84 protein-coding genes and 1 pseudogene are annotated in these 91,615 nt (G+C 70.1%); 36 read left to right on the plus strand and 49 right to left on the minus strand.

Annotated features, from left to right (window positions below):
- Positions 1-141 precede the first annotated feature (141 nt).
- The 3 genes from AC3A57_RS11760 to AC3A57_RS11770 form a co-directional block, all read right to left on the minus strand.
- Positions 142-501 (minus strand): TfoX/Sxy family protein, encoded by a 360-nt coding sequence (locus AC3A57_RS11760; protein WP_487579090.1) that lies wholly within the window; start codon positions 499-501, stop codon positions 142-144.
- A 152-nt stretch (positions 502-653) separates the two neighbouring features.
- A complete protein-coding gene (locus AC3A57_RS11765; protein WP_487579091.1) occupies positions 654-3,083 on the minus strand; it encodes a TonB-dependent receptor plug domain-containing protein in 2,430 nt (809 codons plus the stop codon).
- A gap of 175 nt (positions 3,084-3,258) precedes the next feature.
- The gene (locus AC3A57_RS11770; RefSeq protein WP_487579092.1) at positions 3,259-4,674 is read right to left on the minus strand and encodes a M1 family metallopeptidase; all 1,416 of its coding nucleotides are present in this window, start codon (positions 4,672-4,674) and stop codon (positions 3,259-3,261) included.
- A gap of 503 nt (positions 4,675-5,177) precedes the next feature.
- On the opposite strand from AC3A57_RS11770, the gene AC3A57_RS11775 reads away from it, so the two are divergent.
- A complete protein-coding gene (locus AC3A57_RS11775) occupies positions 5,178-5,573 on the plus strand; it encodes a DoxX family protein (RefSeq protein WP_487579093.1) in 396 nt (131 codons plus the stop codon).
- A 60-nt stretch (positions 5,574-5,633) separates the two neighbouring features.
- Here the strand turns inward: AC3A57_RS11775 and dbpA are convergent, their stop codons facing one another.
- On the minus strand, positions 5,634-7,055 hold the full coding sequence (dbpA, locus tag AC3A57_RS11780) for an ATP-dependent RNA helicase DbpA (RefSeq protein ID WP_487579094.1): 1,422 nt from the start codon (positions 7,053-7,055) through the stop codon (positions 5,634-5,636).
- 474 nt (positions 7,056-7,529) lie between these two features.
- On the opposite strand from dbpA, the gene AC3A57_RS11785 reads away from it, so the two are divergent.
- Together AC3A57_RS11785 and AC3A57_RS11790 are read left to right on the plus strand one after the other, a co-directional pair.
- Complete coding sequence (locus AC3A57_RS11785; protein ID WP_487579095.1) at positions 7,530-7,703, plus strand: hypothetical protein; 174 nt, start codon at positions 7,530-7,532, stop codon at positions 7,701-7,703.
- A gap of 506 nt (positions 7,704-8,209) precedes the next feature.
- Positions 8,210-8,704, plus strand: a complete 495-nt coding sequence (locus AC3A57_RS11790) for a GreA/GreB family elongation factor (protein ID WP_487579096.1) — start codon at positions 8,210-8,212, stop codon at positions 8,702-8,704.
- Positions 8,705-8,714: 10 nt separating this feature from the next.
- Here the strand turns inward: AC3A57_RS11790 and AC3A57_RS11795 are convergent, their stop codons facing one another.
- On the minus strand, positions 8,715-9,773 hold the full coding sequence (locus AC3A57_RS11795) for a serine hydrolase domain-containing protein (RefSeq protein ID WP_487579097.1): 1,059 nt from the start codon (positions 9,771-9,773) through the stop codon (positions 8,715-8,717).
- A 31-nt stretch (positions 9,774-9,804) separates the two neighbouring features.
- A complete protein-coding gene (locus AC3A57_RS11800; RefSeq protein ID WP_487579098.1) occupies positions 9,805-10,680 on the minus strand; it encodes a helix-turn-helix domain-containing protein in 876 nt (291 codons plus the stop codon).
- A 146-nt stretch (positions 10,681-10,826) separates the two neighbouring features.
- Here AC3A57_RS11800 and AC3A57_RS11805 point away from each other — a divergent pair, with 146 nt between their 5' ends.
- Together AC3A57_RS11805 and AC3A57_RS11810 are read left to right on the plus strand one after the other, a co-directional pair.
- Positions 10,827-11,855, plus strand: a complete 1,029-nt coding sequence (locus AC3A57_RS11805; RefSeq protein WP_487579099.1) for an acyl-CoA desaturase — start codon at positions 10,827-10,829, stop codon at positions 11,853-11,855.
- On the plus strand, positions 11,852-12,895 hold the full coding sequence (locus AC3A57_RS11810) for a hypothetical protein (protein ID WP_487579100.1): 1,044 nt from the start codon (positions 11,852-11,854) through the stop codon (positions 12,893-12,895). Before AC3A57_RS11805 ends, AC3A57_RS11810 begins: the two co-directional genes overlap by 4 nt.
- A 417-nt stretch (positions 12,896-13,312) precedes the next feature.
- Here AC3A57_RS11810 and AC3A57_RS11815 read toward each other — a convergent pair whose 3' ends face one another.
- Together AC3A57_RS11815 and AC3A57_RS11820 are read right to left on the minus strand one after the other, a co-directional pair.
- Positions 13,313-13,627, minus strand: a complete 315-nt coding sequence (locus AC3A57_RS11815; RefSeq protein WP_487579101.1) for a metalloregulator ArsR/SmtB family transcription factor — start codon at positions 13,625-13,627, stop codon at positions 13,313-13,315.
- A gap of 140 nt (positions 13,628-13,767) precedes the next feature.
- On the minus strand, positions 13,768-14,787 hold the full coding sequence (locus AC3A57_RS11820) for a fatty acid desaturase (protein WP_487579102.1): 1,020 nt from the start codon (positions 14,785-14,787) through the stop codon (positions 13,768-13,770).
- Positions 14,788-15,008: 221 nt separating this feature from the next.
- On the opposite strand from AC3A57_RS11820, the gene AC3A57_RS11825 reads away from it, so the two are divergent.
- Positions 15,009-15,266: a GIY-YIG nuclease family protein gene (locus tag AC3A57_RS11825; protein ID WP_221671706.1), complete on the plus strand. Its 258-nt coding sequence runs from the start codon at positions 15,009-15,011 to the stop codon at positions 15,264-15,266.
- Positions 15,267-15,270: 4 nt separating this feature from the next.
- Here the strand turns inward: AC3A57_RS11825 and AC3A57_RS11830 are convergent, their stop codons facing one another.
- Positions 15,271-15,660 (minus strand): MAPEG family protein, encoded by a 390-nt coding sequence (locus tag AC3A57_RS11830; protein WP_487579103.1) that lies wholly within the window; start codon positions 15,658-15,660, stop codon positions 15,271-15,273.
- A 36-nt stretch (positions 15,661-15,696) separates the two neighbouring features.
- On the minus strand, positions 15,697-16,689 hold the full coding sequence (locus tag AC3A57_RS11835; protein ID WP_487579104.1) for a zinc-dependent alcohol dehydrogenase family protein: 993 nt from the start codon (positions 16,687-16,689) through the stop codon (positions 15,697-15,699).
- A 186-nt stretch (positions 16,690-16,875) separates the two neighbouring features.
- Here AC3A57_RS11835 and AC3A57_RS11840 point away from each other — a divergent pair, with 186 nt between their 5' ends.
- Positions 16,876-17,103 (plus strand): RNA-binding S4 domain-containing protein, encoded by a 228-nt coding sequence (locus AC3A57_RS11840; protein WP_487579105.1) that lies wholly within the window; start codon positions 16,876-16,878, stop codon positions 17,101-17,103.
- A gap of 23 nt (positions 17,104-17,126) precedes the next feature.
- Here the strand turns inward: AC3A57_RS11840 and AC3A57_RS11845 are convergent, their stop codons facing one another.
- Positions 17,127-18,113, minus strand: a complete 987-nt coding sequence (locus tag AC3A57_RS11845; RefSeq protein ID WP_487579106.1) for a hypothetical protein — start codon at positions 18,111-18,113, stop codon at positions 17,127-17,129.
- 38 nt (positions 18,114-18,151) lie between these two features.
- Positions 18,152-19,147, minus strand: coding sequence for a hypothetical protein (locus tag AC3A57_RS11850; RefSeq protein ID WP_487579107.1), 996 nt, complete (start codon positions 19,145-19,147; stop codon positions 18,152-18,154).
- Between the two features lie 134 nt (positions 19,148-19,281).
- Between AC3A57_RS11850 and AC3A57_RS11855 the strand changes: the two genes are divergently transcribed.
- The 4 genes from AC3A57_RS11855 to AC3A57_RS11870 all read left to right on the plus strand — a co-directional run bounded on the left by AC3A57_RS11855 (position 19,282) and on the right by AC3A57_RS11870 (position 24,226).
- A complete protein-coding gene (locus AC3A57_RS11855; protein WP_487579108.1) occupies positions 19,282-20,337 on the plus strand; it encodes a bifunctional nicotinamide-nucleotide adenylyltransferase/Nudix hydroxylase in 1,056 nt (351 codons plus the stop codon).
- A 72-nt stretch (positions 20,338-20,409) separates the two neighbouring features.
- Complete coding sequence (locus AC3A57_RS11860; protein WP_487579109.1) at positions 20,410-21,834, plus strand: nicotinate phosphoribosyltransferase; 1,425 nt, start codon at positions 20,410-20,412, stop codon at positions 21,832-21,834.
- Positions 21,835-22,017: 183 nt separating this feature from the next.
- The gene (locus AC3A57_RS11865; protein WP_487579110.1) at positions 22,018-23,154 is read left to right on the plus strand and encodes a hypothetical protein; all 1,137 of its coding nucleotides are present in this window, start codon (positions 22,018-22,020) and stop codon (positions 23,152-23,154) included.
- Positions 23,141-24,226 carry a DNA methyltransferase gene (locus AC3A57_RS11870; RefSeq protein ID WP_487579111.1) on the plus strand — a complete coding sequence of 362 codons (1,086 nt, stop codon included), beginning with the start codon at positions 23,141-23,143 and terminating at the stop codon, positions 24,224-24,226. Before AC3A57_RS11865 ends, AC3A57_RS11870 begins: the two co-directional genes overlap by 14 nt.
- Positions 24,227-24,237: 11 nt before the next feature.
- Here the strand turns inward: AC3A57_RS11870 and AC3A57_RS11875 are convergent, their stop codons facing one another.
- The 3 genes from AC3A57_RS11875 to AC3A57_RS11885 form a co-directional block, all read right to left on the minus strand.
- Positions 24,238-24,804: a GNAT family N-acetyltransferase gene (locus AC3A57_RS11875; protein ID WP_487579112.1), complete on the minus strand. Its 567-nt coding sequence runs from the start codon at positions 24,802-24,804 to the stop codon at positions 24,238-24,240.
- Entirely contained in the window at positions 24,801-25,352 is a 552-nt protein-coding gene (locus AC3A57_RS11880; RefSeq protein WP_487579113.1) for a GNAT family N-acetyltransferase, read from the minus strand. Before AC3A57_RS11880 ends, AC3A57_RS11875 begins: the two co-directional genes overlap by 4 nt.
- Before the next feature lie 198 nt (positions 25,353-25,550).
- Positions 25,551-26,561: a zinc-dependent alcohol dehydrogenase family protein gene (locus AC3A57_RS11885; RefSeq protein WP_487579114.1), complete on the minus strand. Its 1,011-nt coding sequence runs from the start codon at positions 26,559-26,561 to the stop codon at positions 25,551-25,553.
- Between the two features lie 141 nt (positions 26,562-26,702).
- Between AC3A57_RS11885 and AC3A57_RS11890 the strand changes: the two genes are divergently transcribed.
- On the plus strand, positions 26,703-27,659 hold the full coding sequence (locus AC3A57_RS11890; RefSeq protein ID WP_487579115.1) for a LysR family transcriptional regulator: 957 nt from the start codon (positions 26,703-26,705) through the stop codon (positions 27,657-27,659).
- 220 nt (positions 27,660-27,879) lie between these two features.
- Here the strand turns inward: AC3A57_RS11890 and AC3A57_RS11895 are convergent, their stop codons facing one another.
- The gene (locus AC3A57_RS11895) at positions 27,880-29,040 is read right to left on the minus strand and encodes an AAA family ATPase (RefSeq protein ID WP_487579116.1); all 1,161 of its coding nucleotides are present in this window, start codon (positions 29,038-29,040) and stop codon (positions 27,880-27,882) included.
- 467 nt (positions 29,041-29,507) lie between these two features.
- Here AC3A57_RS11895 and AC3A57_RS11900 point away from each other — a divergent pair, with 467 nt between their 5' ends.
- The 4 genes from AC3A57_RS11900 to AC3A57_RS11915 all read left to right on the plus strand — a co-directional run bounded on the left by AC3A57_RS11900 (position 29,508) and on the right by AC3A57_RS11915 (position 32,212).
- Positions 29,508-30,473 carry a CsgG/HfaB family protein gene (locus AC3A57_RS11900; protein WP_487579117.1) on the plus strand — a complete coding sequence of 322 codons (966 nt, stop codon included), beginning with the start codon at positions 29,508-29,510 and terminating at the stop codon, positions 30,471-30,473.
- Between the two features lie 188 nt (positions 30,474-30,661).
- Entirely contained in the window at positions 30,662-31,537 is an 876-nt protein-coding gene (locus AC3A57_RS11905) for an alpha/beta hydrolase (RefSeq protein ID WP_487579118.1), read from the plus strand.
- Positions 31,538-31,561: 24 nt separating this feature from the next.
- A complete protein-coding gene (locus AC3A57_RS11910) occupies positions 31,562-31,912 on the plus strand; it encodes a VOC family protein (RefSeq protein WP_487579119.1) in 351 nt (116 codons plus the stop codon).
- Positions 31,913-31,975: 63 nt separating this feature from the next.
- Positions 31,976-32,212, plus strand: coding sequence for a hypothetical protein (locus AC3A57_RS11915; protein ID WP_487579120.1), 237 nt, complete (start codon positions 31,976-31,978; stop codon positions 32,210-32,212).
- Positions 32,213-32,250: 38 nt separating this feature from the next.
- On the opposite strand, the gene AC3A57_RS11920 is transcribed toward AC3A57_RS11915, so the two are convergent.
- Positions 32,251-33,675: an MATE family efflux transporter gene (locus tag AC3A57_RS11920; RefSeq protein ID WP_487579121.1), complete on the minus strand. Its 1,425-nt coding sequence runs from the start codon at positions 33,673-33,675 to the stop codon at positions 32,251-32,253.
- Positions 33,676-33,937: 262 nt separating this feature from the next.
- Here AC3A57_RS11920 and AC3A57_RS11925 point away from each other — a divergent pair, with 262 nt between their 5' ends.
- Positions 33,938-34,381 (plus strand): SRPBCC family protein, encoded by a 444-nt coding sequence (locus tag AC3A57_RS11925; protein WP_487579122.1) that lies wholly within the window; start codon positions 33,938-33,940, stop codon positions 34,379-34,381.
- Between the two features lie 234 nt (positions 34,382-34,615).
- On the opposite strand, the gene hutU is transcribed toward AC3A57_RS11925, so the two are convergent.
- Positions 34,616-36,286 (minus strand): urocanate hydratase, encoded by a 1,671-nt coding sequence (gene hutU, locus AC3A57_RS11930; protein ID WP_487579123.1) that lies wholly within the window; start codon positions 36,284-36,286, stop codon positions 34,616-34,618.
- 145 nt (positions 36,287-36,431) lie between these two features.
- Here hutU and AC3A57_RS11935 point away from each other — a divergent pair, with 145 nt between their 5' ends.
- The 3 genes from AC3A57_RS11935 (at position 36,432) to AC3A57_RS11945 (ending at position 39,142) form a co-directional block, all read left to right on the plus strand.
- Entirely contained in the window at positions 36,432-37,016 is a 585-nt protein-coding gene (locus AC3A57_RS11935) for a TetR/AcrR family transcriptional regulator (RefSeq protein ID WP_487579124.1), read from the plus strand.
- A 161-nt stretch (positions 37,017-37,177) separates the two neighbouring features.
- Positions 37,178-38,035, plus strand: coding sequence for an N-acyl homoserine lactonase family protein (locus AC3A57_RS11940; protein ID WP_487579125.1), 858 nt, complete (start codon positions 37,178-37,180; stop codon positions 38,033-38,035).
- Positions 38,036-38,143: 108 nt separating this feature from the next.
- Entirely contained in the window at positions 38,144-39,142 is a 999-nt protein-coding gene (locus AC3A57_RS11945) for a hypothetical protein (RefSeq protein WP_487579126.1), read from the plus strand.
- 118 nt (positions 39,143-39,260) lie between these two features.
- Here AC3A57_RS11945 and AC3A57_RS11950 read toward each other — a convergent pair whose 3' ends face one another.
- Positions 39,261-39,593: a hypothetical protein gene (locus AC3A57_RS11950; RefSeq protein WP_487579127.1), complete on the minus strand. Its 333-nt coding sequence runs from the start codon at positions 39,591-39,593 to the stop codon at positions 39,261-39,263.
- Between the two features lie 100 nt (positions 39,594-39,693).
- Positions 39,694-40,266: a YybH family protein gene (locus tag AC3A57_RS11955; RefSeq protein ID WP_487579128.1), complete on the minus strand. Its 573-nt coding sequence runs from the start codon at positions 40,264-40,266 to the stop codon at positions 39,694-39,696.
- 143 nt (positions 40,267-40,409) lie between these two features.
- On the opposite strand from AC3A57_RS11955, the gene AC3A57_RS11960 reads away from it, so the two are divergent.
- The 3 genes from AC3A57_RS11960 to AC3A57_RS11970 all read left to right on the plus strand — a co-directional run bounded on the left by AC3A57_RS11960 (position 40,410) and on the right by AC3A57_RS11970 (position 44,153).
- Complete coding sequence (locus tag AC3A57_RS11960; protein WP_487579129.1) at positions 40,410-41,651, plus strand: alkaline phosphatase family protein; 1,242 nt, start codon at positions 40,410-40,412, stop codon at positions 41,649-41,651.
- Between the two features lie 370 nt (positions 41,652-42,021).
- The gene (locus AC3A57_RS11965; protein ID WP_487579130.1) at positions 42,022-43,635 is read left to right on the plus strand and encodes a DNA-3-methyladenine glycosylase 2 family protein; all 1,614 of its coding nucleotides are present in this window, start codon (positions 42,022-42,024) and stop codon (positions 43,633-43,635) included.
- Positions 43,632-44,153, plus strand: a complete 522-nt coding sequence (locus AC3A57_RS11970; RefSeq protein WP_487579131.1) for a methylated-DNA--[protein]-cysteine S-methyltransferase — start codon at positions 43,632-43,634, stop codon at positions 44,151-44,153. The genes AC3A57_RS11965 and AC3A57_RS11970 overlap by 4 nt, the downstream gene beginning before the upstream one ends.
- A 256-nt stretch (positions 44,154-44,409) precedes the next feature.
- On the opposite strand, the gene AC3A57_RS11975 is transcribed toward AC3A57_RS11970, so the two are convergent.
- Complete coding sequence (locus AC3A57_RS11975) at positions 44,410-45,720, minus strand: formimidoylglutamate deiminase (protein WP_487579132.1); 1,311 nt, start codon at positions 45,718-45,720, stop codon at positions 44,410-44,412.
- A gap of 79 nt (positions 45,721-45,799) precedes the next feature.
- Between AC3A57_RS11975 and hutI the strand changes: the two genes are divergently transcribed.
- From hutI to AC3A57_RS11990, 3 genes are all read left to right on the plus strand, one after another.
- On the plus strand, positions 45,800-47,050 hold the full coding sequence (gene hutI / locus AC3A57_RS11980; protein WP_487579133.1) for an imidazolonepropionase: 1,251 nt from the start codon (positions 45,800-45,802) through the stop codon (positions 47,048-47,050).
- A gap of 174 nt (positions 47,051-47,224) precedes the next feature.
- Complete coding sequence (locus tag AC3A57_RS11985; protein WP_487579134.1) at positions 47,225-48,430, plus strand: dipeptidase; 1,206 nt, start codon at positions 47,225-47,227, stop codon at positions 48,428-48,430.
- Positions 48,427-49,281 (plus strand): DUF6348 family protein, encoded by an 855-nt coding sequence (locus tag AC3A57_RS11990; RefSeq protein WP_487579135.1) that lies wholly within the window; start codon positions 48,427-48,429, stop codon positions 49,279-49,281. Before AC3A57_RS11985 ends, AC3A57_RS11990 begins: the two co-directional genes overlap by 4 nt.
- A 105-nt stretch (positions 49,282-49,386) precedes the next feature.
- Here AC3A57_RS11990 and AC3A57_RS11995 read toward each other — a convergent pair whose 3' ends face one another.
- The 3 genes from AC3A57_RS11995 to AC3A57_RS12005 form a co-directional block, all read right to left on the minus strand.
- A complete protein-coding gene (locus AC3A57_RS11995; RefSeq protein WP_221671674.1) occupies positions 49,387-50,025 on the minus strand; it encodes a hypothetical protein in 639 nt (212 codons plus the stop codon).
- Positions 50,026-50,215: 190 nt separating this feature from the next.
- A complete protein-coding gene (locus AC3A57_RS12000; protein WP_487579136.1) occupies positions 50,216-50,398 on the minus strand; it encodes a 30S ribosomal protein THX in 183 nt (60 codons plus the stop codon).
- Between the two features lie 162 nt (positions 50,399-50,560).
- Positions 50,561-50,971, minus strand: a complete 411-nt coding sequence (locus AC3A57_RS12005) for a MerC domain-containing protein (RefSeq protein WP_221671672.1) — start codon at positions 50,969-50,971, stop codon at positions 50,561-50,563.
- A 100-nt stretch (positions 50,972-51,071) separates the two neighbouring features.
- On the opposite strand from AC3A57_RS12005, the gene AC3A57_RS12010 reads away from it, so the two are divergent.
- The 3 genes from AC3A57_RS12010 to AC3A57_RS12020 all read left to right on the plus strand — a co-directional run bounded on the left by AC3A57_RS12010 (position 51,072) and on the right by AC3A57_RS12020 (position 55,453).
- Entirely contained in the window at positions 51,072-53,243 is a 2,172-nt protein-coding gene (locus tag AC3A57_RS12010) for a TonB-dependent receptor (protein ID WP_487579137.1), read from the plus strand.
- Between the two features lie 235 nt (positions 53,244-53,478).
- Positions 53,479-53,874, plus strand: a complete 396-nt coding sequence (locus AC3A57_RS12015) for a MarR family winged helix-turn-helix transcriptional regulator (RefSeq protein ID WP_487579138.1) — start codon at positions 53,479-53,481, stop codon at positions 53,872-53,874.
- Between the two features lie 340 nt (positions 53,875-54,214).
- On the plus strand, positions 54,215-55,453 hold the full coding sequence (locus AC3A57_RS12020) for an MFS transporter (protein WP_487579139.1): 1,239 nt from the start codon (positions 54,215-54,217) through the stop codon (positions 55,451-55,453).
- A gap of 330 nt (positions 55,454-55,783) precedes the next feature.
- On the opposite strand, the gene AC3A57_RS12025 is transcribed toward AC3A57_RS12020, so the two are convergent.
- Together AC3A57_RS12025 and gltX are read right to left on the minus strand one after the other, a co-directional pair.
- Positions 55,784-56,281 carry a transcriptional repressor gene (locus AC3A57_RS12025; RefSeq protein WP_221671668.1) on the minus strand — a complete coding sequence of 166 codons (498 nt, stop codon included), beginning with the start codon at positions 56,279-56,281 and terminating at the stop codon, positions 55,784-55,786.
- 40 nt (positions 56,282-56,321) lie between these two features.
- On the minus strand, positions 56,322-57,719 hold the full coding sequence (gene gltX / locus AC3A57_RS12030; RefSeq protein ID WP_487579140.1) for a glutamate--tRNA ligase: 1,398 nt from the start codon (positions 57,717-57,719) through the stop codon (positions 56,322-56,324).
- A gap of 138 nt (positions 57,720-57,857) precedes the next feature.
- On the opposite strand from gltX, the gene lpxH reads away from it, so the two are divergent.
- Positions 57,858-58,592 (plus strand): UDP-2,3-diacylglucosamine diphosphatase, encoded by a 735-nt coding sequence (gene lpxH, locus AC3A57_RS12035; RefSeq protein WP_487579141.1) that lies wholly within the window; start codon positions 57,858-57,860, stop codon positions 58,590-58,592.
- Positions 58,593-58,612: 20 nt separating this feature from the next.
- The gene (locus AC3A57_RS12040) at positions 58,613-59,770 is read left to right on the plus strand and encodes a lysozyme inhibitor LprI family protein (RefSeq protein ID WP_487579142.1); all 1,158 of its coding nucleotides are present in this window, start codon (positions 58,613-58,615) and stop codon (positions 59,768-59,770) included.
- A gap of 129 nt (positions 59,771-59,899) precedes the next feature.
- On the opposite strand, the gene AC3A57_RS12045 is transcribed toward AC3A57_RS12040, so the two are convergent.
- The 17 genes and pseudogenes from AC3A57_RS12045 to serA all read right to left on the minus strand — a co-directional run bounded on the left by AC3A57_RS12045 (position 59,900) and on the right by serA (position 77,295).
- Entirely contained in the window at positions 59,900-62,167 is a 2,268-nt protein-coding gene (locus AC3A57_RS12045) for a TonB-dependent receptor (RefSeq protein ID WP_487579143.1), read from the minus strand.
- A 212-nt stretch (positions 62,168-62,379) separates the two neighbouring features.
- Positions 62,380-62,610, minus strand: a complete 231-nt coding sequence (locus AC3A57_RS12050; RefSeq protein WP_487579144.1) for a hypothetical protein — start codon at positions 62,608-62,610, stop codon at positions 62,380-62,382.
- Positions 62,611-62,889: 279 nt separating this feature from the next.
- Entirely contained in the window at positions 62,890-63,126 is a 237-nt protein-coding gene (locus AC3A57_RS12055) for a hypothetical protein (RefSeq protein ID WP_487579145.1), read from the minus strand.
- 1 nt (position 63,127) lies between these two features.
- Positions 63,128-63,502, minus strand: coding sequence for a hypothetical protein (locus AC3A57_RS12060; RefSeq protein WP_487579146.1), 375 nt, complete (start codon positions 63,500-63,502; stop codon positions 63,128-63,130).
- Positions 63,503-63,563: 61 nt separating this feature from the next.
- A complete protein-coding gene (locus AC3A57_RS12065) occupies positions 63,564-63,914 on the minus strand; it encodes a hypothetical protein (RefSeq protein WP_487579147.1) in 351 nt (116 codons plus the stop codon).
- Positions 63,915-63,927: 13 nt separating this feature from the next.
- The gene (locus AC3A57_RS12070; protein ID WP_487579148.1) at positions 63,928-64,470 is read right to left on the minus strand and encodes an Imm52 family immunity protein; all 543 of its coding nucleotides are present in this window, start codon (positions 64,468-64,470) and stop codon (positions 63,928-63,930) included.
- Positions 64,471-64,666: 196 nt separating this feature from the next.
- Positions 64,667-65,154 (minus strand): annotated as a pseudogene (locus tag AC3A57_RS12075) (DUF7919 family protein).
- A 98-nt stretch (positions 65,155-65,252) separates the two neighbouring features.
- On the minus strand, positions 65,253-65,522 hold the full coding sequence (locus AC3A57_RS12080; RefSeq protein WP_487579149.1) for a hypothetical protein: 270 nt from the start codon (positions 65,520-65,522) through the stop codon (positions 65,253-65,255).
- Positions 65,523-65,745: 223 nt separating this feature from the next.
- The gene (locus tag AC3A57_RS12085; protein WP_487579150.1) at positions 65,746-68,190 is read right to left on the minus strand and encodes a S9 family peptidase; all 2,445 of its coding nucleotides are present in this window, start codon (positions 68,188-68,190) and stop codon (positions 65,746-65,748) included.
- Positions 68,191-68,286: 96 nt separating this feature from the next.
- Positions 68,287-69,090 (minus strand): ferritin-like domain-containing protein, encoded by an 804-nt coding sequence (locus AC3A57_RS12090; RefSeq protein WP_487579151.1) that lies wholly within the window; start codon positions 69,088-69,090, stop codon positions 68,287-68,289.
- A 22-nt stretch (positions 69,091-69,112) separates the two neighbouring features.
- A complete protein-coding gene (gene purF, locus AC3A57_RS12095) occupies positions 69,113-70,582 on the minus strand; it encodes an amidophosphoribosyltransferase (protein ID WP_221671661.1) in 1,470 nt (489 codons plus the stop codon).
- A gap of 232 nt (positions 70,583-70,814) precedes the next feature.
- The gene (locus AC3A57_RS12100) at positions 70,815-71,612 is read right to left on the minus strand and encodes a CvpA family protein (RefSeq protein ID WP_487579152.1); all 798 of its coding nucleotides are present in this window, start codon (positions 71,610-71,612) and stop codon (positions 70,815-70,817) included.
- Positions 71,613-71,738: 126 nt separating this feature from the next.
- Positions 71,739-72,827 carry an SPOR domain-containing protein gene (locus tag AC3A57_RS12105; RefSeq protein WP_487579153.1) on the minus strand — a complete coding sequence of 363 codons (1,089 nt, stop codon included), beginning with the start codon at positions 72,825-72,827 and terminating at the stop codon, positions 71,739-71,741.
- Between the two features lie 147 nt (positions 72,828-72,974).
- Positions 72,975-74,255 carry a bifunctional tetrahydrofolate synthase/dihydrofolate synthase gene (gene folC / locus AC3A57_RS12110; RefSeq protein ID WP_487579154.1) on the minus strand — a complete coding sequence of 427 codons (1,281 nt, stop codon included), beginning with the start codon at positions 74,253-74,255 and terminating at the stop codon, positions 72,975-72,977.
- Positions 74,256-74,388: 133 nt separating this feature from the next.
- A complete protein-coding gene (locus tag AC3A57_RS12115) occupies positions 74,389-74,994 on the minus strand; it encodes a hypothetical protein (RefSeq protein WP_487579155.1) in 606 nt (201 codons plus the stop codon).
- Between the two features lie 91 nt (positions 74,995-75,085).
- The gene (locus tag AC3A57_RS12120) at positions 75,086-75,730 is read right to left on the minus strand and encodes a histidine phosphatase family protein (protein ID WP_487579156.1); all 645 of its coding nucleotides are present in this window, start codon (positions 75,728-75,730) and stop codon (positions 75,086-75,088) included.
- Positions 75,731-75,732: 2 nt separating this feature from the next.
- Positions 75,733-77,295, minus strand: a complete 1,563-nt coding sequence (serA, locus tag AC3A57_RS12125) for a phosphoglycerate dehydrogenase (protein WP_221671656.1) — start codon at positions 77,293-77,295, stop codon at positions 75,733-75,735.
- Positions 77,296-77,695: 400 nt separating this feature from the next.
- On the opposite strand from serA, the gene AC3A57_RS12130 reads away from it, so the two are divergent.
- Together AC3A57_RS12130 and AC3A57_RS12135 are read left to right on the plus strand one after the other, a co-directional pair.
- Entirely contained in the window at positions 77,696-77,926 is a 231-nt protein-coding gene (locus AC3A57_RS12130; protein ID WP_221671655.1) for a DUF6289 family protein, read from the plus strand.
- Between the two features lie 263 nt (positions 77,927-78,189).
- Complete coding sequence (locus AC3A57_RS12135) at positions 78,190-78,417, plus strand: DUF6289 family protein (protein WP_221671654.1); 228 nt, start codon at positions 78,190-78,192, stop codon at positions 78,415-78,417.
- A gap of 467 nt (positions 78,418-78,884) precedes the next feature.
- Here AC3A57_RS12135 and AC3A57_RS12140 read toward each other — a convergent pair whose 3' ends face one another.
- From AC3A57_RS12140 to AC3A57_RS12150, 3 genes are all read right to left on the minus strand, one after another.
- The gene (locus AC3A57_RS12140) at positions 78,885-80,987 is read right to left on the minus strand and encodes a S46 family peptidase (RefSeq protein WP_487579240.1); all 2,103 of its coding nucleotides are present in this window, start codon (positions 80,985-80,987) and stop codon (positions 78,885-78,887) included.
- A gap of 549 nt (positions 80,988-81,536) precedes the next feature.
- Positions 81,537-83,636 carry a S46 family peptidase gene (locus tag AC3A57_RS12145; RefSeq protein ID WP_487579241.1) on the minus strand — a complete coding sequence of 700 codons (2,100 nt, stop codon included), beginning with the start codon at positions 83,634-83,636 and terminating at the stop codon, positions 81,537-81,539.
- Positions 83,637-83,903: 267 nt separating this feature from the next.
- Entirely contained in the window at positions 83,904-86,057 is a 2,154-nt protein-coding gene (locus AC3A57_RS12150) for a S46 family peptidase (protein WP_487579157.1), read from the minus strand.
- Positions 86,058-86,204: 147 nt separating this feature from the next.
- Here AC3A57_RS12150 and tdh point away from each other — a divergent pair, with 147 nt between their 5' ends.
- The 3 genes from tdh to AC3A57_RS12165 all read left to right on the plus strand — a co-directional run bounded on the left by tdh (position 86,205) and on the right by AC3A57_RS12165 (position 89,051).
- Complete coding sequence (gene tdh, locus AC3A57_RS12155) at positions 86,205-87,239, plus strand: L-threonine 3-dehydrogenase (RefSeq protein ID WP_221671651.1); 1,035 nt, start codon at positions 86,205-86,207, stop codon at positions 87,237-87,239.
- A gap of 142 nt (positions 87,240-87,381) precedes the next feature.
- Positions 87,382-88,575 (plus strand): glycine C-acetyltransferase, encoded by a 1,194-nt coding sequence (gene kbl / locus AC3A57_RS12160; RefSeq protein ID WP_487579158.1) that lies wholly within the window; start codon positions 87,382-87,384, stop codon positions 88,573-88,575.
- 77 nt (positions 88,576-88,652) lie between these two features.
- The gene (locus AC3A57_RS12165; RefSeq protein WP_487579159.1) at positions 88,653-89,051 is read left to right on the plus strand and encodes an HNH endonuclease; all 399 of its coding nucleotides are present in this window, start codon (positions 88,653-88,655) and stop codon (positions 89,049-89,051) included.
- 143 nt (positions 89,052-89,194) lie between these two features.
- Here AC3A57_RS12165 and AC3A57_RS12170 read toward each other — a convergent pair whose 3' ends face one another.
- From AC3A57_RS12170 to AC3A57_RS12180, 3 genes are all read right to left on the minus strand, one after another.
- Positions 89,195-89,716, minus strand: coding sequence for a hypothetical protein (locus tag AC3A57_RS12170; RefSeq protein ID WP_487579160.1), 522 nt, complete (start codon positions 89,714-89,716; stop codon positions 89,195-89,197).
- A 262-nt stretch (positions 89,717-89,978) separates the two neighbouring features.
- Entirely contained in the window at positions 89,979-90,782 is an 804-nt protein-coding gene (locus tag AC3A57_RS12175) for a pseudouridine synthase (protein WP_487579161.1), read from the minus strand.
- Between the two features lie 64 nt (positions 90,783-90,846).
- Entirely contained in the window at positions 90,847-91,365 is a 519-nt protein-coding gene (locus AC3A57_RS12180) for a hypothetical protein (RefSeq protein WP_487579162.1), read from the minus strand.
- Between the last annotated feature and the right edge of the window lie 250 nt (positions 91,366-91,615).

Consider the following 91,615-nt stretch of genomic DNA (forward strand, 5'->3'; position numbering starts at 1 on the left):
CGATGGGTTCGGGCTTCGATCGTCGGCTTGGGCCTTAAGGCTCTGCGCGTCCCTTGGCGATGGGTTCGGGCTTCGATCGTTGGCCTGGGCCCGGGGACTTCTGCGCGTCCCTTGGTCGCGGCTTACGCCGCTCCTACACGGTCAGCGGCGCCGCGCGGGTTTCTTCTTCGCCGGCGCATTGGCCTTGCGCAACGCCGCCTCGAAGGCCAGGCGCAGCCACGGCCGCATGTCCTGCGGCGAGTCCATCGCCGACTCGGGCACGGTCCAGTAGCTCATCTCGATCGGCTTGCGCTGGCGGTCGTAGACGAAGGGTTCGCAGCCGGCGGCGAGGAAGCGCGGGCGGCTGGTCTCGTCGGTCTTCAGATACAGCGTCTCGTCGGCGACCAGGCCGATCATCAGGCCGTCGTGGTACAGACCGTAGCCGCCGAACATGCGGCGCGCGCTCAGCGCGCCGAAGTCGGCGGCCAGATCGCGCAGGTGGGCGATGAAGTCGTCGCTCATGCGGCGCATCGTAGCGCCGCGCAGGCGCGCCGTCAGCGTCCAGGACGGCGCAGCACGCGGCGGGGCATGCGGACGGCGCCAACAAACAGCCCGGCTCGCGCCGGGCTGTTTCTAGGACGGTCCTCCGCCGACCGGGCTTTATCCGGCAGGACTCAGAACCTGTGCCACAGGCGGACGAAGTACGAGGCGCCGTTGAGGCCGAACTGGACGCTGTCGAACACGTGGCCGTTGTCGGTCTCGTCCGGGTTCTGCCGGGTCGGCTTGACCCCGAAGAGGTTGGCGCCGCCGACGGTCAGCTTGGTGTTCTCGCTGAAGGCGTAGGTCACGCTGAGGTCGGCCGAGGTCTTGGCCTTGTAGTGCGCGTTCGGCACCCCGGCGGCGGTGCCGGAGAACGTGCCCAGGGTCTGCGGACCGAAGTGGATGATCTTCAGATTGCCTTCCCACGGGCCGCGCGACAGGTCGAAGCCCAGCACCGCCTTGGACTTGGGCGCGCCCTGCTCGATGAACAAACGCTCGCGCTCGGACAGCAGCACGTCCTCGCGTCCGATCAGCGCCGGCGGCGCGTGGATCGCCTTGACCTCGGTGCGGTTGAGGTTGAGGGCGAAGAAGGTGCCGAGCTTGAAGTCGTTGCCGAGTTCGCGCTCGTGGTTGAAGGTCAGGTCGATGCCGTCGGTGCGGGTGTCGACCGAGTTGACGAAGAACTGCGCCTGGCCGACGCCGAGCGACTGCAGGATGCCGCCGATGGTCGGGTCGGTGGTGTCGAAGCGGCCGCTCAGCACGATCCGGTCGTCGATGTCGATCCGGTACGCGTCCAGGGTCAGCGAGGTGTCGGCGGTCGGCGACCAGGTCAGGCCGACGGTGTAGTTGCGCGACTTCTCCTTGGTCAGCAGCGGCAGGCCGGCGGCGTTGGCGATGGTGCCGCCGTTGGGCGCGATCACCACATCGACCGGTTCGCCGTTGACGAAGTCGGTGATGGTCGAGGAGAAGTACTTCTGCTGCAGCGAGGGCGCGCGGAAGCCGGTGCTGGCCGAGGCGCGCAGCATCAGCGTGTCGGTGGCGCGGAAGCCGGCGGCGAGCTTGCCGGTGGTGGTGTTGCCGAAGTCGCTGTAGTCCTCGTAGCGCACCGCCACCCCGGCGGTGAAGCGGTCGGTGAAGTCGGCCTCGACGTCGGCGTAGGCCGCCCAGCTGTCGCGGCTGTGGCCGCCGGCGTCGGCCGGCTGGAAGCCCGGGAAGCCCTGGCTGCCGGCGTTGCCGCCGACGCCGACGCCGTCGGCGTCGATGTAGGAGCCCGGCTCGCCGGCGAAAATCTTGTAGCGCTCGTCGCGGCGCTCCAGGCCGAAGGCCAGGTTGAGGCCGTTGAAGACCTGGTCGTAGAACCGGCTAACGTCGAAGTTCACCGTCTTCTGCTCGAACGAGAAGCCGCCGGCGTCGAAGCTGTCGGCGCTGACGCCCTTGCCGCCGTTGAGCAGGTCGAGGTTGGCGATCGACGCGTTGAGGGTGTTGTTGATCCGATAGCGCAGCTTGTTGTAGCCGTAGGTGTAGGACAGGTCGGCGTTCCACTCGCCCATCGCCCAGCGCAGGCCGAGGATGCCGAAGCGGTCGTCGAGTTCGCCGTCGATGAAGGGCACGAAGCCGTCGGGGTACATCGCCGCCGAGTTGCGCGAGGGGATGTCTTCCGAACCCAAGCCGTCGCGCGCGAAGGCCGCCGAGGAGGCGTCGCGCTTCTGCACGCCGAGGGTGAAGTACAGGTCCAGGTTCTCGCCCAACGGCTTGTCGCCGTTGAGGAACAAGGTGCGGTTCTCGACCTTGGAGTCGCCGATGATGCGCGGGCTGCCGGCCGGCTCGGAGCGGTCGGAGCGGCCGCGGTCCTGCCATTCGCCGGTGATGCCGAGGCTGCCGTCCTGGCCCAGGGCGAAGCCGCAATAGGCGCTGGCCAGCCAGTTCTCGCCGTCGCCCTTGGAGTACTGGCCGTAGCCGGCGACCGCTTCGCAGCCCTTGCGCTTCTTCAGCGAGATGTTCATGACCCCGGCGATGGCGTCGGAGCCGTACTGCGCGGCGGCGCCGTCGCGCAGGATCTCGACGCTGTCGATCGCCATCAGCGGAATGGTGTTGAGGTCGGTGCCGGTGTTGCCGCGGTTGCGCGCGCCGAACAGGTTGAGCAGCGCGGTGGTGTGGTGGCGCTTGCCGTTGACCAGGACCAGGGTCTGGTCCGAGCCCAGGCCGCGCAGCGCAGCCGAGTCGACCAGGTCGGCGCCGTCGGCGCCGCTCTGGCGGGTCGAGTTGAACGAGGGCGCGGCGTACTGCAGCGACTGGGCGAGGTCGAACTGGGCGCCCTCTTCGGCGTTCTTGGCCATCGGCAACACGTCGACCGGCGAGATCGAGGTGGTGTCCGAGGACCGCTGGCTGCGGCGCGAGCCCAGCACCGAGACCGTTTCCAGGGTGCGCGCTTCGCCTTCCGGCGCCGGCGCGGGCGCGGCGTCCTGGGCGGCGGCGGTACCGGCGAACAGGCCGCCGGCCAGCAGCGCGCCTTGGATGGCACAGAACAGGCGGGCGCGACCGGGGCGGAAACGGGAAGACGTCATAGCGGGATCCTTGGCTGGGGCGGGCGGGGCATCCGCCTAGCCTATCGCCAAGACGACAGTTCGTGCACAGTCCGGCGACCGGGTTCGCAAAAAATTCCCGGCCGCCGCGGTCCGCCGGGCGGAACCTGCGGGTCGCACGGCACACTGTCCGCACGACCTTCGGTTCCGGCGACGGTCAGCGGCCGGGCGCGCCCGCCGGCCGCGCCGGCGCCGGTTCGGCCGCTTCGACCCAGCGCGCGAAGAAGCCGCCGAGGTCGCGGCCGCTGGCGCGCTCCATCGCGCGGCGCAGATCGGCGCTGGTCGCCGAGTGGCCGTAATGGGCCCGGGTGTAGGCGCGCACGCCGCGCCAGAACGCGCGCTCGCCGAGTTCCTCGCGCAACAGGTGCAGGACGTAGGCGCCCTTCTGGTAGACCACCGCGCGGTCGTCGGCGCTGGGCTTGAGCCAACGCTCGTAGATCAGCGCGTGGTCCTTGCCGGTTTCGCGCAGCTTGTCCAGGCGCCGCTTCCAGCCTTCGACCTGCTCGCGGTACGCGGCCTCGCCGTAGCGGTGCTGCAGGTAGGCGGCGGCCATGAAATTGGCGAAGCCTTCGTTGAGCCAGAACTCGTTCCAGTCGCGGCAGGTGACCGCATTGCCCCACCACTGGTGCGCGGCCTCGTGCGCGATCAGCGCCTGCGCCTGCGGTTTTTCCAGCACTTCGCGGCCATAGGCCTCCGACATCAGGGCGAAGCCGGCGTGCTCCTGGCCGATGGTCTTGGCGACCAGGGCCTGGCTGTAGCTGCCGGTGTAGCGGATGCCGGCGCGGCGGCCGAAGAAGCGCAGCATGTCGGCGGTGTCGGCGAACACCCGGCGCAACTGCGGCGGCGACAATTCCGCCGACAGATAGCGCAGCTCGACCCGGTCGCCGCTGCCGCCGGCCTCCTGGTAGCGGCCGGCGGCGAAGCCGTAGACATAGCTCGGCATCGCCAGGTCCTGGCGCCAGCGCCAGGTCTGGCGGTGGCCGCCCAAGGCGGTGCGCGCCAGCAGGCGGCCGTTGCCGACCGCCTTGAGCCCGCTGGGCACGGTCAGGCTGAGGTCGAGGGTGGCGCGTTCGCGCGGCGCGTCGACGCAGACCAGCCACTGGCTGGTCGAGAACACGGTATAGACCTCGCTGCGCTCGGGGTGGAACTCCAGGCCGAACCTGGGCGCGCCGCGGTAGACGATCTGGATCTCGCGCCGTTGCCCGGCCGCGGCCGGCGCCGGCAGCTTCACCCGCAGGCGCTGGTCGAGCTTCTCGAAGGCCAACGCCTGACCGTTTTCGCGCACCGATTCGACCTGCAGTTCGCCGGCGTCGAAGTCGATCTGCTGCTGCCCCGCGACCAGGGCCTGGAAGCGGATCGCGACCTGCCCGCGCAGACTGCGCTGGGCCAGGTCGGGTTCGATCTGCGCGGTGTAATGCAGCACGTCGATGCCGCTGCCCGCACGCGGCGATTCGCCCTGCGCCAACGCCGCACCGCTGGCCAACGCCAATGCTCCGGCCGCACCCCAGCGCCAACGGCGCGAATCCTGCGCGCGAGGCGATGCCGGAGTCGTGTGCGGGGTGAGCGGGTGCATGAGGCGCGTCCTGTCCCTGCCGGAATGCCGGCGATCCGTGATGATCCAAGTCGGCGCCGATGATCGCCGATGCGCAACCGCGACTGAACCCATCGTGCGCCTGCGGTTCGACTGCCGTTCGGGAAACTTCGGCGCGCAAAGAGCGTGCAAGGGACGGAGGAGTTAAGCGCGCTTAACACCCTGCGCCCCCGGCTTTCGCACCGCGCACCCCGCAACCGTCATGCCCCGCGCAGACGGGCATCCATGGACTTCAGTCCGCGTCGCGATGACGCCCTGGGTTCCCGCCTTCGCGGGAACGACGATAGACGGGTCGCGGCGCTCGGTGCGCCCGCCGACCTTTGCGCTGGGCGGCGACGCGTTCCTGCGCAGCATCAAGCCGTCATGCCCGCGAAGGCGGGCATCCACTGGCTTCGGCTCCCTGTCGCGGCTCCCCCGCCGTTTCGCATCGTGCCCACGCCTCAGGCGTAAGCTGCAGGCGCCCTCCCCGTGCGCCCGGAGCCGCCATGAACGCCGAGAAGTCGCGCGATCTCGCCCTGTTGCTGCTGCGCCTGAGCCTGGGCGCGCTGATCCTGTTGCACGGCATCGCCAAGCTGCGCGGCGGCCTCGACGGCATCGTCGGCATGCTGCAGGCGCGCGGCTTGCCGGGTTTTTTCGGCTACGGCGTGCTGGTCGGCGAAGTGCTGGCGCCGCTGCTGCTGATCCTGGGCTGGCATGCGCGCCTCGGCGCGGCGCTGGTCGCCGCCAACATGCTGGTGGCGATCGGCCTGGTCCATCTGGGCCAACTCGCCCAGCTCAACGAACAAGGCGGCTGGGCGATCGAACTGCAGGCGATGTTCCTCGCCGCCGCCGTGGCGATCGCCCTGGCCGGGCCGGGGCGCTACAGCCTCAACGGCAAGTAGGTCCGGCCGCGCGGACGCCGCGACGCGGCGCCCGCCATCGGGACACCGGACGCATCGCGCTCAGATCCGCGCGACGCGGAACTTGCGGCCCTTGATCTTGCCTTCGCGCAGGCGCGCCAGCGCCGCCGCGGCCTGGCCGCGCGCGACCGCGACGTAGGACCGGGTCGGGTAGACGTTGATCTTGCCGATCGCTTCGGCCTTGAGCCCGGCCTCGCCGGTCAGCGCGCCGAGGATGTCGCCGGGGCGCAGCTTGTCGGTCTTGCCGGCGTCGATGCGCAGGGTCGCCATCGGCGCCGCCGGCGCGTTGTGCGCCTTGCCGCCCAGCGGCTGGGCGCGGCGCCAGGCCGGCGGCTGCCCCTGACGCTGGCCGATCTGCTCGGCGCGGGCGACTTCGCGCGGCGCGCACAGGCTCAGCGCGACCCCGCCGCGGCCGGCGCGGCCGGTGCGGCCGATCCGGTGCACGTACACGTCCGGGTCGGTCGGCAGTTCGTAATTGATCACCGCGCCGACGTCCTCGACGTCGAGCCCGCGCGCGGCGACGTCGCTGGCGACCAGCACGTTGCAGCTGCGGTTGGCGAAGCGCACCAGCACCTCGTCGCGATCGCGCTGCTCCATGTCGCCATGCAGGGCCAGGGCGGTGAAGCCGTAGTGGCTCAGCGAACCGACCACCTCCTCGGTGTCGCGGCGCATGTTGCAGAACACCACGCAGGACTCGGGCCGGTACTCCAGCAGCAGCGCGCCGAGCAAAGGGGTCTTCTTGGCCGGTTCGATTTCGTAGAAGTACTGCTCGATCGCCGGCGCCGCGCTGGCGCCTTCGACCGTGACCTCGACCGGATCGCGCAGGGCGGCGCGGGCCAGTTCGCGGATCGCTTCGGGGAAGGTCGCCGAGAACAGCAGGCTCTGGCGCGACTTCGGGGTCTTGGCGACGATCGCCCGGATCGGCTCTTCGAAGCCCATGTCGAGCATCCGGTCGGCCTCGTCGAACACCAGGGTACGCAGGCCGTCGAGCTGCAGCGCGCGCTTGCTCAGCAGTTCCTGCAGACGGCCCGGGGTGCCGACCACGACGTGCGGGGCGTGCTCCAGCGAGGCCAGTTGCGGGCCCAGCGGCATGCCGCCGCACAGCACCGAGATTTTCAGATTGGGAATGGCGAAGGCGAGCTTGCGCAGCTGCTGGCCGACCTGGTCGGCCAGTTCGCGGGTCGGGCACAGCACCAGGGCTTGGGTGCGGATCGCCGCCGGGTCCAGGCGCTGCAGCAGGCCCAGGCCGAACGCGGCGGTCTTGCCGCTGCCGGTCGGGGCCTGGGCGATCAGGTCGCGGCCGTCGAGCACGGCCGGCAGGGCGCGGGCCTGGATCGGGGTCATCGCCGCATAGCCGGCCGCGGCTACGCCCTGCAGCAGGGCCGGGGTCAGCGGGAGGGCGTCGAAAGCCGCCGGAGCGGCGCCGGTCGCGTCGGCGCCGGCGGTCGGGGAAAGATCGGTCATGCGCCATGATCGCAGCTTCGCGCCGAGCTTGCGCCCGGGGCGCCGGTTGGGCGCCCCGTTCGACGCGCCTGCGCCGGGTCGCCTCCCGGCCTCTGTCGCCCCTTGCCGTTGCTGTCCCTCCCTTTGGAAGGGGCATGGGGGATTGGCTTTGCTTTTGCCCGAAGGCAAAGGCAAATCCCCCGCGCCGCCGCACACGTCGGGCTTCGTACTCGCGACGGGCGCCAGCCCCCTTTTTCAAAGGGGGCCAGTTTCAAAGGGGCCAAGGATCGCGCGCGCCCTGCGCCGCCGCTCCCGACCGCCCTGATCGAATCGCACCGCAGGACCGTAACCGCTGCCGAATCTCTCCGCCCCAGCCTTCGCCGTTCCCCCCTTTGAAAAAGGGGGGCCAGGGGGGATTTGCTCTCGCTCTCGCTCTTGCTTTTTGCCCCACGCCGCAAAGCCTATCCCGATCCAGCCCCCGCCCCGGAGACCGCCATGGAGCAGTTCCTGCACATCCGCGTCCCGCCCGGCATCGTCCTCGGCCTGGCCATCGCCACTTTGCTCAAGGGCCTGGCGCGGTTCGTCCAGCGCCCCAGGCGCGAGCGCGTCTACGGCGTGCACATCGCCTGGGCGCTGTCGATGTTCACCCTGCTGGCGCATTTGTGGTGATGGGAGTTCCGCCTGGTCCATGTCGGCCAGTGGAGCTTCGTATCGTTCGCCTTCCCGTTCCTGTACGTCGTAGTGCTGTTCCTGCTATGCGCCCTGCTGTTTCCCGACCACATCGGCGACTACGAAGGCTGGCGCGACTAGGTCCTGTCGCGGCGGCGATGGTTCTTCGGAATCATGGCCGCCTCCTACGTGATCGACTACGGCGACACCCCGATCAAGGGCCGGGGCTCTCGAAGCCTTCGGCCTGGACTACCCGCTGCGCAACCTGGCTTACGTGGTCCTGTGCCTGGTCGCGATGCGCACCCGCTCGGAGGGCCTGCCAGCGCGCCTTCGTCGCCGCCAGCCTGGTCTACCAGCTGTCGTGGATTGGATCTACCGCCTGTACGACTTCGTCAGCTGAGCGCAGGAGCGGATAGACACTGCATCACACTGAGAGTAAAACTGCTCACTCGGTCACAACATCGATGTCCCTATCGTCGGCGCATGTTCGATACGACTCTCCCCGCATGAGCCGAGCCTTCGTCAAGGAGGGCGACGGCGAGCCGTCGTCCCTCGACCTGCCCGAGCTGCCGATCAGCGAGCACCCGAACTACGTCACCCCGCGCGGCATGAGCCTGTTGCGCGCGCGCCTGGACGAGGTCAGCCGCCGGCTCGGCGCGATCGACGCCGACGCGGCCGGCGCCGCGCTCGAGCGCGCCCACCTCGAGCGCGAGCTGCGCTGGCTGCAGGCGCGCGTGCTCAGCGCGATCACCATCGCCCCGGAACGCCAGCCGGCGGACCGGGTCGCGTTCGGCGCCCGGATCGAGCTGATCGACGGCGCCGGCGAAGAGCACGTCTACCGCATCGTCGGCGAAGACGAGGCCGATCCCGAGCGCGGCCTGATCAGCTGGGTCTCGCCGCTGGCGCGCGCGTTGCACGGCGCGCGGGTCGGCGACAGCGCGCTGTGGAAACGTCCGGCCGGCGACCTGGCGGTGGAAGTGCTGGCGATCGACTACGGCTGAGCCGCGGCGCTCATTTCAACCGCGGCAGCACCTGTTCCGAGAGCAGCCGCTGGGTCAGTTTCGGCGCCTTCGGCACTTGGTAGTTGGTGGTGGTGATCACCACCACCGCGCGTTGCTCGGGCAGCACCTGCACGCTGTTGCCGCCGGTGCCGTTCATCGCATACGAGCGCATCGTGCCGCCGGCGTAGGCCAGACGGTGCAACCACCACAGATAGCCGTATTCGGTGTCCTCGTCGATGCGCGCGTGCGGCGCGATCGAAGCGCGCACCCATTCGGCCGGGACCAAGGCGCGGCCCTGGTGGCGGCCGCCGTCGAGGTAGAGCTGGGCCAGGGCGAGCAGGTCGCGGCTGCGCAGGCCCAGGCCGCCGCCGCCCTGGGCCAGGCCCAGCGGCGAGAACTGCCATTGCGGCGCCTCGATGCCCAGCGGCGCGAACAAGCGCTCGCGCGCGTAGTCCTGCAGCGGCCGGCCGACCGCGGCCTGGACCGCCGCGCCGAGCGCGGTGACGCCGGCGGTGCAGTAACGAAAGCTGCGCCCGTGCGGCGAATCGGCCGGCTTCGGCATCCAGGCCGGATAGCCCTGGATCGGCAGGTCGAGGTAGAAGCCGACCCAATCCTCGATCAGGTACATGCGCTCTTCGTTGCCGCGCGACCAGGTATTCCAGTCGTCGCACTCCAGCGCCGAACTCATGGTCAGCAGGTCCTCGACGCTGATCGCCTGCTTGCGCGGATCCGGGTTCTGGATCGTCCGTCCGGCGCCGAGCCAGGGCAGCACCGGCGCCTGCACCGAGGCGATGCGGCCGTCGGCGATCGCCAGGCCGGCCAGCATGCCGGTCACGGTCTTGGTCGCCGAGCGGGTGTTGTGCCGGGTCTGCGCGTCGCTGCCGTGGAAATAGCCTTCGTAGACCAGGCGCCCGTCGCGGGCGATCAGCACGCTGGTGATCTGCTGGTAGTCGCCGCGCTGCAGCGCCGCATCCAACTCGCGCCACTCCGGCGCGACCGTTGCGGCCTGCCCTGTCGCCGCCCACGCCAGCCCGACCGCCAGCATCCATCCACGCACCCTCGCGACCATCGATTCCGCTCCCTGTTGTCCGGCCGGCAGACTAACCCGTCGCGGCGGCGCGCGATTGTCTGCGCGCAACCTGCGCACGCGGCAGCAAGGCCGCGCGCAGGCGCCGGTAGTCGCCGGGGGTGAGGCCGTAACCGCGGCGGAAGGCATGGCCCAGGTGCGCGGCATCCGCGTAACCGGCCTGCGCGGCGACCTCGGCCAGCGGCAGGCGCGGGTCGGCCAGCGCGGCCAACGCGCGCTCCAGACGCAGCCGGCGCAGGTAGTCGCCGGGCGCGCAGCGGTAGTGGCGGCGGAATTCGCGCGCCAGGTGCACCGGATGCACGCCGGCGGTGCGAGCCAGGTCGGCGATGCGCAGCGGCCGCGCGCACTCGTCGCGCAGTTGTTCGCGCACCCGCCGCAGCCAGCCCGGCGGGCGCAGGCTGCGCTCCAGCGCCAGTCGCCCGGTGTGGGCCAGCAGTTCCCAGCTCAGCGCCTCGCCGCTCAAGCCCGCGGTTTCGTCCCAGGCGCGGCAGGCGGCGAGCAGACGCAGCGCCGGCAACAGCGCGGCCGCGTCGTCCTGCCACAGCGCCTGCGCCGGCAGGTTCAGCGCCGTGCCGAGTTCGCGCTCGCGTTGCGCCGATACGGTCAGGGTGAAAAAGCGTCCGTGCTCGCTGCGGAAACAATCGCGATGGGTGGTGCCGGGCGGGTTGTAGATCAGTGCCGGACCGCGGCACAGCGCCGGTGCGCCGTCCGCGCTGCTGAGGTAGATGCCGTCGAGCAACAGCACGTAATGCGCGTCGTCGTGGAGATGGGTCTGGACCTGCGCCTCGGGCACGGTCGGCGACAGCTCGGCGAAGCTGAAACCTTCGGCCTCGCGCCGCAGGTCGCAGCGGCCCAGGAACACGCCATGGGCGAAACGGGTAGCGGACATCGATCGAGCTTAGCCGCCGCGACCGTTCGTCGGCACGTGCTTGACGGCAGGGTCCGCTGGCGTCGAAATATTTAGCAAATTAGTTAATTGCTGATCCATTGATCGCCGGGCGCCGCCCGCGCCGCCGTCCAGGACAGGGAGAGGTCATGCACGCATTGCCGGTCAGTCTGCACGCGCACCGGGTCCGCCCGCAGGCCGATGCCCGCGCCAGCATCGCCAGCGTCAGCCAAGGCCGCGTGGTCTGGGAGCCGATCCGCTCGCTGTGGTTCTCGCTCATGGCGCTGGGCGCGACGCTCGGCGGCGCGCTGACCTTCAGCTGGGGCGCGTTCGCCCTGTTCGTCCTCGCCACCGCGACGGTGCTGCTGCTCGGCCATTCGCTGGGCATGCACCGCAAGCTGATCCACGACAGCTTCGCCTGCCCGAAGTGGTTCGAATACCTGCTGGTGTACTGCGGCGTGCAGGTCGGCCTGGCCGGGCCGATCGGCCTGGTCCGCACCCACGACCTGCGCGACTACGCCCAGCGCCTGCCCGACTGCCACGACTACCTGGCCCATCGCCGCGCGCCGCTGCAGGACGCTTGGTGGCAGTTGCACTGCGAACTGCGCCTGGACCGCCCGCCGCGGATCGAACTGGAGCCGCGCATCGCCGGCGACCGTTTCTATCGGTTCCTGCAGCGCACCTGGATGCTGCAGCACCTGCCCTGGGCGCTGGCCTTCCTCGCGGTCGGCGGTTGGGGCTGGGTGTTCTGGGGCGTGTGCGCGCGCGTGGTCGCCGGGGTGTTCGGCCATTGGCTGATCGGCTACTTCGCCCACAACCACGGTGGCATGCGCCACGAAGTGCGCGGCGCCGCGGTGCAGGGCCGCAACGTGCGCTTCGTGTCGCTGCTGACCATGGGCGAGTGCTGGCACAACAACCATCACGCCTTCCCCGGCTCAGCGCGGCTGGGGCTGTATCCGGGCGAATGGGACCCGGGCTGGTGGCTGCTGCGCGGTTGCGAACGCATCGGCCTGGTGCACGGCCTGCGCCTGCCGGCCGATCTGCCGCCGCGGCCGGAACTGCGGCGCCTCGACGATCCGCCTTCGCCGCCTGCGCTGACCGACCTCCCTCCCCTGCCGCCGCGCGCCGCCGCGACGCGCTCCTGCCGCTGCCCGCTGTCCCCGGCCTTGCCCCGATGACCGACTTCCCGCCCCTGCCGCCGCCGCCCGCCCCGGCCCCGCCGGTCGCGCCGCCGCCCTCGCTGCTCGCCGAAACCGTGCCGGTGCTGATCGGCGCCGCCGTCGGCCTGGCCCTGCGCTGGATCTTCGACGGCGAGCCCGGCGAACGCTTCGCGCCGATGCTGCCGATCTTCTTCCTGCTCGCGCCGGCGGCGGTCGGCGCGGTGACCGTGTTCGTCGCCGAGCGGTTGCGCGCGCGCAGCGTCCGCTATCACGTGCTGGCGCCGATGGCGACGGTGCTGCTGGTGCTGATCGGCAGCATGGCCGCGCTATGGGAAGGCATCATCTGCGTGCTGCTGGCCTTGCCGATCTTCCTGCTGCTGGGCTCGCTCGGCGGCGTGGTGATGGGCCTGATCTGCCGCCGCGCCGGCTGGTCGAAGACCCCGACCGTGTACGGCATCGCCGTGTTGCCGCTGCTGCTCGGCCTGGCCGGCGTCGGCCAGGACGCGCCGGTGCGCTACCGCGCGGTCGAACGCACGGTACTGGTGCAGGCCGCGCCGGCCGAGGTCTGGACCCACCTGCTCGACGCCGACCGGATCCGCGCCGGCGAAGTCGACCGCGCCTGGATGTACCGCATCGGCGTGCCGGTGCCGCTGTTCGGCCTGACCCACCAAACCCCGACCGGGCTGGTGCGCGAGGTGCGCATGGGTCGCGGCATCGCCTTCCGGCAGATGTCGTCCGACTGGCAACCGCAGCGGCGGGTGCGCTGGCAGTACCTGTTCGACGCCGATTCGGTCCCGCCGCGCGCGCTCGACGACCACGTCCGCATCGGCGGCCACTACTTCGACCTGGGCGACACCACCTACACCCTGACCCCGCGCGGGCCGGCGACCGAACTGGCGATCCGGATGGAGTACCGGGTCAGCACCGGCTTCAACTGGTATGCGGTCCCGGTCGCCGACTGGCTGATCGGCGATTTCAGCGAGGTGATCCTCGATTTCTACCGCCATCGCGCCGAAGCCGCCGCTGCAGCGCCGACGGGGCTTGCAGCGCGGGAGTAAGCGATCGCGCGCTTCCTGTTTCAAAGGGGGCCTGGGTTCGTACGATCCGTCCCCTCGACCAACATCACAGCGTCCCCTTTTGAAACCGCGGTTCCCCCCCTTTGAAAAAGGGGGGCCAGGGGGATTTGCTGTTGCTGTTGCTCATACCCAAAAGCCAGAGCAAATCCCCCGCGCTGCGAACGTCGCCGGGCAATCGAGTCGCGCTGGGCGCTCGCCCCCTTTTTCAAAGGGGGCCGGGGTTCGCACGGCCGATCTCTCACACGGCGCCGCGGTTGCCTCTCTAATGCCGCGGTTCCCCCCTTTGAAAAAGGGGGGCCAGGGGGGATTTGCTGTTGCTGTCGCTCATGCCCCAAAAAGCCAGAGCACCAGCACTACGCAAGTCGCCGCGCGATCTGGGTTGCGTCGGGCGTCCGCGCCCTAGCCGGCCGCCTTCTTCGCCCGCCGGCTCTCGCGCTTGAGCGGTCCGCCGATCGGGCAGATTTCGAACGCGAACTGGGTCAGGGTGTTGACCAGGTTGTCCGGCACCAGCCGGTAGACCACGAACTGGCCGCGGCGTTCGCTGTCGATCAGGCCGGCGTTGACCAGCACCGACAGATGGCGCGAGACCGCCGGGGCGCTCATCTCGAAGCGCGCGGCGATGTCGCCGGCGGTCAGTTCGCGCTCGGACAGGAAGGCCAGGATCTGCCGGCGCGGCGACGAGGCCAGGGCTTCGAAGATCTTGTCCTGCGTCATGGGGCACCGCCGTCGCCGGTCGCACGCCGTTCGCGTACCGGCCGATTATAGCGGTGCTTAATTAGCGAATGAGTTAATTGCTTCGGCGTTTCGCCGGCCGCGGCGGCCCGCTGGGCCGGCCGGGGCGCGGGGCGCGCGGCTCAGGCGCGCACGCGCTTGGGGTAGCCGACCATGCGCTGCAGCTCTTCGTCCCACAGCTTCAGCCGCGCGCATTTCAGGCTCGACCACAGGGTCAGGCGCGGCGCCGCCTGCAGCAGCGGACTGGACTCGAAGGCCTCGCGCAGGCGGTAGTTGGGGATGCGGCTGGCCAGGTGATGGATGTGGTGGTAGCCGATGTTGCCGGTGAACCAGTGCACGATCCGCGGCAGGTCGTAGTAGGAGCTGCCTGCGATCGCCGCGGCGTGCGAGTTCCACTCGTCCTTGCGGGTCCAGTAGGCGTCCTCGAAGGTGTGCTGGACGTAGAACAGCCACACCCCGGCCGCGCCGGCGATCAGCACGATCGGCAGGTGGGTCAGCAACACCGTCTTCCAGCCCAGCGCGTAGCCGAACCCGACCAGGGCCACGGCCAGGGCGAGGTTGTTGAACAGCACGCTGGCCCACTCGCGCTTCCAGGTGAACGGCAGGTCGAACGGGAAACGGTGCTTGATCACGAACTGGTAGACCGGGCCGACGCCGAGCAGCACCGGGGTGCTGCGGTACAGGCGGTAGCGCAGGCGGCCGAACCAGGACAGGGCGCGGTACTCGGAGACGGTCAGGGTGACGATGTCGCCCATCTCGCGCCGGTCCAGATTGCCCGAGGTGCCGTGATGGATCGCGTGGGTCTTCTTCCAGTAGCCGTAGGGGAACAGAGTCACCACGCCGAGGCAGCGGCCGACCAGGTCGTTGGCGCGGCTGCTGGCGAAGAACGAGCCGTGGCCGCAGTCGTGCTGGATGATGAAGGTGCGCACGTACAGGCCGGCGGCCGGTACCGCCATCAGCAGGGTCCAGCCGTAACCCCAGTCGCCGATCAGGCTCCAGGCCATCAGCGCCCACAGGACGGCGAACGGGACCAGGGTGTTGATCAACTGCCAAACGGCCCGGCCGAGGTGGGGCTGGGCGAAGTGCGCGCAGAGCTGACGCAGGTTGCGGGCGGTTACAGGCGATTCGGCGTCGGCGTTCAAGCGGCGGCTCTTCGAAGAGGACGCCGCATTGTGGTGAGCCCATTGCGACCTGGCAATGACGTGCGGTCGCGTATGTTTGTGATCGCGCGCCATGTTTCGCAATACGACGCGCGACAAGCCGCGCGGCGCAAGCGTCGCGGCGCCCGGCCCGGCCAAGCCGCCCCTGCCGGCCGGATCGCCTCCGGCTTGCCGGCCGGCCGGCAGCGGCTAGGCTATGGCGCATGTCCGCCTGGTACGTCTACGTCATCGAATGCCGCGACGGCAGCCTCTACACCGGCATTGCGGTCGACGTGGAACGGCGCTACGCCGAACACGCCGCCGGCAAGGGCGCGCGCTACACCCGCTCGCACCCGCCGGCGCGGCTGCTGGCGCGCTTCCCGCACCCCGACCGCTCGGCGGCGCTGCGCGCCGAGTACGCGATCAAGCAGCTGAGCGCGCCGGCCAAGCGCGCCCTGTGCGCCGCCGCGGCGACCGCCTGAGCGCTCAGAACAGCGCCCACAGCAGTTTCAACAGGCCCCATAGGGCCACCGCCCATACCGCCGAACGCAGGTAGGGAATGCCGGCCGCGTACACCGGCACGTAGACCAGCCGGGCCCAGAAATACAACTGCGCGCCGAGCGCGGTCTCGTCGCTGCCGCGGCCGGCGGCCTGCACCGCCAGCACCGCCGCGGCGAACAGGGCGAAGGTCTCGAGGAAGTTGCGCCAGGCCCGCTCCATCCGCGCGGCCACCCCGGTCAGCGGCTCGGGCGTGCCGTCGCGCGCGCTGGCGTTCCAGCGCATGCCGCGCTGCGCGGTCATGAAGCCCGCGTTGACCAGCAGGTGGACGATGCCCAGAGCGATCGACCAGGCCAGCATCTGCAGTTCCACGCTCATGCCTCGGTTCTCCCATGGCGCCGGTCGGCCGGCCGCTCAGACCGGCCCGTTCGGCAACAGCAGGATCTTGCCGTCGCGCTCGCCGGCCGCGGCCGCGGCCACCGCGTCCTTGATCCGGTCCAGGCCGAACGTAGCCTGGATCCGCGCGCTGAGGGTGCCGGCGGCGACCGCGTGGGCGATTTCGCCGAACACCTGCGCGCGCCGCTGCGCGCTGGCATGCTGGAACCAGCGCGACAGCCAGAAGCCGCGCAGGCTGACGTCGCGGAATACGAACGCCGCCGGCGAGATCTGGCAGGGTTCGCGGCTCATCGCGCCGTAGTTCACCACCACCCCGCCCTCGCCCAGGGCCTCGGCGAGGCGCTGGGTGGCGACGCCGCCGACCGCGTCGATGCCGAGCCGGATCGGCGCATCCTGCGCGGCCTCGCGCGCGCGCCGGGCCAGATCGTCGCCGTCGACCAGCACCACGTCGGCGCCCAGCGCGCGCACCGCCGCGACCGCCGACTCGCGCCGGACCACGTTGATCGTGCGCAGGCCGCGCTGGCGCGCGATCTGGATCAGATAGCCGCCGACCGCCGAATTGGCCGCGTTCTGGATCACCCAGTCGCCCGGGTGCAGCGCGACGAACTCGCTCAGCAGCAGCGAGGCGGTCGGCGGATTGATGGTAATCATCGCCAGTTGCTTGGGGTCGCCCTCGCCGGGCAGCACGACCAGCCCCTGCGCCGGCGCCACCCGGTGCGTGGTCCAGCTGCCGCCGCCGATCGGCAGCAACACCCGCTGGCCGGCGCGCAGGCCGTCCACCCCCGGACCGAGCGCAGCGATCCGGCCCACGCCTTCGTTGCCGCCCACCGCCGGCAACGGCGGCAGCAGGCCGTACTCGCCGGTCAGGGTCAGCAGGTCGGAGGGATTGATCGGCGCCGCCAGCACCTCGATCAGCATCTGGCCGGGCTGCAGCGGCGGCGCCTCGAACGGCACCGCCTCGATCACGTCCTGCGGCACCGGGCCGCGATGGGAATATTGCGCCTTGAGCATCGCCCACCTCCGTCGGAACGCCAGGGAAAAGCCACGGCGAACCGTCGCGACGGCCCGCCACCGGCGGCCGGCCCTGCGTCGCCGCCGACCGGTCCAGGCCCTCAGCCTACGCCGCCGCGGGTGCAAGCGTCTTGCGTCCAGGTCGCAGCGCTGCGACCCTGCCCTGCCACGTACCGCCCAGCGCCCATGCAACCGATCCGTTTCGAACTCGATGCCCGCCACGACCACGTCGAACTGAACCAGTTGCTCAAGCTGGTCGGGCTGTGCGACAGCGGCGGCGCCGGCAAGGCCCTGGTCGCCAGCGGCGCGGTCCGGGTCGACGGCCAGGTCGAACTGCGCAAGACCTGCAAGATCCGCGCAGGCCAGCGGGTCGATTGCCAGGGGGTGCAGATCGTGGTGGCCGCCGGCGCCTGATCCGTCCGCCGATTGCCTCCTGCTCAGCCGGCCGGGTTCGTTTTCTGCGCCTGCCCGGGGTCGTAATGGGCCCGCAGCACACGCAATTTGCCCCTGCCCGAGCGTTCGAGTAGACAAGGCCGAGCCGACGAGTAGGCCGTCGCCGCAATGGCCTCGGTCGAGGTCACCGTCATCGTGCCCTCGCCACAACCGGGAAGCGCATAGCGCAAGCGCTCGCCTTCATGCAGATCGGCACTGGAACCAGCCCGTAAGCGCCAGCGATAAGAAGAACCGTTGGCGCCCGGGCCTGCCGACGGCGCGACAGAGATCACCGCGACAGGCTCCGGCTGCCTACGCAATGCAGCCAGCACGTTCGCGGGTAGATCGGGCAAGCCTTCGACGGTCTTCTCTTCGTCGCCTTCTCTCAGCAAGGCCAGCCCCTCCATTCTCACGCCCGAGTGCTCGTACAGTTCCTCGCGCGGCTCCAGCCCCAGGCTCATCCGCTCGACGAACTCGGCCAAGAGCCCCGCCTCGACGAGATAGCGACGCTGTCCCCAACGAACCGGACGCAGCATCGTCCACACCCGTACCGCACACGGGTCGGGGTGCCGCAACGCGGTCAACTGCAGATCGCCATCGGCGCGCCCGCCTACCGCGTAATCGCAACGCAGCTCCGATCCGACGACGTCGCTGGACAATTGGGCATGGGCTCCGTTGATCGGAGCCAACATCAGCCGTTGGGCTTCGTATCCGGAGCTGGCGACATAGCGACCTGCCCAGGGATGCTCCTCTCCGAGCGCATCTATCTCTCTCAAGATCCTGCGCTTTCTCGCCAGATGGGCGGAGTTCGGGCTAACGCCGACCCATGTCGGGTGTTCCGCTACCTCGTCAAAAACCACTATCGGTCCTGGCTCCGGCAGGGGCCGCCTAGGCCACGCCAGCGCCGCAACCGTCCCGGCCAGCATCACCGCAGCGAACAAAGCAATCCGATAGGGGTCAAGGCGTCGCTTCGGCGACGACATGCGCTGCATGCGCGCTCTCCTCAATTTATCCGGAGGCTTGCTGCCAATCACGCCAACGGCAACGCGCTCTGCGCCCGGCACGCCTGGTCGTGCAAGCGCTGCACGTGCTGCGCCGCGGTGACGTAGTCGCGGCTGCCCAGGCTTTCGACGAAACGGCAGGCGGCGTAGCCGACGGCCTTGCGTTCGTACTCGGCCACCCACTGTTCGCGCTCCGCCAGGTAGGCCGGGTCGATCGGCCATACGCCGGGACGCGGGCGCAGGCGTTCGCGGATGCCGATCCGCCACGGCTTGGGGCTGAGCCGGGCGCGGAAACAGTGCTGGCGCTGGCACATCAGTGCGAACCGCGGGTCGGCCCCGACCGCGGCGAAGAACTCGGCCACCGCCGGCTCGTTCGGATCGAATAGCCGATGCATCGCCAGCAGGCGCAGCCCGGCCGGGGTGCGGTACAGGCGCAGATGCCAGTCCGGATGGCCGGCGACGAAGGCGCGCACGCGCCGCATCGCCCGCGCCTCGGCGCCGCCGTCGGCGGCGTGGCGGCGCTGGGACTGGGCGCGGGCGATCAGCGAAAAGCCGTACATGCCGGCGAGAAACGCCAGCAAACCGAAGCCGGGATAGCTGAACCAGCCGACCGCGACGCCGAGCGCCAGGGACGCGAACAGGTAGGCGTGGCGCCAAGCCGAGACCGGCGCGTCGTAATCGATGTCGGCGAACAGCACCCCGGGCGTGTTGAGGCAGCGCGCGCCGTAGCTGTTGCGGGTCACCACCGCGTCGCCGTCGCGTTCGACGATCTGCTCGCGGATCGGCAGGCCTTCGGCGTCGTAGGGCACGCGCGGCTCGGTGCGCGCCAGGCCGCTCTGCCCGGCCAGCAGGCGGTCGAAGGCGTCGCGGGCGCGCGCGTCGGCCATCGCCTGGGCCTCGGCCAGGCTGGCGTCGGACCAACCGAAGCGACGCACCGTCAGCGAACGCCGCCCGCTGGGGTGGCCGCGGCCGAACCGCTCCTGCACCTGCGCTTCGGCCCAGTACTGCGGCACGATCATCGCCATCCCTGCGTTCCCCCTATCCGTGAGCGACCGATTGTACGCAGCGCCGCGGCACTTGACGGCGGTCGCGATCGGCGTAGCATTTTCCTCACGCCCTCGGACAGACCGGCGGCGAATCAACTCCGTGAGGGATTCTCATGGCACACGAATACGATTACCTGGTTTTCATCGGGCGCTTCGAGCCCTTCCACAACGGCCATGCCGCCGTCGCCCGCCACGCGCTGGGCAAGGCGAAGAAGGTCGTCTTCCTGGTCGGTTCCGCCGACACTCCCCGCACCGTCAAGAACCCGTTCACCGTCGCCGAGCGCGCGGTGATGATCCAAAGCGCCTTCGCCGACGCCGCCGAGCGCCTGATCGTGCGCCCGCTGCGCGACCACCTCTACAACGAGAGCCAGTGGATCGCCGCCGTGCAGCGCACGGTCGCCGAGGCGGTGCGCCAGGACGGCGCCGACGCCGACGCGCGGATCGGCCTGATCGGCATGGACAAGGACGCCTCCAGCTACTACCTGCGCGAGTTTCCGCAGTGGCCGCTGGTCGACGTGACCCACACCGCCACCCTGTCGGCGACCGAACTGCGCCGCTACCTGTTCGAGGCCAACCAACTCGACAGCCACGGCGGGCTGATGCTAATCCGGGCCAACGTGCCGGCGCCGGTGTTCGACATGCTCGAAGCGTTCCGCAAGAACTCCCCGGCGTTTCGCCAATTGGTCGCCGAGTACCAGTTCCTCGAGCAATACCGCGGCGCCTGGGCCGATGCGCCCTACCCGCCGACCTTCGTCACCACCGACGCGGTGGTGGTGCATTCCGGCCACGTGCTGCTGGTGCGCCGCCGCGCCGAGCCGGGCAAGGGCCTATGGGCGTTGCCGGGCGGTTTCGTCGGCCAGCACGAAGGCCTGCTCGACGCCTGCCTGCGCGAGTTGCGCGAGGAAACCCGGCTCAAACTGCCGCTGCCGGTGCTGAAGGGCTCGCTCAAGGGCCAGCGCGTGTTCGACCACCCCGAACGCAGCGCGCGCGGCCGCACCATCACCCACGCCTACCATTTCGAGTTCGCCGCCGGCGACCTGCCGCCGGTGCGCGGCGGCGACGACGCCGACAAGGCGCGCTGGATTCCGGTCAGCGAAGCGCTGGAAATGAGCCCGCAGCTGTACGAAGACCACCTGCACATCCTCGAATACTTCCTCGGCCACGGCTGATCCAAAGGACCGCCCGGCCCCATGCCGGTGGACAGACCGCCGGCTTCTCCCAGACGCGAAGGAGCTTCCGTCATGCAATGCCTCGACAACCTGCTGCTCAACACCGACAGCTACAAGGCCAGCCACTGGCTGCAGTACCCGCCCGGCACCGACGCCACCTTCTTCTACGTCGAATCGCGCGGCGGCGTGCACGACCGCACGGTGTTCTTCGGCCTGCAGGCGATCCTCAAGGAATACCTCAGCAAACCGGTCACCCACGCCGACATCGACGAAGCGCGCGAGTTGTACGCCGCGCACGGCGAACCCTTCAACGAGGCCGGCTGGCGCGACATCGTCGACCGCCACGGCGGCCTGCTGCCGATCCGCGTGCGCGCCGTGCCCGAAGGCACGGTGGTGCCGACCCACCAGGCCCTGGTGACGATCGAATCCACCGACCCCGCCGCCTACTGGGTGCCGTCCTATCTGGAAACCCTGTTGCTGCGGCTGTGGTATCCGGTGACGGTGGCGACGATCAGCTGGCACGCCAAGCAGACCATCCGCCAGTTCCTCGAACGCACCAGCGACGACCCGGCCGGGCAGCTGCCGTTCAAGCTGCACGACTTCGGCGCGCGCGGCGTATCCAGCACCGAATCGGCCGCGCTCGGCGGAGCCGCGCACCTGGTCAATTTCCTCGGCACCGACACCGTCTCCGGCCTGTTGCTGGCGCGGCGCTATTACCACGAGCCGATGGCCGGCTATTCGATCCCGGCCGCAGAGCACAGCACCATCACCAGCTGGGGCCGCGAACGCGAGGTCGACGCCTACCGCAACATGCTGACCCAGTTCGCCAAGCCCGGCGCGATCGTCGCGGTGGTCTCCGACAGCTACGACATCTTCCACGCCATCCGCGAGCACTGGGGCAAGACCCTGCGCGAGCAGGTGATCGCCTCCGGCGCGATCTTGGTGGTGCGGCCGGACTCCGGCGACCCGGTCGACGTGGTCCACCAATGCCTGACCCTGCTCGACGAGGCCTTCGGCCACACCGTCAACGGCAAGGGCTACAAGGTGCTCAACCACGTGCGGGTGATCCAGGGCGACGGCATCAACCCGACCAGCATCCGCGCGATCCTGGAACGCATCACCAGCTACGGCTACGCCACCGACAACCTCGCCTTCGGCATGGGCGGCGCGCTGTTGCAAAGGCTGGACCGCGACACCCAGAAGTTCGCGCTGAAGTGCTCGGCGGCGCGGATCGACGGCGAATGGATCGACGTCTACAAGGACCCAGTCACCGACAAAGGCAAGTCGAGCAAGCGCGGCCGCATGACCCTGGTACGGCACCGCGAGTACGGCCACTTCAAGACCGTGCCGGTGCCGCACGACGCGCCGTCGGTGGCCGAGGCGACGCCGCCGCTGGGCTACGAGGATGCGATGACGACGGTGTGGGAGGACGGCCGTTTGCTCGCCGACTGGAGCTTCGCCCAGGTGCGCGAGCTGGCGGATGCGACCCGGCTTTGATCGGACGGAGCCTCCACTCGCGCCCCCGCCCGAACGCACAGCGTTCGGGCGGGGGCGCGCGAGCCAGTGGCTCGCAAGCGCGGCCCCTCACCCCGCCTGCGGCGACCGAAGGAAGTGCAGAGCTCAGAGGGCTAGGGTGAGGGCAACCCGCTCCTCGCCACCACCGATTCCAGGATGCCTCCCATGCCGGCCCCACTCGAAGGGCTAGCGACCGCCGATCCGGGCACGCTCCCGCTCAGCGCGGCCTCTTCCCTGTTCCAACGCCTGCGCGCGACCACGCCGCAACTAGTCCGTCGCGCGCCGGGCGAACACGATGCCGCGCGCTGGCGCGAGCAGCGCATCGGCGCGCGTCGCTACCGCATCGCCCAACCGGTCACCTTCACCCCCTACGCCGCGGCGCGGCCGTGTTCGGCGCGTTGCCTGTTCTGCTCGGAAAACCTGCGTCCGGCCGGCGCCGGCGCGATGGCGCAGACGCTGCGGCCCGGGCCGGATTATTTCCACGGGCTCGGCGCAGCGCTGGCGCAACTGCGCGGGCTGCCGCTGTCGTGGTCGCTGTCGGGCCTGGAATCCAGCGACGACGAGGACTGGTTCCTACGCCTGCTGGACACCCTCGGCGCGGCCGAACGCGACGGCGTGGCGGTCGAGGAACGCGTGCTGTACAGCAACGGCGCCGGCTTCGCCCGCGGCCGCGGCGAGGAGCTGATCGCCGCGTTGCAGGCGTTCGGCCTGTCGTGGCTGGAGCTTTCCCGCCATCACTACGATGCGGCACGCAACCAGCGCATCATGCGCTTCCGCGACGGCGAGGCGATCGCCGACGGCGTCCGCTTCGAGACGGTGGCGCGGCGCCTGGCCGCGGCGCTGCCGCTGCGCCAGGTCTGCATCCTGCAGCGCGGCGGCATCGACGACGCCGACGGCGTCGCCGCCTATCTGGACTGGGCCCGCGCCTGCGGCGCCGGCACGGTGATCTTCCGCGAGTTCTCGCGCCTGGACGCGGGCTATCGCGACAACGCCACCCGCCGCTACATCGAGGCCGAACGCGTGCCGATCGAACAGGTGCTGGCCGCATGCATGGACGCGCCGTGGTGGTCGCGGCTGCAGCCGCGCCGGATCACCGAAGGCTATTACTTCTGGAACCTGCGCCTGCACGATCCGCGCAGCGGCCTGGAGGCGGTGTTCGAATCCTCCGACTACGCCGCGATGCACCGCCGCCACGCCAGCGGCGACGTGTACAAGCTGGTCTACCACGGCAACGGCCGGCTTTGCGCCGGCTGGCAGCCGGATCGCGACATCCTGTGGGAGGCGCCGCATGGACAGCCGTAGTTGGCTATTGCTGGACCCGGACCCGCCCGAACACCGCCTGCCCGACGACCTGCGCGCGCGCGACGGCCTGGACGGCCGCGACTGCGGCTGGGTCGCGCAGATGCGCCCGTTCGTGCGCCACTTCAGCCGCCCCGGCGAGGTCGTGTTCGATCCGTTCTGCGGCTTCGCCACCACACTGCTCGCCGCCGCGCTCGAAGGCCGGCGCGGCTGCGGCGTGGAGATCGATCCCGAGCGCGCCGCGCTGGGTCGCGAGCGGCTGGCGCGGCACGGCGTCGAAGCGCCGATCGCGACCGGCAGCCTGCCCGGAACGTCCGCGCCGCAGGCGTATTCGCTGTGCCTGACCAACGTGCCCTATTTCGGCTGCCGCTGGCCCGGCCGCGACGACGCCGGCCAGCTCTACCTGGAGCGCGACTACGCCGCCTACCTGGAACGCCTGCGCGACATCTTCCATGCCGTGCGCGAGGCGCTGCCGCAGGGCGGCTATTGCATCGCCATGGCCGAAAACCTGGTCATCGACGGGCGCATGCTGCCGCTGGCCTGGGACCTCGGCCGGGTACTCGGCGGCCTGTTCGTGGCGCGCGAGGAGCGCCTGCTGTGCTACCGGCGCGAGCCGCAGCCGCGCGCGCCCGGCGATGCGCGCAGCGACCGCAGCCACGAGTACGCGCTGGTGTTCCAGAAACAGCCGGAAACGATCTGCCTGCAGAGCACCCGCGACGAATTGCAGGCGATGCGCGCGGCCGGTTTCGAGTATCGCCTGCACGGCAGCTTCGCCCATTGGCTGGCGCACGGCGGCGACGGACTGAAGCGGCCGCCGGCCGACGCCGATCTGCTGCTCGACGACGGCGATCCCGAGGCGCTGGACCGGCTGCTTTTCTGGCTGCACGAGCGCCATTACGAACTGAGCCTGTGGGGCGAGCCGGTGCGCCCGCCGTTGCGGCTGGAACGCTGGGCCGAGCACTGGTACCTGCGCGCGCAACGCCGCGACCGGCTCGGCCGCCTGGTGCGGCTGGACCTGGGCCTGGCCAGCCGCCATGCGCAGCTGGCGCCGGTGCCGCCGCAACGCGACGGCTGAAGCGGTCGCGCTTAGACGGGGGCGTCCAGGCCGAGCCCGCCGAGGTCCAGATACCAGAACAGCGCGGCCTCGCCGCGCAATGCCGGGTCGTGCGCGTAATGCAGGCGGTCGTAGCCGCCGAGCACGAAGCCGTGGCGGGCGTAGAAGCGGCAGGCGGCGACGTTGCGGTCCTGGGTCTCCAGCACCACGCCCGGCAGGCCGCTCTCGCGCGCCCAGTCGATCGCCCGCTGCAGCAAGGCCGCGCCGGCGCCGCTTCGGCGCTGGCCGGCATCGACTGCGATGTCGTCGATCAGGGCCAGGCCGTTCCAGGCGATAGACACCAACACGCGGCCGATCACCGCGTTGTCGTGCAGCGCGACAAAACCGGCGGCCTGCTCTCCTTCGAAATGCTCGTCCAGGTCGTCGTCGCCGGGCTCGTCGCCGTAGCGCTTGCGGTACGCCGGCAACGGCTCGATGTCGTACGCGATCGCATCGCCCTCGCTGCGCAGACGCAGACGCGAATCGACCGCGAAGCTGGAATCGAAGGCGAACGCCGCTGCGGCCAGAGGCGGCGTCAATGCGACGATGCTCAGGCTCATGCGCCCAGCTCCAGCGCCAGGATCGCATCCTGGTAGACGTTGGCGCCGACCTGGAAGCGGCGCTCGCCGACCTGGCCGAAACCGCTGCGGGCATAGAAAGCCAGCGCGCGCGCGTTGCCGGCGTACACGCCGAGCAGCAGCCGGCCGGCACCGCGTTCGCGCGCCTGCTCCACCGCATGGCGCATCAGCTCGCGGCCGACGCCGCCGCCGTGGAAACGCGACAACAGGTAGATGCGCTTGAGCTCCAGATCGTCGGCGCGCAGATCGGCCAGCGGCAGCTTCGGCGGCGCGATCAGCGCGTAGCCGACCGGCGCCGCGCCGTGTGCGGTTTCGGCCAGCCAGGCCGCGCACTGCGGATCGGCCAGCCAGCCGTCGTAGAGTTCGACCGCGTGCTGGTTGCGGCAATGGGCGACGATGTCGGTGCCGTCGAGGATGCCGGCGAAGGTTTCCAGAAAGGTGGCCGCGCCGGCCAGGGCCAGCGCGGCGGCATCGTCTGCGCCGGCGCGGCGGATGCGCAGGGCGTCGTGTTCGGGCGGGATGGAAGTCATCGGATTCGGCAACGTCGGGAGGATTCGCCGAAGATCGCACGAAGCCGCCGCCTAAGGCATCGGCGAAAAGTCGCAACCGCCGCTATCGACGCCTGAAGCAAAACCCCGGGCAAGCCCGGTGCTTCGCATGACCGCCGCTGTGTAGGTCGTCGGGAAAACGAAAGTCGCTTTGCTATTCCCTATTCCCGACTCCCAGCCTCAAACCCCGATCACCACCTTGCCGAAATGCGCTCCGTCGCGCAGATAGGCATAGGCCTCATTGGCCTGGTCGAAACCGAATACGCGGTCGACCGCGGGCGCGATCCGGTTGACGCCGACGAAGCGCGCCAGGTCCTCGCCCATCGCCCGGCTGCCGACATAGATGCCGGCCAGGCGCTTGGCGCCGGCGATCACCGAGAACGGATCGAATTCGCCGGCGAAGCCGCTGACGCCGCCGATCACGGCGATGGTGCCGCCCATCGTCGCCGCATCGATCGAGCGCTGCAGGGTGCCCTTGCCGCCGACTTCCAGCACCGCGTCGACGCCGCGGCCGCCGGTCAGCTCCAGCACCGTGCGCTGCCATTCCGGATTGTTGCGGTAGTTGATCGTGCCGTCGGCGCCAAAGGCCCGGGCACGGGCCAGCTTGTCGTCGCTGGAGGAGGTCACGAAGGCCTGCAGGCCGGCGGCCTTGGCCAACTGCAGGCCCCAGATCGACACGCCGCCGGTGCCGAGCAGCAACACGCTGGCGCCGGGAGTCAGCCGCGATTCGACGAACAGCGCGTTCCAGGCGGTCACGCCGGCGCAGCTCAGGGTCGCGGCCTGCGCGTCGCTCAGGTGCGCCGGCACCGCGAACAGCGACAGCTCGCTGGTCACCAGCTCTTCGGCCAGCACGCCTTCGGCGCCGCCGCCGAAGGCGTCGCGGGTCGCGTGCGGAGTCGGCGCGCCGTCGTGCCAATGCGGGAAGAAGCTGGTCGCGACGCGATCGCCGACGTTCCAGCGGCTGGCCTGGGGGCCGAGTTCGACGATCTCGCCGACCGCGTCGGAGCCCGGCACCAGCGGCGCGTGGGTCGACACCGGGTAACTGCCGCCGGCGATCATCAGGTCGCGGTAGTTCAAGGATACGGCGCGGACCCGGACCCGGACCTGATTGCCGCTGAGCGGAGCGGATGCGCGTTCGAACGATTCCAGAGCGCCGATGCCGGCGCCGGCGCGGATGCGATAAGCCTTCATGTGTGTCTCGATGGGAACGGGGACGCGGTGCGCCGGGCATCGTGGCGATGCGGCAGCGACCGAGCGCGGTTACGATATCGCTTCCGATATCGCACCAGTGGTTAGTTTCATTCCGATATTTGTATCCCCACAGGAACCAATATGGCCGTCAACGACCGACTCCTCGGCATCGTCGCCTTCGTCCAGTCCGCCGAAGCCGGCGGCTTCGCCACCGCCGCCGAGCGCCTGGGCGTGACCCGCTCGGCGATCGGCAAGCGCATCGCGCGCCTGGAGCAGCAGCTCGGCGTGCGCCTGTTCCACCGCAGCACGCGCCGGCAGAGCCTGACCGACGACGGCCAGGCCTATTACGAGCGCTGCGTGAAAGCGTTGGCCGAACTCGATGCCGCCGAGGCCGCGCTCGACAGCGGCCGGCGCGAGCCCAGTGGCCGGCTGCGGGTCAGCGCACCGGTGCAGTTCGGCCGCCATTGCGTGGCGCCGGTGATGCTGGAGCTGGCGCGCCGGCATCCGCGGCTGGAAATCGACCTGTCGTTCAACGATCGCTATGTCGACCTGGTCGAGGAAGGCTACGACCTGTCGATCCGGGTCGGCCGCCTGCCCGACAGCGCGACCCTGGCCGCGCGCCGGCTGACCGAAGAAGGCCTGGGCATCTGCGCCGCGCCCTCCTACCTGGCGCAGCGCGGGCGGCCGCGCGACATCGACGGTTTCGCCGGCCACGACGCGATCGTCTACGGCCGCAACGGCCAGAACGTCGCCTGGCAACTGCGCGACGACGACGGCCAGATACGCGAGCCGCCGGTCAACGCGCGCCTGCGCTTCGACGATTTGCAGGCGATCGCCGACGCCGCGGTGGCCGGCGCCGGCCTGGCCATGCTGCCGTGCTGGATGCTGTCGCGGCATATCCGCGCCGGCGAACTGCAGTTGGTGATGCACGCCGACCGCGTGGTCGGCACCAGCATCCACGCGCTGTGGCCGCGCACCCACTACCTGCCGCTGCGCACGCGCGCGGCGATCGACCTGCTGGTGGAGCGGATTCCGGACCTGGTGGCGTGGGATCGCAGCGACCGCAATGCGGTGTGCGGGACGGGAGTTGGCGGCTAGGGGCTTGGGAGCAAATCCCCCGCCCCCCCCTTTTCAAAGGGGGAACGGCAAGAGCCTTTGGAGGCAACGGGAGAGCGCGTCGAGAACCAGCGGCAACCGTGTCGGCGCCTACGACTTATCGAAGCCCCCAGCCCTCTTCCCACCTTTGAAAAAGGCGGGCAGGGGGATTTGCTGTTGCTGTTGCTGTTGCCGTCGTTGCTGCCCTTGCCCCATCGCGACCTCACCGCTCCGGCCAGTACCACGCCGGCGCATCCAGCATCCCCTGCCCCACGACCCCGGTCTGGCTGAACTGCTTCTCCAGCCGGATGCTGTTGCAATCGGCCTCTTCCTCCAGCGCCGCGATCAGCCGCGCCGCGTGCGAGACCACCCACACCTGGGTGCGCCGCGAGGCATGCGCGATCAACCGCGCCAACGCCGGCAGCAAGTCCGGATGCAGGCTGGTCTCCGGCTCGTTGAGCACCATCAGCGGCGGCGGCCGCGGCGTATGCAGGGCGGCGATCCACAGCAGATAGCGCAAGGTGCCGTCGGACAGCTCGGCCGTCGACAAGGGCCGCAGCAAGCCGTGCTGATGGAACTCCAAGGCGAACAGCGCCTCGCGCCCGGCGACCGCGACCCGGGCGCCGGGAAACGCGTCGTTCACCGCCGCCTCCAGCGCGCGCTCGTCGCCGATCTCGAGGATGGTCTGCCAGGCCGCGGCCAGATCGCGGCCGTCGTGGCTCAGCACCGGCGTGCGCGTGCCCAGTTGCGGCTGCCGCGACGGCGCCTGCGCGTCGCTGCGGAAATGGTCATAGAAGCGCCAGCCGCGGATGGTCTCGCGCAGGCTCAGCACTTCCGGCGCGGCCTGCGGATCGGCGAGCTGGCCGAACAGGCTGTCGAACGGATTCAGGCCTTCGGCCGCGACCCGCCAGCCGCGACCCTCGCGCACCCGCGCCAGACCGCCGCGGCGGTCGACCAGCAGGTTGGCTGGGCGCAGGAACGGCCCGGCCCAGATCGCCTCGCGCTTGATCTCCGGGTCGTGGGCGAAACGCGAGCGGCTCGGCGCCGGCAGGCCCAGGTCGATCGCATACCCGTAGTCGTCGCCGGCGAAGCCCAGCCGCAGCGCCACCGGCGCCTGCCGCGAGGTGCCCTGCACCGGCACCTCGCCGCGGCGCATGCGCGGCGAGATCGTCTCCGGCCCGGCCCACAGGGTCGAGCCCAGGCCGCCCTCGGCGGCCAACGCCGGCACCACCCCGCCCTGCGCGGTTTCGGCCAGCAGACGCAAGGCGCGGTAGAGATTGGACTTGCCGCTGCCGTTGGCGCCGGTGACCACGTTCAGCCGCCCCATCGGCAGCACGAGTTCGCGCAGCGAGCGGTAGTTGGCGATGGCCAGGGTATGCAGCATGGATCGGGCGCCGGAACGGGCCGGCGTGGCCGCGATGCGGCTGCGCCCGGCAATGAACGGACGGCCGCGCGGGCCGCAAGCCAGGCAGTATCGCCCGCGCAGTTCGCAACCGGCGAGACGCACCGGACTGTCCGGCCGGGGTCGACCCCGCCCCGCCCAGGTCCCGCGCCGACCGGCCTTGCCGCGGGCCCGGGCGCGCGGCGAATCGGCCGCCGGCCGCCACCTGTCAAAGTCGACGGGGGCCGCCTGGCCTGAAAACTAGTGTGATGCCGTTATCATTGCCGGGCGTACCACCACCGCGGCGCCCGCCGCCGCGGCCTTCGTTCTGGGGACTCCGGCCGACCTCCCGCTGCAACGCAGCGATGGCCTGCGAGAGGGACGATGGGGTGGCGCAGGCACCGCGGCGCAGACCGCGGCTCTTTCAGGAACGCACGGTCGCCGCAGGCGGCCGTTTCAAGGACTAGACGATGAAAACCGCAAGCAGGGGCATTCAAGTGGTGGCATGCGTGCTCGGAGTGGGCCTGGCGCTGAACGCCGCGCCGACCTGGGCCCAGCGCAAGAGCGCGCAGGACATCCGCGCCCAGAAGATGACCGAGATCCCCACCTGCTCCAAGAACCTCGGCGCGATCTCGGTGATCGAGCCGGAGGACGGCGTCAACTGGTGGAGCGGCCAGCAGTTGCCGGCCCCGAGCAAGCTGATCAAGGTGTTCGTGCAGAAATCGCGCTGCTTCACCCTGGTCGACCGCGGCGCCGGCATGGACATGGCGATGCGCGAGCGCGACCTGGCCTCCAGCGGCCAGCTGCGCAACAAGTCCAACATCGGCAAGGGCCAGATCCGCGCCGCCGACTACATCCTGGTGCCGGACCTGATCGCCAAGAACAGCAACGCCGGCGGCAACGCCATCGGCGGCTTGCTCGGCGGCCTGATCGGCGGCAAGGCCGGCGCGGTCGCCGGCAACCTCAACTTCAGCAAGAAGACCGCCGACGTGGTCCTGACCGTGACCGACGTGCGTTCGTCCGAGCAGGTCGCGATGGCCGAAGGCAGCGCCAAGAAGACCGACATCGGCTTCGGCGCCGGCGGCGCCCTGTGGGGCGGCAGCGGCCTGGGCGGCGCCGGCGTGTCCGGCTACGCCAATACCGAGATCGGCCAGGTCATCACCATGGCCTACCTGCAGGCTTACACCAACCTGGTCACCGAGCTCGGCGGCCTGTCCGGCAACGCCTCGGCCTCGAACTCGCAGCAGGCGGTGACCGTGGTCAAGGCCGCGCGCCTGTTCGCCAATTCGTCGGGCAGCGGCAAGGTCGTGCGTCCGCTCGACCCGGGCATGATGCTGTACCCGACCGGCAACAAGCAGGGCGCGATGTGGGAAGTCGAGGACGAGCTCGGCAACAAGGGCTGGGTGTCCTCGCTGGCGCTGGAACTGTCCAAGTAAACCGCAGCCCACCGCGACGCGTTCATTGCGCGAAGCCAGGCCGCCGGGCGACCGGCGGCCTTTTTCGTGTCCGCGTTGCGGCAGCCGTCCGCTCCGGCTTCCCTTTCGGCGCGCGAACGGCGATACATGGCGCCTTTCGCGGGCACGGCAAGACCGCGGCCACGCAACAACGTCGTCAAGGAGGATCCATGAAGCCAGCCCGCGTTCTGTGTTCGTTGCTGCTCGCTACCGCCCTGTCCGCCTGCACCTGGCACGTGCGCGAAGACAACATCGTGATCGCGCGACCCGCGCCGGCCGCCGACCTGGCCGCGTTGCGCGCGCAACTGCCGGCCTACCGGATCGAGGAAAGCCGCATCGACGCCGACGGCGCGCAGCTGTACGCGCTGCGCTTCCTGCGCCGCGACGCGGTCGCCACGGTGCTGTACTTCGGCGGCAACGGCTACACCGTGGCCAGGCAGGCCGCGACCAGCGCCAAGGCCTATGCCGACGCGCCGGTCAACTTCGTCCTGGTCGATCACCGCGGCTACGGCGCCAGCACCGGCACGGCGTCGCTGGACGCGTTGCTGAGCGATGCAGGCACGGTCTACGACCGCTTGCGGCAAGACCCGGAGCTATCCGGCCTGCCGCTGATCGTGCACGGCCATTCGCTGGGCAGCTTCATGGCCGGGCGGGTCGCGGCGAGCCGGCGGCTCGACGGCCTGATCCTGGAAAGCTCGGTGACCAGTTTCGAAGACTGGGGCGCGCACATGCGTTCGCGGCAGAAGCTGTGGGCGCGGATGCTGGTGCGGCGGGTCGCCCCGGCCGGCGCCCTGGCCGGCCAGGGCAACCAGCAGGTCGTCGAAGCCCTGGACGAACCGGTGCTGTTCGTCGCCGGCGAAAACGACGTCGCCACCCCGCCGCGCTTCGCCGAAGCCCTGTATCGGGCCACGCCGCTTCCCGAAGGGCGCAAGCGCCTGCTGATCGTGCCCGCGCGCAATCACGTCGACGCCGCCGATTCGCCCGAATTCCGCCAGGCGCTGAGCGCCTTTCTAGCCGAAGCCGTCGCCCCGCGCACGGCCGGTTGACCCACCGCCCCTAACAGGACCGCCATGACCGCCTCCGACCGCAACCTGCGCCTGGATTACCTCGAATTCGCCGTCGCCGACATCGCCGCCGCCAAGGCCTTCTACGGCGCCGCGTTCGGCTGGAGCTTCACCGACTACGGCCCGGACTACTGCGAGTTCGACGACGGCCGCATGAAGGGCGGCTTCAACGCCCACGCCGCGCCCAGGCCGGGCGGCGCGCTGGTGGTGATCTACGCCGACGATCTCGCCGACGCGCGGCGCCGGGTCGAGGCCGCCGGCGCGCCGATCGTCGCCGAGCACGAGTTCCCCGGCGGTCGCCGCTTCCACTTCGTCGACCCCAACGGCTACGAACTGGCGGTGTGGTCGGACCGCTGAAATTCTTTCCGGCCCCGTCGCGCCGGCTAAGCTGTGGCCGGCGCGACGCGGGGGAGCATCACGATGGCATTGGACGCAGTGGGCGAACTGCTCGGCGGCGCCTTGAGGCTGGTCGGCCGCCTGTTGCTCGAGGGCGTGGTCGAACTGCTGCTGCACGGCACCGGCTGGGTCGTCCTGAAGCCGTTCTACGGCAAGAAAGAGCCCGGCGACACGCCGTGCGCGCTGGTCGGTCTGGCGGTCTGGATCGGCTTCGCGGTCGCGGCGTTCGCCGCATACCACTATCTGCACCCGCCAGGGTAAGCGGCCCGCCCGTGGGGCAAGCCGCTCGTCGACGGCCGCTACACCTGCGCCTGCTTCCACTTTCCGCGCGTGAACAGCCACAGGGTGAACACGCCGACCGCGGTTTCGGACACGAACACGCCCCAGAACACGCCGGTGTGGGCCCAGCCCAGCGAGATCGCCAGGACATAGGACAGCGGGATCTGGATCAGCCAGAAGAACACCACGTTGATCTTGGTCGGGGTCATGGTGTCGCCGGCGCCGTTGAAAGCCTGCACGGTCACCATCCACCAGCCGTAGATGAACAGCGAGTACGACAGTATCCGCAGCCACTCGGCGCCGACCTTCACCACCTCGGGGTCGGCGCTGAAGATCCCGACCAGTTGCTGCGGCAGAGCGAAGAACAGCACCGAAATCGCGATCAGGTAGGCCATGTTGTACCAGCCGATCCGCCACACCGAGGCCTCGGCGCGCTCGGCGTGGCCGGCGCCGAGGTTTTGCCCGACCAGGGTCGCGGCGGCGTTGGACATGCCCCAGGCCGGCATCATCGTGAACATCATCAGGCGGATGGCGATGGTCGCTCCAGCCACCGCTTCGCTGCCGATCGCGGCGAGGATGCGCATCAGGAAGATCCACGCGGTCATCGCCACGATCATCTGTCCGATCCCGCCGAGCGAGGTGCGCACGATGTTCCACAGCATCGCCCCGTGCCAGGCCAGCTGCGCCATCGTCACCCGGATGTGCTTGCCGCCGCGGAACAGCACCCACAACTGGTAGGCCACGCCGGTGCCGCGGCCGATGTTGGTGGCGATGGCGGCGCCCTCGATGCCCAGTTCCGGCGCCGGCCCCAGGCCGAAGATCAGGATCGGGCACAGCAGGATGTTGAGGCCGTTGGACAGCCATAGCACCCGCATCGCGATGGCGGCGTCGCCGGCGCCGCGGAAGATCGCGTTGATCACGAACAGCAGCATGATCACCGCGTTGCCGCCGAGCATCCATTGGGTATAGCGGTAGCCGTGCTCGATGCTCCAGGCATCGGCGCCCATCAGCCGCAGCAGGTCCTGGGCATAGACCATACCGGCCACCGCCGGCAGCACCGACACCAGCACGGCGATGAAGATCGCCTGCACCGCGGTGACCCCGGCCTCCTCGCGCTTGCCCTCGCCGATCCGGCGCGCGACCACCGCGGTCACCGCCATCGCCAGGCCCATCGCCACCGCGTACAGCAGGAACAGATAACTCTCGGTCAGGCCGACCGTGGCCACCGCCGAGGGGCCGAGCTTGGCGACGAAGAAGATGTCGACCACCGCGAAGGTGGACTCCAGCACCAGCTCCAGCACCATCGGCACTGCGAGCAGGAACACGGCGCGGCGCAGTGGGATCTTGGTGTAATCGGCGTCGGTGCCGCGCACCGCGTCGCGCAGTTCGCGCCACAGCGAAGGCGGTGCGGCGGCCGTCTCGACGGCCGAGAGATCCTGAGTCATCGCAGGCAGGCTCCATGCAGGGAGGCACCGCCCGATGATAGGGACGCGGCGCGGCTTGGCTAGTGACAACCGTCCGATGAATCGGGGGCGATTTCGCGTTTCGGACCGGCCGCGGTCTGGGTTACAACCTGAACCGCGTCCCGCGGCGCGCGCCCTCCCGAACGTGCGCCGGCCAGAACCGGCGTTCGCCGCGGATGTCGATTCCGGCCCCGCCCGTTCGTCGCCATGAATGAGGGCCACACCTCTCTATCGGAGATCACCCATGAGCAACACCGTTCGCCTGCTGCGCGTCTTCACCGCCCCGCCGGAACGCGTCTACCGCGCTTTCCTCGACCCCGCCGCCCTGTGCAAGTGGCTGCCGCCGGACGGCTTCACCTGCACCGTGCACGAGCTGGAGGCCAAGGTCGGCGGCCGCTACCGGATGAGCTTCACCAATTTCGGCAGCGGCGACAGCCACGCGTTTGGCGGCACCTACCTGGAACTGGTGCCGGGCGAACGCATCGTCCACGACGACCGCTTCGAAGACCCCAATCTGCCCGGCACCATGATCACCACCATCACCTTCCGCGCCGTGTCCTGCGGCACCGAGGTACAGGTGGTGCAGGAAGGCATTCCGGATGTGATCCCGGCCGAGCAGTGCCACCTCGGCTGGCAGGAATCGCTGACCCTGCTCGAACGCCTGGTCGAGCCGACGATTCCGGGCTGAGCCCGAGGCGTCCCCCTGTAGGAGCGGCGTAAGCCGCGACCATCGCAGCGACGTACGCAAGCGCGGCTGCCGAAGCCCGGACATCCGGGCTTCGGCCGCTCGCGTGGAACGACACCGCTGCGGCTGTCGCGGCTTACGCCGCTCCTACAGGGGCAGCGCCGCGGTTTGCGCTTCGAAACTACGACGGCCCGCGCATGCGGGCCGTCGTGGCGAAGCATGGGCCGGCGACGACGTTCAGAGCATCGGCAGCTTCAGCCCCTGCTCCCTGGCGCAATCGCGCGCGATCTCATAGCCGGCGTCGGCGTGGCGCATGACGCCGGTGCCGGGGTCGTTCCACAGCACCCGGGCGATGCGCTTGTCGGCTGCTTCGCTGCCGTCGCAGACGATGACCACGCCGGAGTGCTGCGAATAGCCCATGCCGACGCCGCCGCCGTGGTGCAGCGAGACCCAGGTCGCGCCGCCGGCGACGTTGAGCATGGCGTTGAGCAGCGGCCAGTCGCTGACCGCGTCGCTGCCGTCGCGCATCGCCTCGGTCTCGCGGTTCGGCGAGGCCACCGAACCGCTGTCGAGGTGGTCGCGGCCGATCACCACCGGCGCCTTCAGCTCGCCGTTGCGGACCATTTCGTTGAACGCCAGGCCGAGCTTGTGGCGCAGGCCCAGGCCGACCCAGCAGATCCGCGCCGGCAGGCCCTGGAAGCTGATCCGCTCGCGCGCCATGTCCAGCCAGCGATGCAGGTGCGGGTCGTCGGCGATGATTTGCTTGACCTTGGCGTCGGTCTTGTAGATGTCTTCCGGATCGCCGCTGAGCGCGACCCAGCGGAACGGGCCGATGCCGCGGCAGAACAGCGGACGCACATAGGCCGGAACGAAGCCAGGGAAATCGAAGGCGTTGGCGCAGCCCTCGTCCTTGGCCATCTGGCGGATATTGTTGCCGTAATCGACGGTCGGAATGCCCTGGGCGTGGAAGGCCAGCATGGCTTCGACGTGCACGCGCATCGACTTCTTGGCTTCGTCGCGGACCCGGACCGGGTCGCTGCTCTGCGCTTCCAGCCATTGCTCCACGGTCCAGCCGATCGGCAGGTAGCCATGCACCGGATCGTGCGCCGAGGTCTGGTCGGTGACGCAGTCCGGACGCACGCCGCGGCGCACCAGCTCGGGCAGGATCTCGGCGGCGTTGCCGAGCAGGGCGATCGACTTGGCTTCGCCGGCGGCGGTGTACTTGGCGATCCGCGCCAGGGCGTCGTCGAGGTCGTGGGCCTGCTCGTCGACGTAGCGGGTGCGCAGGCGGAAATCGATGCTGGCCTGGCGGCATTCGATGGTCAGCGAGCTGGCGCCGGCCAGCGACGCGGCCAGCGGCTGCGCGCCGCCCATGCCGCCGAGGCCGGCGGTCAGGATCCACTTGCCCTTGAGATCGCCGCCGTAATGCTGGCGCCCCATCTCGACGAAGGTTTCAAAGGTGCCCTGGACGATGCCCTGCGAGCCGATGTAGATCCACGAGCCGGCCGTCATCTGGCCGTACATCATCAAGCCCTTCTTATCGAGCTCGTTGAAGTGCTCCCAGTTGGCCCAGTGCGGCACCAGGTTGGAGTTGGCCAGCAGCACGCGCGGCGCGTCGGCATGGGTCGGGAACACGCCGACCGGCTTGCCGGACTGGATCAGCAGGGTCTCGTCGTCTTCCAGCTCGCGCAGCGACTTGAGGATCGCGTCGAAGCTTTCCCAATCGCGCGCGGCGCGGCCGATGCCGCCGTAGACCACCAGCGCGGCCGGGTTCTCCGCCACCTCGGGGTCGAGATTGTTCTGCAGCATGCGGAAAGCGGCTTCGCTGAGCCAGGACTTGCAGCTCTTTTCGCTGCCGCGCGGGGCGCGGACGACACGGGCGGGATCGAGGCGGGTGCCTGCGGACATGGCGATGTTCCGGCGGTATGGGATGGCGGAATTATCGCGCCGCGTTGTTCGCCGCCGCCAGCGCCGACGCCGCCGGAAGCGCCCGTACAGGCGCACGAAGGCCGCGAATTTGCCCCCGGACGCCGCCGATGTATACGCTGTATACATGAGCGTTCCCGCCACCGCCGACCGGATCCTGCGCGCCGCCCGGACCCTGTTCGAGCGCGGCGGCGCGCAAGCGGTGACCATGCGCCGCATCGGCGAGGCGGTCGGGATCACCCCGATGGCCATTTACCGCCACTTCCGCAATCGCGAAGCGCTGCTGCAGCGCATCTGCGACGACAGCTTCGAGCAGATCGCCCGCCATTGGAACGCGCGCAGCGCCGGCGGCGACGTGATCGCGCGCCTGCTCGCGACCCAGCGCATCTACCTCGATTACGCCCTGGTCCATCCGCATCTGTTCGATCATGCCTTCTCGATGCGGCGCGAACGCGCGCGGCGCTTCCCCGAAGACTTCCGCGCCCGCCTGTCGCCGACCTTGAACGTGGTCGCCGACCTGGTCGCCGAAGCGCAACGCGCCGGCCGGCTGCGCGAGGGCGACGCCTGGGACTTGGCGATGACGCTGTGGGGACACACCCACGGCCTGATCGCGTTGTACCGCGCCGGCCGCTTCAGTTACGGCGAAGCCGAATTCCGCGCCTTCTACGACGCCTCGCTGGACCGGTTGCTGCACGGATTGTTGGACGATTGAAGCGCCCCGACTGAAGCGCGCGATCGAAGCACGCGCGCGCCAGCGACACGACGGCGGCAGCCATTGCGGCCCGACAGTCCGGCACGATATTCCGCTGTCCGGCACAGCCGCGGCCGCGCGGCTTGGCGATAATCCGTGTCCCCCATCTCCGAGCACGCGCCATGCGCCCCTCCCGTTTTCTCGCCGCCGCACTGAGCTGGACGCTGTTCGCCGCCTCCGTGCAGGCGGCGCCGCCCGCCGCGCAGCCGTCCTCGCTGCGCGTCTACGCCCTGGACTGCGGCCGCATCGACCTGCAGGACATGGGCATGTTCTCCGACGCCGACGAGTACGCCGGCCAGTCCGGCACCATGGCCGCGCCCTGTTTCCTGATCGAGCATCCCAAGGGCCGGCTGCTGTGGGACACCGGACTGGGCGACGCGATCGCGGCCAAGCCCGAGGGCGTGCCGCTGCCGGGCATGGGCATCCGCTTCACGGTCCGGCGCACCCTGGTCGAACAACTGGCCGAACTCAAGCTGCGCCCGGCCGACATCGACTATGTCGCCCTGTCGCACCTGCACGCCGATCACAGCGGCAACCTCGGCCTGTTCGCCAAGGCGACCTGGGTGCTCAACCGCAGCGAACTGGAATGGGCTTCGGCCACGCCGACGCCGATCGGCGTCGACCCGAAGCTGTTCGCCGGTTGGCGCCAGGCCAAGCTGCGCGACGGCAACGACGACGACGATCTGTTCGGCGACGGCAGCGTGCGCATCCTGCGCGCGCCCGGCCACACGCCGGGGCATCGGGTGCTGATGCTGCGCCTGGCCAACTTCGGCCCGCTGGTGCTGTCCGGCGATCTCTGGCACACCCGCGCCAACTACGAGCAATCGCGGGTGCCGGCGTTCAACCACAACCGCGCCGACACCCTGGCCTCGTTCGAACGGATCAGGCGCCTGCTCGCGACCCACCCCGGCCAGGTGGTGGTGCAGCACGCGCCGGAGGATTTCGCCGCGCTGCCGAAATTCCCGGCGTACATGGACTGAACCATCGGCGGCGGGCGGACTGCCGAAAGTTGGCTGACCTCCTGCACTGAGCCGCCGGCGCGGTTGCGGCGAAGCTGGACGCCGTCCTCACTGCGCAGCGAGTCCGCCATGACGCACCTGTGTTCGCCGCTGTTCCGTCTTCCCCTGGCCGCAGCCCTGCTGGGGCTCGCGGCCTGGTCGCCGCTGCGCGCGCAAGCGCCGGCCGCTTCCGCCGAGCCGGTCGCGTCGAAGCTGCCGATGACCTTGCCGGCGACGCTGGAAGCCGGCCGGTTCTTCCTCCAGCCGCAGTTGCGCGACGGGCGCAAGCTGCGGCTGTTCTCCGACACCGGCGGCGGGTTGCTGTTCACCCACGCCGGCGCGCGCGCCATGGGCGTTGCGCCCAAGGCGCAGGCCGCCGATGCGCCGCCGCAGTTGCTGGCCTGGCCGCAGTTCGACCCGCGCGCCTGGATTCCGCCGCCGCGCAACGCGCAACGCGGCGTGCCCGCGCTGGCCGCGCCGCCCGATCAGGAGCGGCGGATCGGCGACGGCATGCTCGGCGCGGCCTGGTTCGGCGGACGCAGTTGGGAGTTCGACTATCCGCGCGGCCGCTTGCGCCTGTTGCCCGACGGCGCCCTGCCGCAGGTCGAGGCCGCACACCGGGTCGCGCTGGGTCTGCAGAAGGGCGACGACGGGCGCCCGACCACCCACTTCCCGCGCATCGCGGTGCGCATCGACGGCGAAACCCTGCAACTGCTGTTCGACACCGGCGCGAGCCTGATGCTGACCGAGCAAGGCGTGCGCGAACTCGGCGGCGGCCCGGCCGACCGCGCCGGCAGCTTCATCGCCGCCAGCGTGCTGCAGCGCTGGCGCGAACGGCATCCGGACTGGCGGGTGATCGAACACGCCGACCGCAACGACAGCGGGCGGCTGATCGAAGTGCCGGAACTGGAAGTCGGCGGCTATCGAGTCGGTCCGGTCTGGTTCGCCGAACGCCGCGACCGCAACTTTCACGACTACATGTCGAAGTGGATGGACCAGCGCGTCGACGGCGCGATCGGCGGCAACGCCTTCGCCGACTTGAAGATCAGCGTCGACTATCCGTCGGCGACCGCCACGTTCGAACGCTGACGCGGAGCGCGGGCGAAAAATACGCCCGGCACGAGCCGGGCGTTCGATCGATCCAGAAGGGACCGGAACCGGGGCGGCCGCGCGCGAGGCGCCGCGGCCGACGAAGCGGCGGCGCGCCTCAGCGCACCGACGGATCGAGCTTGCGCAGCGCGCTGGCGACGTCGACTTCGCCGGTGCGCTGCAGGTCGTCGCGATCGTAACGGCGGCCGTAGGCGGCGCAGTCCTGCTTGGCCCGCGACTGGATCCGCGAGCCGGTGTGGCGCAGGCAATAGCGCTGGTCGGCACGCGGTTTCGCGTCCGTTTGCGTGGCCTGCCTGTCGGCGTGGACGGCATCCGCGCCGGTGCGGGCGCTTTGCGCGACGGCGGTATCGACGGCGGCCGGGGTCTGCGCGATGGCGGCGAACGCGAACGCGAACGCGCACAGCGTGGCGGCGAACAGTGCGGATTTCATGGAACGCCTCCTGTGATCGACAGGGATGAAGCGGTCCCATCCACGATACGCCCGCGCTCCGGGCGCGGTGCCGTTGTGGCGATCGTCGTTTAGGTTTCTGTCAGCGTTGCGGGCAGGCCTCGCGGCGGCCGCTGTGGAACGCCATCGCCTCGGCTTCGGTGGCCGGGCGCGGCGCCTGTCCGTCGTCGAACAACACCCGCCACACCCCGTCCGCGCCGCGGTGCCAGACCGACTGGAACGCGCCCAGCGCATAGCGCGGCTGCGCACCGGGCTGCACGCGCTGGTACAGCGCCGGGCCAGTGGACCAGGCGACGTCGCGGGCGCCGGCGACGGTGACCCGGGTCGGATACCAGCGCAGCAGGGTCTGCTTGCCTTCGATCAGCCCGGTCCAATCCTGGGCGATCCGCTCGCGGCCACGGGTCGGCTGCGGGCGGCCGACGCCGAACGCGGCCTGCGGATGCAAGTGCTCGGCGAAGGCCTGGGCGTCGTGTTCGGCGACCGAACGGGCGAAGCTCAATTCGCGCGCCCACACCGCGCATTCGTCCGCATCCAGCATCGCTGCAGGCGCCTGCGCTGCGGCGGCCGGCTCGGCGGGCGTGGACGAACCCTGGGCGGCGACGGCGAGCGACCACGATGCGATGGTCAGGCAGGCGATGCGGGCGAGGATGCGCATGGGCGAAGCTCGGCGGGCGTTGCGGCCACTATCGGCAGCCCCGGCCGGCGGCGCCAGCGACGGAAGTCATGCCGAATCTGGCCGCCCGGCGCGCTCGCGGCCGCCGACACCGGCCTGCCATCCCGGGCCGCTATCATGCGCGGATGCGTTCGATCTTGTCCGCGGCCTGTGCCGCCCTGCTCCTGTCCGTCCTCGCCGCCTGCGCCGCGCCGACCCGCGAGACGCCGCCCGCCGACACGCCGCTGCTGCTGATCTCGATCGACGGCTTCCGCGCCGACTACTTCGATCTGGGCCTGGCCCCGAACATCGAGCGCCTGGCCGCCGAAGGCGTGCGCGCGCAGTGGATGACCCCGTCCTACCCGTCGTTGACGTTTCCCAACCACTACACCCTGGTCACCGGCCTGCGCCCCGACCGTCACGGCGTGGTCCACAACAGCATGAGCGACGACGCGCTCGGCCGTTTCCGCGTCGCCGACCGCGACGCGGTGGGCGATACCCGCTGGTGGAACGGCGGCGAGCCGATCTGGATCGGCGCGCAGAAGGCCGGCCTGCGCAGCGCGACCCTGTTCTGGCCCGGCAGCGAAGCGCCGATCCGCGGCTTGCGCCCGAACCGTTGGCGCCCGTTCGACGCCTCGATCGACGAGAACGCGCGGGTCGACGAAGTCCTGGGCTGGCTCGGCGAACCGGCGTCGACCCGGCCGCACGTGGCCACCCTGTATTTCGATGCGCTCGATCACGAAGGACACGACCACGGCCCGAATTCGGCGCAGGCGCGCGCCGCCCTGGTGCGCATCGACGCGGCGATCGGCCGCCTGATCGACGGCCTGGAGGCGCGCGGCCTGACCCAGCGGGTCAACCTGGTGCTGGTGTCCGACCACGGCATGGCCGAGGTCGCGCCGGGCCAGCGCATCGCGGTGGAGGACATGGTCGCTCCGGACCAGGCGGTGGTGACCTCGGTGGGCCAATCGATCGGCATCGTCCCGCTGCGCGGCCGCGAAGCCGAAGTCGAGCGGCGTCTGCTCGGCGCGCATCCCCACTACGACTGCTGGCGCAAGGGCGACCTGCCGGCGCGCTGGCATTACGGCCGCCATCCGCGGGTGCCGCCGATCGTATGCCAGATGCGCGAAGGCTGGGACGCGATCGAAGCCAGCAAGCTGCGCGAATACCCCAACCCCGGCACCCGCGGTTCGCACGGCTACGACCCGGCGCTGCCGTCGATGCGCGCGATCTTCGTCGCCCGCGGTCCTGCGTTCAAACGCGGCGCGACTCTCGCCCCGATCGACAACGTCGATGTCTATCCGCTGCTGGCGCGCCTGATCGGCATCGCCCCGGCGCCGAACGACGGCCACATCGCGCCGCTGCTGCCGGCGCTGCGCGAGCCCTGAATCGTCCTGGCGCGTCGCATCGCCCCTGTAGGAGCGGCGTAAGCCGCGAGCCACCGCAGCGACGTACGCAAGCGCAACTACCGCAGCCCGGACCGTCGGGCTGTTCGAACGACCTCATCCGGACTTCGGACGATGACGTGGTAATTCACCGCTTCGGTTGTCGCGGCTGACGCCGCTCCTACACAAGCCGGCCAAGGCCGTTCCCAGATGCGTCGCCCGAAGACAGGAGCGGCGTTCCACGGGGATTTCCTCCGGTCACAAGCCGCGACCGCGCCAGCGAACCCACTGCGCCAGCCCGCCCGCAGGCGCCTCCACGTTCATGTCCGAATCCGGCGAGTCGGCGCCCTGCCCCGGTGCTAGGCTGCCCCGCATGGACGCCACCCCCACTCCCGCGCCGGCCGCCTCCCTGCCGCATTGGCGCGTCTGCGAACAAGCCCGGCTGAGCCGCGACCCGCGTTTCGACGGCCTGTTCTTCACCGCGGTGACCAGCACCCGCATCTATTGCCGCCCGGTGTGTCCGGCGCCGGCGGCCAAGCGCGAGAACGTCGTGTACTACGGCCACGCCGCCGCGGCCGAAGCCGCCGGTTTCCGTCCCTGCCTGCGTTGCCGGCCGGAGCTGTCGCCCGGCGACGGCGCCTGGCGGCGCGGCGATGCCGCGGTCGCGCGCGCGCTGAAGCTGATCGACCAGGGCCTGCTGGCCGAACAACCCCTGGCCGAGCTCGCCGCGCGCGTCGGCGTGGGCGAACGCCAGTTGCGGCGATTGTTCGTCGACCGCCTGGGCGCGCCGCCGATCGGCGTGCACGGCACCCGTCGGCTGCTGTTCGCCAAGCAGTTGCTGACCGAAACCCGCTTGCCGATCACCGAGGTCGCGATGGCCGCCGGCTTCGGCAGCCTGCGCCGCTTCAACGCGACCTTCCAGGAGGCCTACCGGATGGCGCCGCGCGAGCTGCGCCGGCGGCCGAACGAAAGCCCCGACAGCAGCGGCGAAACCTTGAGCCTGCGCCTGGGCTACCGGCCGCCGTACGACTTCGCCGCGATGCTGGATTTCCTGCGCGGCCGCGCCCTGCCCGGGGTCGAACTGGTCGACGAGCACAGCTACAGCCGGGTGATCGGCCCGATCGAAGCGCCGGGCTGGCTGCGGGTCAGCGCCTGGCCGTCGCGCAAGGGCGAGCCCGAGCACGCGCTGCGCCTGGAACTGCACGGCCCGGCGCCAGCGCGGCTGCTCGACATCATCAACCGCTTGCGGCGCATGTTCGATCTCGATGCCGATCCGAACGCGATCGGCGCCGCGCTGTCGGTGGATCCACGCTTGAAAGCGCTGGTCGAACGGCGTCCCGGCCTGCGCCTGCCCAGCGGCTGGGACGGGTTCGAAATCGCGGTGCGCGCGATCCTCGGCCAGCAGGTCAGCGTCGCCGCCGCGCGCACCCTGGCCTCGCGCTTGGCGCAGCGTTACGGCCAGGCGCTGGCGAAACCGTTCGCGCCAGGACTGGAGCACCTGTTCCCGACGCCGGACGCCTTGGCCGATGCCGACCTGGTTGCGATCGGGGTGACCCGTGCGCGCGCCGACACCGTGCGCACGGTCGCCCGCGCCTTGCTCGACGGCCGGGTCGATTTCCGCGCCGAACGCACCCTGGACGATTTCGTCGCGCGCTGGGTCGCCCTGCCCGGCATCGGCCCGTGGACCGCGCATTACGTCGCCCTGCGCGCGCTCGGCCATCCCGACGCCTTTCCGGCCGACGACCTGGTGCTGCAGAAGGCCGTGCCGGAGGACGGCGTGCGCATGACCGCCAAGGCGCTCAACGCGCGCGCCGAAGCCTGGCGGCCGTGGCGCGCCTACGCGGTGATCCAGGTGTGGCGCGACAGCATGCCGGTGCCGGCGGCCAAGCCCGCCGCGGCGGCGAAGCCCGCGCCGAGGCGCCGTCGCGTCGCCGCCGACTGCGCCGCCGATACCGGATCGGCGCGCAGCGAGGGCGCGGCGGCATGATCACCTACCAGAGCATCGACAGTCCGGTCGGCGCGCTGTTGCTGGCCAGCGCCGCCGACGGTTTGCGCCTGATCGAATTCGAGCACCCCTGGCATCCGTACAAGCGCGGCGCCGATTGGCGCGAAGGCGACGACGAAGTGCTGCAACGCGCGCGCGGCCAACTCGACGACTACTTCGCCGGCCGCCTGCGCGAGTTCGACCTGCCGCTGGCGCCGCACGGCACCGCGTTCCAGTTGCAGTGCTGGCGCACCCTGGCGCAGATCCCCTGGGGCGAAACCTGGAGCTATGCGCAGATGGCGCAGCGCATCGGCCGGCCGACCGCGACCCGCGCGGTCGGCGCCGCCAACGGCCGCAACCCGCTGCCGATCGTGCTGCCCTGCCATCGCGTGATCGGCTCCGACGGCAGCCTGACCGGTTTCGGCGGCGGCCTGCCGACCAAGCAGTTCCTGCTGACCCTGGAAGGCGCGTTGCCGTCGGCCGAAGCGGTGCCGATCGGGGATTTGTTCGCGCCGCGTTGAGGTTTCGTGCGCAGGACGGATCCAGGTGTGCGCAAGCAAGGCAGAAGCAAACGCCAGAGCAAATCCCCCCTTTTTCAGGAGGGGAACAGCGCGACGGAGCGTCAGAGGCGAGAGTCCAAGCAGCACTGCTCTGCCTTTCCTCCCTTTGAAAAAGGGGGGCCAGGGGGATTTGCTGTTGCTGTTGCTGTTGCTGTTTCTGCTGTTGTTCTAGTTGTTGCTCCAGCTCTTGCCGACGCCGCCGCTATTCCCCCGCCACTCAATCCGCCATCAACAACCGCATCGCATCCGCATAATCCGCGGCGATCTCGTCGCGCTTGGGGTGTCGTCCGCCGGAGACGACCACCCGACCGCCGACTTCGACCGTGTCGATGACATTACGGTTGCCGCTGAACAACCAGCGGTCGACGCAGTCCTCGTCGCCGGCGCCGACCAGGATCGGCGCGTTCGGGTCCAGGCTCAGCCGGTCGCCGGCCAGGACTTCGGCGCCGAAACCGGTCGAGGCCGCCGCGCTGGCCGCCACTCCGCGCAGCAAGGTTTCGCCGACGCTGGCCGCCTGCGCCGCGTCGCCGCGGCCGACCGCGATGTTGCGCCGGCGGGTGATCAGGCGCTGGCCGTACTCCAGCCAGCGCAGTTCCTCGACCGGCGAGACCGAGATGTGCGAGTCCGAACCCACGCCCCAGGCGCCGCCGGCGTCGAGGTAGTCGCGCAGCGGGAACAGGCCGTCGCCGAGATTGGCCTCGGTGGTGGTGCAGATCGCCACGGTCGCGCCGCTGTCGGCGATGCCGCGCACTTCGCTCTCGTCCAGATGGGTGGCGTGGACCAGGGTCCAGCGCTCATCGACGTCGGCGTTGTCGAGCAGCCAGCGCACCGGGCGCGCGCCGCGCAATGCCACGCAATCCTCGACCTCGGCGGTCTGTTCGGCGATATGGATGTGCACGCGGCTGTCGCCGGGGATCGCCGCCAGCACCTCGCGCATCGGTCCCGGCGGCACTGCGCGCAGGCTGTGCAGGCAGCAGCCGACGCGCAGCATGTCGTGGCTGTGAGCGCGCAACTTTTCAAGCAATCGCAAATAGGAATCGACGTCATGGCCGAACCGGCGCTGGCGTTCGCTGAGCGGGCGCTCGTCGAATCCACCTGTCATGTACAACACCGGCAGCAGGGTCATTCGAATGCCTACTTCCGCCGCGGCACTGATCAACGACCATGACATCGCGTCCGCGACTGCAGCCAAGCGATGGCCTTCGGGTGGACGGTGCAGATAGTGGAACTCGCACACGCTGGTGTAGCCGGCCTCCAGCATCTCCACATACAACTGGCAGGCGACCGCGTACAGCGTTTCGGGCGTGAACCGCTCCGCGAAGCGGTACATGGTCTCGCGCCAGGTCCAGAAGCTGTCGGCCGGGTGGGTCTGGCGTTCGGCCATGCCGGCCATGGCGCGCTGGAAGGCGTGCGAATGCAGGTTGGCGATGCCCGGCACGCGGCGGCGCAGCAGGGTACCGGCGGGTACCGCCGCGGGGCGCCGCCAGCCGGCCGGGGTCCAATCGATGTAGGGAGGGGGCATGGTCATGCGCGCATTCTCGCCTGCACGCGGCCGCGACGCGACCGCCGGCCGGGTCACGGCCGGCGCCAGCGGCTAAAATCCCGCCATGACCGACCTGCCCCCCCGCTCCGACGGCGCCCTGTACGACGGCCTCGTGCTCGGCGCCACCCTGGCCACCCTCGACCGCGACCGCGGCTACGGCGAGATCGCCGACGCCGCGCTGGCCTGGCGCGACGGCCGCCTGGCCTATGTCGGCGCGCGCGACGGCCTGCCCGGCGCGCCGCAGGCGCTGGCCGCCAAGGTGATCCAGGCCAGCGGCTGGATCACCCCCGGCCTGATCGACTGCCACACCCACCTGGTGTTCGCCGGCGACCGCGCGCGCGAATTCGAGCTGCGCCTGCAGGGCGCCAGCTACGAGGAGATCGCCCGCGCCGGCGGCGGCATCGTCTCCAGCGTGCGCGCCACCCGCGAGGCCAGCGACGGCGAACTGCTGCGCCAGTCGCTGCCGCGCGCGCGCGCCCTGCTCGAGGACGGCGCCACCACCGTGGAGATCAAGTCCGGCTACGGCCTGGACCTGGAGAACGAGCGCAAGATGCTGCGCACCGCGCGCGCGATCGGCCGCGAGCTCGGCCTCGGGGTGCGCACCACCTACCTCGCCGCGCACGCCCTGCCGCCGGAGTACGCCGGCCGCGGCGACGACTACATCGACGCGGTCTGCGCCTGGATGCCGCGCCTGCACGAGGAAGGCCTGATCGACGCGGTCGACGCGTTCTGCGAAGGCATCGGCTTCTCGCCGGCGCAGACCCGGCGCGTGTTCGAGGCCGCGCGCGGGCTCGGCCTGCCGGTCAAGCTGCACGCCGACCAGCTCAGCGACCTCGGCGGCGGCGGCCTGGCCGCCGCGTTCGACGGCCTGTCGGCCGATCACGTCGAACACACCTCGCTGGACAGCGTGCGGGCGATGGCCGAGCGCGGCACGGTCGCGGTGCTGTTGCCGGGCGCGTTCCATGTATTGCGCGAAACCAAGCTGCCGCCGCTGGACGCGTTCCGCGACCACGGTGTGGCGATGGCGGTGGCCACCGACTGCAACCCCGGCACCTCGCCGCTGCTGTCGCTGCGCCAGGCGATGCAACTGGCCTGCACCCATTTCCGCCTGACCCCGGAAGAGGCCCTGCGCGGCGCCACCGTGCACGCCGCGCGCGCGCTCGGCTACGCCGACCGCGGCGTGTTGCGGGTCGGCGCGCGGGCCGATTTCGTGCAATGGGACATCCGCCACCCGGCCGAGCTGTGCTACTGGCTCGGCGGCCGGCTGGCACGGCGCGTCTACGCCGGCGGCTTGCAGGTGGCCGGCGACGCCTGAGGCGCGGGCGAGCGCATCGGCGGCCGCCGGCGCGGCGCAAACGCGACCGTCCTGCGGCCGTATCTGCACCGGCATCCGCCGCACCGCATCGCTGCGCCGCGGCAACCCCTCGCTGCGGCTTGTTGTACGCTCAGTCCTCCCGCGCGCCGCGGCGCGCAGCTCATCGGAGGATCCGTGCGGATCGCCGCTCTCGCCTTAGCCCTTGCCCTGTCCTGTCCGGCCGCGCAGGCCGACGAACCGCTAAGCGCCGGCCAGCGCTTCGCCCAGGACGCGACCATCGTCGACACCCATATCGACGCGCCCAGCCTGCTGCTGCGCCATTGGGCCGACCTCGGCGTGGATACGCCGAAAGTCGAGTTCGATTACCCGCGCGCGCGCCAGGGCGGACTGGACGTGGCCTTCATGTCGATCTACACCTCGCCCGGCGAGGATCGCGCCGGCAGCGCGACCCAGACCGCGCACACCCAGATCGACGCGGTCGAGGCGATGATCGGCCGCCACCCGGACCGGTTCGCCCTGCTGCGCTCGCCGGCCGATTTCGAACGCCTGCATGCACACGGCCAGCGCGTGCTGTTGGCCCTGGGCATGGAAAACGGCGCGCCGATCGGCGACGACCTGGCCCGGCTGGCGCAGTTCCACGCCCGCGGCGTGCGCTACATCACCCTCGCCCACAGCGAGGACAACCGGATCAGCGATTCGTCCTACAGCACCAAGCGCACCTGGCAGGGACTGAGCCCGTTCGGCGAAAAGGTCGTCGACGAAATGAACCGGCTCGGCATCATGGTCGACGTCTCGCATCTGTCCGACGACGCGGTGCGCGACGTGCTCGCGCGCAGCAAGGCGCCGGTGATCGCCAGCCATTCCGGACTGCGCCATTTCACCCCGGGCTTCGAGCGCAACCTCAGCGACGAACTGGCCAAGGCGGTCGCGGCCAAGGGCGGCGTGGTCCAGATCGTGTTCGGCAACGCCTTCGTCGACCCGGCCTCGGCCGCCGACACCCAGGCCTATTTCGTCGACAGCGCCAAGTTCGAGCGCGAACAGGCCGCTGCGCGCGAGCGCGGCGAACCGGTGCGCAGCCAGGCCGATTACGACGCCGCCTGGGAAAAGGCCCACCCGCCGCGCAAGGTGCCGATCGACGCCGTGCTCGACCAGATCGATTACGCAGTGAAGCTGCTCGGCGCCGACCACGTCGGCATCGGCTCGGACTTCGACGGCGTGTCCGGCGCGCTGCCCGAAGGCCTCAAATCGGTCGCCGACTATCCCAACCTGATCGAAGGCCTGAAGCGCCGCGGCCATTCCGACGACACCGTGCGCAAGATCCTCGGCGGCAATCTGCTGCGGGTGTGGCGCGCGGTCGAAGCCCAGGCGGCGGCTCGATGAGCGCCTCCGCGGCCGGCCCGGAGTTCGACCTGCTCGAAGCCAACCCCGGCGGTTCGCCCGACGGCCACCTGCGCTTCCAGGACGAACACGGCGAGGAGTACCTGGAACCGTTCGACCTGGTCCAGACCCTGGCCGAGGTGCTGGCCGACGGCGGCCATCGCACGCACGTCTACGACAACGGCTGGATCGAGATCGGCGACGACGGGCTGTTCGCGTTCCCGCAGTTGGTGGAATTCACCGAGCTCGACAACGGCGTCGTCCGTACCGCCAGCACCATCCAATGCAACCACCCGCGCTGCTTCCCGCAGGGCCTGTTCGAGTACCAGCACGCCACCGGCGAGGGCTTCGACGACGCCGTGCGGCGCGGTTTCGGCCAATGGGCGCGCACCGACCTGATCGCCCTGCTCGATGCGACGCGGGTCGAACCGGAAGCCTGCATGAGCATGCGCATGGACTTCGATGGCGAGGACGGCGCGCAAGCGCGGCAGCGGCGGGTTGTGTTCGGGCCGGTGGCGCACTTCGGCCAGGCGCCGGCCGAGCAGGCCGCGAGTGCGGACGCGGGCGAGGACGCGGAAGCCTGCGGGCACGGCTATTGCCCCTGCTGTCTTTTCACCCAGTCGCTGGACGCGTTCGGTCCGCTGCTGCAGGCCGAGGGCGTGTTCGCGCTGCGCCTGTTCGCCTCGCGCGATCACCGCGACGGCGAATGCCAGGCCGATTGCCGAGTCAACGGCGAAGACTGGTCGCCGGGCCTGGACGGCCTGAACGCCTATGCCGCGACCTGGCCGAGCGCGGCCGGGCAAGGGCTGGAATTCCGCAAGCAGTACGTGATCGTGCAGGACGCCCCGGCCTGACTCCCGAATTCCGAGTCCCGAATCCCGAGTCCCGAATCCCGAGTCCCGAGTCCCGAAAAGAAAAGCCCGGCTCGCGCCGGGCTTTTCTTCCGCACATCCGCCGAATCAGAAGCTGGCGCGGATGCCGATGCTGTACTGCTTGGCGTGCTCGCCGAACTCGGCTTCGCCGACGATGCCCCAGGTCTGGTTGAACTTGACCAGGGCGCCGAGGGTGCCGCTGAACTCGCTGTCGTACATGTCGCCGTCGGTGTAGTTCAGCTTGGCCCAGCCTTCGAAGTTCTTGGCCAGGTTGCCGCGCAGACCGACCGAACCGCGGAAGTCGTCGCCGTCGATCTCGTCCTGCAGCAGGCTGGAATCGAGTTCGGTGCGGATGTAGCTCAGCTCGCCGACCCAGTCGACGCGCTCGGACAGGGTGTGGTGGTAGCCCACGCCGATCTTGAGCTGGTCGGCATCGACGTCGATGTCGCCCAGGGCGATATTGTTGAAACGCACGCCGACGTTGTCGTCTTCGCCCTTGCGGTAGCTGCCGAACGCGTAGAACGGCGCTTCGCCGAACGCGACCGAGCCATCGATGTAGCCGCCGTCGGCCTTCGGATCCTGCACGCTCAGACCCGGGGTCAGGCTGCGCACTTCGTACTGCTGCACCGAGTAGCCGGCTTCGATGTGGGTGTAGCTCAGACCTTCCGCAGCGGCGGCGGTCGACGCCAGGGCCAGGGCCAGGCCCAGCGCGAGTTGCTTCTTCATAAATCCCCTTGTTCCTTGATTGGCGATGAAGTTCCCATCCTCGGGAACGGCGCGCATCTTAATGAAAAAATTACATCCTGTCTGCGTGTATCGCGCCGCACACCCGCAGAACCGCGAGCGCAAAAACAAAAGCCCCGCTGGCGCGGGGCTTTGTTGCGAGCGTGCGGGCCGCAAGGCCCGGCAGGCCGGCTTATTCCTTGGCGGCCTTCTTCGCCACGACCTTCTTGGCCGGCGCCTTGGCCGCGCTCTTGGCGGTCTTCTTCGCCGCCGGCGCCGCGGCGGTGCCGGCGGCCTTGGTCACGGCCTTGCGGGCGTTGCCGTAGCTGGAGTTGTAGCGCTTGCCCTTGGCGGTCTTGCGGTCGCCCTTACCCATGGTCGTGCTCCTAATTAAGACGTTGTGCGTTGGATCGAATGGTGTTCGCGCTGGCGGCAGGCGGGGCCGCCGGGCAGGTCCGCAGGACCGGTGCCGGCGCCACACGGCGCGCGCGAGGCTGCGAAGCCTAGCACAAGCGTCGGTTCCAGGCCCGCGGCGGGCTCAATGGGCGCAGTGGGCGTCGTGGACGTGAACGTGGTTCAGTCGCAGATTGGCCAGGTGCGCCAGCCCGACCAGGGTGCCGCCGAGGGTCATCACCACCGCGTGCGGCAGCAGCGAGTGGTGCAGCGGCGGGTACAGCAGGCCCAGCCACAGCACCAGCACGCCGGGCAGCAGCAGCACCAGGGCGCGTACGGCGCGATGGCGGCGATAGCCCCAGGCGACGCTGAAACTGCCGAGCAGGGTGGCGAAGATCACGAACGCCAGTTCGAAGCGGCCGTCGAACCAGCCGGCCACGCCCAGCGACGGCAGCAGCGCGATCGCCAGCGGCAGCAGGGCGCAGTGCACGGCGCACAGCAGCGAGCCGAAGGCGCCGATGCGGTCGATCAGGCTGCGGGGACGCAGGTCGGACATGGATTACGGATCGGTAATGATGACTTTTGGGGGAGGGGACAACTCGCGCTGTTATAATATAACATTGCGACCTGTCGCTTCCAGCACTTTACCTGAACCCATGCCCCGACGTCCCCTTCCGCGGCTGCTGCCGCTCGCCCTGGCCCTGCAACTGGCTGTTCCATCGATCGCCCAGGCCCAGGAGGCCGGCACTGCGCCGACCGACCATCACCAGCCCACCGACCTGAGCCGGATCGAGGTCAAGGCCACGCCGCTGCCGGGTACCGCCGAAGAGCTGACCCGTCCGGTCGACGTGCTGGCCGGCGAACAGCTCGACCGCGCCAAGGCCAACTCGCTCGGCGAAACCGTGGCCAAGCTGCCGGGCGTGCAGAGCTCGTACTTCGGCCCCGGCGTCGGCCGGCCGATCGTGCGCGGCTTCGACGGCGCGCGGGTGCAGGTGCTCAGCGACGGCCTGGGCTCCGGCGACGTGTCCACGGTCAGCGTCGACCACGCGGTCAGCATCGAGCCCTTCCTCGCCGATCAGATCGAAGTACTGAAGGGTCCGGCTACCCTGCTCTACGGCAGCGGCGCGATCGGCGGCGCGGTCAACGTCATCGACGGCCGCATCCCCGAGCGCGCCACCGAGCAGCCCTTGCAGGGCCGCGCCGAACTGCGCGGCGGCACGGTCAACGACGAGAAGACCGGCATGGTCCGCCTCGACGGCACCTCGGCCTCCGGCCACGTCGTGTTCCACTTCGACGCCCTGCACCGCGAGACCGGCGACTACGACATTCCCGGCTATGCCGAAAGCGCGGCCCACCGCGCCGAAGCCGGCGAGGAAGCCGACCCGGCCGAGCGCGGCGTGCTGCGCAACAGCGCGGTGCGCACCGATGCCGGCGCGCTCGGCATTTCCTGGGTCGGCGAACGCGGCTTCCTCGGCGCCAGCTACAGCCTGTTCAACACCCGCTACGGCGTGCCCGGCCACGAGCACGAGCACGGCGACGACGGCCACGACCACGGCGGCGACGCCGAAGGCGCAGAGGGCCCGGTGCAGATCGAGATGGACCAGCGCCGCACCGAAGTGCGCGGCGGCCTCAACGAGGTCGGCCCGTTCGCCTCGATCCGGGCCAAGCTGGCGCGCACCGAATACACCCACACCGAGTACGAAGGCGCCGAGGTCGGCACCGTGTTCGACAACACCAGCACCGAGGGCCGGCTGGAACTGGTGCACCGTCCCTGGGGCGGTTGGAACGGCGCGTTCGGCCTGCAGTTCGCCAAGCGCGATTTCCGCGCGATCGGCGAGGAGGCCTTCGTACCGCCGTCGCAGTCGCGCGACGGCGGACTGTTCTGGATCGGCGAGCGCGAGTTCGGCCCGGTCAAGCTGGAACTGGGCGCGCGCCACGACCGCAACAAGATCGACGTCGCCGAAGACGCGATCGGCGCCGACCGCGACTTCGACACCACCAGCCTGTCGGCCTCGGCGCGCTGGAACCTGAGCGAGGACTTCCATCTGTCCTTCGGCCTGGACCGCGCGCAGCGTTCGCCGACCGCCGAAGAGCTGTACTCCAACGGCTTGCACGTGGCGACCGCGAGCATCGAACTGGGCAGTCCGAACCTGGACGTGGAGACCGCCAATCGCGCCGAAATCGGTCTGCACTGGCACAACGGCCCGCTCAAGCTGAGCGCTTCGCTGTACCACGTGCGCTACAACGACTTCATTTACCTGGCCGACACCGGCGTGGAAGAGCACGACGGTCCGGTGCGGCTGTGGACCCAGGGCGATGCGCGCTTCAGCGGCGCCGAAGCCGAGGCCGACTGGACCTTCCTCGACAACGACACCGGCACCTGGGGCCTGCGTGTGTTCGGCGACGTGGTGCGCGGCAAGCTCGACGGCCGCGGCACGCGCGAGGTCGCGTTCGCGGTGCCGCATGGCGATCACAGCCACGACTACACCGCCGACCTGGCGCAGAGCGGCAACCTGCCGCGCATCGCGCCGTGGCGCCTGGGCGGCGAACTGCGCTGGGCGCGCGGCCCGCTGCGCGCCTCGCTGGGCGCGGTGCGTTACGCGCGCCAGGACCGGGTCGCCGAGTTCGAGAGCGAAACGCCGGGCTACACCCTGGTCGATGCGCACCTCGCCTGGCACGCCGACACCGCCGCCGGCAACGCCTGGGAAGTGTTCCTCGACGGCAGCAACCTGCTCGACAAGGAAGCGCGCGCGCACACATCCTTCCTCAAGGACGTGGCGCCGCTGCCCGGCCGCGGGGTCGCGTTCGGGGTGCGGATGTTCTTCTGACCGCCGCCGGCCTGGAACGGGCGGCCTGGCGCCGCCCGCCTTCCTGCCCGGCCCTGTCCCGCCGGCGCTGCGATCGGCCCCGCCCGCTCTCCGCGCCCCGCGTATCCCGCTCCAGGGACGCGTCGCAAACGCCGGCTCGCGCCGGCGTTTGCGTCCGCCGCCCAATTAGTTGTATATACAAGTAATGATCGCCCCCGTGCTCCCCCCCGCTGCGAGCGTCTGCACCTGTTTCCGCATGCGCAAGCTGTCTCGGCTGATGAGCCAGCGCTACGACCAGGCGCTGGCGCCGGCCGGGCTCAACCTGAACCAGTATTCGATCCTGCGCCGCGTCGGCGGCCAGGGCCGGCCGATGGGCGATATCGCCCGTGAACTGGGCATGGACCGCAGCACCCTCAGCCGCGACCTCAAGCCGCTGGTCGAGGCCGGCTGGATCGAATCGGTGCCGGGCGAGGACGCGCGCCAACGCCGCCTGCGCCTGACCGCGTCCGGCCGCCGCACGATCGAACGCGCGCAGCCGCTGTGGCGCATGGCCCAGGACGAAATCGACCGCGGCCTCGGCGCCGACGGCGTCGCCGCCCTGCACGCGCAACTGGACCGCGCGATCGCGCAGTTGCAGGGCGAGGCTCCATGAATGCCGCTGGCGCCGCGCCTGTGGCGTTCGCCTCCTATCGCCATCCCCGCGAAAGCGGGGATCCAGGGCTTCATCGCGACGCGGCTCCGAAGTTCGTGGATGCCCGGCTGCGCCGAAGCGAAAGCGCAATCCAACGTCGCGGGAGTCGATTCCGCGGGAGTCGTCCGACCCGGCAGGCGCAGCGACTCGTAGCGACCGACCGCACCACGCCAGCGTCTCTGCCTACCGTCATCCCCGCGCAGGCGGGGATCCAGGGCTTGAGCTCGACATCGCTTCCCGCTGCGCGAACGCTCGAGCCGCCGCCAGCCCCCTTCCCCGCCGTTCGTAACCGAGCGCCCTCATGACCTCCACGCCCCACGCCAAGCCCGCGTCCTACTGGCCGTTGCTGCTCGCCGCCACGGCGATGCTGATGATCACCATGGGCATCCGCCAATCGCAGGGCCTGCTGGTCAAACCGATCGGCCACAGCACCGGCCTGGGCATCGCCGAAATCAGCTTCGCCCTGGCGATCGGCCAGTTCGTCTGGGGCGCGGTGCAGCCGATGTTCGGCGCGCTGGCCGACCAGCGCGGCCCCGGCCGGGTGCTGGTGTTCGGCGGCGTGCTGCTGATCGCCGGCATGGGCCTGACCCCGTTCGTGTCCTCGCAATGGGGCCTGCTGATGACCCTGGGCGTGCTCGGCGCGGCCGGTGCGGGCGCGGGCAGCTTCTCGATCCTGATCGGCGCCACCGCGCAGCGCATTCCTGCGGAAAAGCGCTCGATGGCCTCGGGCGTGATCAACGCCGGCGGCTCGATGGGCCAGTTCGTGTTCGCGCCGCTGGTGCAGGCGGTGATCGCCGCCGCCGGCTGGATGGCGGCGATGTGGACCCTGGCCGCGGCCGCGGTGGCGACCCTGCCTCTGGCCTGGCCGCTGCGCCGGCGCGAATCGCCGGCACCGGCGACGGCGAACGCGGCGCCGGCCGGCATCGGCCTGGGCGAGCAGTTGCGCATCGCCGCTTGCGAGCCGAGCTACTGGATGCTGCACTTGGGCTTCTTCACCTGCGGCTTCCACATCGCCTTCCTGGTCACCCACCTGCCCGGCGAGATCGCGCTGTGCGGCTTGTCCGATAACGTCTCGGCGGCGGCGCTGGGTCTGATCGGCCTGTTCAACGTCGCCGGCAGCCTCGCCGCCGGCTGGCTCGGCCAGCGCTACCGCATGAAGTACCTGTTGGCGGGCATGTACGCCAGCCGCGCCGCGCTGATCGCGATCTATCTGATCTCGCCGCCGACGCCGCTGACCTTCTACCTGTTCGCCGCCGGCCTGGGCGTGACCTGGCTGGCCACGGTGCCGCCGACCGCCGGCCTGGTCGGCAAACTGTTCGGCCCGCGCTACCTGGGCACGCTGTTCGGCCTGACCCTGCTCTCGCACCAGATCGGCGGCTTCTTCGGCGCCTGGCTCGGCGGGCTGGCGATGGCGAAATTCGGCGACTACACCTGGATGTGGTACGCCGACATCGTCCTGGCGCTGCTGGCCGCGGCGGCGAACCTGCCGATCCGCGAAGCCAGGCCGGCGCTGGACGGACTGGCTACGGCAAAAGCGTAGTCGCCTGCGTCAGCGTCGCGTTTCCCCCTTTGAAAAGGGGGCTTAGGGGGATTGGCCGCTGCTTCGCTCATCGTCGAAAGCAAAAAAAGCAAATCCCCGCGCCAGCCGGATCCATCCGACCTCGGACGACGCAAGGCGCAGCCCCTTCGTCAAAGGGGGCAGGTTTCCACCGGCCTACGAAGAAACCTGAATTTCTTCGACTCGACTCGCCACGCCACGCCACGCCAAAAGAGCAACCAATGCAGTCCCCCCTTTGAAAAGGGGGGCTAGGGGATTTGCTTTTTGCTTCGGCTGTCTGTGCGCAACACCGCGCGCCAGCCGTCGCGCGTCTTACCCCTGCGCCGCTTTCGCCTGTACGCAGTCCGCGCACATGCCGTGCACTTCCAGGGTCTGCGCCTGCGGCACGAAGCCCAGCGCGCGCGCGCGGGCTTCCAGCAGGTCGACGATGCGCTCGTCTTCCAACTCGGTCGCCGACTGGCAGTTGTCGCAGATCAGGAACGGCACCGCGTGCTGGGCGCCGCCCGGGTGGTGGCAGCCGACGAAGGCGTTGATCGAGGCCAGCTTGTGGATGAAGCCGTGCTCGAGCAAAAAATCCAGCGCGCGGTAGATGGTCGGCGGCGCCGCGGCGTCGTGGGTCGCCTTCATCCGGTCGAGCAGATCGTAGGCCTTCATCGGCCGGCCGGCGTCGGCGATCAGGCGCAGCGCATGAGCGCGGATCGGGGTCAGCCGCAGGCCGCGCTGCTCGCAGGCCCGTTCGACCTCGTGCACGAAGGCGTCGCCGTCGTGGACGTGGTGCTGGGGATCGGTGCAGGCGGTGTGGGTGCTCATGGCGGACTCCGTGGCGCGGCGCGCGCCGGATCGATTCGGCCTATGCCGCAATCTTAGTGAGGGCGGCGTCGATGCGTTGCAAGGCCTGCTCGCGCCCGGCCAGGTAGACCGTGTGCGAGATGTCCGGGCTGACCTGGGTGCCGGTGATCGCCACCCGCATCGGCTGGGCGATCTTGCCCATGCCCAGGCCCAGCGCCTCGGCGGTCTCGTGCAGGGCCGCCGCCACGCTTTCCGCGCTCCACGCCGCCAGCGCGGCCAGGCGCGCGCGCGCCTCGCTCAGCGGCGCCTGCGCGGCCGCGGTCAGGTGCTTGGCCACCGCCGCATCGTCGTACTGCTGCAGCGGCCGGTACCAGACCGCCGCGCGTTCGGCCATGTCCTTCAGGGTCTGCACCCGGTCGCGCAGCGCGACCACCACGTCGGCCGCGGCCGGGCCGGCGGCCAGGTCGTAGCCCTGCTGCTGCAGGTGCCACTCCAGGTGCTTGCCGACCTCGGCCGGATCGTCGCTCTTGAGGTACTGCTGGTTGAGCCAGCCCAGCTTGGCCGGGTCCAGGCGCGAGGCCTTGGAGTTGACGTCCTCGAGCTGGAACAGCCGGATCATCTCCTCGATCGAGAAGATTTCCTGGTCGCCGTGCGACCAGCCCAGGCGGACCAGGTAGTTGAGCAGCGCATGCGGCAGATAGCCGGCGTCGCGGTACTGCATCACGTCGGCCGCGCCGGTGCGCTTGGACAGCTTGTTGCCTTCCTCGTCGAGGATCATCGGCAGGTGCGAGAAATGCGGCACCGGCGCGCCCAGCGCCCGGTAGATGTTGATCTGGCGCGGGGTGTTGTTGACGTGGTCGTCGCCGCGCACCACGTCGGTGATGCCCATGTCCCAGTCGTCGACGACCACGGCGAAGTTGTAGGTCGGGTAGCCGTCGGCGCGGAAGATCACCAGATCGTCGAGTTCGTCGTTGGCGATCTCGATCCGGCCCTTGACCTTGTCGTCGAACGCGACCGTGCCCTCGAGCGGGTTCTTGAACCGGATCACCCGGTTCGGGTCGTCGCGGTAAGGCTCGTTGCGGTCGCGGTAGGCGCCGCTGTAGCGAGGCTTCTCCTTCGCCGCCATCGCCGCGTCGCGCGCGGCGGCCAGTTCTTCCTTGGTCTCGTAGGCGTAGTAGGCGGTGCCGGCGGCGACCATCTGCTCGGCCACCTCGCGGTAACGCGCCAGGCGATGGGTCTGGTAGATCGGGCCCTCGTCGTAGCCCAGGCCCAGCCAGTCCATCGCCTCCAGAATCGCGTCGATCGCGGCCTGGGTGCTGCGCTCCTGGTCGGTGTCCTCGATGCGCAGGATGAACTGCCCGCCCGCGCGGCGCGCTTCCAGCCAGCAATACAGCGCGGTGCGCGCGCCGCCGATGTGCAGATAGCCGGTGGGACTGGGGGCGAAACGGGTGCGGGTCATGCGGGGGCTCGGGCGGATCCGGGAAGACCGGCTATTTTAGCGGATGGGCGCGGCCGGGGCCGTCGGGGCCGCCGGAACCGGCCCCGGGAGGTCCGCGGCCATGCCGGTGCGGGCGCCGGGCTGGCCTAAACTAGGCCCATGACCACCCTTTTCATTTCCGACCTGCACCTGGACCCCGAGCGGCCGCAGATCGCCGACCTGTTCGGCCGCTTCGTCCGCGACGAGGCGCGCGGCGCCGACGCGCTGTACATCCTAGGCGACCTGTTCGAAGCCTGGGTCGGCGACGACGACCCGGCCGAGACCGGCGCCTTCGTCGCCGCCGAACTCAAGGCCCTGGCCGACAGCGGCGTGCCGGTGTACTTCATCCGCGGCAATCGCGACTTCCTGCTCGGCACCGACTATGCCGCGCGCGCCGGCATGCGCCTGCTGCCGGACCCGTCGGTGCTGGTGCTGTACGGGCGCCCGACCCTGATCGGCCACGGCGACCTGCTGTGCACCGACGACGTCGCCTACCAACAGTTCCGCGCCCAGACCCGCCACCCGGCCTGGCAAGCGCAGTTCCTCGCCCAGCCCTTGGCGGCGCGGCTTGCGTTCGCCCAGCAGGCGCGCGCGGCAAGCAAGGCGCATCAGGCCGGGCTGCGCGACGCCGGGCGGATGGAAACCATCACCGACGTTTCGCCGCAGACCGTGGCCGAAACCTTCGCCCGCTACGGCATCGACCGCATCATCCACGGCCACACCCACCGCCCGGCGGTGCACGCGCTGGACGTCGGCGGCCGCGCCTGCGAGCGCATCGTGCTCGGCGACTGGTACGAACAAGGCTCGGTGCTGCGCGTCGGCCGCGACGGCGCGCGCCTGCAAAGCCTGAGCTGAGCGAACCCGAGGAAGCCCGCATGCGCCTGCCGACCGCCCTGCTCTGCCTGTCCCTGCTCGCCGCGCTGCCGGCTTGCGATCGCAGCGCCGCACCCGCCGCCGATTCGAAGGCGGATGCGAACCCGACGGCAGCGCCGACAGCGCCGCCGCCGGCAGCGGACCCGTCCCCCGCGGCTCGACCCGCGTCCGCGGCGTCCGGCCCGATCCGCGCCAGCTTCGATTGCGCCGCCGCGCGCAGCTACGGCGAAACCGCCGTCTGCGCCGACGCCACGCTCGCCGCCAAGGACCGCGACCTGGCCGAGGCCTGGCGCGAGTTGTCCGAGCGCGGCCTGCTCGGCGCCGAAGTGCGCCAGGCGCAACGCCGCTGGCGCAGCGAGCGCGATGCCTGCGCCACGCCGGCCTGCGTCGGTTCGGCCTACGACCAGCGCCTGAAGGCATTGCGAGCGATCGCGCTGCAGCCCGACGGCGACGCCGCGCACCGCCTCGACGGCCGTTTCCTGGTCGAATCGGTCGGCGCCGGCACGGACTGGATCGAACTGCGTTTCAACGCGGTCGATCTGGCGATGGACAACGAACGGGTGATCCAGGTCGCCGGCCGCGACGACCCCAAGGTCGAACGCGCCGCCGGTTCGATCATGAGCCTGCAGGTCGAGGCGCGCAGCGCCGACGGCAAGCGCCTGCTCGCCGCCTGCGCCGCCGGTTGCCGCGTCGACGGCACGGTCGAACAGGCCGCGCGCGGCGAATGGGTGCTCAAGCGGTTGCGCAACGTGAGCCCGGGCGCAGCGCCGTCCGCCGCGGCCGCGCCGATCGAAGTCGGCGTCGGCGATCCGCGCCGCGCGCCCCTGCTCGCCGCGCTCAAGGCTGCGCTGTCCGAGGACCTCGGCCAGCCGGTGACCCTGCGCGTGGATCTGCTGCGCGAACAAGGCGGCTGGGCGTTCGCTTCGGTACGCCCACGCACCGCCACCGGCCGCCCGATCGATTTCCTGCGCACCCGCTACGCCGAGCGCCAACGCGACGGCCTGCTCGACGGCGACGGCACCTACGCCCTGCTGGCCCAGCGCGGCGGCGCCTGGAAGGTCGTGCAATTCGACCTCGGCCCGACCGATGTGTCCTGGGCGGCGTGGCCGGAGGAATTCGGCGCGCCGACCGCGGTGGTGCAGGTCGCCGCCGCCGACTGATCCCTGCGTCGGTTGCTTCCGACCGATCGGGCAGGCGCCGGAAACGACGACGCCGGCCCGCGAGGGCCGGCGTGCGCCGAGACTCGACCGCGCCGGCGCCGCAACGCCGCCGCGATCCTTCATCGCCGATCAGAACTTCAGTTCGCCGGTCAGGAAGACCTGCCGCGGCGCGCCCGACTGCAGGGTGTAGTTCAAGCCGCGCGGATCGGAGGCGACGAAGCCGTTGGTGCCGATGCTGCCGAAGTATTCCTTGTCGAACAGGTTGGTCACATTCAACTGCAGCTTGAACGCGTCGGCCCAGGACAGGTCCTTCCACTCGTACGAGGCGGCGGCGTCGAACACCCAGAACGCATCGACCTTGGAATCGTTGAGGTAGGTCAGATAGCGCTGGTCGGTGTACTTGGCGCCGAGCTGCAGCTGCAGGCCGTCGCGTTCCCAGCGGACCTCGGTGGCGTACAGGCGCTTGGGCGCGTCCACCACCTGCTTGCCGCGGGTGCGCACCAGGGTGGCGCCGTCCAGGTAGTCGGACTCGTACTGCGAGTCGTTGAAGGCCAGCGAGTGGTACCAGCTGAAGCCCGCCAGCGGCTTCCACAGCATGGTCACTTCCGCGCCGCGGCTCTCGACGTCGCCGACGTTGGCGAAGCTGGAGGCGCAGCCGACGATGCCGGCGCAACGCGCGATCGCCAGCAGGCGGTTCTCGAAGTTCACCCGGTACACCGCGACCGAAGCCTCGATCGCGTCGCGGCTGGTGCGCAGGCCGGCCTCGAAGGTCTTCGAGCTTTCCGGCTCCAGGGTCGCCACCGCGGCGTCGAAGGCGGCCTGCGAGGTCGAATGCGGGCCGTTGACGCCGGTGCGGAACGCCGACAGGTTCTCGCTGTACGAGCCGAAGATTTCCTCGTGCTCGCCGAGCTGCCAGCGCGCGCCGATCTGCGGCAGGAAATTGTCCTCCGAGACCAGCTTGCCGCTGGCGCGGCTGGCGCCGCCGATCAGGGTCTTGCCGTCGGTCTCCACCCGCAGGCCCTTGAAGCCGGCGTCGACCGCCAGGCGGCCGTCGGCGAACTCCATATGGTCGAGCACGTAGTACATCCGCGTATCGGTGTCGAAGCGCTGGCGGAACACGCGCTGGTCCGGATTGCGGTAAAAGAAGATCTCGTCCGGCGCTTCGTTGCGGTTGAGGTCGTAGAAGTTGCGCTGCACGCCGTGGTCGTTCTTTTCCAGCCACAGCCCGGCCTGCAGGCGGTGGTTGCCGATCTGCCAGCTCAGGCTGGGCATGAAGCCGGTGCGCTCGATGTCGTACTCGGTGGTACGCATGCGCAACGGCACGGTCGGCGAGGTCGAATACGGCGTGGCCCAGTGGCCCTGGCCCTCGTTGCGGTGGTAGTAGGCGGTCGCCGCCAGCACCACGTCCGGATTGAGGTTCCAGTCGGCGCTGACATAGGCCAGGTCGTCGTCGCGCACGCCGCGGGCGATGTAATAGGCGTCGTCCAGGCTGGTCACCCCGCCGCGGAAGCGGCCCTGGGCGGCGTCGATCGCGCGCTGCCAGTCCTTGGCGTAGTTGTCCCAGTCCATGCCCAGGCGCTGGGCCGATTCCAGCGACAGATCGGCGTAATCGGTCTCGCGCCGGCGCGAGGAGTCGGCATAGCCGCTGATGCGGAAGTCTTCGCCGGAGAACACGAACTTGCCGTTGAACTGCGAGTTGCGCTGCGGGCCCTCGCCCTTCCACTTGTCGGTGGTGTGGAACACGCCGCTGAGGTAGGCGCTGAAGCCGCCGTGGTCGCCGGTGTCCAGGCGCGCATAGGTGCGGCTGGTCGCGTCGCTGCCGACGGTCTGGGCCAGGCGCACGCCGAATTCGGCCGAGGGATCGGAGCTGAAGAAACGCAGCGTGCCGCCGAGGTTGCCCGAGGACGCGGTGTCGATCGCGCCGCTGCCCTGCGACAGCTCGGCGCCGGACAGGTTCTCGCTGCTGATCGCGCGGCCGATGTGCAGGCCGTTGTGGTTGCCGTAGCTCATGTCGCCCAGCGGCACGCCGTCGAGGGTGAAGCCGAGCTGCTGCTGCGAGAAGCCGCGGATGTTGAGCTTGCTCGACCACTCGTAGTTGCCCCAGGGATCGGAGCTCTGGAAGTGCACGCCCGGCAGCTTGGCCATGACCTTCAGCGGGCTGGTGCCGGCGGCTTCGCGCTGCAGTTCGGCGCGGCCCAGCGCCTGCACCTGGCGGGTCTGGCCGGTGCCGACCACCGACACCGCGTCCAGCGTGGTCGCGTCGTCGGCCGGAGCCGCGGCGGCGCCGCTGTCGGCGGCCGCTGCGGGCAAGGGAGCGGCTTCGGCGGCCTGGCCGCGGCCGGCGTACAGGCACAGCAAAATCGAGGCGGCGAGGAGCGTCGTCTTCGTCGTCGTCATTTCAGGGGACTTCCAGATCAAAGTGGCCGCCGCGCGATGCGCAGTCCGCTCTTGGGCGGCGTCAGAGCGAAGCCCGGAAGTCTGTCGACTCGGTGTGAACGGGGTATTTCAGATCCGCGTCAGTTGATCGAGTCGGCGGTTTGGATGTGCGGGGATGGCGATGCGGCGTTGCCGCTCGCCCTCCCTACGCTCGGATGAGCCGGGCGCCTCGACTACTCCGGCGCGTAGAACTTGGGCGGCTTGCCGAACCCGTCCCAGAACGCCGCGAGCCGCCCGCAGGCAGGACACTCCAAGATGCTCTTCATCTGGCCGTACAGGGCCTCGGCGTCGATCTGACCGACGTAAGCGTCGTACGCCACATCGCCGATCGCCAGCCACTCGATCGGGTTGGGGATCAGGCTGCAGTCGAGTTGTTCGCCGCAGGCGCACCAGATCGCGGGCATCTCGCCCTACCTCATCCAGACAGTCAACTATAGAGGACGCAACCGAAGCTCAAGCTACGACATCTTCAGGCCAACAAGCTACGGCTGAAGAACATGCGCGCGTCGGCCGAACCTGCAAATCCGACCTAGGCGCCCGAAGCCAGTCCGCCGGCGCCATAGAGATAGCAAACGCGACCGTCGGCCCAAAGCCCTGCCCGGCCAAGCGCTGCGGTGATCGCGCCGATCTCCTCCCGGGAGATTCCTCGGTTACGGCGTCTCTGGGGCGCTCCATAACAAGGCTCAGCTCCCACGGCCTTTGCGCTCATGCTCGATGGCCTCGACGACCGTATCGACAAAACGGTCGTGCTCCATCTTCTGCTTCCGCCAGGCCCGGCTCTCGTGGACCAACAACTTGGCACGCCCCAAGTCGACTTCGAATTTCTCAGCAACCTTCGAGATTGCTACCGTTTTCGAGCAGCCGTCGTCTTTCAGGCCGCAAATGAAGGCCTCGATCATTTCGGATTCGATGCTGGACACCCTAGCCTCCCTCGCGGTCAACGCCCCATCTTTCATGCACCGCAATCGCACGCAGATTGCACGTGTTGGCTACAAATCGCGCAAGCCACCCGGAAATATCGGGCATCCTGCCGTGCAGAACTTCCTCGATCGAATCGTCGGTGCACAGTTCCAATCCAAACCATGCCCCAACTTCCTCGGGCCATCGGCTTAGCCAAGCCTCAAAGCCGAACGCTTCAGCGAAACCCACCTCCTCGAATGGCTCGTACTTCTCGGGCTCGATCGAGAAGCCGTCGATCTCGAAGGCATCCGCAAGCAGGGCGCCCAGATCATGCATATCGCCCGGATAGTAGATACGGACGGCCGCCCTCGCGCCGAAAACTTCGTTTTCGAACATCTGCCCCTAGCTTTCGACTTGCAAAGCCGCTTCCGCTCGCAATCTTGTCCAGCAATGCGAATCAACCGCGATCGAAATCTATCAGATCGTCGATGGCCTGCCGCAGCCATTGGTAGAAACTGTCGTAACTGGCGCGCTGTTCCCAGCTGCTCGATGCGAAGTCATGTATCACAACGACCCGATACGGCTCGGCAGCGTCCCAGCAAGCGGTATCGTCGTTGTCCTGGCGGCGCGCGAACGGCACCAACGAGCGTTGCGGGTAGCGCGCACGCAGGCCTTCGCTCGCGGCACGTAATGCATCGCCACCGAGCAGTTGCCATGGTTCCAGATCAAGCAGGCCGAGCTCCACGACGCGCAGAAACTGCGCCGGATAGGTGAAGCCGGCGGGCAATCGGTCCTGCGCCAAGGTCATGCCCGACGCTCCATCAGCCTTGGGTAATGCCACGGCGGCGCTCATAGTTGAACCAGCCCTTCGATGTCCAAGGCGCCCCTCCGCCACGTTGCATCAACCGCTCCATCGATGTGGCTATCGCCGTGTCCGGGGTCCAAACTTCGATGCTCGCCGAAAGTATTTCGTGCAATCTCGCCAACTCGATAGGCCCGACCTCGTCGACGGGCGGAAGATCGAGCACTATGCAGTTCTTGACGGCTTTCGAGTAGGCGCCACACGTGACGGCAAGCGCCGCGGGTTCGGCGGCATCGCCATTCCATGCCGAGAAGCTGAATCCCAGTTCCGGGATCGCACCGTCCCCGATGTCTCTATCGTTCGATCTGAACGCCGCCTGCAAGCTCTCGGCATCCAGGGCCTGCGGCGATCTCGTCACCTTGGCGCTGCCGCCCTTCTTGTACCAAGCGGAGAGTCCAGCCTGACGGCCGATTCTGCCGATAAATTCAGCGCAGCGAGCGGCGCATTCATCCCTGCGCTCTTTCCTTGCGCCCCAGTAGGCCCCGACAAAGAGGGCATGCATGCTCCACCTCGCAACAAGGATTCGGCCTATCCGCCTTAGGCCTGTCTCGGACAAAGCCCGACCGGCCCGTCGCATACCGCATGCATCATGCCAGCAAAGTAAGCGCGATGCGCTACATCGCAGATAGCCAGTCACTCGATCAGCTGGGCGCCAGCCATGCGAGATGCCGACACGGGCTTACTAGATCACAGGCATCTCAGCCCTGCCTAAGCCGAGGACGGGTCATCGAAGGCGTGTACACAAGCGCCTCACTCCAATCCAGCCCTAGCGCTCGCAACCGCTCGATATAGAGCTGATCCGGCGGCGCAGGTTGCTCCTGCAAAGCACGCACGAAGGCTCCGGGTGGCTGGTAGTGATGAACTTTTACATAGTGGTACAGCATATTGGGCGCGGCATAGATCGAACCTTGCGAGCCGAACACCCGCATTTCCGCCGATCCGAGCATCAGAGCAAGGCCGTCCCGCTCCTCGACACATGGCTCCCACGGGCACAACTCGCACTCGTGCGCCCCCGCGCTCGGGCGACCGAGACTTTCGTGTACTGCCAGAGTAACGACAGCAGGTCGTTCGACGGAGAATTTCGGGGGAACGGCATCCCATCCGCCAGCCAACCTATGTTGACCGTACCGGGAGCCTCGAAATACTCGGAATAGCGGTAATCCGATCCGTCCTGAAAATACGCCATGAGCTTGACCTCCCCTGCTTCAACGTGGCACGGCGGCGAAGTCGCTTCTTGCCGCCCTGCCTTAGGAAGGCAACCGAAAACGCTACTTAGGCCATACTTCAAATCAATTCCGACAACTCCTTCAAAACACTCATAGCTTGCTGAAAACTACTCGCTTCATGGTCGGGATACTTTTCAGCGAACGTAGCGCCTTGCACACTGACGAAATATCGCAATGCCTCGACCTTGCAACCGCCCATCAACACAGAAGGCACTGTATGACAAAGCTCGGCCCACTCCAGCAACATGCGTTCCTGACGTCGATCACGCCGCGACAAGGAGGAAAAATTACGTATTGAAATCAAGCCAATTCGCAGCAGTTCAAGCATTAGGTCACGGGGTCTATCTGCATCCATTTCCGTCTCTAGCGTTCAAGCGTCCGCCGTCGACCGGGGACCGCCCTTGGCGCCGACTGTACCAAGACTGGCGGCCAGGAAACGCCTTGGCGTACCCGAGGCGTTGGCAAGACCCGGACGACTGCGACAGCCAAGCATGAACCACCCAAGCCTGCGTGGCCTGGCCTACCTTTCCGCCGCTCCGGCGCGCGATCGCTCAATACCCCGCCCCGCCCGGCTTCGCCGGCGGCTGCAGGCGGTAGTCGCGGGGCGGTTCGCTGTCCATCAGGTGGCGCACGAAGTAGTCCCACATGCGGCGGGTGTAATAGGCGTCGTTGCGGAACAGTTCGTGGTCCTGGTTCGGCAGGTAGAGCAGGTCGAAATCCTTGTCGGCGCGGATCAGCGCGGACGTCAGCTGCACGGTGGTCGCCGGCAACGCGTTCTCGTCCAGGTCGCCGTAGACCAAGAGCAGCTTGCCGCGCAGCCGGTCGGCGAGGCTGGCGTTGTCGAGCGCGCGGTAGTTGTCGGGCACCGCGTCGGGCGCGGGCCGGCGCGGGCCGGACTCGCCGTATACCGGCGGGCCGGCGAGCAGGCGTTCCAGGCCGTGCACGCCGCCGCCGTACATGCCCTGGTAGTTGTGGCTGCCGGCCGAGGACACCGCGACCCGGTAGAACTCGGGCCGGCGCAGGATCGCGCGGGTCGAGGTGTAGCCGCCGAAGGAATGGCCGTAGACGCCGACCCGGTCGAGGTCGAGGCCGGGATAACGCTGCGCTAGCTGGCGGATCGCAGCGACGTGGTCGTCGATCTGCGGGTCGGCGAAGGGGCCGAAGCTGACGTCGTGGAAGGCCTGCGAGCGTCCCGGCGTGCCGCGCGCGTCGATGGTGACGACGACGAAGCCGAGCGCGGCGAGGCTGGCGCGCGAGACCGGGTTGGTCGCCGCGACCGCATCGGCCAGCGCGACCGGCGCGTTGGTGATCTGCGGGCCGCCGTAGAAGCCGTCGATGATCGGATACTGCTTCGGACGCGCGTTCTGCGCCGAATACCCGGGCGGCAGAAACACGGTCGCGTAGATGTCGCTGCGCCCGTCGGCCGCCTTCAGGCGCACGCGTTGCGGCGGGCGCCAGCCGGCGGCGTAGGCGACCGAAGCGTCGGCGCGTTCGAGCTCCATGAGCACCGCGCCGTCGCGGGTCGAGCGCAACACCGTGCGCGGCGGCGCGTCCAGGGTCGAATAGCTGTCGACCACGTAGTCGCCGTTCGGCGACAGCCACTGCTTCGGCGCGCCGCCGAGGATCGCGCTGGCGCCGGGATCGACCGCGTGGTCGGCCGCTTCCGGGGTCAGCAGCACCGGCTCGCCGCCGTCCAGGCTCGCCCGGTACAGCCGGCGCTGGTAGGGATCGCCCGGCTCGCGCCCGCCGGCAGTGAAATACAGCTCGCCGCGCGCCTCGTCGACCCCGACCAGGTCGCGCACCAGCCAATCGCCGCGGGTCAGCCGGCGCAGCACCCGGCCGTCGCCGAGATCGACCAGGTACAGATGGCCCCAGCCGTCGCGTTCGGAGAACCACACCGCCTGGTTGCGCGCGGCGAGGATGCGCACCGCCGGACGGCTGTAGAGATAGTCGTTGAGTTGGATGCGGGTGTCGGAACGTTCTTCCAGCACTTCGCGCAACGCGCCGCGCTCGAGGTCGACCTCGACCAGGCGCATCCGCGCCGGCCGGTCGTAGCGGGCGATCGCCGCATAGGCGCGGCGGCCGTCGCCGGACCAACCGAGCACGTCGGCTTCGGCGACGTTGTTCCAGCCCGCCGGGATCGCGATCCGCCGCACCGCGGCGCCATCGGCCGCGGCGCTGTCCACATCGACCGCGTACCACTCGTCGCGCACGGTTTCGGCATCGCCGAGCAGGCTCAGGCGCACCTCGAAGACCTTGGGCCGGAATCCCTCGGCCGGCGCCATCGCCACCATCGGATAGGGCTGGATGCGGCGTTCGTCGAAGCGGGTGCCGAACAGGCGCCGGCCGTCCGGCGACCAGCACAGCGCGAACGGCGGCGCGCGCCAACGGCCTTGTTGGCTGGGCACCGCGCGCAGGGCGAAATCGGGCAGCGTGCCGTAGCCGTAGTGGGCCTCGCCGTCGCGGGTCAGTGCGCGCTCGGCGCCGCTGCGCAGGTCGCGCAGCCACAGGTTGTGATCGCGCACGAACACCGCGCGGGTGCCGTCGGGCGAGACCAGGGCCAAGGGATCGCTGCGCGCCGGCAAGGCTTGGCAACGATAGTCGCGCAGCTCGCACTCCAGTTCGCGCTCGCCGTCGCCGCGCAGGCGCAGGCGCAGGGCGTCGCCGTCGGCTACGACCGCCAGCGGTTGCGGCGCCGCGGCCGCAGGCACGACGGCGCGCATCGCCGCGTGCAGGCGCGGCGCATCGAACAGCGGTCGGCGGCCGCGCGCAGCCGGGTCGACCAGCACGTACTCCGGCCCTTGCTCGCCGTCGCGGCGATACCAGAAGCGGCCGTCGGCCAGCCATTGCGGCTCGATCCGGGCGTTCTTGATCGTGCCGCGCAGGCGGTAGTCGAGCAGCTTTTCGGCGCGGGCATAGTCGGCGCCGGTCAGCGCCGGCGGCGCGGCGGCCGCGGTCGCCGCCCACAGCGCGGCCAGTGCGATGGATCGCTTCATCCCTACCCCTCCCTGGTGCGGAACCGCGACGATGGCACATCGTCGGGCGGTTCGCTTGTCCATGCCTGCCCGCCGGCTGCTGCGGCGCAGCGCGGATCAGCGTTCGACGAAGGCCTCGAGCATGCGCAGCTCTTCCTCGTCGAAGCCGGCGGCGCTGCGCGCCTCCAGGTTGAACGGCCCGTACAGCACGGCGCGGGCGTACTCGGCCAGCAGCTCGCGGAAACGCGGATTGGGATCGACCCCGGCGCGCTCGCAGTACCAGCGGAACCAGCGCGAGCCGGCGGCGACGTGGGCGACTTCCTCGCGCAGGATGGTTTCCAGGATCGCGACGGTGGCGGTGTCGCCGAGCGAGCGCAGCTTGACGATCATGCCCGGGGTGACGTCCAGCCCGCGCGCCTCCAGCACCCGCGGCACCAGCGCCATCCGCGCCAGGCCGTCGTGGGCGGTCTTTTCGGCCATTTCCCACAGACCGTTGTGGGCGTCGAAATCGCCGTAGTCGTAGCCGAGCTCGCGCAGGCGCGCGCGCAGCAGGCCGAAGTGGCGCGCCTCGTCCCGGGCCACGCCGACCCAGTCGGCGTAGAACTGCCGCGGCAGGCCGCGAAAACGGTAGACCGCGTCCCAGCCCAGGTCGATGGCGTTGAACTCGATATGGGCGATGGCATGGATGAAGGCGGCGCGGCCTTCGGCGGTGCCGAAGCCGCGCTTGGGCAACTCGCGCGGGTGCACCAGCGCCGGCCGCGGCGGCCGGCCCGGCATGCGGATCGGCTGCGGCGGCGGAGCGTCGTCGGCGATCGCCAGTTCGCCGCGTTCGAACGCCGCCGCATGAGCGAAGCTCAGCTCGACCTTGGCCTCGGGCGTGTCCGCGTCCAGGCAGGCGCGGGCGGCGTCGAACAGGTTCATGCCGGGTCGGTCCGGGCCGCGCTCAGGAAGCGCGGCGGGTGTTCTTGGCCTCGTCCGAGCGCAGTTGCTGGATGCGTTCGAAATAGCCCGGCTCGATGCCGGTGACGTAGTCGCCGTTGAAGCAGGACGAATCGAAGTTCTCGATCCGGTGCTTGGGCCCGGACACGGCCTGCTCCAGGTCGCTGAGGTCCTGGTAGATCAGCCAGTCGCAGCCGAGCAGGGTCTGCACTTCCTCGTCGCTGCGGCCGTGCGCCACCAGTTCCTCGGCCGAGGGCATGTCGATGCCGTAGACGTTGGGATAGCGCACCGGCGGCGCGGCGGAGGCCAGGTAGACCTTGCGCGCGCCGGCGTCGCGCGCCATCTGCACGATCTGGCGCGAAGTGGTGCCGCGCACGATCGAGTCGTCGACCAGCAACACGACCCGGTTGCGGAATTCCAGCGGAATCGGATTGAGCTTGCGCCGCACCGATTTCGCCCGCTCGCCCTGCCCCGGCATGATGAAGGTGCGGCCGACGTAGCGGTTCTTGATGAAGCCCTCGCGGTACTTCACCCCGAGGGTATTGGCGATTTCCAGCGCCGAGTCGCGCGAGGTGTCGGGAATCGGGATGACCACGTCGATGTCGTGGTCCGGACGCAGGCGCAGGATCTTCTCGCCCAGGGTCTGGCCCATGCGCATGCGCGCCTTGTGCACCGAGACGTCGTCCATCATCGAGTCCGGACGGGCGAAGTACACGTATTCGAAGATGCACGGGGTGTGCTTGCGCGGCGCCGCGCACTGGTGGGCGAACAGTTCGCCGCGCGGGGTCACCACGATGCCCTCGCCCGGGCGCACGTCGCGCACGCGCTCGAAACCGAGCAGGTCGAGCGCGACCGATTCGGAGGCCACCGCGTATTCGTCCTGGCCGCCGAGATTGCGCTTGCCCAGCACCAGCGGTCGGATCCCGTGCGGATCGCGGAACGCGACCAGGCCCAGGCCGAGCACGGTGGCGACCACCGCGTAGCCGCCGACGCAGCGGCGGTGCACGCCCTCGATCGCGGCGAAGGCCGCCTCGGCGGTCAGCGCGCGCTGGCGGTCGAGTTCGTGGGCGAACACGTTCAGCAGCACTTCCGAGTCGGACTCGGTGTTGACGTTGCGGCGGTCCTGCTCGAACACCTCGCGGCGCAGGGTGTCGGTGTTGATCAGGTTGCCGTTGTGGGCCAGGGCGATGCCGAACGGCGAGTTGACGTAGAACGGCTGCGCCTCGTCGGAGCCTTCGCTGCCGGCGGTCGGGTAGCGGCAGTGGCCGATGCCGACCCGGCCCTGCAGCAGGCGCATCGAGGCTTCGTCGAACACGTCGCTGACCAGGCCGTTGCCCTTGTGCACGCGCAGGCGGCTGCCGTCGGCGGTGGCGATGCCGGCCGCGTCCTGGCCGCGGTGCTGCAGCACCGTCAGGCCGTCGTAGAGCTGGGCGGCGACATCCGTGTTGCCGACGATTCCGAGAATGCCGCACATAGCGCTTGAATCCTGCTGAGAGTCTGGTGGCTGCGCGGCGCCGGTCGATGACGCCGCCGCGCTGAAGAAAGTGTGGTCGTACGCGTGTTGCCGTGCGCCGGGGCCGTCCCCGGCGCGGTTCGCGGCCCGCCGTTGGCGATCCGCCCGGCGCCGTCGCGCGCCCATCCGCCGTGTTGTCTCGTGTTCGATCCTGGTCCGCGTCCGCCGGCCGCCGCGCCGATGCGCGCGGCCGTTACTGCACCTGCTTGTCGTCGCGCTTCTCCGCACCGACCTGGGCCGGGTCGCCTTCGACCCGCGCCCCTTGCGCGGTTCCCGCGCCGCGGCTCGACCCCGGTATGAGGTCGCGCATCGCCTCAGGCAAGGCGTCCGTCAAACCGCCCAGGCCGTCCGGCAGGGCCTGCGGCCGCGCCCGGCTCTGCGGCTGGCCGGCCGTCGCCGGGTCGCCGAGCACATCCGGCAGCGCCTTGGGCAGGCGGCCGCCCAGTTCATGCTCCAGGCTCTTGGCCTGTTGCTGCACCGAAGCCTGCAAGGAGGTGCCGCGCCCTTCCAGGTCGACCTTGCCCGCCATCGCGTCCGGCAAGGCGCTGCGCATCAGCTTCGCGCCCGGCATCAGCAGCGCCGCCAGGCCCGACTCGCGCCAGGCGCGCTCGCGCGGCAGCGTGGTCATGCCCAGGAACACCAGCAGCGCGCAGGCGAAGATCACCCCGCGCACCGCGCCCAGCCCCAGTCCCAGCAGCCGGTCCATCTCCGACAGGCCGTAGGAATGCGCGACCCGGCGGATCACCCAGCCGATCAGCCCCACGCCGACCCAGACCACGACGAAACACAGCGCATAGCCGCCGAGGTACTCGCCCCAGCCGACCTGGCCGTCGCCGAGGCTGCGGCCGACATCGCCGCCGAACACGACCGCGGCCAGGCCCGCCAGCAGCCAGGCCGCCAGCGAGGCCGCCACGCCGATCAGCCCGCGGGCCATGCCGAGCAGGGCCGACAAACCGACGATCACCGCCAAACCCCAATCCAATGCCGTCATAGCGTGACGCTCCCTCTGCGCACCGGCGCCACCCCGACCATGGCGATCTCCGCCTCGAAGCGCGTCCGCGATGCGCGTTGCACCGGCGCGCCCTGCGCCGGCCGATAGACTGCCGCCGCGGCTCCCTTACGGGTGCGGCTTGACCAGCGCGTCGCCGACGCCGAGCTTGCCGGCGACCTGGGCCTTGAGCTTGTCGGCATCGGCGCGGCTGACCACCGGACCCAGGCGCACGCGGTTGAGCGTGCCCTTGTCGGTACGGACCTGTTCGACGAAGGCGCTGAACCCGGCCGCGCGCGCACGGTCGCGCAGCTTGTTGGCTTCCTCGAGATTGCCGAAGGCGCCGAGCTGGACCGCGAAGCCGGTGCCGGACGCGGCCGGCTTGGGCGCGGGCTTGGCGGCCTCGACCGGCTTGGCCGGCGCCGGCTTGGCCTCGGCGGGCTTGGTCGCGGCGACGGGCTTGGTCTCGGCCGGCTTGGCGGCGGGCTTGGTTTCCGCGGGCTTGCTGGCTACCGGCTTGGCCGGCTCGACCGGCTTGGCGGCGGGCTTGGACGTCTCGGCCGGCAGCGGCGCCGGCTTGGCCGGCGCGCTCTCGGCCAGCGGCTGCGGCGCGCTGACCGCCGGCGCGGCTGCGGCCGCGGCGGTGCTCGCGGCCGGTTCGGCGGCGTCGGCGTCCAGCACCACCACCTTGGCGTTGATGTCGTTGCGGACCTTGGTCGAGCCCAGGCGCGCGGCCTCGGCGTCGGCCTGGGTCGCGAACGGGCCGATCCGGACCCGGTGCACGGTGCGCCCGCCGGCGCCCAGCGCGGTTTCCTGGTAGCCCGGCAGGCGCGCGGCGCGCAACGCGGCGATCACCTTGTCGGCGTCGCCGGCGCTGGCGTAGCTGCCGAAGCTGACCGCGTAGTTGCCGCCCGCGGTCGCGGCCGGATGCATGCCCTGGTTCTGCGCCGCGGTATCGACCGTCGGCAGGGTCTGGCCGTCGCCGGCCGGCGCGGCGCCGTCCAGGCCGACCACCCCGCCCTGCGGCGCGTCTCCCGGCGTCACCAGCGGCAGTTCGCGGGTTTCGGTCTCGCCCTTGGGCGCGTCGGGCAGGGTCAGCGGAACGTCGGACGCGCCGCTTTCCGGCGCGGGCCCCTTGATCAGCATGGGCAGGAAGATCACCGCCAGTGCGACCAATACCATCGCACCGATCAATCGCTGTTTCAGGGCAGGTTCCATCGCTATGGGATGCTCGCGGACCGGTTACCGGCGCGAATTATACCCCCGCCGGCGGCGACGGCCGGGGTCGGATCGCGCCCAGGCGCAATGCATTCAGAAACGCCCGACTCGGCATGGCCGCGCGGCGGTTCGGGTTCGCTGGGCGGCTCAGTGCGCGGCGAGCCAGGCCAGCGCCGCGGCGGCGGTGTGGAACGAGCCCAGCACCAGGATGCGGTCGCCGTCGCCGGCCTGGGCGCGCGCCGCGGCCAGCGCCGTCGCCACGTCCGGGTGCGGCGTGCCGGCCGCGGCGGCGCTGCCGTGCAGGCGCTCGGCCAGGGCCTGCGCGCTCTGGCCGCGCGCGCCGGCATCGTCCAGCCCGGCCAGGTGCCAGGCGTCGATGCGCTCGGCCAGGGCCGCGACCACGCCGGGCGCGTCCTTGTCGGCCAGCGCGGCGAACACCGCCAGGGTGCGGCCGGCGGCCGGCTGGGCCGCCAGCCAGGCGGCCAGTTCGCGCGCCGCCTGCGGGTTGTGGCCGACGTCGACCACGATCTCGACCGCGCCGCGCTGGAAGCGCTGCAGGCGCCCCGGCACCTGCGCCGCGGCCACGCCGGCGGCCAGTTGCTGCCGGTTCGGCGCCTTGCCGAGCGCGCGCAGCGCGGCGATCGCGACCGCCGCATTGCGCATCTGCACCGGCGCGGCCAGCGCCGGCAGCGGCAGGTCGACGCCGAAGCCGACCTCGCGCCAGCGCCATTGCGGCGGCTGATCGGGCTGCGGCGCGCTGGCGGCGAAGAAGAAGTCGCAGCCGGCGCGCACCGCCGAAGCGCCGATGACATAGGCATGGCGCAACACGCTCGACGGCGGATCGTCGTCGCCCAGCACCAGCGGCTTCCAGGCCCGGGCGATGCCGGCCTTCTCGTAACCGATGCTTTCGCGGTCCTCGCCCAGGTAGTCCTGGTGGTCGAGGTCGACGGTGGTGATCACGGCGACGTCGGCGTCGACCAGGTTGGTCGCGTCCAGGCGCCCGCCCAGGCCGACTTCCAGGATCGCCAGATCCAGCCCGGCGCGCTCGAACAGCCACAGCGCGGCCAGGGTGCCGTACTCGAAATAGGTCAGCGCGGTCTCGCCGCGCGCGGCCTCGATCGCCTCGAACGCGGCGACGATATCGGCGTCGGCGGCGTCGCGCCCATCGATCCGGATGCGCTCGTTATAGGCCAGCAGGTGCGGCGAGGTGTAGGCGCCGACCTTCCAGCCGGCGGCGCGCGCCATCGCCTCGATGAAGGCCACGGTCGAGCCCTTGCCGTTGGTGCCGCCGACGGTGATCACCCGGCGCCCGGGCCGGCCCAGGCCCAGCCGCTGGGCGACTTCGCGGATGCGCTCCAGGCCCATGTCGATGGACTTGGGGTGGATGCGTTCGATGTAGGACAGCCAGTCGGCGAGGGTGCGGTTCATCCGCGCATTTTCGCAGATGCGCAGGCCGGCCGGCGTCATCGGCCGCAGCGGCCCAGGCAGGCGAAGCGACCACGGCCGCGCCGGCGCAGCGGCGCGGCGAATCGGCCAGTACGCCGCCGGACCCCAGCCGCGGTCAACGAATGGTCGAGTCGGTGCGGCGGCCCGGACGCTCGGCCTCGACCGATACCACGGACAAGCCCAGCGCCGTGCGCCGGCCGATCACCCGCACCGCGCCGGGCGCGTTCATATGGCGCAGGGCCAAATCGCGATCCACGCACATATAGCCGCGCAGCGTGCGCTCGGCCAGGCCGCCGACCACCCGGTAATCGCAGCGTCGCCGGCTGTGCTGGACCCGGCCGAGCATGACCGAGGTCTCCTCGACCCGACGACCGGCCACTTCGTTGATCAAGCCCGGCAAGCCGAGAGTCAGCGCGAACCAGCTCATGGCGCTGAGCGCGATGCCGAGCAGGCCCAAGACCAGCGGCTGCGGCAACGGCAGCGACTGTAGGCTGTGCGAGCCGCGCAGCGACTGGCGCGGGAACAGCCACAGCAGCCCCAGCCCCGATAGGATCGCCAAGCCGTAGCCGACCGGCCCGGCCAGCCAAGGCGCGGGCACGAAGGTCACCGCGGTGTAGCCGAACACCGCCAGCCCCGCGACCAGCAACAACAGCAGGCCGGCCCAACCGCCCGGCACCCACAACGGCGAGCCGCGCTCGCCGGATTCGTCTTGATCCGCCACCGAGTCCGTTCCTGTTCGCTCCGGCGGCCGCCCGCGCGGCGCGCGGGCCCGGCCGTCCGGACACGCGCACCCTAACGGCGTCCGCGGCGGCTTACAACGCCCGGTGCACCGCTTCGCCGAACAACGCGGTGTGGTGGCTGCAGTCGTTCAGCCGCACCACGTCGAGCCGGTCGACGCTGTCGCCTTCGAGCAGGTTGAGCGTGGTCGGGGCCTGGCGGAAGGTCCACAGCTTGGCCAGCGGAATGCCGAGCACTTTGCACAACAGCACCCGGTTGACCGCGTCGTGGGCGACCACCAGCAAGGTGTCGTCGTCGCCCAGGCCCTCGCAGGCGCGCGCGAACGCCGGCCAGGCGCGGTCGAGCACGTGGACGATCGATTCGCCGCCGGGCATCAGCACCTCGTGCGGGGTTTCGCGCCAGGCGCGCAGGCGGTCGCCGTCGCGCTCGCGGATCTCGCTGGCGAGCAGGCCTTCCCAGGTGCCGTGGGCGATTTCCATCAGGCCCGGATCGAGCTTGAGCATCGACGCACGCTCCTCGCCCAGGGCGAGTTCGGCGGTCGTGCGCGCGCGGCTCAGCGGCGAGGCCACCGCGCGCGTGATCGACACCTCGCGCAGGCGCGCGCCCAGCGCCTTGGCCTGGGCTTCGCCGACCGGCGACAAAGCGATGTCTTCCTGGCCCTGGTAGCGGCCTTCGGCGTTCCACGGCGTTTCGCCGTGACGGGCAAGCAATATCCGCATGATCAGACCTGCGCCAGGGAGAGGATGCCGGGGGTCGCGCGCAGCGCGGCGAGCTGTTCGTCGTCGACCGGGCGGTCGACCGTGATCGCCGCGCGCGCCTGGCCGTCGCCGGCCGCGCCGAGGGCGAAGTTGACGATGTTGACGCCGGCCGCGCCGAGCTTGGAGCCGACCGCGCCGATCATGCCCGGGCGGTCCTCGTTGCGCAGCAGCAGCACGTGCGCCTGCGGGTCGAATTCGATTTCGACGCCGTCCAGGCGGACCACGCGCGGGCCGCGGTGCAGGGTCGCTTCGATCTCGCGGGTGCGCTGTTCGCCGACCACGCGCAGCTTGAGCAGGCGGTCGAAACCGTCGCCGTCGCCGCCCAGGGTTTCGGCCACGGTCAGGCCGCGCGCGGCGGCTTCCTGCAGGGCGTTGACCGGAGTCACCCGGCCCGAGGCGGTGCCGAGCAAGGCCGCGACCAGCAGCCGGGTCAGCGGGCGCGTGTCGAGCGCGTCGGTGCGGCCGGCGTAGGTGATCTCCAGCCGGGTCGGCGCCGGGATCAGGCGCGCGGCGAGGCGGCCGAGCGAGGACATCAGCGGCATCCACGGGCCGACTTCGCGCGCCGCCTCGGCGGTCAGCGGCGGCAGGTTGACGCAGCCGGCGACCGCGCCGGTGGCGGCGAAATCGATGATCTGCCGCGCCAGGATGGTGCTGACCGCCTGTTGCGCTTCGCTGGTCGAAGCGCCCAGGTGCGGGGTCAGGATCAGCTTGGGATTGGCGCGCAGCGGCGAATCGGCCGGCAGCGGTTCGGTGACGAAGGTGTCGAGCGCGGCGCCGGCGATGTGGCCTTCCTCGATCAGCGCCAGCAGCGCGGCCTCGTCGACCAGCCCGCCGCGCGCGGCGTTGATCAGGTAGGCGCCCTTCTTCATCGCGCGCATGCGCGCTTCCGACAGCAGGTTGGTGGTTTCCTTGGTGCGCGGGATGTGCAGGGTGACCACGTCGGCCCAGGCCAGCAGTTCGTCCAGGGTCTTCAGCGGCACGCTGCCCTTGCCGGCCGCGGACGCGGGCAGGAAGGGATCGTGCGCGGCGACTTCCATGCCGATGCCCTGGGCCTTGCGCGCGACCGTGCCGCCGATGCGGCCCAGGCCGATCACGCCCAGCTTCTTGCCTTCCAGTTCGAAGCCGGTGAGGCCGGCCTTGGGCCATTCGCCGGCCTTCATGCCGGCGTCGGCGCGCGGAATGTGGCGGGCCAGGGCGAACAGCAGCGAGATCGCGTGCTCGGCCGCGGCCAGGGTGTTGCCGTCGGGCGCGTTCATCACCGCGATGCCGCGCTCGGTGGCGGCGTCGACGTCGATGGTGTCCACGCCGGCGCCGGCGCGGCCGATCACCCGCAGCTGCGCCGCATCGGCCAGCGCCTCGGCCGGGACCTTGGTCGCCGAACGCACCAGCACGGCGTCGACCCCGTGCAGCGCCTGGGCCAGCGCGGCGGGATCCTTGATCGGGTCGGATACGACGACGTCCCAGCCCGCTTCGCGGAACAGGGCCAGACCGTCTTCATGAATGCCATCGCAGGCCAGTACTTTCATCGCAAGCTCCAGGTCGTGTGGGGACAGACGACGGAGCGAATGCGAGCCGGCACTACGGAAAGATCTCGGGCCCTGAACGGCGGGCCGCGATGCCGCCGACGGCGGCGCCGCGCGGGGCGGCATCGAACACGGGTCGGGAGACGGGGCCGGCTGGCATGGGAATCCGCGACTGCTCGCGCAGCCTAAGTCAGCGCGCGCGCGCATGCAAGTGCGCAGGCGCCGGCCTCGCGCGGCGGCGGCGAACGCCAGCGCTTGTGTGCAGCGACAAGCAATTTTCGATGGCGCCGTGGACCCGCGTCACAAAGATACGATTGCGAGCACAACGGCACATTGTGGAATCGCGACCGCCGTCCTAGCGTCTTCGCGCCGGCGCTCTGCCGGCATCCGAAGAGAGAACGCCATGCGCAAGAAACTCGCTCTGACGCTCGGCTTCGCGGCGCTCGCCGCGGTCGGCGCCGCGGTCGCCGCGATCGGTCCCACCGGTCCGGGCCAGTTCTACTACTACTACGACGCCAACGGCAGCGTGGTCGGCTACCAGGCCATCAACTGCGACAACACCCGCTCGTCGTGGGGCACGTTCACCAAGAACTACAGCGACGGCTATTTCATCTGCGATCCGGATCCGAACTGATCGCATGAGCGCTCGCGCGTTGCGCGCAAGCCGCGTCCGGGATCGGGAAGCCGCCAACATCCGGACCGCGCGCGTCGCAGCCTCGCGGACGCATCGTCGTTACCGTAGCCGAGTCACGGTCTGTGCAGGCATGCGGCGTACTCGCCCCGCCGAGCGTGAGCGACGCTTGGCGCGAGCCGTCCCGCGCGTGCGCAGACATCGCCAACCTCCGGCCCGCGCGCCGGATCTTCCTAGCAACGCCACTGCACGATAAGGAGTTCGCCATGCGTAAGTCGTTTGCCCTCGGTCTCGGCCTGGTCGCCGCCCTGGTCGCCACCACCACCCTCGCCCGCCCGCCGGGTCCGGACGAAATCGGCGAGTTCTACGTCTACTTCGACGCCAGCGGCAACGTCGTCGGCCAGGCCCAGATGAGCTGCGAAGGCGTGCTGACCGAATCGGGCGTCCGCACCTCGAAGTACAGCGTCGGCCACCTGGTCTGCAATCCGCGCTGATTCGCCGCGCGCGTTCGCTGTATCGAAGGGCCGGCCTCGCCGGCCCTTCGCCGTTGGGGCGCGTGTATCGACCGCACGCGCTGGTCCGCCCGCAAGCGGCCTAATCCGACTGTAGGAGCGGCGTCAGCCGCGACCACCGGAGCGGTGTACGCGAGCGAGATTTTCCGAAGCCGGGACCGACCGGCAAAGGCCGTTCGCCTTGCCGCGACGCGGCTTCGGCCGACGGCGCGGCATCGCGTCGCTGCGGTTGGTCGCGGCTGACGCCGCTCCTACAAGAGCCGGTTCGGCTTGTCCCCGTAGGAACGGCGTCAGCCGCGACAGCCGGAGCGACGTGCGCGAGCGGGATTGCCGAAGCCCGGCCCGGCAAAGCAAAGCGATCGCTTGGTGGCGACGCGGCTTCGGCCGGCAGCGTGGTATCGCGTCGCTTCGGTTGGTCGCGGCTCACGCCGCTACTACAAGAAGCGGCGCTATTTGCCGCCGGCGGGGACGCCCATTTCGGCCAGCAGGCGCGGCGCCGGGAACACCTCCTGCATGATCCAGCGCATATAGCGCTGGTCGACCGAAATCGTCCGCGTCGTCGCCGGGTCGAACACCCAGCTCGCGCTCACCGATTCCAGGTTGCTGTCGAACACCAGCCCGGCCAGCTTGCCCTGCGCGTCCAGCACCGGCGAGCCGGAGTTGCCGCCGCTGATGTCCAGGTCGGAGAGGAAGTTCACCGGCAACGAGCCCAGGCGCTTGTCGGCCAGCGCGCCGTAGCGCTTGGTGCGGATGCCTTCCAGCAGCACCGGCGGCGCCTTGAACGGCTCGCTGCCGGTATGGCGCGCGGCGATTTCCTCGACCCGGGTGAACGGCAGTTGCTTGGCGCCGCTGTCCTTGGTGTAGGCGACGACCGTGCCGTAGCTCAGCCGCAGCGAACCGTTGGCGTCGGGATAGGCGACGCGGCCCTGGCTCTTGCGGTAATCGGCCAGCGCCTTGAGGTAGGCCGGCCGCACGCTCAGGGTCTCGCCGGCGCGGTTGCGGATCTCGCGCTCGGACTGCAGCAGGGTCGGCATCGCCGCGATCGCGAACTGGATCGCGCCGTCCTTGCTTTTCTCGAACGCCGCGCGGTCGGCCTTGAGCCAGTTGGCGCGCAGCTCCGGCGTGCCCAGGCGCGACTTGCCCAGCCGGTCGAGCGCGCGCTTGACCGCCTTGTCGTCCTCTCCTTCCAGCCATTGGTCGAGCGCAGCGACGCGCTGTTCCTTGGCCAGCTTGAGGTATTCGCGCAGCCAGTAGTCGTACAGCGCCCGGTCCACGCGCGGATCGGAGCGACGGTCGGCCTGGCGCAGGCCGTTCTCGAAGCCGGCCGCGTCGCGCTCGCGATAGCCCGACTCGCGTTGCGCATCGGGCTTGGCGCGTTCGATCGAAGCGCGGTAGAGCTGGATCGCCGCGCCGAGCGAGCCGGTGGCGAACAACTGGCTCAGGATCAGATCGCGCTCGCGCACCGCGCGCGATTGCGCGCCGAGCTCGAGCAGGCGCGCGTGCGCGGCCAACGCCGGCTCGCCGGCCGCGCCCTGCTTGCGCAGCCAGGCCAGCAGCGCGGCTTCTTCCTCGCGCTTGGCCTGGGCCGCGCCGGCGCGGCGGAAACCTTCGACCTGGCGGTCGTAATTGATCGCCGCGCCCTGCCAGCCGCGCACGGTGGAGGCGTACTTGGCGGCGATCTCGGGGTTCTTGCGCGTCTCGGCTTCGACCAACGCGGCCAGGCGGCGGTAATGCCCGGCCACGGTCGGATAGGTCCACTCGGCGTTGGCGGCGAAATCGTCGGCCATCGCATAGCGGTTGGTCAGGCTGGGGAAGCCGGCCACGGCGACGAAATCGCCGGCGCCCAGCGGCTTGTCGGCGATCTTGAGCCAACGCTTGGGCTGATAAGGCACGTTGTCGATCGCGAACGCCGCCGGCTTGCCGTCCTGGCCGACATAAGCGCGGTAGAAGGCGAAGTCGCCGGTGTGGCGCGGCCACATCCAGTTCTCGTTCTCGCCGCCGAAGTTGCCGATGCTGTCCGGCGGCGCGTAGACCAGGCGCAGGTCGCGGATCTCGATGTTGCGTTGGAGCTGGTAGCGATTGCCGCCGCTGTAGCTGTACAGGCGGCAGGCGTAGCCGGGCTCGGTCTCGCACTCGGCGATCAGTTGCCGCTCCAGCGCGTCGAGCGCGGCGATCCGCGCCAGCGGATCGGCCGCGGCGCCCAGCGCGCTGCGCACCCGCTCGGTCACGTCCTGCACCGCGTCGAGCACGAAGATGCGCGCGTTCGGCCCGGCCGACACCTCGTCGTTGTTGGTGCCGGTGCGCAAGCCGTCGCGGCGCAGGTTCTTCTGCGCGGTGGAATTGAGCGCGATCGCGCCGAGCGCGCAGTGATGGTTGGTCAGCAGCAGTCCCTTGGGCGAGACGAAGCTGGCGGTGCAACTGCCCAGCGGCACCACCGCGCCGAGCGGATCGCCCTTGGGGTCGGCCCATTGCGCCAGTTGCTTGGGCGCGGCGCGCAGCCCGGCCTGCTTGAGCTGCGGCGCCAGTTCGGGCCATTGCGACGGCGTCCACAAGCCCTCGACCGCATGCGCGGGGCCGTTCCAGGCCGCCAAGCCGAACCAGCCTCCTGCCAGAACCATCGCGCGGGCCAGCACCGTGTATCGCATCCAGACGTCCGATCGACCGAGGGAGGACGAGTCTAGCTCGGCTGTTTCGGCCAAGGCCATGCCGGATGCGGCCGGCGGCGATCGAGCGGCCGCAGGCGATGGCGGGGCTTCACCGTTCGCTCAGATTGCGCGGACGCGGGCGCTAATTTTTTGTTAACGCCGGGATTGGGGATTGGGGATTGGGGATTGGCAAGAGCGGGGGTTGTCCTTGCGAGTCGGGCTGCTGTAGGAGCGGCGTGAACCGCGGCCTCCGAAGCGGTGAATACCCGCCATCGGCCGAAGCGGCGCGACACGGTTCAGCAGCGCAATTCCGGTATCCGCAGGCCAGCCGCCGCGCTCGCGTACGCCGCTTCGGTGTCGCGGCTCACGCCGCTCCAACAGGGGGCGGCGCAAACAAGAACGCCGGCCGCGGGGCGGCCGGCGTTTCGGGTCGATCGTGTCGCCGCGCGTAGCGGCTTATTTCTTCGGCTTCTGCGCCGGCACGCCCAACTCGGTCAGCAGCTGCGGCGCCGGGTAGACCTCCTGCATGATCCAGCGCATGTAGCGCTGGTCGACCGAGATCATCCGGGTCATGGTCGGGTCGAACAGCCAGTTCGAGCTCACCGATTCCCAGTTGCCGTCGAAGGCCAAGCCGACCAGCTTGCCTTCGCCGTCGAGCACCGGCGAGCCGGAGTTGCCGCCGGTGATGTCCAGGTCGGAGAGGAAGTTCACCGGCACCGTCTTCAGGCGCTTGTCGGCCAGGCCGCCGTACTGCTTGCCGGCGACCGCGTCGAGCAGGCTCTGCGGCGCGTCGAAGGGCTCCTCGCCGGTGGCCTTGGCCGCGACTTCCTCGAGCTTGGTGAACGCGGCCTGCTTGCTGCCGTCGAGCTTGGCGTAGGCCTTGACGTTGCCGAAGGTGATGCGCAGGGTCGAGTTGGCGTCGGGGTAGACCGCCTGCTTCTTGCTCTTGCGGTAGTCGATCACGCCCTGCAGGTAGGCCGGACGCGCGACCAGCGCCTCGCCCTCGCGGGCCTTGCTTTCCTGCTCCAGGCGCAGCACCGCCGGGTACAGCGCCTTGGCCAGCTGGATCGCCGGATCGCGGCTCTTGTCCATCGCGGAGCGGTCGTCGTCGATCAACGCCAGGCGCTCCTTGGTGCTGCCGAGCTTGGTCTTGGCCAGCTTGTCCAAGCCGCGCTTGATCGCCTTCTCGTCGCTGCCGCCCAACCAACGGTCGAGTTCGGCGATGCGCTCGCCGGCCGGCAGCTTGACGTACTCGCGCAGCCAATAGGCCTGCAGCTCGCGGTCCATGCGCGGATCGTAGCGGCGCTCCATCTGCTCCAGCGCGGCCTTGATCGACGGCAGATCGCGCTGCTGGTAGCCGGGCTCGCGCTCGGCGTCGGGCTTGGCGCGCTCGACCGCGAGCCGGTACAGGGTGCCCGAAGCGGCGATCACGCCGAACCGGCGCAGCTGCGAGAACACCAGGTCGCGGTCGCGGTGGGCGTTGGCGGCTTCGATCTGCTCGACCAGCTTGGCGTGGCCGGCCAGCGCCGGCGCGCCGGCCTTGCCGCGCTTGTTCAACCAGGCCAGCACCGCCTCTTCGTCGGCGTGCTTCTTCTTGGCCACGCCGACGCGGCCGAAGCCTTCCAGCTGACCGTCGTAGTTCTTCAGCGTGTTCTGCCAGCCGCGCACGGTGCTGGCGTACTTGACCCCGATCTCCGGGTCCTTCTTCGCGGTTTCGCCGACCAGGGCGACCAGGTTCTTGTAGTGCTGGGACAGGGTCGGATAGGTCCAGTCCTCGGTGGCGTCGAACTCGGCCGCCAGGGCGTAACGGTTGGTGCGGCCCGGGTAGCCGGCGACCATGACGAAATCCCCCTCGCCCAGCGGCTTGTCGGCGATCTTCAGGTAGTGCTTGGGCTGGTAGGGAACGTTGTCCTTCGCGTACGCGGCCGGCTTGCCGTCCTTGCCGACGTAGGCGCGGTAGAAGGAGAAGTCGCCGGTGTGGCGCGGCCACATCCAGTTGTCGACTTCGCCGCCGTAGTTGCCGACGCTGCCGGGCGGCGCGTAGACCAAGCGCACGTCCTTGATCTCGATGCGGCGGAACAGACGGTAGGTGCTGCCGCCGAAGAAGCTGTAGACCTCGCAGCCGTAGCCCGGCTCGGCTTCGCACTGGGCGACCAGGCGCTTTTGCACCGTCTCCAGCGCGTGAGTGCGGTCGATCGGTTCGACCGCTTCGTCGATCGCCGACTTGATCTGCGCGGTCACGTCCTGGATCGAGTCGAGCACGTAGATGCGCGAGGCCGGGCCGGCGGAGACTTCCTCGCCCGGCGTGGCGGCGTTGAAGCCGTCGCGCATCAGATTCTTCTGCGCGGTCGAATTGAGCTGGATCGCGCCGTAGGCGCAGTGGTGGTTGGTCACCACCAGGCCGCGCGGGGAGACGAAGCTGGCGGTGCAGCCGCCGAGCGAAACCACCGCGCCCATCGGGTCGCCGGTGAGGTTGGCCAACTGCTTGGCGTCGAGCTTGAGCCCGGCCTTCTTCAGCGGCGCGGAAATCTCCGGGAGCTGCTGCGGCACCCACATGCCTTCGACGGCGCCGGCCGTCGTGGCCAGGCCCAAGCCCAGCGTCCCTGCCGCGACGGCCGCGGCCAATGTCGTGTAGCGCATGCGTATACCCCTGATTCGAATAGGAAAACGGTGGTCGATTCTAGCCTGGACGACCATGGGTCGCCACGTGGAGCGAGAGGAGCGAGCGCAGAGAAGTGAGCAAGAGCAAGAGCCAAGCTGTCGCTCACTCCTCGCTCCTCTGCGCTCACTACTCGCTCTTGTGCGCTCACTCCTCGCACTCCCTCACTCCGCCGGAAGCCGCATTTCCTTCAGCAAATGCGGCGCCGGATACACCTTGGCCAGCAGCCAGCGCAGGTAGCGCATGTCGACGTGGATCGCGCGCTTGTAGCGCGGGTCGTACATCCAGCTGGCGCTGACCGCTTCCCAGTTGCTGTCGAAGTTCAGCCCGATCAGGCGGCCGTGGGCGTCGAGCACCGGCGAGCCGGAGTTGCCGCCGGTGGTGTCCAGGTTGGTCAGGAAATCGACCGTCTGGGTCTTGAGCTGCGGATCGGCGGTGCTGCCGAAATCGCCCTTGGCGATCGCCTCGCGCAACGGCTTGGGCGCGTCGAACGGTGCGTTGCCGGTGTGTTTCTCGACGATGCCCTGGACCGTGGTCAGGGCGCGATAGCTCACCCCGTCGCGCGGGTCCATCGTGCTGACCTTGCCGTAGCTGACCCGCAAGGTGGAATTGGCGTCGGGATAGACCGCGCGGCCCTGCGAACGACGGTAGGCGATCAGGGCGCGCATGTAGGCCGGGCGCAGGCGCAGCAGCTCGCCTTCGCGCGCCTTGCCCTCTTCCTCGATGCGCACGAACGCGGGCGTCAGCGCCGCGGCGGCGCGCAGCAACGAATCCTGCGAGGACTGCAGCGCCTTGGCGTCGCTCTTCATCGCCTGCAAGCGCGCGGTCTCTTCGCCGAAACCGGTGTTCGCGTACGCCGCGTCGATGCTGCGCTTGAGCGCGGCTTCGTCCTCGCCCTCGAACACGCGGTCGATTTCGGCCACCCGCAGAGTCTTCGGCAGCGCCTTGTACTGCAGCAGCAGGTAGCGCAGCAGGTCTTTCTCGACCGGCGCCCAGTAGCGGCGCTGGACCTGCTTCAGGCGCCCGGCGATCAGGGCCTCGTCGCGTTGCTGGTAACCCGATTCGCGCTCGGCGTCCGGCTTGGCCCGCTCCAGCGCCAGGCGCTGCACGGTCAGCGCCGCGCCGAGCAACTGGACCTGGCTGCGGATCGCGCTCAGCAACTGGTCGCGCTCGCGGGTGGCCGCGCCGGCGTCGAGCGCCTTCTGGCTCGCGTCGATGTCGGCTCGGGTCGCGCGGGCGTCGGCCTGCTTGCCCAGCCAGGCCAGCATCGCCGCCTCGTCCTCGCGCCGCACCCGCACCGCATCGCTGCGGCGCAGACCGTCGAGCTCGCCCTGGGCGCGCTTGAGGGTGTTCTTGAAGCCGGCGACCTGGGCGGCGTAACGCACCTTGGCCTCGGCGTCGCCCAAGGCGGCCGCTTCGATGGTCTTGATCATGCCGGCGTACAGCGCCACCCGCGACGGCAGTTGCCATTCGATCTGCTGGGCGAACTCGGAGGCCATGCGGTGGCGGAAGGTCACGCCCGGATAGCCGGCGAGCATGGCGTAGTCGCCTTCGCGCACCGGTTCGGTGGCGATCTGCAGGTGCCCCGGCGGCGCGTAGGGCACGTTGTCGGGCGAGTAGTCGGCCGGCTTGCCGTCGCGGCCGACGTAGGCGCGCAGCAGGGTGAAGTCGCCGCTGTGGCGCGGCCAGACGAAGTTGTCGACCTCGTCGCCGTAGTTGCCGATGCTGTCCGGCGGCGCGTACACCAGGCGCACGTCGCGCAGCTCGAGCTGGCGGATCAGGTAGAAGTCGGTGCCGTAGTACATGTTGGCGACGCTGCAGCGGTAGCCGGGCTCGCGTTCGCATTCGGCGACCAGCGACTTGGTCGCCGCGTCGACCGCGTCGTAGTAGGCGCGGCCGCGCTTGCCGCGCGCATCCTTCAGCACGCGCTCGGTGACCTTGTCGAAGCCGGTGGTGACCAGTACGCGGAAATCCGGATTGGCCGGCAGCTCGGCGGCGCGGTCGGCGGCGACGTAGCCGTCGTGGATCAGGTCGCGCTCCGGCTTGGCGTTGTACTGGATCACGCCGAAGGCGACGTGGTGGTTGGTCAGCACCAGGCCGTCGGCGGAGACGAAGGCGCCGGTGGCGCCGCCGACCTTGACCACCGCGTTCATCGGCGCACGGGTCAGCTCGGCCAGGCCGGCGGGGTCGCCCTGGAAACCGGCGGCGCGCAGCTGGGGCGCGATATCGGGCAGCTGCGAGGGCATCCACATGCCTTCGTCGGCCTGGGCGGCGGTGGCGCACAAGGCCAGGGACAGGGCTAACACACGGGGGCGCATGGTCGTTCCGGAACTTTACGAAGCCGCGACGATAGGCCAAGCCGGCCGACCCCGGCAAACCCGGGCCCGGCCCCGCCCCGGGCGGCGGCGTATAATTCGCGCTTCTTTCCCGCGCGGCGCCGCCGCGGCTCTCAGGTAACGACCCCCATGACGCAAACGATGAAGGCACTGGTCAAGCGCGAAGCCGGCAAGGGCATCTGGATGGAAGACGTGCCGGTACCGGTGCCGGGTCCGAACGAGGTGCTGATCAAGCTCGAGAAAACCGCGATCTGCGGCACCGACCTGCACATCTACCTGTGGGACGACTGGAGCCAGCGCACGATCAAGCCGGGCCTGGTGATCGGCCACGAGTTCGTCGGCCGCATCGTCGACCTCGGCCCCGGCGTCACCGGCTACCGTCCGGGCCAGCGCGTCTCGGCCGAAGGCCACATCGTCTGCGGCCATTGCCGCAACTGCCGCGCCGGCCGCCAGCACCTGTGCCCGAACACCACCGGCATCGGCGTCAACCGCAACGGCGCCTTCGCCGAATACATCGTCATGCCGGCCAGCAACCTGTGGCCGATCCCGGACCAGATCCCGAGCGAACTGGCCGCGTTCTTCGATCCCTACGGCAACGCCGCGCATTGCGCGCTGGAGTTCGACGTGGTCGGCGAGGACGTGCTGATCACCGGCGCCGGTCCGATCGGCATCATCGCCGCGGGCATCTGCAAGCACATCGGCGCGCGCAACGTGGTGGTCACCGACGTCAACGACTTCCGCCTCAAGTTGGCCGCCGACATGGGCGCGACCCGGGTGGTCAACGTCGCCAACCAGTCGCTCAAGGACGTGATGGCCGACCTGCACATGGAAGGCTTCGACGTCGGCCTGGAGATGAGCGGCAACCCGCGCGCCTTCAACGACATGCTCGACTGCATGTACCACGGCGGCAAGATCGCCATGCTCGGCATCATGCCCAAGGGCGCCGGCGCCGACTGGGACAAGATCATCTTCAAGGGCCTGACCCTGCACGGCATCTACGGCCGCAAGATGTACGAGACCTGGTACAAGATGACCCAGCTGGTGCTGTCCGGCTTCCCGCTCGGCAAGGTGCTGACCCACCAACTGCCGATCGACGAATTCCAGAAGGGCTTCGACCTGATGGAAGCGGGCAAGGCCGGGAAGGTCGTGCTTAGCTGGAACTGACGCGAAGCCGGGACTCGGGACTGGGGACTTGCAAAACCCGAGTTTCCGAGTCGGCGCACGCTAGCGCCGATCCGACTCCCCTCCCGCGCCTATCCGAGTCCCGAGTCCCGAGTCCCAAGTCCCGAGTCCCGAGTCCCGAACCATGTCCCTGACCCAACACTACGCCGACACCCTCGACGAGATCCGCGCCGCCGGGCTGTTCAAGTCCGAGCGCATCATCACCAGCCCGCAGTCGGCCGAAATCGTGCTCGAGGACGGGCGCACGGTGCTGAACTTCTGCGCCAACAACTACCTCGGCCTGGCCGATCATCCGGACATCATCCGGGCGGCCAAGGACGCGCTGGACACGCACGGCTTCGGCATGGCTTCGGTGCGCTTCATCTGCGGCACCCAGGACCTGCACAAGCAACTCGAGAAGACCATCGCCGAGTTCTTCGGCACCGAAGATACGATCCTCTACGCCGCCTGCTTCGACGCCAACGGCGGCCTGTTCGAGCCGCTGCTGGGCGAGAACGACGCGATCATTTCCGACGCGCTCAACCACGCTTCGATCATCGACGGCGTGCGCCTGTGCAAGGCCAAGCGCTTCCGCTACGCCAACTGCGACATGGCCGATCTGGAAAAGCAGCTCCAGGCCGCCGAGGCCGCCGGCTGCAAGACCAAGCTGATCACCAGCGACGGCGTGTTCTCGATGGACGGCTTCATCGCCCCGCTCGACGAAATCGTCGCCTTGGCGAAAAGGTACGGCGCCCTGGTGCACATCGACGAATGCCACGCCACCGGCTTCCTCGGCGCCCACGGCCGCGGCTCGGCCGAGGTCAAGGGGGTGATGGACCAGATCGACATCTTCACCGGCACCCTGGGCAAGGCCATGGGCGGCGCGCTCGGCGGCTTCACCACCGCCAAGAAGGAAGTGATCGAACTGCTGCGCCAGCGCTCGCGCCCCTACCTGTTCTCCAACTCGCTGCCGCCGCACGTGGTCGCCGCGGGCATCAAGGCCTTCGAGATGCTGTCGGCGGCCGGCGACCTGCGCGAGCGACTGGCGCGCAACACCGCTTATTTCCGCGAACGCATGACCGCCGCCGGTTTCGACGTCAAGCCCGGCGTGCACCCGATCAGCCCGGTGATGCTGTACGACGCGCCGCTGGCGCAGAAGTTCGCCGCTCGCCTGCTCGAAGAAGGCATCTACGCGATCGGCTTCTTCTACCCGGTGGTGCCGCAGGGCCAGGCGCGCATCCGCACCCAGATGTCGGCGGCGCACACCCGCGAGCACCTGGATCGGGCGATCGAGGCCTTCATCAAGATCGGCCGCGAGCTCGGCGTGATCCAAGGCTGAGCCGCCGGTGCCGGCATCGATCGATCGCGTTCTCGACGGCGCCGGCCTCCCCGGCGCCGTTTCGCTTTGTTGAACCCGTGCGTTCCGCGCTGCGCCGCCGCCTGCTGCAAGCCGTGCGCACCGACGCGCTGGCCGGCTTCGACGCCGGCGAACGGGTCTGGCGCACGCGCTGCCTGCATTGCCGGCGCGCGCTGGCCCTGCGCGAGGACGGCCAGGCCCTGGGCTCGGCCTCGCTGGAACACGTGGTGCCCAGCGCCTGGTTCGGCCGCCGCGCCGCCGCCGCGCTGACCGCACAGGTCGGCGAAGACGCCGACGATCCGCGCAACCTCGCCCTCGCCTGCGCGCCGTGCAACCACGGCAAGGGCGCCAGCCACGACGCGCGCGGGCCCGGCGACGCACGGGCGCGGGAAGTCGTCGCCGCCTTGCTGGAAGCGCGCCTGGCGCGCTGGCGAGCGCCTGGCGGGGACGGGGATTAGGGGCGCCTGGCGGCACCGGGATTGGAGATTCGGAATTGGGCTGGGCCAAGGCGCGGCCGCGAGCGCCTGGCGGCGCGCCGGATCAGCCATCAGCCGCCGCGGCTGCGACATGGGCGGCCGTCGTGCGGCCGCCCATGGGACGCTCAGGCGGCGTCGCGCATCGCCTGTTCCAATTGCTGCATGGTCATGTTGAACATCAGCAGATCCATATCCAGCTTGACCCGATGCTCCATCGAAGTCGGCAGCTGCGACAGGATCGCCAGGTCCATCTCGATGTACTGGCTCTGCAGCCGGGCCATCTGGCCCTTGGAGACCGCCAGTTCCATCGCCGCGCGGTTGCTGTACAGGCCGCGGTTGAGCGAGTCCAGATTCTGCTGCTGCAGCTTGGCCAGTTGAACGCTGAGCAGGGTCGCGTCCATCTGCGCGCGGGTGTAGTAGAGCCGCGCCTGGGCGATATTGCCGCTCTGCACGAAGGTCTTGGCGATCTGCAGGTCCATGTCCAGGATCTGCCGGTCGTAACGCACCGCCTGCAGGATCTGGTTGGCGATCACCGGGTCGGCGATCGCGCCGGCGCTGAAGCTCAGCAGCGCGGCGACCAGCAGGGCGCGCACGCGCTGGGTCCAGGCGCGGGGCTTGCGGACGGGGGTGAGGGTTTGCTGCGACATCGTAGGTCTCTCCTTGGCATGACGAGTCGGCGCGCCGCCGGCCGGGGGGCCGCGGTGCGGTTGGAAGTGCGGAAGATTGCCAGGCTCCGATCGGTCCGGCCTCCCGCGGGCAGGGCCCGGGCCGGCAGCGCACCTCCTTGTCGCGCGATGGCCGCGCGCGGTGCGCAGCGGCGGTTCCGGCGCCCACCATAAGCCGCGAGCCGCGTCCGCGACCGTTACTGCGGTCGGATTTCCGCTGCGGGCCGCGTGCGTTGCGGCCCGCTCAGCGCAGCCGCTGCAGGTCCTGCGGGTCCAGCCGCCGCCACTGCCCCTTGGCCAGTTCGCCGAGCGCCAGCGTGCCGATCGCGACCCGCACCAACCGCAGCACGTCCAGGTCGAACGCCGCCAGCAGACGCCGGATCTGCCGGTTGCGGCCCTCGTCGAGCATGATCTCCAGCCAGGCGTTGCGTTCGCCGGCGCGCAGCAGGGTCGCCGACTTGGCGCGCAGCAACTCGCCGTCGTCGGCGACGCCGGCATGCAGCGCGGCGAGCAAGGACGGATCCGGAATCGCGTCGACCTGCACGTGGTAGGTCTTGTCCGGCCCGGTTTCCGGGTCGGTGATCGCCGCGGCCCACGGCGGGTCGTTGCTGAACAGCAACAAGCCTTCGCTGGCCTTGTCGAGCCGGCCCACCGGCGCCAGCCACGGCAGGGGCGCGCCGTCGAGCAGCGCGCCGTCGAAGCAACGGTAGACGGTGTCGCGGCCGCGTTCGTCCTGGGCGGTGGTGACCAGGCCGCGCGGTTTGTTGAGCATCAGATAGACGCGCTGGGCCGCCTCGATCGCCTGGCCGTCGACGGCGATGCGCTGACGGCCCTGGACGATCGGAAACTCCGGATCGCGCACCACCCGTCCGTCGACCGCGACCCGTCCGGCGGCGATCCACTTGGCCGCCTCGCTGCGCGAGCACAGCCCCTGCTTGGACAGCACGCGGGCCAGACCGTGACGGGGCGGAGGCGGACTCAAGGCGGCGGCGGATCGCTGGGATCGGATCGGGACTTGGGCGGCGCGCGGTTCGCGGCGCCGATGCATGGCGCCCAAAAACGCAACGGCCGCAGGCGATGCCCGCGGCCGTCGGCTGCGCCGCCGATGCGGCTTACTTCTTCTTGCTCTTCTCGACCGCGGCCGGTGCGGCTTCGACCACCGGCGCCGGCGCGGCCGGTGCGGCCGCAGCGCCGTTGCCCTTGGCCACGCGCACGCCCTTGGCCTTCATCCAGGCGCTGAACTCGTCGGCGGTCATGCGCTTGCCGCCCTGGCTCATGTTGAAACGCCACGGCGTGTTGTCGAACTCGGTCTTGGGCTTGTAGGCCGCCGGGTCGTTGGCCGAGGGCATGCCGGTCGAGGCCGGCGCGGCCTTGGCGACGTTGCAGCCTTCCAGGCGGATGCGCAGCAGCACCTGGTCGACCGACAAGGCTTCGTCCAGCGCCTGCGACAGCACGCCGCTCGGCGAGCCGAGCTGGTGCGCGGGCGCGACCAGTTCCGGCGAGATCGGCGCGATCAGGGTCGGTTCGACCGGCTGCGCGCGCGTGGCGGCGAGCGCTGCGCAATTGGCGGTCTGCGCCTGCGCCGCGGCGGCGAACAGGAACAACGACGTGGCGGCAAGGACTCGGCGCATGAGGGTCTCCCGGGTTCGGCGCGAACGCATCGCCGCGCCGTTGAACGATGCGCCAGTGTAGGCGCGCGCAAGGCCATGGACAACCCGCGAAATCAGGCGGTTATCGAGGTTTTTTAGCGCGATGCTCGATTCAGCTTCGTCATGCCCGGACGCGCTCGGCGCGCCGCGAAAAAACGAAGCCCGGCGCGAGGCCGGGCTTCGTGGGTGCTGCCGTGCGCGGGCCGGAGCCCGCGCCGTTCCAGAGGCTTAG

The organism is Lysobacter sp. Soil_C_15, from assembly GCF_057657315.1.

What these genes read in the sequence shown, in the direction of transcription:
- purF (WP_221671661.1), bottom strand. Translation starts at nt 70,582, where the DNA reads ATGTGCGGCATTCTCGGAATCGTCGGCAACACGGATGTCGCCGCCCAG.
- AC3A57_RS11845 (WP_487579106.1), bottom strand. Translation starts at nt 18,113, where the DNA reads ATGCAGCGCATGTCGTCGCCGAAGCGACGCCTTGACCCCTATCGGATT.
- AC3A57_RS11810 (WP_487579100.1), top strand. Translation starts at nt 11,852, where the DNA reads ATGACCGACTTCCCGCCCCTGCCGCCGCCGCCCGCCCCGGCCCCGCCG.
- AC3A57_RS11800 (WP_487579098.1), bottom strand. Translation starts at nt 10,680, where the DNA reads ATGTCCGCTACCCGTTTCGCCCATGGCGTGTTCCTGGGCCGCTGCGAC.
- folC (WP_487579154.1), bottom strand. Translation starts at nt 74,255, where the DNA reads ATGAACCGCACCCTCGCCGACTGGCTGTCCTACATCGAACGCATCCAC.
- AC3A57_RS11925 (WP_487579122.1), top strand. Translation starts at nt 33,938, where the DNA reads ATGAGCAACACCGTTCGCCTGCTGCGCGTCTTCACCGCCCCGCCGGAA.
- AC3A57_RS12080 (WP_487579149.1), bottom strand. Translation starts at nt 65,522, where the DNA reads ATGCTTGAACTGCTGCGAATTGGCTTGATTTCAATACGTAATTTTTCC.
- AC3A57_RS12085 (WP_487579150.1), bottom strand. Translation starts at nt 68,190, where the DNA reads ATGAAGCGATCCATCGCACTGGCCGCGCTGTGGGCGGCGACCGCGGCC.
- AC3A57_RS12010 (WP_487579137.1), top strand. Translation starts at nt 51,072, where the DNA reads ATGCCCCGACGTCCCCTTCCGCGGCTGCTGCCGCTCGCCCTGGCCCTG.
- AC3A57_RS11880 (WP_487579113.1), bottom strand. Translation starts at nt 25,352, where the DNA reads ATGACTTCCATCCCGCCCGAACACGACGCCCTGCGCATCCGCCGCGCC.
- AC3A57_RS12100 (WP_487579152.1), bottom strand. Translation starts at nt 71,612, where the DNA reads ATGACGGCATTGGATTGGGGTTTGGCGGTGATCGTCGGTTTGTCGGCC.
- AC3A57_RS11935 (WP_487579124.1), top strand. Translation starts at nt 36,432, where the DNA reads ATGAGCGTTCCCGCCACCGCCGACCGGATCCTGCGCGCCGCCCGGACC.
- AC3A57_RS11830 (WP_487579103.1), bottom strand. Translation starts at nt 15,660, where the DNA reads ATGAGCGTGGAACTGCAGATGCTGGCCTGGTCGATCGCTCTGGGCATC.
- AC3A57_RS11795 (WP_487579097.1), bottom strand. Translation starts at nt 9,773, where the DNA reads ATGGTCGCGAGGGTGCGTGGATGGATGCTGGCGGTCGGGCTGGCGTGG.
- AC3A57_RS11815 (WP_487579101.1), bottom strand. Translation starts at nt 13,627, where the DNA reads ATGACGCAGGACAAGATCTTCGAAGCCCTGGCCTCGTCGCCGCGCCGG.
- AC3A57_RS11860 (WP_487579109.1), top strand. Translation starts at nt 20,410, where the DNA reads ATGCAATGCCTCGACAACCTGCTGCTCAACACCGACAGCTACAAGGCC.
- AC3A57_RS12175 (WP_487579161.1), bottom strand. Translation starts at nt 90,782, where the DNA reads ATGCATCGGCGCCGCGAACCGCGCGCCGCCCAAGTCCCGATCCGATCC.
- dbpA (WP_487579094.1), bottom strand. Translation starts at nt 7,055, where the DNA reads ATGACCGATCTTTCCCCGACCGCCGGCGCCGACGCGACCGGCGCCGCT.
- AC3A57_RS11955 (WP_487579128.1), bottom strand. Translation starts at nt 40,266, where the DNA reads ATGCGCATCCTCGCCCGCATCGCCTGCCTGACCATCGCATCGTGGTCG.
- AC3A57_RS12105 (WP_487579153.1), bottom strand. Translation starts at nt 72,827, where the DNA reads ATGGAACCTGCCCTGAAACAGCGATTGATCGGTGCGATGGTATTGGTC.
- AC3A57_RS12045 (WP_487579143.1), bottom strand. Translation starts at nt 62,167, where the DNA reads ATGACGACGACGAAGACGACGCTCCTCGCCGCCTCGATTTTGCTGTGC.
- AC3A57_RS12120 (WP_487579156.1), bottom strand. Translation starts at nt 75,730, where the DNA reads ATGCGGATATTGCTTGCCCGTCACGGCGAAACGCCGTGGAACGCCGAA.
- AC3A57_RS11900 (WP_487579117.1), top strand. Translation starts at nt 29,508, where the DNA reads ATGAAAACCGCAAGCAGGGGCATTCAAGTGGTGGCATGCGTGCTCGGA.
- AC3A57_RS11995 (WP_221671674.1), bottom strand. Translation starts at nt 50,025, where the DNA reads ATGAAGAAGCAACTCGCGCTGGGCCTGGCCCTGGCCCTGGCGTCGACC.
- AC3A57_RS12070 (WP_487579148.1), bottom strand. Translation starts at nt 64,470, where the DNA reads ATGCATGCCCTCTTTGTCGGGGCCTACTGGGGCGCAAGGAAAGAGCGC.
- AC3A57_RS12000 (WP_487579136.1), bottom strand. Translation starts at nt 50,398, where the DNA reads ATGGGTAAGGGCGACCGCAAGACCGCCAAGGGCAAGCGCTACAACTCC.
- AC3A57_RS12150 (WP_487579157.1), bottom strand. Translation starts at nt 86,057, where the DNA reads ATGCGCCCCCGTGTGTTAGCCCTGTCCCTGGCCTTGTGCGCCACCGCC.
- AC3A57_RS11825 (WP_221671706.1), top strand. Translation starts at nt 15,009, where the DNA reads ATGTCCGCCTGGTACGTCTACGTCATCGAATGCCGCGACGGCAGCCTC.
- AC3A57_RS12170 (WP_487579160.1), bottom strand. Translation starts at nt 89,716, where the DNA reads ATGTCGCAGCAAACCCTCACCCCCGTCCGCAAGCCCCGCGCCTGGACC.
- AC3A57_RS11865 (WP_487579110.1), top strand. Translation starts at nt 22,018, where the DNA reads ATGCCGGCCCCACTCGAAGGGCTAGCGACCGCCGATCCGGGCACGCTC.
- hutU (WP_487579123.1), bottom strand. Translation starts at nt 36,286, where the DNA reads ATGTCCGCAGGCACCCGCCTCGATCCCGCCCGTGTCGTCCGCGCCCCG.
- AC3A57_RS12040 (WP_487579142.1), top strand. Translation starts at nt 58,613, where the DNA reads ATGCGCCTGCCGACCGCCCTGCTCTGCCTGTCCCTGCTCGCCGCGCTG.
- AC3A57_RS11775 (WP_487579093.1), top strand. Translation starts at nt 5,178, where the DNA reads ATGAACGCCGAGAAGTCGCGCGATCTCGCCCTGTTGCTGCTGCGCCTG.
- AC3A57_RS11895 (WP_487579116.1), bottom strand. Translation starts at nt 29,040, where the DNA reads ATGCTGCATACCCTGGCCATCGCCAACTACCGCTCGCTGCGCGAACTC.
- gltX (WP_487579140.1), bottom strand. Translation starts at nt 57,719, where the DNA reads ATGACCCGCACCCGTTTCGCCCCCAGTCCCACCGGCTATCTGCACATC.
- AC3A57_RS11940 (WP_487579125.1), top strand. Translation starts at nt 37,178, where the DNA reads ATGCGCCCCTCCCGTTTTCTCGCCGCCGCACTGAGCTGGACGCTGTTC.
- AC3A57_RS11990 (WP_487579135.1), top strand. Translation starts at nt 48,427, where the DNA reads ATGAGCGCCTCCGCGGCCGGCCCGGAGTTCGACCTGCTCGAAGCCAAC.
- AC3A57_RS11885 (WP_487579114.1), bottom strand. Translation starts at nt 26,561, where the DNA reads ATGAAGGCTTATCGCATCCGCGCCGGCGCCGGCATCGGCGCTCTGGAA.
- AC3A57_RS11965 (WP_487579130.1), top strand. Translation starts at nt 42,022, where the DNA reads ATGGACGCCACCCCCACTCCCGCGCCGGCCGCCTCCCTGCCGCATTGG.
- AC3A57_RS11760 (WP_487579090.1), bottom strand. Translation starts at nt 501, where the DNA reads ATGAGCGACGACTTCATCGCCCACCTGCGCGATCTGGCCGCCGACTTC.
- kbl (WP_487579158.1), top strand. Translation starts at nt 87,382, where the DNA reads ATGTCCCTGACCCAACACTACGCCGACACCCTCGACGAGATCCGCGCC.
- AC3A57_RS11975 (WP_487579132.1), bottom strand. Translation starts at nt 45,720, where the DNA reads ATGACCATGCCCCCTCCCTACATCGATTGGACCCCGGCCGGCTGGCGG.
- AC3A57_RS11945 (WP_487579126.1), top strand. Translation starts at nt 38,144, where the DNA reads ATGACGCACCTGTGTTCGCCGCTGTTCCGTCTTCCCCTGGCCGCAGCC.
- AC3A57_RS12065 (WP_487579147.1), bottom strand. Translation starts at nt 63,914, where the DNA reads ATGACCTTGGCGCAGGACCGATTGCCCGCCGGCTTCACCTATCCGGCG.
- AC3A57_RS11920 (WP_487579121.1), bottom strand. Translation starts at nt 33,675, where the DNA reads ATGACTCAGGATCTCTCGGCCGTCGAGACGGCCGCCGCACCGCCTTCG.
- AC3A57_RS12005 (WP_221671672.1), bottom strand. Translation starts at nt 50,971, where the DNA reads ATGTCCGACCTGCGTCCCCGCAGCCTGATCGACCGCATCGGCGCCTTC.
- AC3A57_RS11970 (WP_487579131.1), top strand. Translation starts at nt 43,632, where the DNA reads ATGATCACCTACCAGAGCATCGACAGTCCGGTCGGCGCGCTGTTGCTG.
- AC3A57_RS11915 (WP_487579120.1), top strand. Translation starts at nt 31,976, where the DNA reads ATGGCATTGGACGCAGTGGGCGAACTGCTCGGCGGCGCCTTGAGGCTG.
- AC3A57_RS11910 (WP_487579119.1), top strand. Translation starts at nt 31,562, where the DNA reads ATGACCGCCTCCGACCGCAACCTGCGCCTGGATTACCTCGAATTCGCC.
- AC3A57_RS11870 (WP_487579111.1), top strand. Translation starts at nt 23,141, where the DNA reads ATGGACAGCCGTAGTTGGCTATTGCTGGACCCGGACCCGCCCGAACAC.
- AC3A57_RS12145 (WP_487579241.1), bottom strand. Translation starts at nt 83,636, where the DNA reads ATGTGGGTGCCGCAGCAGCTCCCGGAGATTTCCGCGCCGCTGAAGAAG.
- lpxH (WP_487579141.1), top strand. Translation starts at nt 57,858, where the DNA reads ATGACCACCCTTTTCATTTCCGACCTGCACCTGGACCCCGAGCGGCCG.
- tdh (WP_221671651.1), top strand. Translation starts at nt 86,205, where the DNA reads ATGACGCAAACGATGAAGGCACTGGTCAAGCGCGAAGCCGGCAAGGGC.
- AC3A57_RS11765 (WP_487579091.1), bottom strand. Translation starts at nt 3,083, where the DNA reads ATGACGTCTTCCCGTTTCCGCCCCGGTCGCGCCCGCCTGTTCTGTGCC.
- AC3A57_RS12020 (WP_487579139.1), top strand. Translation starts at nt 54,215, where the DNA reads ATGACCTCCACGCCCCACGCCAAGCCCGCGTCCTACTGGCCGTTGCTG.
- AC3A57_RS12090 (WP_487579151.1), bottom strand. Translation starts at nt 69,090, where the DNA reads ATGAACCTGTTCGACGCCGCCCGCGCCTGCCTGGACGCGGACACGCCC.
- AC3A57_RS11835 (WP_487579104.1), bottom strand. Translation starts at nt 16,689, where the DNA reads ATGCTCAAGGCGCAATATTCCCATCGCGGCCCGGTGCCGCAGGACGTG.
- AC3A57_RS12050 (WP_487579144.1), bottom strand. Translation starts at nt 62,610, where the DNA reads ATGCCCGCGATCTGGTGCGCCTGCGGCGAACAACTCGACTGCAGCCTG.
- AC3A57_RS11905 (WP_487579118.1), top strand. Translation starts at nt 30,662, where the DNA reads ATGAAGCCAGCCCGCGTTCTGTGTTCGTTGCTGCTCGCTACCGCCCTG.
- AC3A57_RS12130 (WP_221671655.1), top strand. Translation starts at nt 77,696, where the DNA reads ATGCGCAAGAAACTCGCTCTGACGCTCGGCTTCGCGGCGCTCGCCGCG.
- AC3A57_RS11850 (WP_487579107.1), bottom strand. Translation starts at nt 19,147, where the DNA reads ATGGCGATGATCGTGCCGCAGTACTGGGCCGAAGCGCAGGTGCAGGAG.
- AC3A57_RS11855 (WP_487579108.1), top strand. Translation starts at nt 19,282, where the DNA reads ATGGCACACGAATACGATTACCTGGTTTTCATCGGGCGCTTCGAGCCC.
- AC3A57_RS11790 (WP_487579096.1), top strand. Translation starts at nt 8,210, where the DNA reads ATGAGCCGAGCCTTCGTCAAGGAGGGCGACGGCGAGCCGTCGTCCCTC.
- AC3A57_RS11890 (WP_487579115.1), top strand. Translation starts at nt 26,703, where the DNA reads ATGGCCGTCAACGACCGACTCCTCGGCATCGTCGCCTTCGTCCAGTCC.
- AC3A57_RS11875 (WP_487579112.1), bottom strand. Translation starts at nt 24,804, where the DNA reads ATGAGCCTGAGCATCGTCGCATTGACGCCGCCTCTGGCCGCAGCGGCG.
- AC3A57_RS11960 (WP_487579129.1), top strand. Translation starts at nt 40,410, where the DNA reads ATGCGTTCGATCTTGTCCGCGGCCTGTGCCGCCCTGCTCCTGTCCGTC.
- serA (WP_221671656.1), bottom strand. Translation starts at nt 77,295, where the DNA reads ATGAAAGTACTGGCCTGCGATGGCATTCATGAAGACGGTCTGGCCCTG.
- AC3A57_RS11840 (WP_487579105.1), top strand. Translation starts at nt 16,876, where the DNA reads ATGCAACCGATCCGTTTCGAACTCGATGCCCGCCACGACCACGTCGAA.
- AC3A57_RS12135 (WP_221671654.1), top strand. Translation starts at nt 78,190, where the DNA reads ATGCGTAAGTCGTTTGCCCTCGGTCTCGGCCTGGTCGCCGCCCTGGTC.
- AC3A57_RS11770 (WP_487579092.1), bottom strand. Translation starts at nt 4,674, where the DNA reads ATGCACCCGCTCACCCCGCACACGACTCCGGCATCGCCTCGCGCGCAG.
- AC3A57_RS12015 (WP_487579138.1), top strand. Translation starts at nt 53,479, where the DNA reads ATGCGCAAGCTGTCTCGGCTGATGAGCCAGCGCTACGACCAGGCGCTG.
- AC3A57_RS11950 (WP_487579127.1), bottom strand. Translation starts at nt 39,593, where the DNA reads ATGAAATCCGCACTGTTCGCCGCCACGCTGTGCGCGTTCGCGTTCGCG.
- hutI (WP_487579133.1), top strand. Translation starts at nt 45,800, where the DNA reads ATGACCGACCTGCCCCCCCGCTCCGACGGCGCCCTGTACGACGGCCTC.
- AC3A57_RS12180 (WP_487579162.1), bottom strand. Translation starts at nt 91,365, where the DNA reads ATGCGCCGAGTCCTTGCCGCCACGTCGTTGTTCCTGTTCGCCGCCGCG.
- AC3A57_RS12060 (WP_487579146.1), bottom strand. Translation starts at nt 63,502, where the DNA reads ATGTTCGAAAACGAAGTTTTCGGCGCGAGGGCGGCCGTCCGTATCTAC.
- AC3A57_RS11785 (WP_487579095.1), top strand. Translation starts at nt 7,530, where the DNA reads ATGGAGCAGTTCCTGCACATCCGCGTCCCGCCCGGCATCGTCCTCGGC.
- AC3A57_RS12025 (WP_221671668.1), bottom strand. Translation starts at nt 56,281, where the DNA reads ATGAGCACCCACACCGCCTGCACCGATCCCCAGCACCACGTCCACGAC.
- AC3A57_RS11805 (WP_487579099.1), top strand. Translation starts at nt 10,827, where the DNA reads ATGCACGCATTGCCGGTCAGTCTGCACGCGCACCGGGTCCGCCCGCAG.